The organism is Lysobacter soyae (assembly GCF_019551435.1).
Classification (GTDB): Bacteria; Pseudomonadota; Gammaproteobacteria; order Xanthomonadales; family Xanthomonadaceae; genus Solilutibacter; species Solilutibacter soyae.
This window is the reverse complement of record NZ_CP080544.1, coordinates 1,141,594-1,256,936: the sequence shown is the minus strand read 5'-3', so window position 1 is coordinate 1,256,936 and position 115,343 is coordinate 1,141,594. Positions and strand designations below refer to the sequence as shown.

Here is a 115,343-nt window from a genome sequence, read left to right as displayed (position 1 = left end):
GTTGGGTGGCCTCGGCATTTGCCAAACTGTCCAATTCCAAGGCCAATTCAGCGCGCGTTTCATGCAGGAGTTCAACACGCGTCCGGTGCTTACGCGCCAAATCATGCAGTCGCACCAGCGCGGCTTCCGCCTGGGCAATCGCGTCGGGGTCGACTTCGACGTCATCGCGAACCACGGCCAACGCATGGGCGGCCTCCTCGGCGTGAATGACGGCAGAATCCAGCAACGCAGCGACGTCATTCAATTTGGGTTCGAACGGCGCCGCACGACGAAGATCCGCAATCAAACCATTCAGTGTGGAAACGACGCCGGCGCGGGATTCATCACCTTCTAGCCCGGCGGCAACATGGCCGCAGGTGTCAATCAATTCTGAGCCATGGCTCATTCGCTTGTGCCGCGACATCAGCGCTTCTTGCGCCAACGGATCGATCACGGCGTCATCCAGCGCTTCCAGCGCTTCGGAAAGGGCCTGTTTGCGGAATTCGACGTCACCGCGTTCGGTCAACGCATCCAGCGACTTGCGCGCGGCCCGCCAAGCCAGCGCGTGGGTCGACACCGCATTGAGCTGCAATTCGTGCTGCCCGAGATCATCCAAAAGGACGAGTTGGTCGGGTTTGGAAAGCAGACGTTGTTGTGCGTGTTGGCCATGGATTTCCACCAGCAGGCGCGCGATTTCACCGAGCTGCCCGAGCGTCGCCGCGCGACCGTTGATCCATGCCTTCGAACCGCCGTCCGCGCGCAAGACCCGGCGCAGCAAACATTCATCGCCTTCATCCATGGCATTGGCTTTGAGCCAGCTTGCCGCCGCAGGCGAATCGGACAGGGAAAACGTGGCGCTCAACTCGGCGCGATCCGCGCCGTGACGCACCATGCCCGCATCCGCGCGAACACCCGACAAGAAGCCGAGCGCGTCGACCAGCAAGGACTTTCCAGCGCCGGTTTCACCGGAAATGACCGTCATTCCCTCGGCGAACTCGAGTTCGGAGGTGGAAATAACGGCGAAGTCACGGATGCTAAGACTGGTGAGCATTCGCGCATTCTAAAGTCTGTCGTCGCCGAAAGTGAGACAGGGGTCGGATTGAGGTATCGGACAATCCTGATTCGGTGCTTGCAAGGCTGTCGCCGAGGCCTTATATCGAATGCATGGCGATCGATTCCGCACTCCCTGACCTTGATTTGCGTTCGCGACAACTGTTGCGGGCGTTGATCGGTCAATACATTCACCACGGTTCGCCGGTCGGTTCACAAACCTTGGCCAAATGCGCTGGTCTGGACATCAGTCCGGCGACCATTCGCAATATCCTGGGGGATCTGGAAGACATCGGCCTGCTGGTCTCACCGCATACGTCTGCAGGACGGATTCCCACGGCTCAGGGCTACCGCGTGTTCGTGGATTCGTTGCTGCAAATCGACACGCTTCAGGAAAGGGACGTTTCGCAGTTGCGTGAGCGATTGCCCAAAGATGTTCCGACCAGCGATCTCTTGAGCGGCACGGGTGAGTTGCTGTCTGCCATGAGCAATTTCGTCGGCGTGGTCAGTGCGCCAAAGCGCAGCAACGAAACCTTCAAGCACATCGAGTTTGTCGGTCTCGGGCCGGACGAAATCCTCGCCGTCGTGGTCTTCCCGGACCATGAAATCCAGAACCGCGTGATCCGTACGTCTACGACATTTGATCCGAAAACACTCGAACTCATCGGCAATTATTTGAATCAGAATTTTGCCGGCGTGCCGCTGCAAAATATCCGCCGCATTTTGGTGGCCGAATTACGGCAAGCCCGCGACGACGTTCAGGACTGGATGCAGAAAGCGCTCGAACTCGCCGAAATTGCCGTGCAGGAGCACGAACAGCCCTCGTTGGATGTCTACGTGGCCGGGCAGATCAATTTGATGGCTGTGGATGATCTCAACGATATGGCTCAATTGCGCGGTTTGTTCGAGACATTCCAGCGCAAGCGCGACATGCTGCAGCTGCTGGAACGCACCTTGCACTCGGAGGGCGTCCGAATCTTCATCGGCGAAGAGACCGGCTTGGCGCCGATGGAAGCGATGTCGGTGGTGGCGACGCCTTACTCAAACCCGGACGGAAAGGTGTTGGGTGTGCTGGGCGTCATCGGACCCAGCCGGATGGCGTATTCCAACGTGATTCCCTTGGTGCAAGCCACGGCCTTGGTACTCTCCGAGCGTATCGGCGGGCGCTAGCCCTTGAAAAATTTTTGATCGTCCACATGTCAGGCGCATCAGTATTCCGAGCCTGCTTTGGACATTCTTATGATTGAAACCCCGGAAAACCCCAAGAACGATCCCGTGGACGGTGTGGGTCCCGATGCGCAAGACGTCGACACCGCGCTCGACCCGGTTGAAGCCTTGCAAGCCGAAGTCGAACAATTGAAGGCGCAATCGCTGATCGAACGTGCCGATTTGGAAAATCAACGCAAACGTTTGGCGCGTGAAATCGAGGTGGCCCGGCGGTTTGCCAACGAACGCCTGCTGGCCGACCTGCTGCCGGTGTTCGACAGCCTCGAGGCGGGGCTTGCCGCGGATTCGAGTGAAAGTCCTTTGCGGGCAGGCCTCGAGCTGACGCTCAAGCAATTGCACGCCGTTGCCGAACGCAACGGCCTGGTCGTGTTGGCGCCGCAACCGGGTGACGCCTTCAACCCCGAACATCACAACGCGGTCAGCCAAGTCGCGAGCGCAGAGGTCGCGCCGGGCACCGTCGTTCAAACCTTTCAAAAGGGCTATTTGCTGAATGATCGCTTGCTGCGCCCCGCGATGGTGGTGGTCGCGCAAGCGGATTGATGCGGAAAGCCTTGAAGCGCGGGCAGCCAGCCCCATTTAGTGATCATCGCGGCGCGTTCCGCACAAAAATTCAATTTTCGGAGATTCATACACATGGCTAAGATCATCGGCATCGACCTCGGCACGACCAACTCCTGCGTTGCAGTGATGGATGGCGGCAAGGCACGCGTCATTGAAAACAGCGAGGGTGACCGCACCACACCTTCCATCGTCGCTTGGACCAAGGACGGCGAAGTGCTGGTGGGCGCTTCGGCGAAGCGCCAAGCCGTCACCAACCCGAAAAACACCTTCTATGCGGTGAAGCGCCTCATCGGCCGCAAATTCTCCGACGCGGAAGTCAAGAAAGACCTCGGCTTGGTGCCGTACGCGATTGTCGAGCACAGCAACGGCGACGCGTGGGTGTCCATCGCCGATGGCAAGACCATGGCGCCGCAAGAGGTGTCGGCCAAAGTGCTGGAAAAGATGAAGAAAACGGCGGAAGCCTTCTTGGGCGAGACGGTGACGGAAGCGGTGATCACGGTTCCCGCTTACTTCAACGACAGCCAACGCCAAGCGACCAAGGATGCGGGCAAGATCGCCGGCCTCGACGTCAAGCGCATCATCAACGAACCGACCGCTGCCGCATTGGCCTATGGCTTGGACAAGGCCGGTGGCGATCGCAAAATTGCCGTTTACGACCTCGGTGGCGGCACCTTCGACGTGTCGATCATTGAAATCGCCGACGTCGATGGTGAAAAGCAATTCGAAGTGCTCGCAACCAATGGCGACACCTTCCTCGGCGGCGAAGATTTCGACATGCGCGTGATCGACTATCTCGTCGAAGAATTCCAAAAAGAGCAGGGCATCGACCTGCGCAAGGATCCGCTGGCGCTGCAACGCCTGAAGGATGCGGCGGAACGCGCCAAGATCGAACTGTCTTCGTCGCAGCAAACCGATGTCAACTTGCCGTACGTGACCGCAGATGCCTCGGGTCCGAAGCATTTGAACATCAAGCTCACCCGTTCCAAGCTCGAAGCCTTGGTGGATGAGTTGGTCAAGCGCACCATTGAACCTTGCAAAGTGGCTTTGAACGACGCGGGCTTGAAGACCAGCGATATTGCTGAAGTCATCCTGGTCGGCGGTCAATCGCGCATGCCGAAGGTGCAAGCAGCAGTGACGGAATTCTTCGGTAAGGAACCGCGCAAGGACGTCAACCCGGATGAGGCCGTGGCGATCGGTGCCGCGATCCAAGGTGGCGTGTTGGCCGGCGATGTCAAAGACGTGCTGTTGTTGGACGTGACCCCGCTGTCGTTGGGCATCGAAACCTTGGGCGGCGTGTTCACCAAAATCATCGAGAAAAACACCACGATTCCGACCAAAGCTTCGCAAACCTTCAGCACGGCCGAAGACAACCAGTCGGCGGTGACGGTGCACGTCTTGCAAGGTGAGCGCGAGCAAGCCGCATACAACAAATCTTTGGCACGTTTCGATCTCACCGGTATCGAACCGGCGCCGCGCGGCATGCCGCAGGTCGAAGTCAGCTTCGACATCGACGCCAACGGTATCGTCCACGTGACCGCCAAAGACAAGAAGACCGGCAAGGAACAAAAGGTCGAAATCAAGTCGGGTTCGGGTCTGTCGGATGAAGAAATCCAACGCATGGTCCAAGATGCCGAAAGCCATCGCGAAGAAGATCTCAAGTTCCAAGAGCTCGTCGCGGCGCGCAACCAGGCTGACGGCTTGGTGCACGCGGTGCGCACGGCCATCAAGGACAACGGTGACAAGGTGCCGGGTGATCTGATCGGCCGTGCCGAAGCCGCAATCGCCGACGTCGAGTCGGCAATGAAAGGTGACGACAAGGCGCAAATCGAAGCCAAGTCCAAAGCCTTGGAAGAAGTGGCACAATCGCTGTTTGCCGCAGCCAATGCCGGCCCGCAACCGGGGGCCGAGGCGGGTGCAGGCGGCTCGGCAGGTTCGGACGACGTGGTGGATGCAGAGTTCACCGAAGTCAAAGAAGACGACAACAAGTAAGTTGTCGCTCCGATGAAAAACCGAAGCGGAAAAGTCGGGCAACCGGCTTTTCCGTTTTCGTATCAGGATTGAACGATTTTGGATAGTTCCATGAGCAAGCGTGATTATTACGAAGTGCTGGGTATCTCACGGACGGCGACGTCCGATGAAGTGAAAGTGGCGTATCGCCGCGCGGCAGCCAAACACCATCCGGACCGTAATCGTGGCAATGAAGCCACGGCGGAAGTCGCGTTCAAAGAATGCAAGGAAGCCTACGACGTTCTCTCCGATGAGCAGAAGCGTCGGGCATACGACTCGCACGGGCATGCCGCTTTCGAACACGGCATGGGCGGCGGTGGCGGCCCGCAATTCCACGATGTCGGTGATATTTTCGGTGACATTTTCGGCAACATCTTCGGCGGCGGTGGCGGCGGTTCGCGCGGTCCGCGTCGCGGCGCCGACATCGGTTACATCCTGGAGCTCGACCTTGAAGATGCGGTCGCGGGTGTCGAGAAGCGAATCGAAATTCCCACCTTGCTCGAATGCGGTACCTGTAAAGGCAGCGGCTCCAGCGATGGCAAGATCGAGCGCTGTAGCGGGTGTAACGGCATGGGTCAGGTGCGCATGCAACGGGGCATCTTTCAAATGCAGCAGCCCTGTCCGCAGTGCCATGGACGCGGGCAAGTCATCGTCAATCCTTGCGGCGCCTGCCACGGCAACGGACGCATCCATGACGAAAAAACACTGGATGTCAAAGTGCCGGCCGGTGTCGATACCGGTGATCGGATCCGCTTGAGTGGTGAAGGTGAGGCAGGACCCGCCGGCGCGCCCGCGGGCGATTTGTACGTCGAAGTTCGCGTCCGCCCGCATGCCATTTTCGAACGCGACGGTGATGACTTGCATTGCGATGTGCCGATCCGGATCTCGCAGGCGGCGTTGGGCGATGAAGTTCGCGTGCCCACCTTGAAAGGCGACGCCGAAATCCGGATTCCCGCAGAGACGCAGACCGGCAAGGTTTTCCGCTTGCGCGGCAAGGGCGTGAAATCCGTGCGCAGTCGCAGTGAGGGAGATCTTTACTGTCGGGTCGTTGTGGAAACTCCGGTCAATTTGACTGCCGAGCAGCGCGAACTGCTGGAACAGTTCGAAGCGACGTTTGTGGGAGAAGGTGCTCGACGCCATTCACCGAAACACAGTACCTTCATGGATGGCGTTAAGGGCTTCTGGGACCGCATGGTCGGGTGAACGGCATGAACAAGACTCGGGTTGTGATTCACGGTGCCAACGGCCGCATGGGCAAAGCCATTCATCGGATTGCCGCGGATCATCCCGGGTTTGACATCGTCGCCTTGGTGACACGCAGTGATCCCAAGTCCCGCGTGATCGATCAAATCCCGTGCTATTCCGTCAGGGAAATCGACGCCCTCCCGGATTTTGATGTCATGATCGATTTCAGTCTTCCCGAAGGATTCGATGCAGCGCTCGCCGCCTGTGTGAAAAAGGGTCGCGCATTTGTTTCGGGAACCACCGGACTTGATGATGCACAGCGCGAATCCCTGTCAGCGGCGGCCAACCACATTCCCGTACTTTGGGCATCCAATTTCAGTATGGGTGTCGCGGTTCTCGAATCGTTGGTGATGCGCGCGGCGGCGGCCTTGCCGGGTTGGAATTGCGACATTGTCGAGTCGCACCACACGCAGAAAAAGGATTCGCCTTCGGGCACGGCCTTGACCTTGGGTCGCGCCGCCGAAACGGGCGGTGCCGACGTCCATTACGCGAGCTTGCGTGCGGGCGACATTGTTGGTGAGCATCTGGTGCAGTTCACCGGCATGGGCGAACGCCTGGAATTGGTGCACCGGGCATCGGACCGGGATATTTTCGCGCGGGGTGCGCTGCATGCGGCGCAGTGGTTGCAACAGCGTCCGGCAGGCCGGTACGCGATGGCCGATAGTCTCGTTTAGCGGATTCCGAGCGACGCCAATTTGCCAAAGGTGGCCACCAGACCGAACGCCACTAACGCGACCGCAATCAGAAATGGCACCGCCACCCCGATCGCCGTTCGGGTTTTGCGTTTTGCCAAGAGGACAATCAGCGTGCCGACAAACAACAGCACCGGCATCGCCGAGATGAACAAGGCATCACGGCTGTAGCCCATGCCGAGTGCGTTGATCACCGCATAAATCAAGGTGGCGAGGATCGCATTCGCAGCCAGCAGCGCGAAAAACAGCACGATACCCCACAGGATCGAACCGGTGTCAGGACGGCTATTCCGTGTGCTTGAGTTGTCAGGGCTGCGTGGCATGCGTGAACGATACGCGTCTTTTGATGGACAGAAAAGTTCCGGACCCCTATCATTTGCACTCGCCCGCACTGAAATAAACCGGATCGCCCCTCGCGCTCCGGTAGAAACGTGCAACCTACAGAAAGGCGATTGCCCGTGACACAAACCGCCATACTCGCCCTTGAAGACGGAACCGTCTATCAGGGAATCTCCATTGGTGCCCCTGGGCTTTCAGTCGGAGAGGTGGTTTTCAACACCGCGATGACCGGCTACCAGGAAGTTCTGACCGACCCCTCCTATGCCAAGCAGATCGTCACCCTGACGTATCCGCATATCGGCAATACCGGCATGACCGATCAGGACGACGAAGCCGGTCGCGTGTTTTCCGCAGGGCTGATCGTCCGCAATGTCCCCAGACGGCCGAGCAGCTGGCGCAGCCAGATGTCGTTGCCGGAATGGCTGAAAGCCCGCGGCATCGTTGCAATCAGTGATATCGATACCCGTGCACTGACGCGCAAGCTTCGCGAAACCGGCGCACAAAACGGTGCATTGATGGCAGGCGATATCAACGCCGAGAAAGCGATCGAAGCAGCCCGCAAGTTCCCCGGTCTGAAAGGGCTGGATCTGGCCAAGGTCGTCTCAACGGAAAAATCCTACGCTTGGACGGATGGCCAGCTCGACCTGGACACGGGTGAACTCGCCACTTCATCGAAAAAGTTCAAAGTCGTTGCCTACGACTTCGGCGTGAAGTTGAACATCTTGAGGATGCTTGCAGAGCGCGGCTGCGATGTAACCGTCGTGCCGGCACAAACTTCCGCGGCCGAAGCGCTGGCCATGAATCCGGACGGTATTTTTCTGTCGAATGGCCCGGGTGATCCCGAGCCGTGTGACTACGCCATTTCCGCCATTCAAACCTTCGTTGAAAAGAAGATTCCGACCTTCGGTATTTGTTTGGGTCACCAATTGCTCGGACTGGCGATGGGTGCGAAGACCATGAAGATGCCGCACGGGCACCATGGTGCGAATCACCCGGTCATTCACCTCGACGGCAATCGGGTGTTGATCACTTCGCAGAACCACGGCTTTTGTATCGACGAATCGACGTTGCCCGCCGGCATCCGCGTGACGCACCGTTCGCTATTTGACGGGACCAATCAAGGGATTGAGCTCGCGCATGCGCCGGCGTTCTCCTTCCAAGGCCATCCGGAAGCATCGCCGGGGCCGCACGACGTTGCACCGCTGTTCGACAAATTCATCGACATCATGGGGAAGGGGAAAGCATGAACGCACTATTGAAAGTCACACTTGCCGGTCTGCTGTTGGCGTCGACGATGCCGGCTGCTGCGCAAGCGAAGAAAGATTCACCGGTCCCCGTCGATGTCGCGCCCGCACCGCCGGCCCCGCCCGCACCTGCGGCCATGCCGGCCAAGCGAATTGCGATGCCGAAAGACGCGGCCCAGCAAGCCAACTACAAGCAACGCATGATCGCGGCAGTGGCCGAGGTCATGCCGGTGGGAAAGATCATGACTGACGTTGCCGCCAGTGACCCGTACTGGCCGTCGTCGAAAGCGCGCAATCCGAACCCGACGAAACTCTCGTGCATGCGCGCGAACTTGAAAGAAGACGGCTACCGCAAAGTGCTGGCTTCACGCGTGGATAGCTATGCGAGCAGCAACGGCGACCGCTTCGGTAGCGATTTGGCCTTGATGGAAGGCGAGGGCGCCAAGCTGTTCTCGAAAATCATGATGGCCGGTGCCCGTAGCGCGACCCACGGCGAGAACACCGAGCTGTCCGCCTTGTTGAAGGAAGCCACCCCGCGCGGCATGTTGGATCTGATGCGTCTTGCCAATGATCCGGAAAACGCGCCCTTGCGTGGTTTGATGGGCATGGAATCGGCGATTGGCGCCGATGAAAAGAACGGAAAACAAATCGGCGAAAACGCCGGGATGACCATGATGCTGCCGATGTTGGTGGACGCCATGGAAATTTGCAAAGTGAAGATGGACGAGCTCTAAGGCCATGCCAAAACGTACAGACATCAAAACCGTTCTGATCATCGGCGCAGGTCCGATCGTGATCGGACAAGCCTGCGAATTCGATTATTCGGGTGCACAGGCTTGCAAGGCGTTGCGCGAAGAGGGTTATCGCGTGGTGCTGGTGAATAGCAATCCCGCCACGATCATGACCGATCCGGAGATGGCTGATGCGGTATACATCGAGCCGATCAATTGGCAGACGGTCGAAAAGATCATCGCCAAGGAGCGTCCCGATGCCTTGCTGCCAACCATGGGTGGTCAAACGGCTTTGAACTGTGCGTTGGATTTGGCTGACAACGGCGTGCTGGAACAATACGGCGTCGAGCTCATCGGCGCCTCGCGTGATGCCATCCGCATGGCCGAAGATCGCGAGCTGTTTCGTGTGGCCATGGACGAGATCGGACTTGAATGTCCGAAAGCCGAAGTTGCCCGCACCTTCGAACAAGCGGTCGAAATCCAAGCCAAGGTCGGTTATCCCACCATCATCCGTCCGAGCTTCACCTTGGGCGGTACGGGCGGCGGTATCGCCTATAACAAGGAAGAGTTCGAGGAAATCGCCAAGCGCGGTCTCGACTTGTCGCCCGTGAGCGAAATTCTTGTCGAAGAATCCGTGCTGGGGTGGAAAGAGTTCGAAATGGAAGTCGTGCGGGATACCGCCGACAACTGCATCATCGTGTGCAGCATCGAGAACCTGGATCCGATGGGCGTGCATACGGGCGACAGCATCACCGTCGCGCCCGCACAGACCTTGACCGACAAGGAATACCAACGCCTGCGCAACGCCAGTATCGCGGTGCTGCGCAAGATCGGCGTCGACACCGGCGGTTCAAACGTGCAGTTCGGCATCAATGCCGAGACCGGACGCGTGGTGGTGATCGAGATGAATCCGCGCGTGTCGCGTTCGTCCGCCCTTGCTTCCAAGGCGACCGGTTTCCCGATTGCGAAGATTGCGGCAAAGCTTGCCGTCGGTTACACGCTCGATGAACTCAAGAACGACATCACCGGCGGCCTCACGCCGGCGTCCTTCGAGCCTTCGATCGATTACGTGGTTACCAAGATTCCGCGGTTTGCCTTTGAGAAGTTCCCGACCGCCGACGCGCGGCTGACCACGCAAATGAAATCCGTGGGCGAAGTGATGGCCTTCGGCCGCACCTTCCAGGAATCCGTGCAAAAAGCGCTACGCGGCTTGGAAACCGGGAAAGTGGGCTTTGATCCGACCGGTCTGGATCTATCCGATGAAAACGATTTGGCCACGCTTCGTCGCGAACTGCGCGAGCCGGGCCCGGAGCGTTTGTTCTACATCGCCGATGCGTTCCGCGCCGGCATGAGCGTCGAGGATGTTCACGCACTGTCGTTTGTGGATCCGTGGTTCCTCGATCAGATCGAAGAGATCGTCGCCACCGAAAAAGACATCGCCATCAACGGGATGGGGGCGTTGAATGCTGATTCGATGCTGCATTTCAAACGTATGGGCTTTGCCGACGTGCGTATCGCGCAATTGCTCGGTTCTGACGAAAAGTCGGTTCGGGTCTTGCGCAAAGCCCTGGGCGTGAAACCGGCTTACAAACGTGTTGACAGTTGCGCCGGCGAATTCGCCACCGATACCGCCTATTTGTATTCCACGTACGAGCAAGAGTGCGAAGCGCAACCGACCAGCCGCGACAAAATCATGGTGTTGGGCGGCGGTCCGAATCGCATCGGCCAGGGAATCGAATTCGACTACTGCTGCGTGCATGCGGCATTGGCGCTGCGCGAAGACGGCTACGAAACGATCATGGTCAATTGCAATCCCGAGACCGTGTCCACCGACTACGACACCTCGGACCGGCTGTACTTCGAATCCTTGACGCTCGAAGACGTCCTCAACATCGTCGACTTGGAAAAACCCAAGGGCGTGATCGTGCAGTATGGCGGGCAAACGCCCCTGAAACTGGCACGGGCGCTGGAAGCCAGCGGCGTGCCGATTATCGGTACCTCGCCGGACTCGATCGATTTGGCCGAAGACCGTGAACGCTTCCAACAACTGGTCGAACAACTTGGCTTGAACCAGCCGCCGAACCGCACCGCGCGTAGCGCCGAAGAAGCGCTGACACTGGCGCGTCAGATCGGCTACCCGTTGGTGGTGCGACCCAGTTACGTTCTGGGCGGTCGCGCGATGGAAGTCGTACATACGGACGCTGACTTGGAACGCTACATGCGTGAAGCGGTGAAAGTGTCCAATGACTCTCCGGTCTTGCTGGATCGATTCCTCGACAACGCGGTCGAGGTGGATATCGACGTCATCGCCGACCACACCGGTCAGGTCTTGATCGGCGGCGTCATGGAGCACATCGAAGAGGCGGGCGTCCACTCGGGCGATTCGTCCTGTTCATTGCCGCCATATTCGTTGCCGCAACGTGTTCAAGGACCGTTGCGCGAACAAGTCGTGGCCTTGGCCAAAGCACTCAACGTGGTCGGCCTGATGAACACCCAATTCGCCATCCAGATGCAAGACGACGGCGAGTACGTCATCTATTTGCTTGAGGTCAACCCGCGTGCGTCGCGCACGGTGCCGTTTGTGTCGAAGGCAACGGGTCGTCCGTTGGCGAAGATCGCCGCACGCTGCATGGCAGGCAAAACCCTGGCCGAGCAAGGCACCACGGAAGAAATCATCCCCGATTATTTCTCGGTGAAAGAAGCGGTGTTTCCGTTTGCCAAATTCCAAGGAGTCGATCCGATTCTTGGTCCGGAAATGCGTTCAACCGGTGAAGTCATGGGTGTGGGTCGCAGTTTCGGCGCGGCGTTTGCGCGCGCTGAAGAGGCCGCCAATATCCGCGTGCCGAAGCAAGGCAAAGCCTTCCTTTCGGTCCGTGATCCCGACAAACAACGCCTGTTGCCGATCGCGCACGAACTTGTCCGGCTCGGATTCAGTCTTGTCGCCACGCGTGGTACCGCGAAGTGGTTGAAAGACAACGATCTCGAATGCCAGGTCATCAACAAAGTCATCGAAGGACGACCGCACGTGGTCGACCTCATCAAGAACGGCGAAATCACTTATATCGTGAACACAACGGAAGGCCGACAAGCCATCAACGACTCGTTCTCGATCCGGCGCGAAGCCCTGCAGCATCGCGTCACTTATTCCACCACCGTCTCGGGTGCGAAGGCATTGCTGCATTCACTCGAGTATCGGAACAGCGGACCGGTTTGGTCGCTGCAAGAACTGCACAAGGAGTTGCATGCATGAATAGAGCGCCCATCACATCGGCGGGTGCCCTGCGCCTTCGCGCAGAGTTGGAAGAGCTGAAAACCGTCAAACGTCCGGCGGTGATCGAAGCCATCTCCGAAGCCCGTGCGCACGGCGATTTGAAAGAAAACGCCGAATATCACGCCGCTCGCGAACAACAGGGTTTCATTGAAGGTCGCATCAAGCACTTGGAAGCCGAGTTGTCGCACGCGCAAATCATCGACGTCAGCACATTGAACGCCGGCGACAAAGTAGTTTTTGGCGCCAAAGTGGAGTTGGCCGCCATGGAATCCGACGAGATACGCAATTATCAAATCGTCGGTGATCTCGAGGCGGACATCAAACTGGGGCTGATTGCCATTTCGTCACCCGTCGCACGTGCGTTGATCGGCAAGCATGAGGGCGATGCGATCACGATTGAGGCCCCGGGTGGCACGCACGAATACGAAATCGTCAGCGTGAAGTACGAAGGCTGAGGCACCCATGATTCGGGTCCTCTTGCCCGATGCCCGTCGTTGGCCGGCTTTGGACGCGCCCTTGTCCCGCGTGTTGGGCAAGGCAGACCATGACGGACCGCACGCCAACCCTTGGTTGGCGGAAATGTTCGGTCTACCGGCGGCGGGTCAATGGCCTAGCGCAGCGTTGACACGATTGGTCGATGCGCCGGAAGCCGCTGAGCACAATCGCCGCTGGCTGCGTGCCGACCCAGCTTGGATCAAGGCCGATATCAACGGCGGTAAGTTGCTGGCGGTCGGCGAGACCATGCCGATGTCCCGCGAAGATGTGGACGCATTTTTACCGGTGCTCGCGGCCTTCTTCCAAGAAGCGGGGATCGACTTCGATGCCCCGAATCCGCAGCGATGGTATCTCGCGCTCGATAGCGCGGCAGAGTTGCCCGAATTTCATGGCCCGACGGAAGCCTTGGGCGACGAGGCGTTTGAGCACCTGAATTTTTCCACTGCGCACCGGCGTTGGAAAACGTTGATGAGCGAAGCGCAAATCCTTCTTCATCAACATCCGCACAATGCCGTGCGCGCGGCGCGCGGTTTGCCGCCGGTGAATTCCTTGTGGTTTTGGGGGCAGGGGACGCTGCCGCCGCAACGGCGCCCCGCGCTTGGCAACATCCATACGCGTGATGCAGCACTGGCCGGTCTCGGCACACACCACGGGTTGAACGTTCTGGAACTGCGGGAATTGCCCGCGCAGTTGGAAGCCGATGCGCTTTATGACTTGCGCGGCATCGCGCCAAGCGACATTGCACGGCGACTTCCTGCGTGGCTCGGCGCGGCCGCGATTCAGATGCTCTTCGAGGATCGGGCGGCAATTACCGTCCATCGCGGACAACGGCACCGGATCTGGCGCCGCCCGCTTCAAGTTCGTCCTTCGACGTGATGCGCGACGAGACGCGCAGCGCACTGAAAATCGTGCGTCGTTCCACGCCGGTCGCGACCGAGGGTAGCGCTGTCTGGCCCGATCATTGGCCCAAGGTTTTGCGACAGGTGCACGCGGCACGCGGTTCGATCTCTGCGGCGTCCGCCATGCCGCGGCTCGATGTCATGCCGCATTTCTCCGGACTCGCAATGATCGAGACCGCGGTCGATTTGCTTGAATCCGCGATACAGGCGCAGAAGCACATTGTCGTGACCGCGGACTTCGACTGTGATGGGGCCACGGCGTGCGCGGTCGCCGTCAGAGGTCTGAAAATGCTCGGCGCCACGCGAGTGAGCTTCGCGGTTCCCGATCGTGCGATCCATGGTTACGGCTTGTCGCCGGCACTGGTTGACGACCTCAAAGCCCTGTCGCCGGATTTGATCGTCACGGTGGATCACGGCATTGCTTGCATGGACGGCGTTCGCGCCGCGAAAGCGGCGGGCTGGCAGGTGTTGGTCACCGACCACCATTTGCCGGGCGACCGACTGCCTCCCGCTGACGCCATCGTCAACCCGAATCAGCCGGGCGATACCTTTCCATCGAAGGCGTTGGCCGGCGTCGGCGTGATGTTCTACGTTTTGCTGGCGCTCAGATCGCGCCTTGGCGCGTCGTCCGTTGACCTTTCCACACTGCTCGACCTGGTGGCGATCGGCACCGTGGCTGACATGGTCAAGTTGGACGAATTGAACCGCGCCTTGGTGTTGGCCGGATTGTCGCGAATGCGCAGTGGCCGGATGCACGCCGGTGTCGCTGCACTCATGGCGGTTGCCGGCCGACATAACGCGACGTTGACGCCGACGGACATCGGTTTCTCCATCGGTCCGCGCATCAATGCCGCCGGTCGCCTCGAAGATATGCGCGTCGGTATCGAGTGTTTGTTAACCGATGACCCGGGTATTGCCGCGAACTTGGCGCAATTACTGGATTCGATCAACGCTGAGCGTCGGCAATTGCAAAGTGCCATGGTCGAAAGCGGAGATTTTCTCGCCGAGACCGCATGTCTTGATGAATCCAATGCTCAGGTCTTGTGTCTGCACGACCCGGCCTGGCATGCAGGTGTCATCGGGTTGGTCGCCTCAAAACTCAAAGACAAGTTGCATCGGCCTGTCATTGCATTCGCCCCCTCGGGCAATGAGGACGGCATGTTGCGCGGCTCGGCGCGCTCCATCACCGGTTTCCACATGCGTGACGCACTCGCACTGGTAGACGCGCGGCACACAGGTTTGATCACGCGTTTCGGCGGCCATGCCATGGCGGCAGGCCTCACACTTCCTGCTGCGAATTTGGACGCGTTCCGCGACGCGATGCAATCTGTGGGTGCGGAATGGTTGACCCCCGCGATGCTTCAGGCCGTCGTCGAATCGGACGGCCCGCTAAGTGTTGAGGACATGGGTTTGCAGACGGCAGTCTCGCTTCGTGACGGCGGTGTCTGGGGTCAGGCTTATCCGGAGCCGTTGTTCGACGACGCGTTCGACGTGGTGTCTTGCCGTGCGCTTAAGGACAAGCACCTCAAGTTGACCGTGCAAAAGGACGGCAAAATGTTCAACGCCATCCAGTTCAATGCGCCACGGCGGGAGGCCGTCGGCAATGTCCGGCTCGTCTACCAACTGGCCGTCGATGACTGGCGGGGTGGCACCGAGGTTCAGCTACTGGTGCGGCACCTCGAACAGATCTAAGTCCAGGCGATGCGGCGGCAGCCGATTGTTCAACCCCGTTTGTCCCCGACGTGCGTTGTACGATAGAAACCTTAGGGGAGTCTGATCATGCGAAAGCACCGAATTGCCGTACGCCTCATGTTGACGGTCGCCATGGGCGTCTTCATGCAGGCGGGTTTTGCCCAAAACGATTTGCAAATCCGTCCCATCATGCACGTCAACGCCGCGGCGCCGGTAGCGCTGTCTTCCGCGGAAGTCACCGTGACCACCGCGGGCAATGAAGCGTGGATACGTTACGACCTGGTTTTTCAGAATCCGAATGCCCGCGTGTTGGAGGGTCAGTTGGATTTTCCTTTGGCCGACGGCCAACAGGTGGTGGGATTCGCGCTGGATATCAATGGCGAGATGCGCGAAGCCGTGCCGGTGCCGAAAGCCAAGGGGCGCGCCGTTTTCGAATCGATCGAACGGCGGAACGTTGACCCGGCATTGCTTGAGCAAACCGCCGGGAATCATTACAACTTGCGTGTGTATCCCATTCCCGCCAATGGCACGCGTCGCGTGCGCCTATGGGTCGCGCAGTCGCTCAAGCGGGAAGACAACCGCTATTCGTTGCCTTTGATGCTGGATTTCGCGCGCAGCGTGCAACGTATTCCGCTGAGTGTTGAAGGTGCAGAACGTGCACACATGGCAAACGTGGGCCGCCGAATGGCGTGGTCAGCCAAAGATCAGCGGACTTGGACGGTTCTGGATGCGCGTGATCTGGATCGTTCCGGTCAGCTTCGTCTTGAATGGCAGGCCGGTGAGTCGCCATCGGTCTTGGTCCAACGTGCACCGCAAGGGGATTTTGCCTTGGTGGACTTGCCGTTGGCCGATGCCACACCCGCCGCAAGCCGGTTTCGCCATCTCGCGCTGATTTGGGATGCATCGCTTTCCGGTTTGGGGCGTGACCATGATCTGGAATTGGCCGCCCTCGAGCGATTGCTTGCCAAGGCGGGCAATGTGCGCGTCAGCCTGCAAGTCTTGCGCAATCGCGTAGATGCACCAAGGGTGTTTGAAATACGCGACGGCGATAGTGCGGCGCTCCAAGCGGCCATTCGGGCATTGCCCTATGACGGGGCCACACGTGCCTCTGCGATTCGACCGGTTGTCGGCGCGGACCGTTATCTGTACGTCGGGGACGGCTTGTTCAATCTTGGTGTGGATGCCGTGCCGACGTTGCCTGCACGTCTCGATGCGTGGGCGAACGGGGCTGCTGATGCGCCGGCATTGCGCGCATGGACAGCGCGTCATCGCGGACAGCTGTTCATGCTAGATGGCACGGCATCGCTGCCACGAGTAGACGACATGTTCAGCACGCCGGCGGTGGTTGACCGCGTGATGGTGCCGGGTGGCACGGACGCGGTGCTGGAATCGCCGTTTGCGGACGCGGACGGTCGTATTCGTTTCGCAGTGCAGCGCGAGTCAAACGATGCCATTGCCACAGTTCATTGGCACGACGCGCGCGGTGCTTTCACCACCGCTGTGCCCTTGGCAGGCGAGGCGAAAGAGGGGCGCATGGCCGCCTACACGTGGGCACGCCTGAAGATGGCGGGACTCGAGGCAAATCGGGCCATGCATCGCACCGAGTTGCAAGAACTTGGTAAGCGTTTCGGCATTCCGAATTCGGAAAGCTCGCTTATTGTGTTGGATTCAGTGGCTGACTATGCCAATTTCGACATACCGCCACCTGCGACCCTGTTGGCGCAGTGGACGGCGTTGAAGGCTGAAAAAGCATTGGATGCCCGTATCAAAACGAAGGCCAAACTGGATGACTTGGCCGAACGCTATGACGAGCGCGGGCAATGGTGGGCAAAGAAATTTCCCAAAGATGCGCCGGATATTGCACCCGATCGCAGCGTGGTCGCCGTTGATGCCATGGCACCGATGGTGATGTCGGCACCGCCGTCGCCCCCGGAGCCGTCGCGAGTCGCGATGGAAAGGGCTTCGGAAGCCGACGGTGAGCGCGCAATGATGGCGCAGTCACGCGCGCGTCCGGCGGCCGCTGCAGCGCGCGATGCCGCGGGCATAGTGGCGTCGCAGCCGACGGCGACCATCCGTATCCAAGCATGGAAATCCGATGCACCGGAAGCCAAACGATTGCGTGCGGCACCGGCTTCCGAATTGTATGCAACGTATTTGGACGCGCGGAAGGCGATGCGCTCAAGCCCGGCGTTTTATATGGATGCTGCGGAGGTGATGCGCGAGCGTGGCGAGCCGCTCCTGGCACAACGGGTATTGAGCAATCTGGCCGAACTTCAGATCGAAGATCGACACTTGCTGAGGCTTTTGGCCTATCGCTTGGAGGAACTCGGCGCATGGGATGAGGCGTTGCCCTTGCTCAAGCGTGTATTGGAGTTGGCGCCCGACGAGCCGCAAAGCCATCGCGATCTGGCATTGGCCTTGCAGGCTACCGGCCACTATCAAGCGGCAGCCGACGCCTTTTACGCGGTGGCAAGCGGGCAGTGGGATTCGCGTTTTTCCGATATCGATTTGATTTCGTTGGTCGAATTGAATGCGCTCATCAACAAGCACGCCGATAAAGTCCGGATCACCGACTTCGACCAACGCTTGATCAAGCACTATCCCGTCGGTTTGCGGACGGTGTTGAGCTGGGATGCCGACAACAGCGACATGGATCTGTGGGTGACTGATCCGAACGGCGAGCGTGTCTACTACGGTCACACAGCGTCCTACCAGGGTGGGCGGATTTCGCGAGATTTCACCGGCGGCTACGGACCTGAGGAGTTTGTTTTGCGCGTACCGAAAAAAGGCCGCTACAAAATCGAGGCCAATTACTTCGGTGATCGCCATCAGGTGTTGGCGGGCGAAACCACGTTAATGTTGGTGTTTTCGACCGGATATGGCACATCGGCGCAAAAAGACCAACGTGTCACGCTACGGCTGAAAGACAAGAAAGAAACGATCGCCGTGGGAGAGTTCGTCGTCGAATGAGTCCCAGCACACGAACGCGGTTTCATCGGCGGTACAACCCGCAACGCATAGGATGCCCACATGCCGACCATCCTGCTCGTTGAAGATGAAACCGCAATCGCCGATTCGGTCGCCTTTGCGCTTCGCGCGGAAGGTTTCCAATCCTTGCATACCGGCCTCGGTCGCGAAGCGCTGGTCGCGATAGAACGCGAGGCCATTGACCTCGTGATCTTGGATATCGGCTTACCCGATATGGACGGATTCAGCGTGTGTAGAGAGCTGCGCAAGCAGAGCCAAGTGCCGGTCATTTTTTTGACCGCACGGGGGGAAGAGCTCGATCGCATTGTCGGTTTGGAAATCGGTGCCGATGATTACATCTGCAAGCCGTTTTCTCCGCGCGAAGTGGCGACCCGTGCGAAAGTCATTCTGCGTCGTGTTGCGCAGTCTGCGCCGCAATCATTGCCCGTCGCCGGCAGCGGGCATTTCGACCATGATGCTGCGGGATTGCGGATCCATTACCACGGGAAGCTTCTCGATCTGACACGTTACGAATACGGGTTGCTCGCGGCCTTGCTCGCGCGACCTGGCGCGGTGCTGACGCGTTCTGCGCTGATGGATCGCGTTTGGTCCGAGGCGTTGGAGAGCAGCGATCGCACGGTGGACACCCACATCAAAACATTGCGCGCCAAATTGGCTGCCATCGCGCCGGAACGGGTCCCGATCCGTACCCACCGCGGATTGGGATACTCCTTGGATATTCACCAGTGAAAATCGCCTGGCGCGTCCTGCTCGGCTATTTCGTCATTTTGGCGCTTGCGGCTTTCATGCTCGGACAGGTGTTTTTGGAGCAGGTGAAGCCCGCAGTCCGCCAAACAGCGGAAGACACGCTGGCCGACACAGCAAATACCCTGGCCGAGCTCGCGTCCGATGATCTGTATGCGGGCCGTATTGCCCAAGGGGGATTCGCAACGCACCTTCGCGCGCTGTCCGATCGTCGCGTCGGTGCCGATATCTGGGGGTACGAAAAGCAAGGCGTTGCATACCGGGTCATAGTGACGGATGCCAAAGGCATCGTGCTGTTTGATTCGCAAGGCAAGGACATGGGGCGTGACAATTCGCGCTGGAACGATGTCGCAAGAACCCTTCAGGGCAAGTACGGGGCACGCTCCACACGCGAACAGGCGGACGACCCTGCGTCAACCGTGATGTGGGTTGCTGCCCCGATCACGCACGACGGCCGGCTGATCGGCGTGTTGAGTGTGGGGAAGCCCAATCGTGTGCTTCAGCCCTTCATTACGGCCAGCCGCAACGTGATATTGACTTGGGGATTGGTGTTGCTCGGTACGGCGCTGCTCATCGGCGTGGCGATGGCTTGGTGGTTGTCGCGCCAGCTGGGCGTCTTGCGTGCTTACGCACAGGCGGTGACGGCCGGTGAGAATGTGCCCGCGCCACGTGCGGCCGCCGAGTTCGGCGAGCTGGGGCACGCGCTCGAGGTCATGCGGGAGCGACTGGAAGGCAAGCAATATGTCGAAGAGTACGTGCATACCTTGACCCATGAGCTGAAAAGCCCGCTGGCATCGATGAAGGCCGCGGCGGAAATCCTCGAAGGGGAGCTGAGTACGGCGGAGCGCAGGAAGTTCGTCGGGCACGTGCAAACCCAGAGTGCCCGAATGGCCGAAATGGTCGACCAATTGCTCGCGCTGGCTTCGGTCGAGCATCGTCGTCAGTTGGAAAACCCCCAAATGGTGGATCTGCGCGCCATTCTTCTCGACGCCATCGGGAGTTTGGAAGCCAAAGCTCTGGCAAGCAACGTGCGTGTGGATGTCGTGCCTGGGGATCCTTTATCGGTGACGGGCGATGCCTTCTTGCTTAGGCAGGCGCTGGTCAATCTCCTTGATAACGCCATCGAGTTCTCGCCGGCGGGCGGAATCGTTCGCTGCGCGGTGTTTGCAGAAGGCGAATCGGTTCGGGTCTGCATTGACGATGAAGGCCAGGGGATTCCCGACTATGCGTTGCCGCGCGTGTTCGAACGCTTTTACTCTTTGCCCCGTCAGGCCGGCGGCAGTCGGAGTAGCGGGATCGGGCTTTCATTCGTTGCGGCGATTGCGTCGCTTCACGGCGGGCACGCCGATTTGGTGAACACCTCAAACGGCGCACGTGCCACGCTCACCCTGAGCTGCTGACACTTCACATTCACCACACATAGCCGACATGCCCGGCGCACGTCCTTGCGCGATGGTGGCGTCAGTCCCGGGATGGAGTGGTGCGATGCAGCTGTTTTTGAAAGCGGTGATGATTTTCTTTGTCACGATAGTGATCGTGATTGCGCTGGCGTTGATCGGCGATGTGGTGCGTGATCGTCAGGATTATCGTGCGCAGGCGATCCAGGACATCGCTGCCAATGTCGGCAATGCGCAGACCTTTGCCGGTCCCGTGTTGGTTCTGCCTTATGTGGAAACTCGCGTGGTCACAGAGACAGATCAAAACGGCAAGTCCGTTCTCAAGCAGATTCGGACCGACAAGCGCCAATACATTTTTCCCACACGTCTGACCGTCTCCGGATCGCTACCGACCGGAGAGCGTGCGCGCGGAATGCACAAAGTTCGCGTTTATGAGTGGAAGGGTCACGCCACCGCGCAATTCAACACACAACTTGCGGCCGATGATGCCAGCGTTCAGCGCACTTTCTCGAAACCGTGGTTGAGCTACGAGCTCAGCGATCCACAAGGGCTTCAAGGCGTGCCGTCCCTCACCATCAACGGTGTGTCCACCGTGGTGCGTCCGGGAGCGGGCTTCCGTTCGGGCAACGGTATTCACATCACGATGGCGGCACCGAAGCCGGGCGATCACTTGACGTTTGATGCGGCGCTGACGATTGCCCTTCGCGGCACGCAAAGCTTCTCCGTGTTGCCCTTGGGCGACGATAACCGGATTGATCTGCCCTCCGATTGGAACGCCCCGAAGTTTGTCGGCGCCTCGCCCGAACAGGACAGGGTCGCCAAAGGATTCGCCGCACATTGGCGTGTCAGCGCATTGTCGGTAAACGCACAGGATCCCTTCATTCTTGGCAAGTCCGTGTCGCAGCGTCCCGACCTTCCGGATTCGTCCAATATTGAGACCGACGTTCCGGGACGCATCAGCGTGGTCTTCATCGACCCGGTGGACGCCTATGCGAGCACGGCACGCGCTGTGAAGTACGGCCTGTTGTTTTTGGCGGTCACGTTCGCAGGCTTCTTCCTGTTCGAATTCATGAAACGTGCGCCAATTCACCCCATCCAATATTTGTTGGTGGGACTTGCGATGGCGATCTTCTTCCTGCTGTTGCTGTCTTTCGGTGAGCACGTGACTTTCGGATTGTCGTATCTCGTCGCGGCGATCGCCTGTGTCGGCTTGATTTCCTGGTATTTGGCCGGCGTCCTAGGCAGTTGGAAAGCCGCCTTCGGCTTCAGTGCGCTCTTGGCCGCCCTGTACGGTGTCTTGTATGGCGTCCTGATCTCCGAAGACAACGCCTTGATCATGGGCTCGGCGCTCTTGTTCGTTCTGCTCGCGGCCATCATGACCCTCACGCGCAAGGTTGATTGGTACGCGGTTTCCAAGCCTTCCAGCGGCTGGAAGGGCCTGTTTGGCAGCCAGTCCGAGACGCGAAAATGATAGAATCGCGGGTCATTTACCCTGATCCGACACCATGATCGAACTCAATCCCATCCGAGCCCGCATCGGCGATCTCATTGATCGCCTTGATGCGCTCCGGGGGTTTCTTTGACTACGATGCCAAGCGTGAACGCCTGGAAGAAGTAGAACGCGAACTGGAGAACCCCGACGTTTGGAATGACGCGGAGCGCGCGCAAGCGCTCGGACGCGAGCGTTCCCAACTCGACAAAACCGTCAACGGCCTTCGCGACCTGAAAGAAGGGTTGGGCGGCGCGGGCGAACTGCTCGACTTGGCCGAAATGGAAGCCGACGAAGACACCGCCTTGGCTGTCGTGGACGACGTCAATCGCTTTGAGAAAGGCGTTGAACAGCTCGAGTTCCAACGGATGTTTTCCGGCAAGATGGATTCCACCAACGCCTTCGTCGATATCCAAGCGGGGGCCGGCGGTACCGAAGCGCAGGATTGGGCGGAAATCCTGTTGCGCATGTACTTGCGTTGGGCCGAGTCGCGCGGTTGGAAAACTGAGTTGTTGGAAGTCAGCGGCGGCGACGTCGCGGGCATCAAGTCGGCCACGTTCCGTGTTGAAGGTGACTTTGCCTACGGTTGGTTGAAAACTGAAATCGGTGTCCACCGCCTGGTGCGGAAATCGCCGTTCGATTCTGACAACCGTCGACATACCAGCTTCACCAGCGTGTTCGTCTCGCCGGAAGTGGACGATTCCTTCGAGATTGACATCAATCCGGCCGATTTGCGCACCGACGTTTACCGCTCTTCCGGTGCCGGTGGTCAGCACGTGAACAAAACCGAGTCAGCAGTGCGGATCACGCACATTCCGACCAACACCGTGGTCGCATGTCAAACCGAGCGCAGTCAGCACGCCAACCGCGATCGCGCAATGAAGATGCTGGCCGCGAAGTTGTACGAACTGGAAATGCAGAAGCGCAATGCCGAGCGCGATGCGTTGGAAGCCACCAAGTCCGATGTGGGCTGGGGTAGCCAAATCCGCAACTACGTGCTCGATCAATCACGCATCAAAGACCTGCGTACCGGCGTTGAAAGAACGGATACGCAAAAGGTGTTGGACGGCGATTTGGACGAATTCGTCGAAGCGAGCTTGAAGTCGGGTCTGGATGCCGGCGCCAAACGCTCGGATATGGTCTGATTGGATCGTCGAGCCCCGAAACATCGCGTTGGAAAGCCAAACATGAACGAAACACCCGAACAGCACCTCGACGAAAACGCACTGATCGCAGAGCGTCGCGGCAAGTTGAATCTCTTGCGCGGTCAGGGCATTGCCTATCCGAACGATTTCCGTCGTCAAGAACACGCCGGTGATCTGCAGTCCGAATATGCGGACGCTGAAAAGTGGACGGGTGAAGCGCTGGAAGCCACGGGCCGCAAAGTCGCCATCGCCGGACGCATGATGGCCAAGCGTGTCATGGGCAAAGCGGCATTCGCCCAGATTCAAGACGTCACGGGGCGCATTCAATTGTTCTTGCAGTCCTCGACCCTGGGCGATACGTACGACGCGTTCAAGACCTGGGATGTCGGCGACATCATTGCAGGGCAGGGGACGTTGATGCGTACCAAGACCGGTGAGCTGTCGGTGAAGATCGAATCGCTGCGCCTCTTGACCAAATCCCTTCGTCCGTTGCCCGACAAGTGGCATGGCCTGGCGGATGTCGAGCAGCGCTATCGTCAACGCTATGTGGATCTGATTGTCACTCCGGAATCGCGTGATGTGTTCGTCGCGCGTTCGCGCATCATTGCGTCGATGCGTCGCTGGCTCGATGAGCGTCGTTTTCTGGAAGTCGAAACGCCGATGATGCATTACATTGCCGGCGGCGCGACGGCGAAGCCGTTTACCACGCACCACAACGCACTGGATCTCGATTTGTTCCTGCGCGTGGCACCCGAGCTTTATTTGAAGCGCTTGGTGGTGGGTGGCTTCGACCGGGTGTACGAAATCAATCGGAACTTCCGCAACGAAGGTGTCAGCACCCGACACAATCCCGAATTCACCATGCTCGAACTCTACGAAGCCTATGTGGGCTACGAAGAGGTGATGGATCTGACCGAAGCCCTGATTCGTCATGCCGCGAACGACGCCATGGGCACCGCCAACATGACTTGGGAAGGCCGCGAGATTGATCTTGGCAAACCTTTCCGCCGTTGGAAATTGGAAGAAGCGGTTCGTGAATTGAATCCCGAAATCAGCGTTGAGGATTGCCGCGACCGCGACGCATTGGCGGCGCACTGCGCCCGCCTCAAAGTTGGCGTGAAACCGGGCCATGGCTGGGGCAAGCTGCTGCTGGAAATTTTTGAGAAGACCGTGGAAGGCGGATTGATCCAACCGACCTTCATCACCCATTATCCGGTGGAAGTGTCACCGCTCGCTCGCGAATCCGATACCGAAGCGGGCATCACCGATCGGTTCGAGTTGTTCATCGGCGGCAAAGAAATCGCCAACGGCTTTTCCGAACTCAATGACCCGGAAGACCAGGCCGCGCGATTCAAGTCACAGGTCGAAGCCAAAGACGCGGGTGACGATGAGGCGATGCATTTCGATGCGGACTATATCCGCGCATTGGAAGTCGGCTTGCCGCCGACTGGCGGTCTCGGTATCGGTATCGACCGACTGGTGATGTTGTTGACCGATCGCGCGTCGATCCGGGACGTGTTGCTGTTCCCGTATATGCGCCCGGAGCACTGAACCACAGTGCCATCGGGCGCGTCAGGCATTGATCAGCGCAGCTCCCGGCGCAGAATCTTGCCCACGTTGGTCTTCGGCAGTTCGTCGCGGAACTCGACAATGTGCGGACGCTTGTAGCCGGTCAGCTTGTCTTTCGCGAAGGCTTTGACGTCCTCCGCGGTCAGCGACGGATCCTTTTTGACGATGACCACCTTGACGGTTTCGCCTGAGCGTTCATCCGGCGCGCCAACGGCCGCGACTTCGGCAATACCGGGCATCGCCGCCAGAACGTCTTCGATCTCGTTCGGATACACATTGAAGCCAGACACCAGGATCATGTCCTTCTTGCGGTCGACGATGTACGCATAGCCACTGGATTCGATACGGGCGATATCGCCCGTGTGCAGCCAGCCATCCGCGTCCATGACTTTGTCGGTCTCGTCTTGGCGCTGCCAGTAACCGGCCATGACTTGGGGCCCTTTGACGCACAGCTCGCCAACGGCCACGCCGTCGTTGGGCAGCACGTTGCCGTCGTCATCCTTGATGCAGATGTCGGTTGAAGGTACCGGCAGACCAATCGAGCCGCTGTACTCCTTGAGGTCCAAGGGATTGATGCAGACGGCGGGCGAGGTTTCGGTCAGTCCATAAGCCTCGGCCAGCGTGCAGCCGGTGAGCTGTTTCCAACGTTCGGCCACACTGCGTTGCACGGCCATACCGCCGCCCAAGGTCAAATGCAGGTGCGAGAAGTCGACGGTGTCGAAATCCTTGGCATTGAGCAGTCCGTTGAACAGCGTGTTCACACCTGTGAGGGCGGTGAACTTGTGCTTCTTCAATTCCTTGACGAAGCCCGGCATGTCTCGCGGATTGGTGATCAAGACGTTCTTCGAACCGAGTTCGAAGAACACCAGTCCGTTCGCGGTCAACGCGAAGATGTGATACAGCGGCAATGCCGTGATGATGATTTCCTTGCCCACTTCGGCATACGGCGCGACCCAGGCGCCCGCCTGCAGCATGTTGGAAATCAAGTTGCGATGCGTCAGCATTGCCCCCTTGGCGACGCCGGTGGTGCCACCGGTGTATTGAAGAAAGGCCAAGTCCGTGTTGACGACCGGCACCGGATCGACCGACTGCCCCGCACCTTTTGCCAATGCATCTTTGAAGCGGATGGCCTCCGGAATGCGGAAGGCAGGCACCATCTTCTTAACGTGCTTCACCACGAAATTGACGATCAAACCCTTGAAACCGAGCAAATCGCCCAAGCCCGTGGTGATGACGTGCTTGATGGCAGTGTTTGCCAACACCTCGGAAACGACGGCACCGAAATTGTCGACAACGACAATGGCGGCCGCGCCGGAATCCTTCATCTGATGTTCGAGCTCGCGCGCCGTGTACAGCGGATTGACATTGACCACGGTCAAACCCGCACGCAGGATCCCGAAAGTGGCAATCGGTTGTTGGAGACAGTTCGGCATCATGACCGCCACCCGATCCCCTTTCTTCAATCCCAGGGTCTTTTGCAGGAACGCAGCAAATTTGTCCGCTTCGCGATCGAACTCCGCGTAGGTGAGGCTTTTGCCCATGCACTCGAAGCATTCCTTGTCGCCGTGCTTGGCAATGGCGGCGTTGACCATCTCATTGATCGAGCTGTACTTATCCGGATCGATCGTGTGCGGAACGTCCGCCGGATAGTTCTGCAACCAAGGACGATCAATGCTCATCAATTCACCTGCGTAGAGTGTGCGTTCAACAACGATTCATTGATTTGACCACGCTCGCGCGGTTCCGGCAAGCGATGCCGATGGTGCGTTGCCGCATATGAAAACGGCGCACCCGGATGCGCCGTTTTCGACTTGATTCTTCGATGCAATCAGACGGATTTCGATGCGAGTTGACGCAAAACGTATTGAAGCAACCCGCCGTTCTTGAAGTACTCGACTTCCTTCGGCGTCAGCAGCAACACCGAGACGTCGAAAGACTTCCGGCTGCCATCGGCTCGCGTGGCGGTAACGGTGGCCGTATTCGATTCGCCGTTCTTCAAGCCCGAGATGTCGATCGTCTCACTGCCATCGAGCCCCAGGCTCTGTGCGTTTTCACCCGCTTTGAATTGCAAGGGCAATACACCCATGCCAACCAAATTCGAGCGATGGATGCGTTCGAACGATTCGGCGATCACTGCTTTGATGCCGAGCAAGTTGGTCCCTTTGGCGGCCCAGTCACGCGAAGAGCCTGTGCCGTATTCCTTTCCGGCAAAAACCACCAAAGGCACGTTGTCAGCCTTGTACTTCATTGCCGCATCGTAGATCGGCAGCTTTTCACCGACGGCTTGATTTGCGCCGAAATACAGGGTGTTTCCGCCTTCTTCGCCGCCCATCATCAAATTCTTGATACGGATGTTGGCAAATGTGCCGCGGACCATCACGTCGTCGTTGCCGCGGCGTGAGCCGTAGCTGTTGAAGTCCGCAGGTTGCACACCGCGCGCGATCAGGAATTGCCCGGCAGGTGAATCTTTCTTGATATTGCCCGCGGGTGAAATGTGGTCGGTGGTGATTGAATCACCAAAAATGCCCATGACGCGTGCGCCGGCCAAATCATCAATGGTGCCGACTTCCATGGTCATGCCGTCGAAGTAGGGCGGATTCTTGATGTAGGTTGAACTGTCGTCCCAAGCGAAAATTCCGCCTGCCGGCGACGCGACTTCATTCCAACGGCTATCCCCTTTGAAGACATCGGCGTAGTTCTGCTTGAACATTTCAGGACCGATGGTTGCCGCGATGACATCGCCGATTTCCTTGTTGCTCGGCCAGATGTCGCGCAGATACACCGGCTTTCCATCGCTTCCGTGGCCAAGCGGCTCGGTGCTCAAGTCGATATCGACAGTTCCGGCAATGGCAAACGCAACCACCAGTGGCGGCGAGGCCAGGTAGTTCATCTTCACCTCGGGGTGCACGCGCCCTTCGAAGTTGCGGTTGCCCGACAACACCGACGCCACCACCAAATCATTCTCGGCGATACCCGCGCTGACGGCCTGGGGCAGCGGCCCCGAGTTGCCGATGCAGGTCGTGCAGCCATAGCCGACCACAAAGAAACCGAGTTTTTCCAGATCGTCCAGTACACCTGCCTTGCGCAAGTAATCGGTCACAACCAGCGAACCCGGGCCAAGTGAAGTCTTCACCCAAGGCGCCGCCTTCAGCCCTTTGGCAGCCGCATTTCGCGCGAGCAGGCCAGCACCCAACATCACGGCAGGGTTCGACGTATTGGTGCATGAGGTGATGGCCGCGATCACCACCGAACCGTCTTTCAATTCGTGTTCGCCATCCGTGAGTTGGATTCGGGAAATGGGTTTCGCCGCGAGTCGCTCTGCCTGCGGTTGATCGCCACCCTCGGCGTCCATTCGCTTGATGGCCGAGTTGGTGACTTTGCGATGCTCGGTCAGCGGGCCCACGCATTCGTTGTAGTTGGTTTTCAGGTCGCTAAGCAGAACACGGTCTTGCGGGCGCTTCGGGCCGGCCAGTGAGGGGAGCACCGTTGCCATGTCGAGCATCAAGGTACTGCTGTATTCCGCTTGCGGCGAGTCCGCGTTGTGCCACATGCCTTGTGCTTTCGCGTAAGCCTCGACCAAAGCGATGTGCGCTTCGTCGCGTCCGGAAAGACGCAAGTAGCTCAGTGCTTCCGCATCAATGGGGAAGATGCCGCAAGTGGCGCCGTATTCCGGTGCCATGTTGGCAATGGTCGCGCGATCCGCAAGCGGAAGATGCTGCAGGCCATCGCCGAAAAACTCGACAAACTTGCCGACGACACCATGTGCGCGCAGCATTTGCGTGACGGTTAGGACGAGGTCGGGGGCGGTGGCGCCTTCCGGCAACTTGCCCGTCAACTTGAAGCCCACGACTTGTGGAATCAGCATGGATGACGGCTGCCCCAACATGGCCGCTTCCGCCTCGATGCCGCCGACACCCCAGCCCAACACGCCGATCCCGTTGATCATGGTGGTGTGACTGTCAGTGCCGTACACCGTGTCCGGGAATGCGTGCAACTCACTATCGATGTCGCGGGCCATCACCACACGTGCCAGATGTTCCAGATTGACTTGGTGGACGATTCCCGTCGCCGGGGGAACCACCTTGAAGTCGGTAAACGCTTTTTGGCCCCAGCGCAGGAAGCTGTATCGCTCTTTGTTGCGGTCGAACTCGATCTTGGCGTTCAAATCCAAGGCATCGGCGCGACCGTAAACGTCCACCTGCACCGAGTGGTCAATCACCAATTCGGAGGGAATTTGCGGATTGATTTGTTCGGGCCGGCCGCCGAGTTTGGTCACGGCATCGCGCATCGCGGCAAGATCCACCACACAGGGGACGCCGGTGAAGTCTTGCAGGACAACACGGGCGGGCATGAAAGCGATTTCCGTGTCGGGCTCTTTGGACGGCACCCACTTGGCCACCGCCTCGATGTGTTCGGGGCCGACAGTGACGCCACCATCCTCATGTCGCAGCAGATTCTCGAGAAGGATCTTCATCGCATAGGGGAGCCGGGCGATGTCAAACCGTTCGCCGAGTTTCGGCAAGCTGTGATAGGCGTATTTCTTGCCGTTCACTTCCAGGTGGGTTTGCGTCTTGAAGCTGTCCATCCAAAGGGCTCCCAAGTCAAAAGCCGAGTATGAACCCGCGCCCATACAGGAAGTGTGAGAAGCGCGTTTGACCTTGTTTTTCAAGGGATTTATGAGGTCGCGCGACTTGCTTGAAAGTGCGTATTCAGCTACAATCGGCGGCTGGCCAGCCGCGCTTTTCGCGGGGCAATTACGCAGGGAAAGTCTATGCTCAGCTCCTATCGTCAACACGTCGCCGAACGCGCAGCGCTCGGTATCCCGCCGCTGCCTTTGACAGCCCAACAGACCGCGGAATTGGTCGAGCTCATCAAAAATTCGCCGGCGGGCGAGGGTGAGGCGCTGGTCGAACTCATTACCCATCGTGTGCCTGCAGGTGTTGACGACGCGGCGAAAGTGAAAGCATCCTACTTGGCGGCGATCGCGCACGGCAGCGAAAGCACGCCGTTGATTTCCCGTACCCGCGCTACCGAACTGTTGGGCACGATGCTCGGCGGATACAACATCCATCCGCTCATCGAACTCCTCGATGATGCCGAAGTCGGCGAAACCGCCGCGAATGCGCTCAAGCACACCTTGCTGATGTTTGACGCGTTCCATGACGTGCAAGTCAAAGCCGAGGCGGGCAACGCCCATGCCAAAGCCGTGATGCAAAGCTGGGCGGATGCGGAATGGTTCACCAGCAAGCCGGAAGTGCCTGAATCGATGACGGTCACGGTTTTCAAGGTGCCGGGTGAAACCAACACCGACGATTTGTCGCCTGCGCCCGATGCCACCACGCGCCCCGACATCCCGTTGCATGCCCTTGCCATGCTCAAAAACAAGCGCGAAAACGCGCCTTTTGTACCCGAAGAAGACGGCAAACGCGGCCCGATTGCGTTGATCCAGGAACTGAAGGAAAAAGGTCATTTGGTCGCCTACGTCGGTGACGTGGTCGGTACGGGTTCCTCACGCAAGTCCGCGACCAACTCGGTGCTGTGGTGGACGGGCGAAGACATTCCTTTCATTCCGAACAAGCGGTTCGGCGGCGTGTGCCTGGGCTCGAAGATCGCACCGATTTTCTACAACACGATGGAAGACGCCGGCGCCTTGCCGATCGAACTCGACGTGTCGAACATGAACCTCGGTGATGTGATCGAACTTCGACCGTACGAAGGCAAGGCTTTGAAGGACGGCAATGTCATTGCCGAATTCCAGGTCAAGAGCGACGTCCTGTTCGACGAAGTGCGGGCCGGCGGACGCATTCCGTTGATTATCGGTCGCGGCCTCACCGCCAAAGCACGGGAAGCCTTGGGTTTGCCGGCTTCAACGCTCTTCCGCCTGCCGCAAGCACAAGCCGATTCGGGCAAGGGCTTCACGTTGGCGCAGAAGATGGTCGGTCGCGCCTGCGGTCTGCCGGAAGGCACGGGTGTTCGCCCGGGTACCTATTGCGAACCGCGTATGACGTCGGTCGGTTCGCAAGACACCACCGGTCCGATGACCCGTGATGAATTGAAAGATTTGGCCTGCCTCGGCTTCTCGGCCGATCTCGTCATGCAGTCGTTCTGCCATACAGCGGCTTATCCGAAGCCCGTCGATGTCAAAACGCACCACACGCTGCCGGACTTCATCAGCACGCGCGGCGGCATTTCGTTGCGCCCGGGCGACGGCATCATCCATAGCTGGTTGAACCGCATGTTGCTGCCGGACACCGTCGGCACCGGCGGTGACTCGCATACCCGTTTCCCGGTGGGCATTTCGTTCCCCGCCGGTTCGGGCTTGGTTGCCTTCGCGGCGGCGACGGGTGTGATGCCTTTGGATATGCCCGAGTCTGTGTTGGTCCGCTTCACGGGCAAAATGCAACCGGGCGTCACGCTGCGTGACCTCGTGCATGCCATTCCGCTCTACGCCATCAAGCAAGGTCTGTTGACGGTGGAAAAGCAAGGCAAGAAAAACATCTTCTCCGGCCGCATTCTGGAAATCGAAGGTCTGCCGACCTTGAAGATCGAGCAAGCGTTTGAATTGGCTGACGCATCCGCGGAACGTTCCGCTGCTGCGTGTACCGTGAAGTTGGATCAAGCACCGATCATTGAATACCTCAACAGCAACATCACGCTGCTGAAGTGGATGATCGCTGAAGGCTATTCGGACGCACGTTCCTTGCAACGTCGCATCGACAAAATGCAGCAGTGGGTCGACAACCCGCAATTGCTTGAAGCCGACCGTGATGCCGAATACGCCGCGACCATCGAGATCAACTTGGATGAGATCGTCGAGCCGATCGTCTGCTGCCCGAACGATCCGGATGATGCAAAAACACTGTCCGATGTGGCGGGCGCAAATATCGATGAAGTGTTCATCGGTTCGTGCATGACCAACATCGGCCATTTCCGTGCCGCCGCGAAGTTGTTGGAAGGCAAGCGTGATATCCCGACTCGTTTGTGGGTTGCGCCGCCGACCAAAATGGACGCCCAGCAGCTCACCGATGAAGGCCACTACGGTACCTTCGGTGCCGCCGGTGCCCGCATGGAAATGCCCGGCTGCTCCTTGTGCATGGGCAACCAAGCACAGGTGCGCGAAGGTGCCACAGTGATGTCCACCAGCACCCGCAACTTCCCGAACCGACTGGGCAAGAACAGCAATGTCTATCTGGGTTCTGCGGAACTCGCCGCCATTTGTTCACGCCTGGGTCGCATTCCCACCCGCGCCGAATACCTGGCGGACATCGGCGTCGTGAATGAAAGCGGTGACACCATCTACCGTTACATGAACTTCGATCAGATGCCCGAATACCGCGCTATCGCAGACGGCGTCAAAGCCGCCTGATGCAAAAAAGCCCGCCTTTAAGGCGGGCTTTTTTTTACATCGTGCGGGTAGGATCAGAGCTTTTCCGCAATAGCCGCGGCCATTGCCGGGCGTTTGAACAGGAAATCCAGCGTCGACCCACCCAACTGCCGCCACAGAACGGCAGAGCGCAAGGCCGCGAGCAGGATCGCGCGGATTTCATCGACGACGTGGTCTTGCGCCAAGTAGTGCGGATTGCCTTGCACCATCACGCGCGGCTTGAGCGGGCTGATATGGGTGGCGTAGATGCTGGCGAAAGCCTTGATCACTTCGGGCGACGCATATCCCTCGGCGTTGGCCGGTCGCGGTACCGCCAAGATGGCCTCACGGACATCTTCCATCACGGCGTGGTTGCGTGAAAACGTCCGCTCAAGCGCCATCACTGCCATGGCCAAGCGAGTGAAATTCGGATCGGTATTGCCTTCACTGAGTTGCTGACGCAATCGGGTCAAACCGGGTCGTATCTCATGCCGATTGCCGTAAACGGACTCGACATTCGCCGCGTCGATGGCAAAAACGCTGCCCATCAAGGTCCGCATGGCAGCGTGATCGGAGTGACCCGTGTCGGCGATTTTGCGCACGATCTGCACCGCCTGTGCCAAGCCACCCAATGCCAGAACGCGTGAATCCATGCTCATGCCGCGAAACGCTCCAATTGAATTGAAAAACTGCGCTCAAGGATACCCGTCACACTGCCAACGCATCCGGAACGGGCGCATCGATCCGCGCGATGACGGCACCCCCAAGACAAATATCGTTGTCGTACAGAACCAACGATTGTCCCGGCGTTACGGCGCGTTGCGGTTCGAAGAAGCGCGCACACACGGTGCCATCGTCGTTCACTTGAACGCGGCAGGCTTGGGGGGCTTGGCGGTAGCGTGTTTGCGCCAAGCACTCGAACGTCGTTGCTGGCGCCGCACCGGCAATCCAATGCATGGTTTCCGTATCAACGACGTTGCTCATCATCCACTTCGAATCGTGGCCTTGATCCACCACGAGGATGTTGCGTGCCACGTCCTTGCCGACGACATACCAAGGCGCCTGATCGCGACCGCGGACGCCGCCAAGCTGGAGGCCACCGCGTTGTCCCAAGGTATGGAAGTACACACCGTGATGTGTGCCAAGCGTGACACCGGACGGATCTTTGATCTCCCCGTCTTGCATGGGCAAATAGGTGGATAGAAAGTCACGGAAATCGCGCTCACCAATAAAGCAAATACCCGTGGAGTCTTTTTTGGCGGCGGTCGGCAATCCCGCTTCGCGGGCAAGCTCGCGGACTTCAGTTTTTTCGATCTCGCCCAATGGGAAGAGCGTTGCATCCAATTGCGCCTCACCCAACTGATGCAAAAAATAGGATTGGTCCTTGCTGGCATCCGTGGCACGCGCGAGCCGCGCCCGGCCGTTGTTGCGGACCACCCGGGCATAGTGGCCGGTGGCAATGCGAGAGGCCCCCAAGGCCAACGCCGCGTCCAGAAAATGTTTGAACTTCACTTCGCGGTTGCACAGCACATCCGGGTTAGGGGTTCGGCCGGCGGCATATTCCGACAGGAAGTGCTTGAACACGCCTTCCATGTACTCGTTGGAGAAATCCCGGAAGTGAATGGGAATGCCCAATCGACCGCAGACAGCGACCGCGTCTTTTCGGTCGTCTTCCGCGCGACACAATCCGCTGCCGTCATCGGCCCAGTTCTGCATGAACAGTCCGGCGACCGAAACGCCTTGTCGCTGCAAGAGCAGCGCGGCAACCGAGGAGTCCACACCGCCTGAGACGCCGACAATGACGTCGGATCCGCTCATGGCACAAACACCAGCATGTCGAGCGGCAGGACGCGACCGGCCCTCGCATCATCGATGACCTTCTGAACCAACGGGCTACGGTGCCGCGGCATTTCAGCCTGAAGTTGCTCCGGGCTCATCCATGTCGCACGCACAATCCCTTTATCGAGTGTGCGTGATTCGACCAGCGCAACGGGTTCCGCCAAAAAGGCGAAGCGCAAATAATGGCGTCCGGTTTCAGTGGCCTTCCATTGATAGGCGCCCACGAAACCGGTTAGGCGAACATCCCAGCCGGTCTCTTCGCGGGTCTCGCGCAATGCCGCGTCACACAAGCTTTCGTCGGGCTCCAAATGCCCCGCAGGTTGATTGATGACACAGCGCCCGGATGCCATTTCTTCCACCATCAAGTACTGCCCATCGCGTTCGACGATGGTCGCGACGGTGACGTCGGGTTGCCAGAAACGACCTTCGCGATATGTCATGCACTGCCTTGTGGAACTTGGAGGGATTATTGTTCCACGCTTGGCAGGGCTTGTCTCCCTGCTTTTTTCTATAATTGGGGCATGCCTACAGAACGCCAATCCGACCATGAAATCGCCGTGCAGACCGGCAAGCCTGAGACTGCGCCGCCGCCCCGGTTCGCCGTCTTGATGATGAACGACGACTTCACACCGATGGACTTCGTCATCGACGTCCTCATGCGGTTCTTCAACATGAATATCGAACTCGCCACGCAGGTCATGTTGCGCGTGCATACCGAGGGCTCGGCGGTGTGCGGGCTGTATTCCCGCGACGTGGCCGAAACCAAGGTCGCGCAGGTGAACGAATACGCCCAGGCAAACCAGCATCCCTTGTTGTCGAGGGTGGAAAAAGCGTAGCGTCATCCCCATAACATCCGGTATTCGCTTCTAGGGGCAAAATATGTTCTCCAAAGACTTTGAACAAACCATCGCGCAGTGCTACCGGAATGCGCGCCAACAACGGCATGAGCTGATCACCGTCGAGCACTTGCTGCGTGAGTTGCTCAGCAATCCCGCCGCACTCGAAGTGCTGACGGCGTGCAAGGCAAACGTCGAAGAGCTGCGTGCGCAGTTGGTCATCGCGATCCAAAACTCGGTGGACGTCATGCCTGCCGGTGATGACAGCCGCGATTCAAAACCTACGCTTGGGTTCCAACGCGTATTGCAGCGTGCGGTTTACCACGTGCAATCCTCCGGCCGGCAAGAGGTCACCGGTGCGAATGTGCTGGTCGCGATCTTCGGCGAAAAAGATTCCCACGCCGTCTATTTGCTGGCGCAGCAGGGTGTAACCCGGCTTGATGTGGTCAATTACATCTCTCACGGCATGTCCAAGCAAGATGAGCAGTCCCAGGAAGGCGGCGGCGAGTCCGGTGAAGGCGAGGGCAGTGGTGAACCCGGAGAGCGTGACCCGCTTGGCGAATTCGCGACGAATCTCAATCAAGCGGCCACTGAAGGACGCATCGATCCTTTGGTGGGCCGAATGGATGAAGTCGAACGTACCATCCAAGTCCTGTGCCGTCGCCGTAAGAACAACCCGTTGTATGTGGGCGAAGCGGGTGTAGGTAAAACGGCGATCGCCGAAGGCTTGGCCAAACGTATAGTCGATGGCGAAGTGCCCGACGTTCTGAAAGACGCCATCATCTTCTCGCTGGATTTGGGCAGTCTGGTGGCGGGTACGAAGTATCGCGGCGATTTCGAGAAACGCTTGAAGGCGGTGTTGTCGGCGCTGAAAAAAGTACCGAACTCGATCCTTTTCATCGACGAGATCCACACGATCATTGGCGCCGGCTCTTCGTCGGGCGGCACCATGGACGCCAGCAATCTGATCAAGCCGGCGCTGTCTTCCGGCGACTTGCGCTGCATCGGGTCCACGACTTATCAGGAATATCGTGGCGTTTTCGAGAAGGATCGCGCCCTGGCACGTCGCTTCCAAAAGATCGACATCGTTGAACCGACGGTCTCGGAAGCGGTGGAAATCTTGCGCGGATTGCGTCCGAAATACGAGGCTCACCACGGGGTGAGCTATGCGGACGACTCGATTCAAGCTGCGGTAGATCTCTCGGTCAAACACATCAGTGACCGGCTGTTGCCGGACAAAGCCATTGACGTCATTGACGAGGCGGGTGCACGCCAGCGTTTGCTCGCTTCCGACAAGCGCAAGGCGACTATCGACGTCGAAGAAATCGAAACCATTGTGGCGAAGATGGCGCGCATTCCCGCAAAACAAGTCACAACCAGCGACAAAGATGTGCTGCAGCATTTGGAGCGCAACTTGAAGATGGTGATTTTCGGCCAAGACGCCGCCATCGATACCTTGGCCTCGTCCATCAAGTTGGCGCGTTCGGGCTTGGGTAATCCTGAAAAGCCCATCGGCAGCTTCTTGTTTGCAGGGCCCACCGGTGTGGGCAAAACCGAGGTGACCAAGCAATTGGCGCAGCAACTCGGGATCGAGTTCGTCCGCTTCGATATGAGCGAATACATGGAACCGCATTCGGTCAGCCGTTTGATCGGTGCGCCTCCGGGTTATGTCGGTTTCGATCAGGGCGGGCTATTGACGGAAAAAATCGTCAAGACACCGCATTGCGTCTTGTTGTTGGATGAAATCGAGAAAGCCCACCCGGACATCTTCAACATCCTGCTGCAGGTGATGGACCGCGGTGTGCTCACCGACACCAATGGTCGTGAAGCCAATTTCCATAACGTGATTCTGGTCATGACCACGAATGCCGGCGCAGCGCAGGCTGCACGTCGTTCGATCGGCTTCACCCGTCAAGATCACAGCACCGACGCGATGGAAGTCCTGCGCAAGAGCTTCACGCCCGAGTTCCGCAACCGCTTGGATGCTGTGGTGCAATTCCAGCCGCTGGGCTTCGATCACATCTTGCGGGTGGTCGACAAGTTCCTCATCGAACTGGAAGCCTTGTTGCTGGAGAAGCACGTGGCGTTTACCTCGACGCCGGCGGCTCGCGATTGGCTTGCGCAAAATGGCTTCGATCCACTGATGGGCGCCCGCCCGATGGCGCGATTGATCCAAGACAAGGTCAAACGTCCCTTGGCGGACGAATTGCTCTTCGGCCAGCTGATCGACGGCGGATCGGTCACGTTGGATGCCAACGACGACGGTTTGGTGCTCAGCCTCGATCCGCAGACACCGGCGCCCAAGTCGGCGGTGACCGCAGACATCGATCAAACTTGAGCTGAAGTCTCAACCGGAAAAGGCGACCTCATGGGTCGCCTTTTCTCTATCAATCAACGCAGTAGCGTGATTATTTCATGCGATAGGTGATGCGACCTTTAGTCAGGTCGTAGGGGGTCATTTCGACCTTGACCTTGTCACCCGTCAGGATCCGGATGTAATTCTTGCGCATGCGCCCGGAAATGTGCGCAATGATTTCGTGTCCATTTTCGAGCTTCACGCGGAACATGGTGTTCGGGAGCGTTTCGGAAATGGTTCCGTCAAATTCGATGACGTCGTCTTTCGCCATAAAAACAATAACTCTTGCCCGAGGGCATTGGAAAGTGCGGAATTATCGCACGATTCCGGCTTCAAGGTATGTCGACCAACGAACTCGCCTGAATGGTAGGCATTTGGTTGGCCCAGCTTCCCAAAATGCCCGGACGGCGACACAACACCTCCAGATCGGCCACATAGTGCTCCCGGGACATGCGTTTCGCGCCCAAGCGAAGCAAGTGGGGATTCTCGACCTGACAATCGATCAAGGGCCAGCCGGCGCTGTTGAGCGCCGTGGCCAAGCCTGCCAATGCGACTTTAGAGCCGCCTTCGACGCGACTGAACATGCTCTCGCCGAAAAACATCTGGCCGATGGCAAGCCCGTACAAACCGCCGACGCGCTCCGTTCCGGAGAAAACTTCCACCGAGTGGGCAAATCCGAGGCGATGTAGCGAGGTATAGGCACGCACCATTTCGGGCACGATCCAAGTGCCGCGTTGTCCCGGGCGCGGAATCGTTGCACAGGTCTCGATGACGGCTTCGAAATCCTGATCGAACTTGACGATCCAGTCGGACTTGCGAAGCTTGCGCCGAAACTTTGTGGAAAGATGGACGCCGTCAGTGCGAAACACCGTCCTCGGGTCTGGCGACCACCAAAGAATGGGGTCGTCGTGTGAAAACCAAGGGAAGATGCCGCGTTTGTAGGCATCCAAAACGCGTGCCGGCGACAAGTCCCCGCCAACACAAAGCAGTCCGTCCGGGTCGCGCAGCGCGCGCGACACATCCGGGAAATCCGGCGAGTGTTTATCCAGGATCGGAAGCGTGTCAGACATACGATATTTTGGCCGGAAAAGCCGGAATCGTGGAAACTCAAGCCCTGAAAGGTGATCGCTGCATCAAAGAGGCCATATAGGCCGGCGTGCCGGCACGCTCTTGCGCACACCAGTCGCGAATCGCGGCGCGGAAGGCTTCATCCCTGATCCAATGATGGGACCGTGTCACTTCGGGCAGGAAGCCTCGCGAGATCTTGTGCACGCCGCCGGCACCCGGCTCGAATGTGTCGCGGCCGGTGCGCAGACAATGTTCGAGGCCTTGGTAGTAGCAGGTTTCGAAATGAAGTCCTGGCAGGTCCTGCGTGCTTCCCCAGTAGCGGCCGAACAGCGTGCTTGAAGATTCAAAATAAAACGCGCCCGCGATGACGTCGCGCCGCGTGTCCGATGCGAAGCAGAACGCCGTTTGCGTAGGAAGCGCCCGAACGATCTCGTGAAAGAATTCAAGCGTCAGGGCAGGGTGGTTGCCATACATGGCGAATGTGCCGAGGTAGAGATCAAACATGCAACGGCAGTCCACCTCAGTGGCATCGCCGCCTTGGATCCAACTAAATCGAATGCCCGCGTCGTGCAGTTTGCGTCGTTCCTGACGGATGTTTTTCCGATGCTTGCTGTCCATCGCGGCCAAGTAATCATCAAATGTTTGCCAGCCCGAGCGATTTCGCCAAATGTATTGCACATCCTCTCGTTGGAACCAATCCGCTCCAAATATCGGAGATTCTTCAGCCGAGTGAAAGTTGACATGCGCCGAAGACAGGTTCAGCCGCGCAGCCATCGACGACAAGGCCCTCGCCAATGCACCTTGATGCATTGGGGTTTTTGCCAGCAGGCGCGGCCCCGTCACCGGCGAGTAGGGCGAAGCGCACAAGAGCTTCGGGAAATAGTCGACGCCGTGTTGTGCATAGGCATGAGCCCACGCATGATCAAACACGAACTCGCCATGCGAATTGTGCTTCACGTAGCAGGGCGCCACACCGACGAGCACATCGTTCTCTTTCAACGCCAGGTGCGCCGGCTGCCAGCCGTAGTCTGCGCGGATGCAGCCGGTTCGTTCTAACGTCGAGAGAAAAGCGTAGCTGACAAACGGGTTGTCGTCCGGACACAGCGCGTCCCAAACCGCCGCATCGGTGAATGCCGCGCTTTCGTGTAAGGAAACAGATAGCGACCCGGACTCCATCGTTCGGTTACACCGCGCGCAAATCCTCGACGATGCGACCGTACTTCGCGAGATCGACTTCGTGACCGTCGTGGCGCCAGGTTTCAGCAAGGCCTGCCTCATACCACTCGCGCATTTCATGCAAGTGCAGCATGCGGTCGACGTAGGCACGTGTGCCGCGATTCACTTCCAGTCCGTACGTTTGGATTCGAAAGACCACCGGTGCAAAAAACGCGTCGACCGCGGTGAAATGCTCGCCCGCCAACCAAGGTCCGCCAAAGCGCGCTATACCGTCTGCCCAGAGCGACTCAATGCGATCGATGTCGGCACGAAGCGCGGGCGGGATTTCGTTCAGAGCCATGCGGACGCCGCAATTCATGCCGCAAATCTCGCGCAGATGGGCAAATCCAGAATGCATCTCCGCACAAGCGCTTCGTGCCCATGCCCGTGCGCCGCGATCCGCCGGCCAAACCTCGGCGTGATGTTCGGCGATGAATTCGACAATGGCCAACGAGTCCCACACAGTGATGCCGTCCTCCACCAAGCAGGGCACACGATGGGAGGGCGAGAATCCGTAATCCTTTCCGAACGGCACCAAACGCTCCTCGAACGGAATGCCCAACACCCGCAACAAAATCCATGGGCGTAGGGACCACGAGGAATAGTTCTTGTTGGCGATATACAAAGTGCGCATCTGAATGCCTCAGCGGAAAAGGGGAAGTTGAAACACGCCGTATAGCAGCAGGCCGACCAATCCACCGATCAGGGTGCCGTTGAAACGAATATATTGCAGATCAACGCCCACACTCTGTTCGATTTCATCCACCAAGAAACGCGTGTCCCAAGAGAGGACCGTTTGATGGATGTAACCAGGGGCGACATTCCGCAGCACGCCGGCAATGTGTTCGGCTGCAATCAACAATTGTGCATTGGCAAGGTTCTGCCAACGCGTATCCGTCTTGAGTTTTTCGCCGATTCGCGCGGCGTAATCACGGAAATGGCGCATTCCCACCGAGTGCTCTGAGGCCAAGTCCTGCTTCAACCAATCCCGCATCCGTTGCCAGAGGTGCCTGACGTAGGTGTTGACCGAATCACTATCCAGTAACTGTTGCTTGAAGGCTGCCACCTTGGCTTGCAGATCTGGGTCGGTCTCAAGCCCTTCCATCAACCGTGTCGCCTCGGCCGCGTAACGCGCGCGCAGTGGGTGGGTCGGCTCATTCAATACCGCTTGGAGTTCGTCGATGATTGCGTTTGCCAGTTTTTCGCTCAAAGCGTCGGCGATCTCATCGGTGGAATGGACTTTGTCTACCCACCAAGTCAATTTCGGGAATTCGCGGCGCGCCATGGCCGACAACTGCCGCCCGATGTATTGCCGCACCTCCGGTTGATCGATCCAACGCCCGACTTGCACCAGTCCCGCGTTCAACACCCGTTGGTGATGGTTGCCTTCGGTCAGGCTGCGCATCAAATGTGCCGCTGTCGTCGAAGCATCCCATTTCGACAACTGCTCGCGTGTGATCGCCAGCAGTTCTTGTTCGAGCGCCGGCGCATCCAACGCGCCCAGCGCGGCGTGCGCCCAAGACTGCAATTGTTTCGACAAGGCGTCTAATTGCCGGCGCTCGGACAAAAACTCGCCTAATTTGACAGCGGGATTCCAGGATTCGACTTTGGCGACGATTTGTTTCGGCGCGAGGAAATGATGACCGACAAAATCCGCCAAGGCGCTGGCGATGCGTGCCCGATTCGCCGGAATGATCGCCGTATGGGGAATCGGCAAGCCGAGCGGGTGCCGGAACAGCGCGACGACGGCAAACCAGTCGGCGAGCGCGCCGACCATCGAGGCCTCAGCGAACGCTCCGACCCAGCCCCAAATGCCTTGACGCCCCATGGCGTGGGAGAGCACAAGCAACGCCGCTGACAGCAGCAGCAACGCCAAAGCGATGGTTTTCATCCGGCGCAACGCGGTCGCGCGCGTTGCGCCTGCAGCGGGTGCGGTCATGCGCACATCGTCGCACGGAGATGATCAGGGCGGCGTGGTGCCGCCACTGGGTTTCAGCCTTCCGTTTCCAACCAGCGTTCCGCATCCAATGCGGCCATACAACCGGATCCCGCCGACGTGATGGCCTGACGGTAATGCTGATCAGCGACGTCACCAGCAGCGAAAACGCCCGGAATCGAGGTCATCGTAGCGTTGCCATTGATGCCGGAATTCACCACGATGTAGCCGTTGTTCATCGCCAACTGGCCGTCAAACAATTGGGTGTTCGGATGGTGACCGATCGCCACAAACATGCCATGGACGACAATGTCTTGCTTGGCGCCGTCTTGCACCGACGCCAGACGCAAACCGGTCACACCCATCTCATCACCCAGCACCTCGTCAACTGTGTGATGCCAGATCGGCACGATCTTGCCGGTCTCGATCTTGGCGAACAGCTTGTCTTGCATGATCTTTTCGGCGCGCAGGGTGTCGCGGCGGTGAACGAGGTAGACCTTGCTGGCAATGTTGGAGAGGTACAGCGCTTCTTCCACGGCGGTATTGCCGCCGCCGATGACGGCGACATCTTTGTCTTTGTAGAAGAATCCGTCGCAGGTGGCACAGGCAGAGACGCCGCGACCTTTGAAGAGATCCTCACTCGGAATGCCCAAGTATTTCGCCGTCGCACCAGTTGAGATGACCAGCGCATCCGCCGTGTATTCACCTGCACCGCCAATTAATCGGAACGGACGTTTGGACAGATCGGCTGTGTGGATCTCGTCAATCACCACTTCCGTGTCGAAGCGCTCGGCATGGGCCTGCAAGCGTTCCATCAACGCGGGACCCATCAAGCCGTGGGCATCGCCCGGCCAGTTGTCGACTTCCGTCGTCGTCATCAGTTGCCCACCCATCTGCATACCGGTCACAACCACCGGCTTCAGGTTGGCACGAGCGGCGTAGACAGCGGCGGTCCAACCCGCGGGGCCGGAGCCGAGAATCAACAAATGGCAGTGTTTCGGGGTGCTCATGGATATACTTTGTCTTATGAATGCATCAGCCCATAGTTTAGGGGATGCAGACGGCACCGGTTCCGGCAATCCATGCTCGGGCCATCAAACCTTTCAATGGAATCGATCAGATTCCTTAACGGAGTTCCTCATGCGCATTGGCGTCCCCAAAGAAACCAAGACCCTGGAAGGCCGCGTGGCCCTCGTACCTGCTGCAGCCGGCGATCTCGTCAAGCGCGGCCACGAGGTATGGGTGGAGAAAGATGCCGGGGTCAAATCGGGCTTCAAAGATGCCGACTACGAAAAGCTGGGCGTCAAGATCGCCGCCGACGCCGCTGACCTGTATGAAAAGGGCGAGATGATCGTCAAAGTTAAAGAGCCGATCGCAGGCGACTTGCAGCATTTGCGCAAAGACCACCTGCTGTTCTGCTACCTGCATTTGGCTGCCGAGCCGGCATTGACCCGTCAGCTGCTGGACATCGGTTTGACCGCCGTCGCTTTCGAGACCGTCGAACTCCCCAACGGTGACCTGCCGCTGCTGGCACCGATGTCCGTCATTGCCGGCAAGATCGGCGTGCAAGTGGGTACGCATTTGTTGCACCAGCCGATGGGCGGGAAGGGCAAATTGCTCGGCGGTATGGCGTCGACTGAGCGCGGCAACGTCGTCGTGTTCGGCGCTGGCAAGGCGGGCGGTGCAGCCGCCGCGCTGGCCGCTGCAGGCGGCGCGAATGTGACCGTCTTTGAAATGCGCACCGATCGCATGGAAGAAATGATGCGCCTCGGCAACAACGTGACCGCACTCTATCCGTATCACGACGTCGTGGCGCAAGCCGTCGCCAAGGCGGATCTGGTCATTGGCGCTGTCTTGGTGACCGGTGCGAAGGCACCGCACGTCATGACCCGCGAGATGTTGAAGGACATGGAAGACGGCAGCGTCGTCGTCGATATCGCTATCGACCAAGGCGGCTGTTTCGAAACCTCGCGTCCCACGACCTGGAAAGAGCCGACCTATGTGGAAGAGGGCGTGACCCATTTCTGCGTGACCAATATGCCGGGCGCAGTCCCGCAGACCAGCTCTCAAGCGATTTGCGCGGCCATCCTGCCGTGGGTCAACAAGCTTGCGGCCGGTAACTGGCGCGACAACGAGGCATTGGTCAAGGGAATCAACGTCGAAGGCGGCAAACTGGTGCATCCCGCCTTGCAAGATATGAAAGTTTGATTGAAACTCAATGACTTGCAGGACTGACTTGAGGTAATACAGGAAGTGGCAACGCGCAACCCGACGCGACGCAAGCGTCCTTCCCCCGCACCGGAACGCGTCGCCGCGCCGCCGAATCCCAAACGGCAGAAAATGATGCGCGATCTTTCGATGATCGCCATCGCCCCTGTCTTGCTGTATTTGTTCGCCAGCCTTTTCACCTATTCCTCAGCCGACCCGGGTTGGTCCACCGGCGGCAGCTTGGGGGTGACGGGCGAACTGCATAACGCAGGTGGGCGTGTCGGCGCCTACCTGTCCTCGATTCTCATTTTTCTCTTTGGCTACGTCGCCTGGCTGATACCGATCGTCTTGGGCGCGGTGTGCTGGCTGGTTCTGTTCAAGACCGACAGTGATGGCGACGGCGAACCGGACATCGGCGCCGCATTCCGCCTGATCGGCATTTTCGCGTTCATCATCGCGGCGGTCGGCATTCTGCATGTGCGTATCGGCAGCGTCGAAAATTTCTCCGCGCAAGCGGGTGGGATCTTGGGCGAGCTGGTCGGTCGGTCGCTCACCAAGGGGTTCGGCACCGTGGGCAGCATGCTGTTCCTGCTGACATTGCTGATGGTGTCCATGACCATGGCAACCGGGCTTTCCTGGTTCAAAGTCATGGATTGGATCGGCGGCTGGATCATGAAGATTCCCGGTGTGTTCCGCGAAAAGCAGAAGCAAGCGGTGCAATGGCAAGAAGCCCGCCAAATGCGTGAAGTCCGTGAAGAAGCGCGCAAGCAAGATACCGAGCTTCGCGCCAAGCGCGAAAAAGTGAAGATCGAGCCGCCGGCCGCACCCGTGGTGGAAAAGAGCGAGCGCGCCAAGCGCGATCAACAAATTCCATTGTTTACGGGAGGCGATCCCGGCGCAGTGCCGCCGTTGGCCTTGCTGGACGATCCGAAGCCGCAACCCAAAGGTTACGACGAGGACACGTTGGAGACGCTGTCGCGCCAGATCGAATACAAACTCAAAGACTTCCGGATCGACGCACAAGTGGTCGGCGCGTACCCGGGCCCGGTGATTACGCGCTTTGAAATCGAACCGGCGCCGGGCGTCAAGGTCAGTCAGATTTCATCCTTGGACAAAGACATCGCGCGCGGCCTGTCGGTCAAATCTGTGCGTGTGGTTGACGTCATTCCCGGCAAATCGGTCATTGGCTTGGAAATCCCGAATGTTCGCCGGGAGATGATCTACCTCAGCGAGCTGTTGCGCTCTAAGGAATACGACAAGTCGGCCAGCCCGCTGACATTGGCCTTGGGCAAAGACATCGCCGGTCATCCGACAGTTGCCGACTTGGCACGAATGCCGCACTTGTTGGTCGCCGGTACTACCGGCTCAGGTAAATCCGTCGCAGTCAATGCGATGGTCCTTTCGTTGTTGTTCAAAGCAAGTGCGAAAGACGTGCGCATGCTGATGATCGACCCGAAGATGTTGGAACTGTCTGTCTATCAAGGCATTCCGCATTTGTTGGCGCCGGTCGTGACCGACATGAAGGAAGCCGCCAACGGGCTGCGTTGGTGCGTCGGGGAAATGGAGCGTCGCTACAAGTTGATGAGCGCCGTAGGCGTGCGCAACTTGGCGGGGTTCAACAAGAAAGTGAAAGATGCGGCCGATGCCGGCCAGCCGATCATGGACCCCTTGTTCAAGCCCTCGGGGATGCCGGACGAAGTGCCGTCTGCTTTGGAACCGCTTCCGTACATCGTTGTTTTCATCGACGAATTCGCCGACATGATGATGATCGTCGGCAAAAAGGTCGAAGAGCTCATCGCGCGCCTTGCTCAAAAGGCGCGGGCAGCCGGCATCCATTTGATCCTGGCGACACAACGGCCCTCTGTGGACGTAATCACCGGTTTGATCAAGGCCAATATTCCGACGCGCATTGCATTCCAAGTGTCGAGCAAAATCGATTCGCGCACGATTCTCGATCAGTCCGGTGCAGAGACTTTGCTCGGCCATGGCGACATGTTGTACATGCCGCCGGGCACTTCCTTGCCTGAGCGCATCCACGGCGCATTCGTGAGCGATGAAGAAGTGCACCGGGTGGTCGAGCATTTGAAGGCGGGCGGTGGGCAGCCGGACTACATCGAAGGTGTGCTGGAAGAAGTCCAGACCATGTATGACGGCAGCAGCGTCGGCATGAGTGGATTGCCCGAGGCAGCGACGTCTGGCGGCGATGAAAGCGATCCTCTCTACGACGAAGCGGTTCGGATCGTCACCGAAACACGCCGCGCCTCGATTTCCGGCGTGCAGCGCCGCTTGAAAATCGGCTACAACCGCGCGGCCCGTTTGGTCGAAGCCATGGAAGCAGCCGGCGTCGTGACACCACCCGAGCACAATGGGGATCGCACTGTATTGGCGCCGCCGCCACCGCGGGATTGAGTCAGGCCTCAACAACCGCCGCTAAACCGCAAACGGGCATTTGAAACCGCATTCAGCTTGCATGGGCGAGACTCGAGGCATGACTCAACGGAGTACTGGAATGAAGATTTCCAAGACATTGCTCGCGGGCGCCCTGGGCCTGATGCTGACCCCGATGCTCGCCAATGCGAGCGGGCGTGACCAACTCAACAAATTCACGCAAGGATTGAAGTCCCTGCGGGGTGGTTTCGCGCAACAGGTCTACGACGCGAAAGGGCGTCTCAAAACCAGCAGTTCCGGACGCGTCTCCATGTCGAGGCCGAATCTGTTTCGCTGGGAATACGTCAAGCCGTACCAACAACTTATCGTCGCCGACGGCAAGACGGTTTGGATCCATGAGCCGGATCTCAAGCAAGTGACCAAACGTGAACAAGGCACCGAAGAACAAAACAGCCCGCTGACGGTGCTGACTGACCCGGCGAAACTTGACGCGTTGTTCATCGCCAGAGAAGGCGGCGTGACCAACGGTGTCGAGTGGTTGAATCTGACGCCGAAGAACAAGGCCGATGCCGGTGTCGAGAGTGCCCGTTTGGGCTTCAAAGACAACGCGCTGTATCAAATCGACCTCAAAGATTCCTTGGGACAGACCACCAAAATGGTTTTTGCCAAGTGGGAACGAAATGTCGGATTGCCGGCTGGCAACTTCAAGTTCGTGGTTCCCAAAGGCACCGACGTCGTCGGCAACTGATCGGCATCAGCACGCCGGTATAGTGAGTGCATGACGCAGCCCGATTCGCTTTTTCCTTCTCTCTTGGACGAGGCGCGTCCGCTCGCAGAACGCATGCGACCGCGCGCCTTGTCCGACATGGTCGGGCAACAACGCCTACTGGCCGAAGGCACCGCGCTCCGACGCGCTATCGAAGCCGGCCGGATTCACTCGATGGTGTTGTGGGGACCGCCGGGTTGCGGAAAAACCACCTTGGCATTGCTTCTCGCCCAATATGCGGACGCCGAATTCATTTCCATCTCCGCGGTCATGGCAGGATTGCCGGAAGTGCGCAAAGTCTTGCAGGAAGCGGAGGCGCGTTTCCAAGGCGGTCGTCGCACCGTGCTGTTCGTCGACGAAGTCCATCGATTTAACAAAATTCAACAAGATGCCTTCTTGCCGTTTATCGAGCGAGGCAGCATCACCTTCGTCGGGGCGACTACGGAGAACCCGTCGTTCGAATTGAACTCCGCACTCTTGTCCAGGTGCCGCGTCCATGTGATGGAAGCCTTGGCGGTCGACGATATTGTCAGCGCGCTGCGTCAGGCTTTGGATGACCAAGCAAACGGTTTGGGAAATGCGGGCATCGAGGTCGCGGACGAACGTTTGGCCGAGATCGCGTTGGCGGCGGATGGCGATGTCCGGCGAGCGCTCACGTTGCTGGAAATTGCGGCATCCATCGCTTCGGAAGATGCCAATCGAATTACCGAAGGCACACTACAACAAGTGCTGGCAGACCGGACGCGCCGGTTCGATAAACGCGGCGAGCAGTTCCACGATCAAATCTCCGCGCTGCACAAGAACGTCCGAAGTTCGAATCCGGATGGCGCCCTGTACTGGTTCGCGCGCATGTTGGATGGAGGCTGCGATCCGATTTATCTTGCGCGCAGGCTTACCCGCATGGCGGTGGAAGACATCGGACTCGCCGACCCGCGAGCCCTGCAAATGGCGACAGATGCATGGGACGCCTATGACCGGCTCGGCTCACCTGAGGGCGAGCTGGCTTTGGCGCAAGTTGTGATTTACCTTGCCAGCACCGCGAAGTCCAACGCCGCATATACGGCATACAAAGCTGCGGTGTCGGACGCGACGTCGTTCGGAACCATGGACGTTCCCATGCATTTGCGCAACGCACCGACGAAGCTGATGAAGTCGCTCGGCTATGCCAAGGGCTATCAATACGACCATGATGTGGACGGCGGCGTCGCCTTGTCGCAATCCGGATTTCCGGACGCCATGGGTGAACGTGTGTATTACAACCCTGTCGACAGGGGTTTAGAAATCAGGCTCAAGGAAAAGCTGGATGCGTTGCGCAACGCGCGCGCGAAAGCGTTGCACGACAAGGGATGAGTCGTCCGGCACCGCTTTGTACCGAGTTATACTGAGTCTAGGTACCTACTAGGAAATATCTCTATGATTCCCGTAATTCTTTCCGGTGGCTCCGGCACCCGCTTGTGGCCCCTGTCGCGGGAAGGGTTTCCGAAACAGTTCCTAAGCCTGATGGGCGGGGACACGATGTTGCAGGCTACTTGGAACCGAGTAAAGTCTGTGGCCAGTGCATCTCCAATCGTGGTTGCTGGAGAGGAGCACCGATTCATGGTGGCGGAGCAATTGCGTGAAGCAGGATGCCCGAACCCAGTGATCTTGTTGGAACCGGTAGGACGCAACACGGCACCCGCCATCGCCGTCGCGGCACTCGAGGCCATTTCCAACGGGGGTGACCCGCTCTTGCTGGTCTTGCCTTCTGATCACGTGATCGCTGATTTAGAGGCATTTCAAGCTGCATTGCTAGAGGCATGCACTGCGGCGGAAACAGGACAATTGGTAACTTTCGGCATTGTGCCGACTGCGCCCGAAACCGGCTACGGCTACATACAATCGGCGGACGGCGAGGGCGTCAAGCGCGTCGAGCGATTTGTTGAGAAACCCGACGCCGCAACTGCAGAAGCATACGTCGCTAGCGGTTGTTATTTCTGGAACAGCGGGATGTTCTTGTTCAAAGCGTCCGCGTATCTCGATGCATTGGCGACCCATCAACCCGCAATGCTCGACGCGAGTCGCGCAGCATTGGCGAAGGCGCGCCGGGAAACGGATTTTGTGCGTTTGGATCGCACCGCTTTTGAAGCTTCCCCTTCCGACTCTATCGACTACGCGGTTATGGAAAAAACAGACTCCGCGGCCGTGCTGCCTATCGACGTCGGCTGGAACGACGTCGGCAGTTGGTCGGCGCTTTGGGAAGTTGCAGAACAAGATAGCAACGGCAATGCGCACCATGGCGATGTGCTTGCCGAGCAATGTCGCAACACATTGGCCTGGAGTGATCAACGGTTGGTCGCGCTATTGGGACTTGAAGACGTGGTGGTGGTGGATACCGCCGACGCGGTTCTGGTAGCGCACAAGGACAAAGTCCAAGACATCAAAGGGATCGTCGGAAAGCTGAAGGCCGCAGGTCGCAGTGAGCCGAGTGCGCACCGCAAGGTTTATCGCCCTTGGGGAAATTACGATTCGATTGATGTCGGTGGCCGTTTCCAGGTCAAACGCATTACGGTAAAACCCGGAGCGCAACTCAGCCTGCAGATGCATCACCATAGAGCCGAACATTGGATCGTTGTCAGCGGCACGGGACGTGTGACGCGTGGCGAAGAAATCATCATGCTGTCGGAGAACCAAAGCACCTACATCCCCTTGGGTGTCAAACATCGACTGGAAAATCCGGGTGTCGTTCCCTTGGAATTGATCGAAGTGCAATCCGGCAGCTATCTTGGCGAGGACGATATCGTCCGCTTTGATGACGTTTACGGTCGCGGCTGAGGTCAAACAGAACGCGGTGACTGGTACGTTGGATCAACTGGAATCCGAGAGCATCCACATTCTTCGCGAGGTGGCGGCCTGCTTTCATCGACCGGTCATGCTGTATTCGATCGGCAAAGACAGCTCCGTGCTTCTGCACCTGTTGCAAAAGGCCTTCGCGCCGGCAATGTCACCGATTTCTCTCCTGCACGTGGATACAGGTTGGAAGTTTCGCGAAATGATTGCATTCCGCGATATGCGTGTGCGTGAGACGGGCATCCCCCTCCATGTGCATACCAATCCCGAGGGTGTAGCGGAGGGTGTCGGACCTTTTACCCACGGTGCTGCGAAACACACCCAAATCATGAAAACCGACGCGCTGAAACAGGCGTTGAATCTTTTCAAAGTGGACGCGGCAATCGGCGGCGCCCGGCGTGATGAAGAGAAATCACGGGCCAAAGAGCGCGTCTTCAGCTTCAGGAACACGCACCACCACTGGGATCCCAAACATCAACGTCCTGAACTGTGGTCCTTGTACAACACTCATCTAAATGAAGGCGAGTCCGTGCGGGTTTTCCCCTTGTCGAACTGGACCGAATTGGATGTGTGGGAATATATCCGACGCGAGCGGATTCCAGTTCCTTCGCTGTATTTCGCAAAGATGCGACCGGTGGTCAACCGCAATGGTGCCTGGATCATGGTGGACGACGACCGCATGCCGATCGGGCCTGACGAGAAAGTCGAAGAGCGTTGCGTTCGTTTCCGAACCCTCGGCTGCTATCCGCTGACGGGCGCAATCGAATCAACCGCCGAAACCCTTGATGACATCATTGCCGAGATGCGCGCGTCCCGGGATTCGGAACGTCAGGGTCGGGTGATTGATCACGACCCCGGCGCGTCCATGGAAAAGAAAAAGCGCGAGGGGTATTTCTGATGCGTGCTTCGCAGCACTCCCAGTTGCGCTTCATTACGTGCGGCAGCGTTGATGACGGCAAGAGCACACTGATCGGTCGTTTGTTGAATGATACCGGCGCAGTCTTTGACGACCAGTTGCGCGCGGCCACCGATACACAAGGTGCGGTCGACTTTGCAGCATTGCTCGACGGCTTGGATGCGGAGCGCGAGCAGGGCATCACCATTGATGTTGCCTATCGTTATTTCCACACGCCGGTACGTAGTTTCATCGTGGCGGATTGCCCCGGGCACGTGCAATATACGCGCAACATGGCGACTGGCGCCTCCAATGCGGAGGCAGCCATTGTCTTGGTAGATGCGCGCAAGGGGCTTTTGACACAAACCCGACGGCATACATGGATTTGCGGTTTGTTTGGTGTAAGAGACGTCATCTTGGCGGTCAACAAAATGGACTTGGTCGGTCATGACGAGGCCGTGTTTGATGCCATTCGTACTGAGTACGCCGAGATGGCACGCGCCGCCGGAATCACTTCTGTTCAAGCCATTCCGGTTTCCGCGTTGCTAGGCGAAAACCTCGTTGAGACTGCGACGAGCATGCCTTGGTATAGCGGTCCGACTTTGTTGACGGCGCTGGAATCGCTTGAACCTTCGCGCATCGACGGAATCGCTGACGCGTTCCATCTGCCGGTGCAATACGTCAATCGTTGGGGGCAGGACTTTCGTGGATACTGCGGCACCTTGGTCAGCGGCCGTGTTCGACCCGGCGACACGGTGACCATCCAGCCATCGAACTTGCGGGCGGCGATCACTGCCGTGTATTCGGGCGGAACGGCGATATCAGAAGGCACTCTCGGCCAAGCCTTGACGCTGACGCTGGACAAGGAAATTGACATCAGCCGTGGCGACGTTCTCAGTGCGGCTGCAAATCCCTTGGAAGTCTCGGATCAGTTCTCGACACATCTGCTTTGGATGTCCACCCAACCCATGCTGCCAGGCCGCAGCTATCGACTGCTCTGCGGCACACGTGAGGTCATGGCCACCGTGACCGACATCAAACACCTGATTGATGTCGACACGCAAGCGCAACTGGCGGCTAAGCAGCTCGAGATCAATCAGGTCGGTGCCTGCAACATCTCGCTGGCCTCGCCCATTCCGTTTGCGCCTTTCGACCAGTCGAAGGCGCTCGGCGGATTCATTTTGATCGACAGACAAACCAACGAAACCGTCGCGGCAGGACGCATCGAGTTCGCGTTGCGCCGTGCCACAAACGTGCACTGGCAAGCGATCGAGGTGGACAAAAGAGCACGCGCCATCAGCCTCGGCCAGACGCCCAAATGCGTTTGGTTTACAGGCCTGTCCGGCGCCGGCAAATCGACCATCGCCAACGCTGTAGAGAAGCAATTGCTAGCCCTCGGGAAGCATGCGTACATTCTCGACGGCGACAATGTCCGCCACGGTTTGAACAGGGATTTGGGCTTCACCGATGTGGATCGGGTTGAAAACATCCGACGGGTCGCGGAAGTGGCCAAACTGATGACGGATGCCGGACTGATTGTCCTTGTGAGCTTTATCTCACCGTTTCGCTCAGAGCGACAAATGGCGCGTGAGTTGTTCGCGCCAGGTGAATTCCTTGAGGTCTACGTCAGCACGCCCTTGGAAGTGGCGGAATCGCGCGACGTGAAGGGTCTGTACGCACGTGCGCGGGCAGGGGAGATCCCCAACTTCACCGGAATTGATTCGCCATATGAAGCGCCTGAATCACCCGAGCTCTGCGTCGATACCGTCGACACCGGCGTGGAGGATGTCGCAAGAAAGGTCGTTAGCGCGCTGCGTTTGTAATCGATTCTTAGGCCGCACGTACGCAAGCGCGTTGGACGATTAGTCAGTCCGGCGGATCGGCACGACCGGTGAAATGATCCATGGAGCGATAGACGCCGAAGACGCGACCCGCGACAAAATCCCAAGCGCGCACCGGCAGCAGTCCTTTGAGAACGGTGCCAAGCGTCGTGGTCCACGGCATGTACTTGATGGGCTTTCCGGCAATCATGGCACGCCACGCCGCATCGACGGCCGCCTCGGGCGTGATGATCGGCGTTAGCAAAGGCCCTCGGGCGCCCGCAAACATACCGGTCCCGACATAAGTGGGACAAAACGTTGTGACCTTGAGCAGCGAATCGCCCACTTGTTCCAATTCAAGGCGCAACGAATCGCTCCAACCCAACACCGCCCATTTCGAAGACGCATACACACTCATTCGCGGATTGGATACCGTCGCCGCCGCCGAAGCGATGTTCAGAATGCGGCGCGACTTGCCGTCTTGCGCCATCATCGCCCGAATGAACTGCCGGGTGATCACCATCGGGGCCACTGCATTGATATTCATGGTGAACTTGATGTCCGCGTCGACGTCATGCTCCCAAAACGGTTTACCGCGCACCACGCCGGCATTGTTGATCAAAAAATCCAACCCGCCACATTCGTCAAGCACGCTGCGTGCCGCGTTCGCGACAGCATCAGCATCCGAGACGTCCACTTGCATCGGTTTGGCGATGACGGCCAACGCACGGATTTCTTCGGCCACGATCGCAAGCTTCGCCGAATCGATGTCCCAAAGAATGACACTTCGCGCCCCTTCTTTTGCGGCGCGCAGGGCAAACAAACGACCCATCCCCATTGCCGCGCCCGTGACCAGCACGTCGCACCCACGCACGCTGAATCCCATTCCCTTCATTCCTTTGCGATCAGATATTTGATGACGCGTTCCACCGTTCGTCCATAGGGCGGCATGATGAGCTTCAGGGTGTCCGGCCAAAATGATTTGTCGACCACCGGGCGCAGATGACTGAATGTTTGGAACCCCGCCCAGCCATGACTGGCCCCCATGCCACTTTCGCCGACGCCGCCGAACGGCACTTCAGCTGCACCGAGATGACCGACCGCCATGTTGAATACCAATGCACCCGATGCTGTGCGTTCTGCCAAGGTTTTTCGCACGGTTGCGTCACGCGTAAATGCATACACAGCAAGCGGTTTGCCATATGCACGAATCGATGCGATGGCTGCGTCCAATCCCTTGACTTCTATCAAAGGCAAGATCGGGCCGAATATTTCCTCTTGCATCAGCGGGTGCGACTGCGCGATGCCTTCGACCAGCGTGGGCGCAATGTAACGCTGTTGGGCGTCGTGCTTGCCGCCCGAGATGATCGTGGCGTCTGACAACAATCCCACGAGTCGATCGAAGTGCTTTGCATTGATGATGCGACCATATGCCGCGCTGTCCGACGGTGCCTCGCCGAATTGCTCGCGAATGGCGGCGATCAACAGCGGCTTGAGTTTGTCCAATGTGCCGCGTGATGCCAGCACATGATCCGGTGCAACACAGGTTTGACCGGCATTCAAAAATTTTGCCCAGACCAAGCGCTGCGCCGTGACGGCAAGATCCGCACTTTCATCCACCCACGCCGGACATTTTCCGCCGAGTTCCAAGGTTACCGGCGTCAGATGCGCAGCGGCCGCTTGCAGAATGACGCGCGCCACCTGGCCGTTACCGGTATAAAAAATGTGATCGTAGGGCAGGGCGAGCAGGGCAGTGGTCTCGGCCACCCCGCCTTCCACCACCGCCACTTCGTCGGGCTTGAAATACTTCGGCACCAGTTCCGCAATCAGCGCGCTGCAATGCGTCGCGACTTCGCTCGGCTTCAAAATCGCGGTATTGCCGGCGGCGAGGGCGCTTGCCAACGGTGAAAATAACAACTGGATCGGATAGTTCCAAGGTGCGATGATCAGCACGACACCCAGAGGTTCCGCCTGCAAAATTCCGCTGGCAGGCTGCAACGAGAGCGGCATACCGAGACGGCGTGGACGCATCCAGCACTTCAAATGCCGAAGTGCATGGGCGATTTCAGAACGTAAGAATGCGGTTTCGGTGAGCTTTGCTTCCACCGCACATTTGCCGAGGTCGGATTTCAATGCGGCTTCTAGCGCTGCCGCGTTTTCCTGTAACAATCTATCCAATTGCTGCAGACGTCGTCGTCGCCATTCGATTGAACGCGTGACGCCGCTGTCGAAATTGTTGCGGAGCGTCTGAAGCGTTGTTTCAAACTGCGAATTGGGCATTTTCGTCTCCATGCCCTAGCGTACCGAATCTCTGGTTCAGCGCAATGGCGCCCTGCGTTTGATCATCAGCCCGATGCCGTTGATTGCCACAGCAATCAGCAAGCCTGCACATGCGGCCGCGGCGACGTCGGTTGGCCAATGCACGCCCAAGATCAATCGAGACAGCGCCACCAAGCAGACCCAAGCCGTTAACGAAAGGCTGGCGAGGGTCAGATGCCGCGGCGCCAAACGCGAAACCGCCAACCAGCACGCGGTCGCGACCGCAGCAACGCCCAACGTATGTCCGCTGGGAAAGCTGGAGCCCCAATAGGTCTCTGTCTCCCAAAGTTGGGGCCTGACGCGATTCACTGAAGTTTTAACGATATAGATGACCGCGCCTGCGACCGCCATCGCCAGGGCAATTTGTATGGCTTCAAATCTGTGGCGTCGAAGCCACAGCGCAACGGCGATAACCGCAACCAACGGGATCAGGAACTTCGACGACCCGGTGAGTGTCGCGGCATTGACGAGCGGCAACCAACTTGCCGGAATCCATTGATGCAGGAACAGCAGAATGCTGCGATCCACAGGGATGAGGTCGAACTCGAGAACTTCCTCTGTAATCTTCGCCAAGGTTCCGGCCACAGCGGCCCAAAAAAACCAACGGGCGTTGCGACGAAGGAATGCATTGGTGTTGGACAAGCGCAGACGGTTCGTCGGTTTTATCCCGGATTCCGGCGTTTTCATCGGCGCTGCCAAGTAGGGCTCGTTGTTGTCACTCATCTATAGTAGTTCGCATAATGCATATTATGTAAACGCCCACGCATGGCTGGGAGCGCTTACGCTTTATCCGCCGGTCCTGCGGTCTTACCCGCCAAACGCGCCTTACGCCGCAACCACAGATTGATCAGCTCAACGAAGACCGAAAACGCCATCGCCGAATACACGTAGCCCTTGGGAATGTGCATCCCGAAGCCGTCCGCGATCAGCACCAGACCGATCATCATCAGGAACGCCAATGCAAGAATCTTGACCGTCGGATGGCGCTCAACGAAATCGCTCAGCGGCTTGGCAAACGCCACCATGAAGGCGATCGAGATCAGAATTGCGGTCACCATGACCCAACGCTCATCGACCATGCCCACGGCGGTAATGATCGAATCGAGCGAGAAAACGATGTCCAGCACCATGATTTGGGCGATCACACCGGCGAATGTCGCCGAGGCCGAAAACGGTTCCAATGGTGCGCCAGCCTCTTCCACCTTGTTATGGATCTCGTGCGAGGCTTTTCCGATCAAGAACAGACCACCACCGATCAGGATGATGTCGCGCCAGGAAATCGGATGACCGGCGACGTTGAACAGCGGATCGGTCAAACCGATGATCCAACTGATGGCGAACAACAAGCCAATGCGCGTAATCGCAGCGAGTGCCAAGCCGACCTTGCGGGCGCGGTCGCGTTGTTCGACCGGCAGACGACCTGACAAAATTGAAATGAAAATGATGTTGTCTATGCCGAGCACGAGCTCCAAGGCCGTCAGGGTCAGGAGCGCGATCCAGATTTGCGGATCAGAGAGCATCTCGAGCATAAATTCACATCAATGGGGAGTCAGTGCCCATGATGCTGTAAAAACGACCTGGGGCGCGTTAGAAATCCGTTTGTCGGCGCATGCCAATCAGGCATGCAGGGCATGTCCGCCGCAATGCGCAGACTCGACCTGGATCGTGGCGTGCTCTACATCAAACCGATCATGCAAAAGTTCCGCAAGCTCTGATCGAATTCGGTCAGGTTCGGTAACGCCGGGTCCCACCACAACGTGAACGGTCAGCACCGCATCTTTGGACCCCAGCGCCCACGCATGTAAATCGTGCACTTCCGACACCGCCGGATGCTCGGCCAAACTCGCCCGCACCGCATCCAAATCCAATCCATCAGGCACGCCCTGCATCAAAATATGACTGGATTGCTTCAACAAAATCCATGTCCTTGGGAGCACCCACAGGCCGATCAACACGGCAATGATCGGATCCACCACGGTCCACCCCGTCATTCGGATTACCAGGGCACCGATAATCACCCCGACTGATCCGAGCATATCGCTCCAGACCTCCAGATAAGCCCCTTTCATATTGAGGTTCTCCCCCGCACCGGCCTTTAGCAATCGCATGGAAATCAGATTGATGACCAGGCCGATCGCAGCGACCAACAACATGGCGTTCGATGCCACAGGCGGCGGCGAGAGAAAGCGCCCGAGGGCTTCCCAAAGCACGAATCCGGCGACCGAAAACAACAAGCCACCGTTGATCAATGCACCAATGGCTTCCATACGCGCGTAACCGTAGGTTCGTTTGGCGTCAGCCGGACGTTTGCCCAAGCGCACCGCGAACAGGGAAATCGCCAAGGCAATGACATCGGTGCCCATATGCGCCGCATCCGAAAGCAAGGCGAGGCTGTTGGAAACAAATGCCCCCACCACTTCCACGATCAGAAAACACGAGGTCAGCGCCAGCGCGATCCAAAGGGGTTTTTCGAATTTGACGGCGCCACCGCCGTGATCATGTCCGGCACCCATCGACGCAGGCCTACCTTCATAGCATGGATTCAAGCGGCATCTTAGGCAGCGGATTAAGCGGACACAATCACATGATGTACTGACAGCCGTTTAACCCCGCCTCTTTCACAATGGCCGGATACCGGAGAATTGCTATGAAGACGACTCGACATCAGCTCACTGCCCTGCCCTTGGCCGCTGCCGCCATCCTGTTTGCCGCCTGCCAAAACGGCACTGCCGGCAATCCGGGGCAAAACGATGCGAAGCGAGATGCCGCGGGCGCCCCGAAGGCCATGAACCTGAAGCGAACCGAGCTCGCACGATTCAACGAACCGTGGGCAATGACATTCCTGCCCGACGGGCGCTTGTTGGTCACAGAGAAAAAAGGAAATCTGCGATTGTTTGATCCCGTTACGGGAAAAACCGGAAACATTTCCGGCACTCCTTCAGTGGCCTACGGCGGCCAAGGCGGCTTGGGTGACATCGCACTTCATCCGGACTACGCCAACAACCGAATGGTCTATTTGAGTTTTGCGGAATCCGGCGGGAATGGCACCCAAGGCGCCGCCATCATGCGCGCGAAGCTCGCTTTGGATGACCAAGGTAACGGCCAGTTATCCGATGGCGAAGTCATCTGGCGACAGGTCCCGAAAGTCGAAGGTGAGGGGCATTACAGCCATCGCATTGTGTTCGCAACGGATGGAAAGATGTTCGTCACCTCGGGTGAACGGCAAAAATTCTTCCCCGCCCAAGACATGAAAGCCAACTTAGGCAAAGTGTTGCGCCTGAATGATGACGGCACCTCCCCTGCTGATAATCCCTTCTTCGCGCAAGGCGGCGTCGCCACTCAAATTTGGTCGCTCGGCCATAGAAACTTGTTAGGGCTGGCCTTCAACCCCGCGGACGGAAAGCTCTACGAACATGAAATGGGACCGCGCGGTGGCGATGAGTTCAATGTGATTGAACGCGGAAAAAATTACGGTTACCCGGAGGTGTCTGATGGGGATCATTACAGCGGCAAGTCGATTCCAGACCACAAGACTCGCCCGGAATTCCGCGCACCGTTAATGACCTGGACGCCGGTCATCTCGCCCTCCAGTTTGATGTTCTACACCGGCAAACGCATACCGCAATGGACCGGTGATGCATTGATCAGCGGCCTTTCATCCGAGGCCCTCATACGCGTGAAGATTGAGAATGGCCATGCGCGCGAAGTGGAGCGGATCGACATGGGTGAGCGGATACGTGATGTCGTCCAAGCACCGGACGAGTCAGTCTGGGCATTGGAAGACGGTAGCAACGCGAAACTTCTGCGCTTGGCACCGTGAACTCCTTTCGCCGATAGAATTCCGCCACACCTTTCCGAAAAGTCCCGCATATGCACGCAGTCGTTTTCGAAGACATCGTCACAGCTGCAGATCGGATCGCGTGCGCAGTGAACAAAACACCGGTTCTCACCTCCTCCGCATTGAATGCATTGACCGGATTGGATCTGCATTTCAAATGTGAGAACTTCCAACGGGTCGGTGCATTCAAGATGCGTGGCGCCTACAACGCGCTTTCGCAATTTGATGCTGATCAAAAGCGACATGGCGTGGTGACCGCGTCTTCCGGGAATCACGCACAAGCGATTGCATGCAGCGCACGCCTGCTGCAAATGCCGGCAACCATCGTCATGCCCGCTGACGCGCCTGTTATTAAGATCGCGGCGACGAAGGCCTACGGTGCGGAAGTGCGTTTTTACGACCGGTATCAGGAGAACCGGGAGAGCATTTGCGATGAGATCGCCGCACACTCCGGTATGACAATCATCCCGCCTTTCAATCACCCGCACGTGATTGCCGGACAAGGCACTGTTGCGCTTGAATTCATGCAAGAGGTTCCTGACCTCGAGGTGATTTGCGCACCGCTGGGCGGCGGTGGTTTGCTGGCAGGCACCGCCATCGCGGCGAAAGCGCTTCAACCGGATATCCGGGTCATCGGTTGCGAACCTCTGGCCGGTAATGACGGCCAGCAAAGCTTTCAAAAAGGCGAAATCGTGCAAATCGACACGCCGAAGACCATCGCCGATGGTGCACAAACTCAAGCACTGGGTACCCTCACCTTCGACATCATTCGCAGCTTGGTGACCGACGTGGTCGCCGTCGATGACCCGGCCTTGATCCAAGCCATGCAGCTCTACGCCGAACGCATGAAGATTTGGGTCGAACCGACGGGTTGCTTGGGCCTGGGCGCCCTAGTCTCCGGTGCGCTACAACTGCCCGCTGGCACCCGCGTAGGCGTCATTATCAGCGGCGGAAACGTCGATGCGACGCGTTTTTTGCAATTGATTCAATCACTTAGATAAATTTCACGGACCATGCCTTTAGTTGGGTCATTCCGGTGTTGACATGTTCAGTGTTGGTGTTATAGTTCAATACAACACCACTCCAACAGGATGGCTCCATGAACACCCGGACTCAAAAGGCACTCAGCGTCATGACGCAACCGGCGTTTTTGCTGCTGTTTGTCGCATTGATCTTTGCAGCCATCGTGCCGGCCATGGCAGAAGGCAAACGCAAGTCGCCGTCAGGCCCGGTGGCTCGCGACGCAGTTGTTGATCAAAAAGCCGTACGCAAAAAAACGCTCGCCCGGCATCATCTCACGATGCCGTTCTTTTCATTCACCGCAGGGGGTTGAACGACATGTCTCCCGTTCAATGGGCCGATGGCAGCCCGATTTACCGCCAACTCAAAGAAAAGGTCATCACGATGATGCTTGAAGGCCAACTCAAGCCCGGCGATGCCTTGCCCTCCGTTCGCCAAGTGGCCGCGGAATATCAACTTAACCCGATCACCGTGTCACGCGCCTATCAAGAGCTCGTCGACGACGGAATGGTCGAAAAACGTCGCGGCATCGGTATGTATGTGACCGATGGTGCCAACACCAAACTGCGCAACAACGAGCGTGACCGTTTCCTCAAAGAAGAATGGCCACAGGTCTTGGAGCGCATCCACTTGCTCGGGCTGGACCTGGGCGAATTACTCGATCCGAAGTCAAAATGGGGTGCAACATGAGTCAGGTCATTCAAGCCAAGGGGCTCAAGAAGTCATACAAAAAGGGGACGTACGCGGTCGATAACGCGAATTTCAAGATCGAAAAGGGCCGAATCGTCGGCTTGATCGGTCCGAACGGTTCGGGCAAGACCACGGCGTTGAAGTCCATCCTCGGCCTCGTGCCCTATGAGGGTGAGTTGAAGGTGTTGGGTCGCGATCCGATGACCGAACGCGACGATCTGATGAACGATGTGTGCTTCATCGCCGACGTTGCAGTCCTGCCGCGCTGGATCACAGTTGGTCAGGCGGCAGAGTTCGTCGAAGGTGTCCACCCGCGATTCGATCGTGCCCGCTTCAACCGCTTCATCGAAAACACCAAATTGACCCCGAAGATGAAGGTCAAGGAGATGTCCAAGGGCATGGTGGTGCAGCTACATCTGGCACTGGTCATGGCCATCGATGCCAAGCTTTTGGTGCTCGACGAGCCCACGCTCGGCCTCGACATTCTCTATCGTCGTGAGTTCTACCAACGACTGTTGGAAGACTATTTCGACGAGGACAAAACCATCCTCATCACGACGCACCAAGTTGAAGAGATCGAGCACATTCTGACCGACTTGATCTTCATCCAGGAAGGCAAGATCGTCTTGGATGCATCGATGGAAAATCTGGCGGAACGCTTCACCGAAGTGCTGGTGGATGCCGGAAAGGTCGAAGCCGGCCGAAGCTGGAAACCGATCGGCGAGCGCGCCATGCCGTTTGGCAAGACGGTGATGCTGTTCGACAACGTACCTGCCGACCAACTGCAGCAACTGGGTGAAACCCGTACTCCCGGCGTGGCGGATCTGTTCGTCGCCACCATGAAAGGAACCTACGCATGAACACGATGATCAATAATCCGAGCGTTGTTCGCACGCAATCCCACGGTACGAACACGATGAAACTGCTCCTCAAACGGGAGTTCTGGGAACACAAGGGTGGCTTCTTCTGGGCACCGCTGATTTCCGGCGCGATCTTTCTGTTCTTCCAATTGATCGGAGGCGGTGCGCTTCAAAGCATCTTGTCGCGCAATGACCGCATGGTGAACATCAACGGCCAATCCCATCCGATGGGCAAAGTCGATTTGGCCCGTGAACTGTCGAGGATGAATCCTGAAGATTTGGGCCAATTGCGTGATGCCTTCACCGGACTCACGATGATGTCTGCGACCTGGCCGATCGTCGTCTTCGGATTCGTAGTGTTCTTCTACTTGGTCAATGCCATGTTTGAAGAACGCAAGGACAAGAGCATTCTGTTCTGGAAATCCTTGCCGGTCTCCGATTCCGAAACGGTGATCTCCAAAGCGGTGACGGCGCTGATCGTTGCACCGATCATCGCCGGCGCTGCCGCACTGATCGTCATGCTTGCCTCAATGCTGATGTTCTGCGGATTTCTGGCCTTCAATGGCGTGAACCCGGTCACCGTGTATTTGGCCAATCTCGACTACCTGACGATTTTTGGCAGCCTGCTGCTGTGGATTCCGTTGTACGCAGTGTGGGCGTTGCCGACTGCAGGCTGGCTGTTGATGGTGTCCGCATGGTCCAAACGCGTTCCCTTCCTGTGGGCGGTCGGCGTGCCGTTGTTCACCGGTGTGTTGATCTCTTGGTTCGATTTGTTGCGTATTTTCAACGTTGCCGATGACTGGTACTGGAAAAACATCGTGGTACGGATTTTGACCAGTGCTTTCCCGGGTACCCACGTCTTGGAAATGGCACGAAACGGCCATCTCAAAGGCACCGAGCACGGCCTTCGCGACATCGTCTTGAAGACCTCAGGTACCGAGCTCCTGGCGAGCCCCACACTTTGGATTGGCGCAGTGGCAGGTATCGCGATGATCTTTGTGGCCATTCGTCTTCGCCGCTTCCGCGATGAAGGCTGATCGAGAAAAGAAGGAGACGACCATGAACAAAACATTGCTCAGCCTCGCCACCGTTGCAGCGCTCACCTTGGTGAGCGCTTGCCAACCCCCGAGCCCGCCGCAGCCGCCGGCCCCGCCGAACCCGCCAGGTGCGTCGACCGGCACCGTCCAAGTGGACGCAAACGGTCATGCCATTCCGCAAAGTGAGCTCGGACAACAAACGGCCAAGGCTTTGGCGGAGGCGCGCGAAAAACTGGCCAAAGAGAACATTTCCATCAACGGTGGCGACAACATCAATATCAATGGTGTCAAAATAAAGTCTGATTCCAGCCTGCCTCAAGCGGAAATCACGCCGACGGGTGACTTGCTGATTGCAGGCAAGACTGTCACGCCGACACCGGACCAACGCAAGTTGCTGCTGGCGTATCGTGAAGAAATCATTGATATCGCCAACGCGGGTATGAACATGGGCGTCCAAGGCGCCGATCTCGCCAACGAAGCCCTCACCGGTATTCCCGGTCTGATAGTGGGCGGTGACGAAGCGCGCCAGCGTTACGAAGCCAAGATGGAAGCGAAAGGTAAGGAACTGGAAGCGCAAGCGCGTGTTCTTTGCAACAACCTGGGGCCGATGATGCAGACACAACAAGCATTGGCGGCAATCATGCCCGAGTTCAAACCCTACGCAAACATCACGCAGGGCAGTATCGATGACTGCATGAAAGACAAAGAAAAGGAATGACCTCAGCGTGATCCGGTGAGTTGGAGTGGTTCCAAAAGCCGGGTCAACGTGGATCGATCCAATCCGCTGTCTTCAAGGGCGACCTCTAACACTGGTCGCCCTTCTTTATAGGCGCGTTTCGCAATGGCCGCAGCGCGGTCGTACCCGATGATCGGGTTGAGCGCGGTCACCAAGATCGGGTTCCTGGCCAGGGCTTCATCGATCTTTTTGCGATTGACGACAAAATTCGCAATGGCGTCGTCCGCCAGTGCAAAGGCGGCGCGGGATAACAAGTCGATGGCGTCCAAAAGGTTGTTGGCGAGCAAAGGCAACATCACATTGAGTTGGAAGTTGCCACTCTGTCCCGCGACGGTATTTGCGGTATGCAAGCCCATGATTTGCGCACACGCCATGGCAACGGCTTCGGGAATCACGGGATTGACCTTGCCCGGCATGATCGAGCTTCCGGGCTGAAGCGCTTCCAGTTCAATCTCTGCCAGTCCCGCCAAGGGGCCGGAGTTCATCCAGCGCAAATCGTTTGAGATTTTCATCAGAGCGACGGCGGCCGCGCTCAGCTGACCGGAAAGTTCGACGAGATCATCCTGTGCGGCGATGCCTTCGAACTTGTCGGCAGCGGCGGTGAATTTCACCGGGCCAGTGGCGTTCAACGTGCGGACGAATGTCGCCGCAAAACGCGGATGCGCATTGATACCGGTGCCAATCGCGGTGCCCCCGATGGGCAAACGTTTGACGCGTTTCAGTGTGTCTTTGATGCGGTCTTCGGCAGATTGCAGTTGCGATGCCCACGCGCCCAACTCCTGCGCCACGGTCAAGGGCATCGCATCCATGAGATGGGTCCGGCCCGTCTTGACGGTTCGTGCGTGGGCCCTCGCCTTTCTTGCGATGGTCTTCCGCAAATGCGCGAGTGCCGGTAGCAAACGGTCGCTGGCCGTCAGCGCGCTGGCAACGCGCATCGCCGTGGGGATGATGTCGTTCGAGCTTTGCCCCATATTGACTTGATCATTCGGGTGGACCGGCTTGCCCGATGCTCGCGTCGCCAGACTTGCGATCACCTCATTCGCGTTCATATTGGTAGAGGTGCCGGAACCCGTCTGATAACGGTCGATCGGGAAATGCGCGTCGAAATAGCCGCTGGCAACTTCCATTCCGGCACGCCTGATGGCGGTCGCTGTACGAACCGGAAGCTGCTTGAGGGTCGCGTTCGCTGTGGCGGCAACGGCTTTCAGCAAGCCGAGTGTGCGAATGAAGTCCGCATGCATCGGTTGACCGGACAGATCGAAATTCTCGACGGCCCGCTGGGTTTGGGCACCCCACAGAGCCGCAGCCGGGACTTCGATCCGCCCCATGCTGTCCGACATGATTCGTACACCGACATCACTATTCTTGCGGGTGGCCATGATGCGCTCCATAACTGTCCGCACCAAGCCTACGCCCTGCACCGTTTAGAATGGGCGAATTCCTTCGCCACACCCGAATGCCATGAGCCAACACGCCCTCACCGCCCTTTCGCCCCTCGACGGACGTTATGCGTCAAAAGTGGATGCGCTCCGACCGATTTTCTCCGAATTCGGTCTGATCAAGGCTCGGGTTAAAGTCGAAATCGAATGGCTGTTGGCGCTGGCCGCGGAGCCCGGCATCTCAGAACTCGCGCCGTTCTCCGATGCCGCGGCGCAACGCCTGCGTGATTTTGCCGATGGTTTGTCGACCGCCGATGCAGCCCGCGTCAAGGCCATCGAAGCCACCACCAACCACGATGTCAAAGCGGTGGAATATCTGATCAAGGAACGTTTGAAGAATGATGCGGAACTCGCGCCGGCGCTCGAGTTTGTCCACTTCGCCTGTACCAGTGAAGACATCAACAACTTGAGCTACGCCTTGATGCTGCGTGACGCCCGTGACCAAGTGATGCTGCCGAAGCTCGACGGCTTGATGGCGTCGCTGCGGGCATTGGCGCACGAGCACGCCGCCCTGCCGATGCTTTCCCGCACGCACGGACAAACGGCATCGCCGACAACCGTTGGCAAGGAAATCGCCAACGTTGTGGCGCGACTGGACCGTCAACGCGCGGTATTGGCGGAGACGCCGATGCCCGGAAAAATCAACGGCGCCGTCGGTAATTACAACGCACACGTGGCGAGCTACCCGGACATTGATTGGGCGGAATTTTCCCGCAAGTTTGTCGGTTCACTCGGTCTGACCTGGCAGCCCTACACCACCCAGATCGAACCCCATGACGGCATCGCTGAGATTGCCGATGTGATGAAGCGCATCGACACCATCTTGATTGATTTGGCGCGTGACATTTGGGGCTATATCTCGCTGGGCTACTTCAAGCAGCGCTTGAAAGAAGGCGAAGTCGGTAGCTCTACGATGCCGCACAAAGTGAACCCGATCGATTTCGAAAACGCTGAAGGGAACTTCGGCATCGCCAATGCGCTCTTCGAGCACTTCGCTGCCAAGCTGCCGGTCAGCCGCTGGCAGCGCGATCTCACCGACTCCACGGTGCTCCGTGCGTTGGGTACCGCGTTCGGGCACGCCCTGATCGGCTTCGATGCCCTGTCGCGCGGCCTCGGGAAGTTGGAGGTCAATCCGGAGCGCTTGGCGGCGGATTTGGACGCCGCTTGGGAAGTGCTCGCCGAGGCGGTTCAAACCGTCATGCGTCGTCATGGCTTGCCCAATCCCTACGAACAATTGAAAGCGCTTACACGCGGACAAGGCATCAACAAGGAATCCATTCGCGCATTCGTCGACACATTGGATCTCCCCGCAGATGCCAAAGCCGAGTTGATGCAGATGACACCGGCATCTTATATCGGCGTCGCAGCGAAACTCGCCAGCGAGATTTGACGACGATGCGCGCAGCGCTGTGGTCTGCCTTGTTTGCCGCATGCGGCTCGGCCGCCGCGGCGACACCCGCGCGCATGCCGACCCTGCCCGCTCCGCATCAGCCGCTGCAGTGCGCGGAAGATGCCGGTTGGGATGACCCGATGCCTCCGCGCCATCTTTTCGGCGATGTTTGGTATGTCGGTACTTGCGGAATCACCTCGATCTTGATTGCGAGCCCGCAGGGACATGTGTTGATTGACGGTGGCGCTAAATTGGGCGCGCAGCGAATCGAGAAGAATCTTCGCGCGCTGGGCGTCGACCTCAAGGACATCAAATACATCTTGGTGTCGCACGAACATTTCGACCACGTCGGGGGTGTTGCGCAGTTGCAGCGGGATTCGGGCGCCGTCGTATTGACCCGACAAGAAGCCGCGGCATCACTCAAGCGCGGCAAAAGTGACCGTCGCGATCCGCAATTCGATGTCTTGGATCCGTTCCCGGCCATTGCGAATGTTCAATCCATCAAGGCCGGTGCCGGATTGCGCGCGGCGGAGCGAACAATCATCAATGTGCCGATGCCCGGGCACACACCGGGCGGATCAGGCTGGCGATGGCGGGAATGCGAAGGCAGCGTGTGCCTGAACTTCTTTTATTCGGATAGCGTCAGCGCCATCTCCGATAAGACGTATCGCTACAGCGACGCAGGTGCACTCGCCCGCCCGATGCAACAGACCTTGAGCAGACTGGAAAAAGCGCCTTGCGATGTGTTGATGACCACACATCCCTCCAGCAGTCACCTCATTGAACGACTGGAAGGCAAAGAAGCACTGGTGCAACCCCAGGCCTGTCGCAAATTGGCGGAATCCGCCAAGACCGCGTTGAAGCTTCGGTTGAGTCAAGAGTCGGCCAATACCGCGCCGTGATGTCACAAGCAGGCCTTGGTGTCAGTGTCCGCCGTCCAAGGCTTTCAATTCGCTGACCAGCGCGCTGGCCATTTCCGCACCATCGCCATAGAGCATGCGCGTGTTATCTGCGTAGAACAGCGCATTCTCGATGCCTGCGAAGCCTGTCCCTTTACCGCGTTTGATCACGATCGTGTTCTTGGAATCCACGACGTCCAAAATCGGCATGCCGTAGATCGGAGACGCAGGGTCGGTTTTGGCCACGGGATTGACGACGTCATTTGCGCCGATGACCAAGGACACGTCGGTCGTCGCAAATTCCGGGTTGATGTCATCCATGTCAGCGATCAGGTCGTAGGGCACGCCCGCCTCGGCCAATAAAACATTCATGTGACCGGGCATGCGTCCCGCCACCGGATGGATGGCGAATTTGACCTTGACCCCGCGATCCTGCAGGCGGCGCGTCAGCTCCCAAATCTTGTGCTGTGCTTGTGCCACCGCCATGCCGTAGCCGGGCACGATCACTACGCGTTCGGCATAAGCCATCAGGGCCGCGACATCAGCGGCTTCAATCGGTTTTTGTGTGCCAGCAATTTCTGTCGCCTCCCCGGACGAAGCGCCGAAATTTGAGAACAGAACGCTTGAGATCGAGCGATTCATCGCTTTTGCCATCAATCGCGTCAACATCATGCCTGCCGCACCCACCATGGTGCCGGCTATGATCAGCGCCTCGTTATCGAGCACAAAGCCTTCGAGCGCCACGGCAAGACCGGTGAATGCGTTGTAGAGCGAGATCACAACCGGCATATCCGCGCCGCCGATCGGCAAGGTCATCAATACGCCGAGCGCGAGTGCCAGAGCAAAAAACGCGATGATCCAAGGCATTTGCAAAGTGACTGCAGCCATGACGCCGCAGCCGACTGCCGCCAAGGCCACCAAGACATTGACCACTTGTTGACCCGGGAAAGTGAAGCGCTTGTCCAGCCGACCATCCAACTTGGCCCAAGCGATGATGGATCCCGTGAGTGACACCGCGCCAATCAACGCGCCCACAGTCGCCAGCGCAATCACACCGAGCGTCGCTTGCGGCATGCCTGCAACGGCATGACCGAGCCCTGCGGTTTCCACAACCCCCAACACATGCCGGACTTCCGCATTCTTGGCGACCAGTTCCGCGGCACCGATCGCTGCGGCAGAACCACCGCCCATGCCATTGAACAATGCGACCATCTGCGGCATATCGGTGATGGCAACCTTCTTTCCCCAGAGCCAATTCAAGGCCACCCCTGCAACGATTGCGATAAGAATCAGCGCAATGTTGTGCAGTCTGGGCAAAAAGAATGTCGCAACGGTTGCCAGGAGCATCCCCACGCCCGCCCATTGGATGCCGCTGCGTGCGGTTTTCGGCGAACTCATGCGTTGCAAGCCCAACAAGAAGAGGGCCGCGGCAACGAAATAGCAGAACTTGATCACCGTCAATCCTTCCATCAGTGCTCACCTGCTTTGGCGGACTGCTTGCCGGAAGGTTTGAACATCTCGAGCATTCTCTCGGTCACCACATAACCGCCGGCGGCATTGCCAGCGCCCAAGAACACAGCGATGAACCCGATCACTTTCTCGAGCGTGGTGTCTGCGTGTCCGAGCATGACCATGGCACCGATCAGTACGATCCCGTGAATGAAATTGCTCCCCGACATCAACGGGGTGTGCAGGATGCTCGGCACGCGCGAAATGATGACGTGGCCCGCGATGGCGGCGAGCATGAAGATATACAGGGCGGACATTCCATCAATCATGCGGCGGCTCCCTGATCGCGTGCGGGCCATACGGTTTTGTCGAGCAATTCATCACTCCAATCCAAATGCAGTGCGCCGTCTTTGAGCATCAATGCCAGGAAATTGAAGACGTTTCGCGAAAACATTTCACTTGCATGAATCGCTCCCATCGAAGCGAGGTTCAACGGCCCCGAAATGGTCACACCGTTGTGACTGATCGTTTCACCGGGTCGGGTCACACTGCAGTTGCCGCCTGTTTCCGCAGCCAAGTCCACAATCACGCTGCCCGGTTTCATACCGGCCACCATGGTTTCGGTGATGATTTTCGGCGCTGGTCGCCCGGGAACTGCCGCGGTGCAAACGATGACGTCCACGTTTCGAAGATGGTCGCCGAGTTTCTGTTGTTGCAACGCGCGCTCGTCATCGCTCAGTTGGCGCGCGTATCCGCCTTCACCCGCAGCACTCACCCCCAAATCCAGGAATTTCCCGCCCAACGATTCAATTTGCTCACGGGTCTCAGGCCGGACATCAAAGCCTTCCACTTGTGCGCCCAAACGCTTTGCCGTGGCAATTGCCTGCAAACCGGCCACGCCTGCACCGACGATCAACACCTTGCAAGGCCGGATCGTCCCTGCTGCGGTGGTCAACATCGGAAAAAATTTCGGCGCCAGTTGTGCGGCAATCAGCACGGCTTTGTATCCCGCCATACCCGCCTGCGAACTCAGCACATCCATGCTTTGCGCACGCGTGGTGCGCGGAAGTTTCTCCAGCGGAAATGCCAGCAGCTTGCGCTCACGTATGGCGGTTGCCCTATCCTCGTCGGCGTCCGGGTACAACATGCCGATCAAGATCGCGCCCTCTTTCGCCAACCGCAATGCGTCCGGCCGCGGCGGCTGCACGCACACCAAGGCATCCGCTTGGTGAAAAATATCTTCAGAAGAAGCAAGCCTGCCACCGGCTTCCACATAGGCGTCGTCGGTAAAGGCGGACGCGATGCCAAAGCCGGATTCAAACAACACTTCGGCACCTTGTGCCACCAGCTTTTTGCAGGTTTCGGGGGTAAGCGCGACACGACGTTCGCCAGCCAAGTGTTCCCGCAATGCGCCCACCACCACAGCCATACGCGTACCCGTCGACTTGAATTGACTCCATCCTAGCAGCGGAATGCGTCAGCGGGCGGCGCTCGCCTAGAATTGGTATTCCAGACGTTTAGAGCAATTCGCATGGCCGGCAAGAAAACTCCTCCCGTCGAAGTCGATGCACGCGATTTCCCGATTCTCGGAATGCCCGCGCAACAGTTTCTCGATGTCTATTGGCAGCGTCATCCGCTGCTGATCCGCAATGCGTTCCCGGACTTCGAATCACCTATCAGCGCCGAAGACCTGGCCGGCTTGGCATGCGAAGACAGTGCCTTGTCCCGCATCGTTTCCCGCAATCCTACGAATGACACCTGGCAGGTCCGGAATGGTCCATTTCTGGAAGACGAGTTCCCGAACTTGCCCCGCAAAGATTGGACGCTGCTTGTTCAGGACGTGGACAAATGGGATGCCGATGTTCGCGCGCTGTTGTACGCGTTCGAGTTTCTGCCGCGATGGCGAATGGACGACATCATGGTGTCGTTTGCCGCGCCCGGCGGTTCCGTCGGCGCGCACATAGACAACTATGACGTGTTCTTGTTGCAAGGCGTCGGTCAACGCCGATGGCTCATTGATACGAAGTCAAAACCCGATCAGACCTATCGGGATGACGTGCCTTTGCGCTTGCTGAAGCATTTCAATCCGGATCAGGATTGGGTCTTGAATCCGGGCGACATGCTGTACGTGCCACCCGGGGTGCCGCACCACGGAATCGGCGTGGATGCCTGCGTCACGATTTCAGTCGGCTTGCGCGCGCCATCCAGCGCGGAATTGGTGGACGAATTGGCCGGTGCCATGGTGTTTGATGCGCCGGAAACGATCCGCTACGAAGACCCCGGTGTCTCTGTGCCGGCGGACCCGTACGAGATTGACGACGCGGCGCTGGATCGTGCCGTCGAAGCGATTCACAAACTGCGCATTGGAAATCGGAGCGAGTTTGCCGAGTGGTTCGGGCGTGTCATCTCTTCCTACCGCGTCGCCGCCAACATGGCGCCCGATGCCGACAGCGCGACAGGGGCGGATATTGTCCAGTCTGTTGCCGAGGGGCATGTTTGGACCCGCCATCCCTACTCGCGCGCGGCGTGGACCCGTCAAGGCAAGCAGGCCCAACTTTTCGTCAATGGCATGGCATTTGATTGCAGCGTGAAAGACGCGTCAGCCATTGCCGCAGCAGAGTTCATCGACGCGGCGCTGATCGATGCGCTGGGCACAAACGGCCGTCAGGCACTTCAGACCTTGGCCGATGCCGGCCACTACATGATCGAGGACGACCATGAATCATTCGACGCAGTTTGACCGGTTCGACAATGCGGAGATCGCAGCCGGCGCGCTGGTGGGATTGATGGCGCGTGCGGGCCGGGATATCGCCGTCCACACCCGAAACCTGGAACCCGCGATATGGGAGCATCCCGCCGTCATTGCCGCGACGCGCGCCTACCTCACAGATCGTGCGCAGTGCAATATCCGCATTCTTGTCGGTGAACCGGCGGCGCTGACGATGGGTAACACCCATTTCATGGCGCTCGCTCAAAGGATGCCTTCGCATTTGCAGTTCCGGCAGCCGGATCCGGATGAAGCGCAAATGGAATTCGATGCCGTGGTCAGCGATCGCAACGGCGTCATGAAGTGGGACATCGGCACCGGTCTGCACGGCGAATATGCATTCGATGCACCAGCGCGTGCACAGTCGTTAATGCTGCAATTCAATCGCATTTGGGATCGCGCGCGTGGTTGTTCGGAATTTCGTCCTTTGGGTATTTGATGCACCCGTCCGTCACATGCGCCTATAATTGGCTGTTCTACCCGAGCCCCATTCAACTTTGGCGCTTATGCCTAATGAATCAAGGGCTTGGCACAATCAATTGAACTTCGAGCACAACATTCCATGGCGGACAGCCTGATCAAGCAGTTTGCGCAATCCTCTCAACTGGGCAGCAATGCCAGCTTCATTGAGGAGATGTACGAGCGATATCTCGTCAATCCGGACAGTGTCGACGCCGATTGGAAGGCTTACTTCGATGCCAGCAAGGGCCGTGAAGCCGGCGATGTCCCCCACTCCGTCATTGCGGAAGGCGTCAGCAAGGCCGCCAAACAAGCCGTCACCAACGGCAACGTTGGCGCGACCAGCACGGGCGATGAGCGCGAGCGCAATGTCGGTCGTTTGATCACGGCCTTCCGTTCGCGCGGCCACATGGGCGCGAACATCGATCCGCTCGAACTCCTCGTCAAGCCCGACGCACCTGATCTGACGCTCGGCTTCCACCGCTTGAGCGAAGCGGATGCCAACGTTGAGTTCAGCACCGGCGGCGTCGGTGGCCGTTCGCACATGAAACTGGGCGAACTGTTCGCCCTGCTGAAGGCCACCTACACGGGGTCGATCGGTGCCGAGCTGATGCACATCACCGATATCGAGCAACGTCGTTGGATTTACGAGCGCTTGGAAGCCGCCGGTGGCAATTTCAACCTGTCGGCCGAAGACAAGAAGCGCATTCTTGAGCGCTTGACCGCGGCCGAGGGCTTGGAACGCTATCTCGGCACCAAATATGTCGGCCAGAAGCGCTTTTCGCTCGAAGGCGGCGATACGCTGATTCCGATGCTGGACAGCACCATCCGTGGCGCCGGCGCCGACGGTATGAAAGACATTGTCATCGGCATGGCCCACCGCGGCCGCTTGAATGTCTTGGTCAATACCTTGGGCAAGCCGCCGCGCGCCCTGTTCAACGAATTCGAAGGCAAGTTCGAGCACCCGGAACATGACGGCGCCCATACCGGCGACGTGAAGTACCACATGGGCTTCTCTGCCAATCTTGCGAGCCCCGGCGGCCCGGTTCACGTCGCGCTGGCCTTCAACCCGTCGCACTTGGAGATCGTCAACCCGGTAGTGGCCGGCAGCGTCCGCTCGCGCCAGCTTCGCCGCAACGACACCGAGCGCAAGTGGGTCATGCCGATATTGCTGCACGGCGACGCCGCTTTTGCCGGACAAGGCGTCGGTATGGAATTGCTGCAAATGTCGCAGGCACGCGGATTTGCGGTCGGCGGCACCTTGCATATCGTGATCAACAACCAGGTGGGCTTCACCACCTCGGCCACGGAAGATGCGCGCTCGACGCTGTATTCGACCGATGTCGCCAAGATGGTCGAGGCGCCGGTTTTCCACGTCAATGGTGACGATCCGGAAGCTTGCTTGTTCATCACGAAGCTCGCATTCGAATTCCGCCAGCGCTTCAAGAAAGACGTCGTGGTCGATCTCGTTTGCTATCGCCGCAACGGCCACAACGAAGCGGACGAACCGGCGGCGACACAGCCGTTGATGTACCAAAAGATCCGTTCGATGCCGACGGTTCGCGAAAAATACGGCAAAACCTTGGTTGCCGAAGGTGTGCTGACCGACGCCGACGTCAAGGCTCTGTCTGACGCTTACCGCAACAAATTGGATGCCGGTGAAGTGACTGCTGAAGTCGTCTCCGCTTCATCCGACTCTATGTCGCCCAATTGGGGCGCGCTCTTGAAGGGCAAGTTGTCCGACACCGTCAACACGCAGGTGCCGCGTGCGACATTGGATGCGTTGGCGACGAAGATCAATACAATTCCGGCTGAAATAACCCTGCATCCGCGTGTGCAAAAGATTTATGACGATCGCCGCAAGATGGCGGCCGGTGAATTGCCCGGCGACTGGGGTTTCGCTGAGAACCTCGCTTACGCCACGCTGCTTTCCAGTGGAAAGCGTTTGCGCTTGGTCGGTCAGGATTCCGGTCGCGGCACGTTCTTCCACCGCCATGCGGTGCTGCACGATCAAAAAACCGACAACTACTATTTGCCGCTGCGCGAACTGGTCGAAAAACCCGAAGACGCGACCATCATCGACTCGCTGCTCTCCGAAGAGGCGGTCATGGCGTTCGAGTACGGATATTCGACGACCGACCCCGACACCTTGGACATCTGGGAAGCGCAATTCGGCGATTTCGCCAACGGCGCGCAAGTCGTCATCGATCAGTTCATCGCCTCGGGTGAAGCGAAGTGGGGACGCCTCAGCGGCTTGTCCTTGTTCTTGCCGCACGGCTACGAAGGCCAAGGCCCGGAACACAGTTCGGCGCGTTTGGAACGCTTCCTGCAACTCTGCGCATTGAACAACATGATGGTGTGCGTCCCGACGACGCCGGCACAAGCCTTCCACATGATCCGTCGCCAACTGTGCATGGACACCCGCAAGCCGCTGGTGGTCATGACGCCGAAGTCGTTGCTTCGTCACAAGCTTGCGGTGTCCTCGCTGGACGAACTCGCCAATGGCAGCTTCCAACATTTGATTCCGGATGCTGCCGCCGACGTCGCGAAGGTCAAGCGCGTGGTGCTGTGCTCGGGCAAGGTGTATTACGACTTGCTTGAAGATGCCACCAAGCGTGAGCAGAAAGATGTCGCATTGATCCGCATTGAACAGCTCTATCCGTTCCCGCGCGAACTCCTCAAAGCGGAGCTGGCCAAGTACAAGGGCGCGCAAGATGTGATCTGGTGTCAGGAAGAACCGCAGAACCAAGGTGCGTGGTTCCAGATCCAACACCACTTGCGCGCGTGCCTGGCCAATGGTCAGTCGATCACCTATGCAGGTCGTGGCCGCTCGCCCTCGCCCGCCACCGGTCATTCAAACGACCACGTGGTGGAACAGCAACAGCTGATCTCAGACGCACTCGTCAACGCGCCGAACCCCGGTTTCGGCGTCGAATAATTCAACCTTTTACAGCCTCAGGACGCCGCACATGGCCATTGAAATCAAAGTTCCGGTACTCCCCGAATCCGTCTCGGACGCCACCATCGCCTCTTGGCACAAGAAGCCCGGTGATGCCGTCAGCCGCGACGAAAATCTTGTGGACCTGGAAACCGACAAGGTGGTGCTGGAAGTCCCCTCGCCTGCCGACGGTGTGTTGAAAGAAATCAAGTTCGATTCCGGCGCCACCGTTACGAGTCAGCAAGTGATCGCCATCATTGAAGAAGGCGCGGTCGCTGCAGCGCCGGCACCGGCGAGTGCCGAAGCCCCCGCTGCCGGTGCGCAAGAAGTCCAACCGAAAGCCCAAGCCGCGCAAACGCAAGCAGCGGCCCCGGCGAGCCAAACGCCGGCACCGGTAACTTCAAACGCCAATGCACAATTGCCGCCGGGTGCCCGTTTTACTGCGGAAACCAAAGGCATCGATTCGGCCAATGTGCAAGGCACGGGCCGTCGCGGCGCGGTGACCAAGGAGGACTTGGTCAACTTCGCTGCCGGCAAGACCGCCGGTATCAGCAACAACGCGATGGCCGGCACGCAAGGCGCACGCCCGGAAGAGCGCGTCCCCATGACCCGCATCCGCAAGCGCATTGCCGAGCGTTTGATGGAATCGAAGAACTCGATCGCCATGTTGACTTCGTTCAACGAAGTGAATTTGGGCAAGGTCATGGCCATGCGCAAAGAGCTTGGCGAACAGTTCGAAAAGGACAACGGCATCAAGCTCGGCTTCATGAGCTTCTTTGCCAAGGCCGCTGCCAATGCCTTGGAAAAATATCCGGTGGTCAACGCCTCGGTGGACGGCGATGACGTGATTTATCACGGCTACGCCGATATTTCTGTCGCTGTGTCGACGGACAAAGGTCTGGTCACGCCGGTGCTTCGCAACGTCGAGCGCATGAACTTCGCCGACATCGAAAAAGGCATCGCCGGCTATGCCAAAGCCGCACGCGAAGGCGGCCTCAAATTGGAAGACCTCCAAGGCGGCACGTTCACCATCACCAACGGTGGCACTTTCGGCTCGCTGTTCTCGACGCCGATCGTCAACCCGCCGCAGTCCGCCATTCTCGGTATGCACGCGATCAAAGAACGCGCCATTGTTGAGAACGGCCAAGTGATTGCAGCGCCGATGATGTATATCGCACTGTCGTACGACCATCGCATCATCGATGGCAAAGAAGCTGTGTTGTTCCTCGTGGACATCAAGAACCAGCTGGAAAATCCGAGCCGCATGTTGCTCAGCTTGTAAATCGTATCTACAGGAACAGGACACTGCACATGGCAGAGCAACAAGAATTCGACGTAGTGGTTATCGGTGGCGGCCCTGCCGGTTACCACGCAGCCATCCGCGCTGCACAACTGGGCTTGAAGACCGCCTGCATTGACGCGGCACTGGGCAAAGACGGTCAGCCGGCACTGGGTGGTACTTGCTTGCGCGTTGGCTGCATTCCGTCCAAGGCGCTGCTTGATTCCAGTCGTCAGTACTGGAACATGGGCCATATCTTCAACGAGCATGGCATCAGCTTTGCAGACCAGAAGATCGACGTGGCGCAGATGGTCGGTCGTAAAGACAAGATCGTGAAGCAATTCACCGGCGGTATTGCGGCGTTGTTCAAAGCCAACAAGGTGACGGCCTTCTACGGCTTCGGCAGATTGCAAAAAGGCAATGTCGTCAGCGTCAAGCAACATGACGGCACCACCGTCGAGCTGAAGGGCACCAACGTGATTCTTGCGGCGGGTTCCGACTCCATCGAGTTGCCGTTTGCCAAGTTCGACGGAAAGAACATCGTCGATAACGAAGGCGCGCTCGATTTCACCGAAGTCCCGAAGCGCTTGGGCGTCATCGGCGCGGGTGTCATCGGTCTTGAGCTCGGCAGCGTCTGGAATCGCCTTGGTTCCGAAGTCACCGTCTTCGAAGCCATGCCCGATTTCCTCGCGGCTGCCGACAAGGAAGTGGCCAAAGTCGCCGCGCGTGAATTCAAGAAGCAAGGATTGGATATTCGCTTGGGCACCAAGTGCACCAAGATCGAAGTCAAAGCCGACGGCGTGCACGTGTCGTTCACGGATGCCAAAGGCGACCAGGAACTCGTCGTTGACAAATTGCTGGTTGCGGTCGGTCGCCGTGCCGCTACCAAGAATTTGTTGGCCGACGATACCGGCGTCAAGCTCAACGACCGCGGTCAAATCGAAGTTGATGAGCACTGCCACACAGGCGTCGATGGCGTTTGGGCGATTGGCGACTGTGTTCGCGGGCCGATGCTGGCGCACAAGGGTTTCGAGGAAGGCATTGCCGTGGCCGAGTTGATCGCCGGGCTGCCGGGGCACGTCAATTTCGACACAATCCCGTGGGTCATTTACACCGAGCCGGAGCTCGCTTGGGTGGGCAAGACCGAAGAACAGCTCAAAGCCGAAGGCGTTGCATACAAGGCGGGTAGCTTCCCGTTCGCTGCAGTGGGCCGCGCTGTGGCGATGTCCGAGCCGATCGGTTTCGTCAAAGTACTGGCCGACGCGGAAACCGATCGCGTCTTGGGTATGCACCTTGTGGGCCCGAATGTGTCAGAGTTGGTGCACGAAGGCGTACTCACGATGGAGTTCAAGGGTTCTGCCGATGACTTGGCACGTATCTGCCACGCGCATCCGAGTCTGTCGGAAGCTGTGCACGATGCGGCCATGGCTGTGGCCAAGCGCGCGATCCATAAAGCCAACTGATTTCCTCGCGGAATCAACGCTTGGAAAAACGGCGCGCTTCGGTGCGCCGTTTTTGTTTCAGTTATCAGTCCATAGTTGAAGAGGACCACCATATCGATGAAGTTCAAGAGCATCCACAATCCGCTTTGGGCCACGACCTCCCCGGTCATCGGCTTGTTCTGTCTCGGCATCGGCTTTGCCGCGCCCCCGTCTACGATCGTGGATATCTTGCTGGTCATCGGTCTGGCGATCAGTGTGGTTTCGGCCGTTCACCATGCCGAAGTGATTGCCCATCGCGTCGGTGAACCTTATGGCACCCTCGTCTTGGCATTGGCGGTGACGGCCATTGAAGTGGCCTTGATCGTGTCGATGATGATTGCGGGGGGTGAACATCCTGGGACTTTTGGTTTGGCGCGGGACACCGTCTTCGCGGCGGTCATGCTCATCTTGAATGGCATCATTGGATTCAGTTTGCTGGCAGGCAGTCGCCGGCATCGCACACAGAAATATCAAATTCATAGCATCACCGCTGCCCTGGTGACACTGACGGCCATTGTTTCGCTCACCTTGGTGCTTCCGAACTTCACCAGCAGCTCGCACGGACCGACCTACACCACCGCACAACTGATTTTCGTCGCGATTGTGACCCTCGTCTTGTTCATCGCCTTTACCGTTTTCCAAACCATAGACTATCGCGATTACTTCCTCCCTTTGATCGACGGAAAGCCGGCGGACGAGTCCATTGGCGACATCGACAAACCGAGCAACGGAGAAACTTGGGCGAGCTTGGTACTGCTGTTCATCGGCTTGGTGGTGGTTGTGCTGTCGGCAAAAAAATTGGCGCCGACGTTGGAAATCGGCCTTGAGGCGGTCGGCGCGCCTCGCGCCGTCGTCGGGATCGTCATCGCCATGATCGTGCTTTTGCCGGAAGGCGTCGCCGCTGTGCGCGCGGCATTAAACGATCGTGTGCAAACAAGTTTGAATCTCGCCGCGGGCTCTGCAATCGCCAGCATCGGATTGACCATTCCCACGGTTGCCATCGTCGCCTTGGTGATGGGTTGGCCGCTTGAACTGGGCCTCGACCAGAAGTCCTCCGTGCTTTTATTCATCAGCTTGTTCATTACCTCCATATCGTTGCGCACCGGCAAGACCAACAAATTGATCGGTACCGTCCATATCACTTTGTTGGCCGTCTACCTGTTCCTGAGTTTTGTGCCGTGAACGCGCCCCGCCCTTTCCCGATGAATTGGAAGCAATGAAGAAGATTTGTGTGTATTGCGGCGCCAACGCAGGCGCACGGCCGGCTTACACCGCAGCCGCTCGCGCTTTGGGCGAACGCATTGCGCGTGACGGGCATGCCCTCGTGTACGGCGGTGGCAATGTTGGATTGATGGGACAAGTCGCCGACGCCACGCTCGCGGCCGGAGGCAACGTTTACGGCGTCATTCCGCAGCAGCTCGTCGAATGGGAAGTCGCGCATCGCGGCCTCACCGAGTTGATCGTGGTCGATAACATGCATACGCGAAAAATGCGCATGTTCGAAATGGCCGATGCCTTTATCGCGCTACCGGGTGGATTCGGCACCTTGGACGAAATGTTTGAGATGTTGACCTGGCGACAATTGGGTCTTGGCAAAAAGCCCTGCGCGTTCTTAAGCGTGGAAGGGTTTTGGTCGCCGCTGATGTCTGTGGTCGATACGATGGTGACGGAACGCTTCTTGCATGAAGACCAACGCGCCGATCTCTGGCATGGCGAAGATATCGACGCACTCTTCGAGTGGATGACGCACTACACCCCCGCCAACGCGGACAAATGGCTCGACGAAAAACGGCGAAGCCAACTTAAAGGCATGAAGGACACCTGAGTTATGAGCAAATTCAATGCGTTTCGGATCAGGGACGATGCCCAGGGTTATCGCAGCGGTATCGAGGCAGTCACATTGGACGATCTGACGCCTGGCGAAGTTGACATCAAGGTGGCTTGGTCCTCAATCAATTTCAAAGATGCGTTGGCGGCCACCGGACAAGGAAAGATCCTGCGCAATTTCCCGCTGAACGGCGGCATTGATGTCGCCGGCACGGTCGTTGCTTCACGCGATTCCGCGTTCAAGGAAGGCGACGCGGTGTTGGTGACCGGCTGCGGATTGAGCGAGACGCGCGATGGCGGCTATTCGGAATACGCACGTCTCCCGGCGAAATGGGTCATTCCCCTTCCAACCGGGCTGGATCTACGGCAAGCGATGATTTTGGGCACCGCCGGTTTCACTGCCGCGCTGGCCCTGTTTCGAATGCAAGACAACCGACAGACGCCCGACATGGGGCCGATCGCCATCACCGGCGCGACGGGCGGTGTCGGCTCATTGGCTGTCGCCATCTTTTCTCGTGCGGGTTACACGGTCCACGCGGTCACGGGCAAAGCCGACCAAGCGCCCTACCTCAAGTCTTTGGGGGCGAGTGACATCTTGGGGCGTGACGCCTTGGATACCCGCCGGCCGATGGAGTCGGCCCGTTTCGGAGGCGCCTTGGACAATGTCGGAGGGGCGATGTTGAACAGTCTCCTCGCGCAGACGGTGCCCTACGGCAATGTCGCCACCGCAGGCCTTGCGGCCTCTTCCGAGTTACCGACCACCGTGATGCCGTTCATCATCCGCGGCGTCTCCTTGCTCGGCGTGGCATCGGCAGGCACCGCCCGAGACATCCGTGAGGCCGTTTGGGCACACCTCGCGTCGGATTGGAAGCCTCAGAATCTGGATGCCATCGCCACTGATGAAGTCACGCTCGATGGCATGGCCCCGATTTTCGAGCGCATGCTGGCCGGGCGCTCGCTCGGCCGGACCGTAGTGCGAATTGGCGCATCCGCGTTGTAAACTTAGCCAAGCCTCTGGGAAAGCCGCATGTCACACATCCTGATCGTCGACGACTCACCATCGCAAGTCTTGGGTTTGCAGCGCATTCTCGAAAAGATGGGCCACCAGGTCAGCGCCGCGGAAGACGGTGCCGCCGGTGTTCAGGCGGCAAAAGATCTGTTGCCGGATCTGATCCTGATGGATGTGGTGATGCCGAATTTGAACGGTTTCCAAGCCACCCGTGCGATCTCGCGCGAACCCACCACTGCGCACATTCCCGTCATCCTGGTCACGACCAAAGACCAGGAAACAGACAAAGTCTGGGGAATGCGTCAAGGCGCCAAGGCTTATGTCACCAAGCCTTTCAGCGAATCCGAACTGCAAGCTTCCATCAACGCCTTCCTGTCGCCTGAAGCCTAAACCTGCTCACGCATCAAAGGCCTGCTTGAGAGACGCGTAAGCGTCTCTTTGCGCATCTGAGACCGGCACCGGCGCGACGATTTCCAACTCGACAATTTGATCGCCTGGCGATGCGCCGGGCAAGCCGCGACCGCGCAAACGAAGTTTCTTGCCGGCTTCCGAACCTGCTGGAATTTTGAGTTCGACCTGTCCGCCCAAGGTGGCGACGCTGATTGTCCCGCCCAACGCGGCTTGCCACGGCATGATCGGCACGATGTGCAGGATATTCCGGCCATCGACTTCAAAATCGGGGTGCGCCGCATACTCGACTTCCAACAACAGGTTGCCGCCGTTTGCGCCTTGGTTGGGCAGGCGAATGACCTGACCTTGTCGAATGCCTTTGGGAATCTTGATGTCCAGTGATTTGCCGCCGACACCAATGCGGATCGACTCGCCTTTGTAGACAGCTTCCAAGGGCACGCTCAACTTCGCCCGGCTGTCACCATTGCCACGAGCCCCCGGTGCGCCGCCCGCGCGTCCGCGACCGCGCCCGAACATTTGCTCGAAGAAATCACTGAAACCGCCACCTGCACCGCCGCCGGCAAAGATTTCTTCGAAGTCGAAATCGTCCTGGCCGCCCCGGTGGAAACCGCCGCCGGGTGGCGGAACATCTTGGCCGGGTCGATAGCCCGCGGCGCGCAATTGGTCGTAATGGGCGCGCTTCTGCGGGTCCCGAAGTGCCTCATACGCCTCATTGACTTCCTTGAAGCGCTCTTCCGCCCCGGCCTCTTTGCTGACGTCCGGGTGGTATTTCCGCGCCAGCCGGCGGTAGGCGGTCTTGATTTCCGCTTCTCCGGCGCCGGGCTCAACGCCCAAGATCGCGTAATAGTCTTTGAACTGCATCGGTAATTCCCATCACTTGCCAGAGCTTCATTATCCAACGACGGGTCGACGGCGCGTACACGCCGTCTTTCATCTGGTGTGAATAGACTTTGAGCTGGTCTTAAAGGATGCCGTAATGACTATTGCAGTGGGCGACTCCCTGCCCTCCACCCGAATTGAAATTGTTGGAAACACCCTCGGTGCAGCGACCGAACAAGTTGACCTCGCGACCTTCGCTGCAAATCGCAAACTCGTGCTGTTCTCGGTTCCCGGTGCATTCACGCCGACCTGCTCCGAACAGCATCTGCCCGGATTCGTCGAGCACTACCGCGAATTCAAAGACAAGGGCGTCGACGTTGCCTGCGTCTCGGTTAATGACAAGTTTGTCATGCAGGCGTGGGCCCAGTCGCGCAACGTGCCAGAGGGCATGTTGATGATCGCGGACGGTAATGGCGATCTGGTGAAAGCCCTCGGCTTGGATTCGGACTTCAGTGCCTACGGCATGGGTACGCGCGGTCAGCGCTTCGCCTTGCTGGCAGACAACGGCGTCGTGAAATCCGTCGAAATCGAAGCACCGGGTGAAATGCGTGTATCCAGTGCCGAAAACATGTTGACCCATATCTCTTGATCTCCCAGGAAGAATCCCATGGCTACCAAAAAAGCGACCAAGAAATCCGCAACCAAGAAAGTCGTTGCCAAGAAGACAGCGGCGGTCAAAGCGTCCGCCCGCGCTGTGCAGGAACCCAAGCCCACGGCTGAGCGCAAAGTCAGCGTCTCCTATGAGCGTGAGGCTTTCACAGATGTGGCGACCTTACGCGCCAACGCGCGCAAAAATGTCGACAAAGGTGCGGTCACCGACAGCTACGGTGCCGACCGGAAGTTGGTGATCGAACTGCTCAACGAAGCGTTGGCCACGGAATGGGTTTGCGTGTTGCGCTACATGCGCCATTACTTCACGGCCTCGGGCATGCTGGCCGATGCGGTCAAAGCTGAGTTCCTGGAGCATGCCAAGCAAGAGCAAGCCCATGCGGACAAGATTGCCGAGCGCATTGTGCAGTTGGGCGGTGAGCCCGACCTCAATCCGGCAACGCTGACCGAACGCTCGCACGCCGAGTACAAGGAAGGCGCAAATCTCAAAGACATGGTCAAGGAAAATTTGATTGCCGAGCGCATCGCGATCGATAGCTATCGTGAAATGATCAACTACATCGGCGACCGGGATACGACGACAAAACGTATGCTCATGGCCATCCTGGCCCAAGAAGAAGAGCATGCCGACGAATTCGCAGACCTGTTGAACGGCTGGATCGGCAGCTAAACCTAAACCTCTAGAACGCCTCACCCACACGTTTTGGCGTGGGTGAGGCGTCGGTTTTATTCGGCGTCTGTGTCGCCGTCAGCCTCATCCAGCGACACGTCCAAACGCTCGATTGCCTGGAGTTTTTCGCCTTCTTGCATGCGCATCAGCGTGACGCCTTGCGTGTTGCGACCGACTTGCGCGATATCCGCCGCCGGCGTGCGCACCAAAGTGCCGCCATCCGAAATCAACAGCACATCGTGATGATCACTGAGTTGGATTGCACCGACGAGTGCGCCGTTGCGGTCTGTGGTCTTCAATGCTATGACGCCTTGCGTACCGCGACCCTTGCGGGGGAAAGCCGTTTCTTCGGTGCGTTTGCCGAAACCGTTTTCACTCGCGGTCAGAATGTCGCCATCGCCGTCAATGACGATCAGACTGCACACATGCTCACCTTCGGCCAGCTTCATGCCACGGACCCCGGTGGCGGTACGACCCATCGGACGCACCGACTCACCCGCGAAACGGACCGCCTTGCCATTCGATGCGAACAACATGATGTCGCGGCTGCCGTCTGACAGCTCGGCATTGACCAAGGCATCACCCTCGGCCAAATTGATGGCAATTTTTCCGCGTGCCAATTTGTAAGCGAACTCGGTCAACGCCGTTTTCTTTACGGTGCCGTTGCGCGTGGCAAAGAAAACATACTTGCCTTCTTCGTATTCACGCACCGGCAGCACCGCTTGCACGCGTTCTTCCGGCTCCAAAGAAATCCAATTGACGATCGGGCGACCGCGCGCCTGCGGTCCTGCGTCGGGCAATTGGTGAACCGGCAACCAGAAGACACGACCGTTGCTGGTAAACGTCAGGAGCGTGTCATGCGTGTTGACCAACCACAGTTGATCGATGAAATCCTCGTCCTTCGTCGCAGCGGCGTTACGACCTTTGCCCCCACGGCGCTGGGCGCGGTAGGTCGTCGCCGGCTGGCGCTTCGCATAGCCCGCATGCGACAGGGTGACTACCACGTCTTCAGGTGCGATCAGGTCGAGAATATCGAGGTCTTCTTCGCTGGCGCGAATCTCACTGCGACGTTCGTCGCCGAACTCTGCCCTCGTCTTCTCAAGTTCGCCGCGGATCACCTGCATGAGGACACCGGGCTGCTCGAGAATTTCGATCAAGCCGCGGATGGCCTCCAACAACTCACGATATTCGTCGGTCAGTTTTTCTTGCTCAAGACCGGTCAGGCGATGCAAACGCATATCCAGGATCTGTTGCGCCTGGATCTCGGTCAATTGATAACCGGAGGCCAGCAATCCCACACCACTCGGCAAATCCTCCGGACGTGAGGCATCAGCACCTGCCGATTGCAGGAGCGCACCCACCATGCCGGCCTGCCAGACTTTGGCCAACATGCGTTGTTTTGCTTCATCCGGATTCGCCGACGTTTTGATCAGCTCGATCATTTCGTCGATGTTGGCCAGCGCAACGGTCAAACCTTCCAAGATGTGCGCGCGGGCGCGGGCCTTGCGCAACTCGAAAATCGTACGGCGCGTCACCACTTCGCGGCGATGGCGCAAGAAGGCTTCCAGAATTTCCTTCAATCCCAAGGTCTTCGGACGTCCGTCGACCAAGGCCACCATGTTGATGCTGAAGACGGATTCCATCTGCGTCTGCGCGTACAAGTTGTTCAAGACAACGTCCGCCGATTCGCCGCGTTTGACTTCGATGTAGATGCGCATGCCGTCCTTGTCGGACTCGTCGCGCAATTCGCTGATGCCTTCGAGTTTCTTTTCCTTCACAAGTTCAGCGATCTTCTCAATCAATCGCGCCTTGTTGACCTGATAAGGGATCTCGGTGACAACGATGGCTTCCCGACCGTTGTCGGCCACTTCAATCGTGGCGCGCGAACGCATACGGACGCGACCGCGACCCGTCTTATAGGCGAGATGAATGCCACCGACGCCGTTGATGATCGCGGCGGTCGGGAAATCGGGTCCGGGGATATGCTCCATCAACCCTTCGACATCCAGTTCTGGATTGTCGATCAAGGCCAAAAGCCCGTTGATGATTTCGGTCAAGTTGTGGGGCGGGATGTTGGTCGCCATCCCCACGGCAATACCGGCGGAACCGTTGACCAGCAGGTTCGGGAAACGCGTCGGCATCACCGTCGGTTCCATTTCCTTTTCGTCGTAGTTCGGTTGGAAATCGACGGTTTCTTTGTCGATATCCGCCATGAGCTCGTGCGTCAGCTTGGCCATGCGCGCTTCGGTATAACGCATGGCGGCGGCAGAGTCGCCATCCACCGAACCGAAGTTACCTTGCCCGTCTACCAGCATGTAGCGCAGGGAAAACGGTTGCGCCATGCGCACGAGCGTGTCGTAAACGGACGCGTCGCCGTGCGGATGGTATTTACCGATGACGTCACCGACGATACGCGCCGACTTGTAATACGGGCGATTGCTATGCGCACCGAGCTCGTCCATGGCGAACAGAACGCGTCGGTGGACAGGCTTCAAACCGTCGCGAACATCAGGGAGCGCACGTCCGACGATCACGCTCATGGCGTAATCGAGGTAGCTGCGGCGCATTTCGTCTTCGAGATTGACCGGGATGATTTCCGGTGCCGGGTCCATCGGTTGTTGTGACATCAAGTCTTCCGAATCAGGCGGGATCAGGGCTGAAAGCGCCCCAGAACAGCCTGAAATTTTAACATAAACAGACTTTGAATTCCAACCGAATCCACTCGGAAATCAATAACTTATAGCCGCCTTCACTCCCTTTTTCGGCGGTTATTTCAGAACGCGATCAGGGCGTACCGAAAACAGCCCGCATGCCGGTTTCATCCGGCGACAGAATGACGCCGCGCTCAGTGACAATGGCATCGATCAAGTCATGGGGTGTGACGTCGAACACGGGGTTCCACGCGACGATTCCCTCAGCGACGGTGCGTTTTCCCAATGCCGTGAGCAACTCACCGGGATCACGTTCTTCGATCTCGATATGTTCGCCACTTGCCGTATCCATATCAACGGTGGAAGACGGTGCCACCACCATCACTTTGACGCCATGGTGTCGCGCGGCGATGGCCAATTGATACGTGCCGATTTTGTTGGCGGTGTCGCCGTTCGCACAAATCCGGTCGGCGCCGACGACCACCCATTGCACTTGACCGGTTTTCATCAAGTGCGCGGCTGCGGCATCGGCGATCAAGGTGGCAGGAATGCCATCTTCTTGCAGCTCCCAAACGGTTAACCGCGCACCCTGGTTCCAAGGGCGTGTCTCACCGGCAAAAACCTTGTCGATGCGCCCTTCGGCCACGCCTGCACGAATGACGCCCAAAGCCGTGCCGAAACCGGCCGTCGCGAGTGAACCCGTATTGCAATGGGTTAAGACACCGCTGCCGACGTCGATCAATTCGGCACCCGCACGTCCCATCAAACGGTTGGCTGCAAGATCTTCCGTCGCAATGGCCAGCGCCTCTTGCTCCAGCGCCGAAAGCCAGTCACTTCCCGACTTCGCGAGCACAGCACGCATTCGGCCCAGCGCCCATGCCAGATTCACGGCGGTAGGCCGTGATGCATTCAAAACATCGAATGCCGGTTGCAATTGCTTCAAGGCCGCTTGGCCGTCGCCTGCACTGACTTGTTTGGCAGCGAGCACCACACCCCATGCCGCCGAAATGCCGATCGCCGGCGCACCGCGCACAACGAGGTCACGAATGGCTGCCGCCACTTCGTCGAACGTATGGAGACGCCGGTAAAACGTCTCAAACGGCAGCACGCGTTGGTCCAGCAATTCGAGTACCTCGCCCGTCCAACGAATTGGACGGACGTGGTCATAGCGATCGAAGTCGACAGTATTCATATCGACATTCTAGTGGAGCCGTCCTGTTTGTACCGCGACTCAATAACCGCGGACTTCAAACTCCGCACGGCACCCGCCGGCCACCCACACACCACGGCGATCGATCCCCCAGGTACGACCTTCAATACAAGCCGATTTGGAAATTTGCCGACGGAAGCGGACCTCGCCACGGGTATTCGTACCGCAATAATTTTGCCGCCCGTCAATGGACTCACAAAGGAAGGAGCTGGTATTGCCGTAGCGACCATTGTTGTTGTCCCAACGTCCACCGCGCCCGTTACCCCAACCGGACCGTGCTTGGAATTGTGCGCGGCAACCTTTTTGAACCCAAACCGTACCGTTGCGCTGACCCCAGGTTCTGCCTTCCACGCAAGCGTTCTTGGAAATTTGACGGATGATGACGGCGTTGCCGCGACCTGGCACAGCACATTCGCGATAGTCGTTACGTACTGAAGCGCACTCGAAGACCTGACCGTTCCCGCCGCGATCATAGCCGCCGCGGTAGTTGCCATATTGCTGGGCGTACGCCGTGCTCGCCAACGCACAAAGTCCAAGTGCAACGACAACAGGGTTTTGAATTCGCATCTTCAATTCTCCTTGGAGACGACTACCAAACCGCGAATACAGCGCGGCAACCTGACTTCACGACAATCGCACGTTGCTCCGTGCGCCACGATTTGCCTTCCACACACGACTTGTTCGACAACTGTTCTTTGACCTGGATGTGCTCCACCGCCGGGATGGGACAACGTCGGGGCTGATTGTCTTCGGACTCACAGCGAACGAGCGCCGCATTGGCAGGAATCTGCGGTTTTGCGACGATATCGCGCGGTTCGATATCTATCTGGAACTCTGCGCGGCAACCCCGACGAACCCAAATTTCATCGTCGTCGAAGCCCCAGGTGCTGCCGTAAGTACAAGGTGAAGAGGAAATCTTTTGCACCAAGCGCACCCCTTTGCCCGTGTCGATGCGACAGCGCTTACGCATGCCGTTTTCCGAATCACAGCGCGTGATGCGCGCCGGCACGCCGCTGGCAACCGGTTCCTCTGCCGCGCCGATGCGAAATTCCGCGCGGCAGCCGGACGCAACCCAGACGCCTTCGTTACGCACACCCCAGGTTTGATTGCGGATACACGCCGAGGTGTCGGAGAGCTGACGTGCCAGTCGAACTCCGTCGCGTGTATCTGCGCTACAGAGCTTCCAACGGTGTCCGACCGATTCACAAATCAAGACCTGATTGCCGTAGACCTTTTTCGGCGGGCCCAAATTGAAGTCTGCGCGACATCCGCCGCTGACTTGGATGCCATCGCGGGTACCCCGCCAGTTCCGATTCTCCACACATTGGGTCTTGGAAAGTTGGCGCAAGAGGTGAACGCCACCACTGACATCGGCCTTGCAGACATTGGTCTCCATGGCCCGCGATTCGCAGCGGATGACTTTTCCGTCCTCGGCTTTTCGAAACAGATTCCGGATGTCAGCGGCGAACGCCGTCGTCGGCAACGCCACCGCAAGCAGCAGGCAATTGACGGGATTCATCGTGGCGGCAAAATCGCGTTTCATGGCTTCAATCTATCGCACATTCATGAATGCGATGACAATTCAGGCGTTTCAAGCACGCTGGAAGTTAAACGAGATAACCGGGGCGATCGTGTTGACTGCTTGCATCGCCATCAACAAGCGATCCACACCCAATGCAACACCGGCACTTGCGGGCATCCCGTGCTGCAATGCGGCGACGAGGTTTGCGTCGGACGGCGGCCCCGAGGTACCGCGCAGTTGCCGTTGCGATTGATCTGCCATTTGCCGCCTTGCTTGTTCGACCGCGTCGATAAGTTCGTCATAGCCATTCGCCAATTCCAGTGCGCCCGCATACAACTCGAATCGCCTCGCGACAGGATCTCCTTGTGAGTCGGCTTCAACTTTCGCCAAGGCACTTTGCGATGCAGGATAGTCACGAATCGTCGTGAGCCTGTTGTCGGGGAAATTCGCTTGAATGCGATGGGTGAAAATCAAATCGAGCCAGTCATCGCGCGTCAGGCCAGCAGGATCAACATTGATGCCGTCCGCAGCTTCAACGATCTCCGCATCACTGGCGCGGAGCGGATCCACATTGACGGTGTCAATGAATACTTGACGATACGTCAGGTCTTTTCTTTCAAGCTGTCGACCGCAAAGCGCCATGGCCGCCATGACCAGTTCGGCCGTCTCGTCCGTCAGTCGATCCAAGGTCCAGCCGACGCGGTACCACTCAAGCATGGTGAATTCGGGATTGTGTCGGCCGCCGGCCTCACCGTTTCGGAAGACCCTTCCCAATTCGTAACAGTCACCGATGCCGTCCGCCAATAATCGCTTCATGGCGAATTCCGGCGATGTCCGCATCCAGCGCGTTGGCGCACCCGCATCCACATGGCCCGTGAAGCGCGTGGAAAAAGACTCGATGTGGATATCCGTCGTGCCGGCGGCTGACAGAATCGGGGTTTCCACTTCCAGCGCCCCGGTGCGTTCGAAATGTGCGCGGAACATGGCGTAAAGACGCGCCCGCAACACGATCGCGTCGCGACCCGCGCTTGGCCGCCAATCTGCGTTAATGCTCATGCGCCTGCAGAAATGCCGTCAATTGCGCTTCGTCCCAAATCTCCACGCCGAGTTCGGTCGCCTTGGCGAGCTTGCTGCCTGCCGCCTCGCCCGCAACGACAATCGACGTCTTCTTGGAGACGCTGCCGCTGATCTTCGCACCCAACTGCTCCAATCGCCCGGCCGCAACATCGCGCGACATACCGGCCAAGCCACCTGTGAGGACAACGGTCTTGCCCAACAGCGGTCCATCGGCCGCACGTTTGGGCAGACCTTCAGGAAAGCGGACGCCTTGCTCACGCAACGCATCCAAGACGGCAGCATTATGTGGGGCCTCAAAAAAGTGCTTGATGTGATGAGCCATGATGCTACCGACATCATCCACCGCCATCAGTGCTTCGATGTCCGCATGCCGCAACGCATCCAAACTGCCGAAATGGCGGGCCAAGGTTTTTGCTGTCGCCTCCCCCACATCCGGAATACCCAGCCCGAACAGCAAGCGTTCAAGACTGGTTTGCTTGCTCGCCGCAATGGCAGCAATCAGATTCTCAGCCCATCGCGTCGCCTGACTTTCCTTCGCACCCTCGCGCGCATCCTGGCGTCGCTTCATGGCCATCAGGTCATCCACAGATAGCCGGTACAAGTCCGCGGGCGAATGCACCAGATCTGACTCCACAAGCGCTTCGGCGATCTTTTCACCCAAGCCCTCGATATCCATGGCGCGACGTCCCGCAAAATGGACCAAGGCCTGGACGCGCTGCGCCGGGCAAAACAGGCCGCCCGTGCACCGTGCCACCACCTCGCCGTCCTCACGTTCGACGGCCGACCCGCAGACCGGACACGTGGCGGGCATCTCGAATGGCTGGTGCAAGGCCAGACCCGATGCATCGACGGGACGCTCTTCCAAAATGACACGCACGACCTCCGGAATGACATCGCCGGCTCTGCGTACCACGACGGTGTCGCCGGGGCGCACGTCCAGTCGCGCAATTTGATCTGCATTGTGCAAGGTGGCCCTTGCCACCATCACGCCGCCGACATGCACCGGCTCCATGAGCGCCCAAGGCGTGACGGCCCCGGTGCGTCCGACGTTCACCTCGATCGATTCGACTCGCGTGGTCACTTCTTGTGCCGGAAACTTGTGGGCAATCGCCCATCGGGGCGCGCGTGAGACAAAGCCCATTTCCCGCTGTTGGTCAAACCGATCCAGCTTGTAAACCACACCGTCGATGTCGAACGGCAACTGATCGCGCTTATGCGCCATCGCATTGAAAGCCTCGAGGAGACCTTCGAGTCCCGCCGTGGTGGATGCTTCAGTGCTGACGGGAAAGCCCAACGTCCGCAACCACGACAGAACATCGGAATGTCGTTTTGGCACGCCGGTGGCGGGCTCGACCTCACCCAAGGCATACGCGAAGAACGCCAAGGGTCTGCCTGCCGTCACACCAGGATCCAGTTGACGAAGCGACCCTGCTGCGCCATTGCGCGGATTGGCAAGCACCTTTTGGCCGCTGGCACGCGCACGTGCGTTGTATGCCTCGAAATCCGCCCTCGGCATGACGACCTCACCACGTACCTCAAGTACCGCAGGCACGTCTTCGCCCCTGAGTTTCAACGGCAAGGACTTGATGGTCCGCAAATTTGCCGTGACATCTTCGCCGGTGACACCGTCTCCGCGCGTCGCACCGCGAACAAATCGACCCTGCTCGTACCGCAGACTGATCGCCAAGCCGTCGAACTTGGGCTCGATGGAAAACTCAGGCGATTCGGTACCCAACTCTTTACGAATACGCTGGACGAATTCCGCCACTTCGTCATCGGTGAAGGCATTGGACAAGGACAGCATCGGCACCGAGTGAACAACGCTGTCGAATTTACCTGAGGGCTTTGCGCCAACGCGTTGCGTGGGGGAGTCGGCCGTCACCCACTCCGGGTGCTCCGCCTCCAGCGCCAGCAACTCGCGAAACAGCGCGTCCCACTCGGCATCGGTAATGGCCGGATCGTCGAGGACGTAGTAACGGTAATTGGCTTCTTCAATTTGTGCACGGAGCAGGTCCATGCGTCCGGACACGTTGTTCATGGCGTCAATCACTTACCACTTGTTCGGGCGCAGCAATGGCGCTTCCCGCTGACGGTCGTAGGTACGAAGCTCTTCGCGAATGTGTTGAATGCGTTGACGTCCAAGCGCGTTGCGGTCCTCGTCCAAGACAACGCCATCCAACAACTCGGCGATGCGCGTGGCAGTCGGCAACATCATTTCCCAGCCTTCCAGCGCCGTGACTGGTGCCGGCAAGGTCAAAAAGAAGGCCAGTGCCGGCGTCTCGACCGCATGGATGTCGGCCATATCGAAATTTCCGGGTTTCACAATGTTCGCAACACTGAACACCGGACCGCGCTCGGGCTGACGTTCGACCAATCGATGAAACACGCTCATGTGACCGAAGGTCAGTCCGGTCTTTTCCGCCGCAACTACGATGTCCGGACCATGGAAGGTTTGTCCGGCCTTTGCGGCGACATAAATGGCGACAATTTTGTCGAAGCTCTCATCGGCGCGCTTTCCGAGCTCGCTGTCTGCCGAAGACAGTGGCAATTCGGATTGGCCGCCCTGTGACAAGTCATCGGATTCACCATTCAGCGCATCGTCGCCCATGCCCGGCTCGCTGCGATCCGCGCCGCGCTCACCGATGCGTTTGCCCTGCGGCGTTTTTTTGGGGCGGCCCTGCCAAATGATCGCAATAACCAAAATTGCGCTGGCAACGAGGATTCCGATTCTGATCAACCATGCTTCTGACATTCAAATTTCCTCTTAGGCGCCGACGAGACGCGTTGCTTCCGCCAGATCCACCGATACCAATCGACTGACACCCGGTTCCCGCATGGTGACACCGGCCAATTGACGCGCGGCTTCCATCGTGGCCTTGTTATGGGTCACAAACAAGAACTGTACCTGTTCACTCATTTCACTGACCATCGCCGTGAAGCGGCCGACGTTGGCTTCATCAAGTGGTGCATCCACTTCGTCCAACAAGCAGAAAGGCGCGGGATTCAACCGGAAAATGGCGAAGACCAGCGCGACCGCGGTCATCGCTTTTTCACCCCCTGACAACAGCGAAATGTTGGAGACACGCTTACCGGGCGGGCGCGCCATGATGGCGACACCGGTATCCAACAGGTCTTCACCCGTCAATTCGAGATAGGCATGGCCACCGCCGAAGAGGCGCGGATAGAGTTCTTGCACGCCTGCATTGACGCGATCAAAGGTGTCCTTGAAGCGACCTCGGGTTTCGCGATCAATTTTGCGGATCGCCTCTTCCAGCGTATTGAGCGCCGTGCTGAGATCCGCATCCTGGGCGTCGAGATATTCCTTGCGTTGCGCGGCTTCCGCATGCTCGGCAATGGCGGCCAAATTGACCGGCTCAAGGCGTCGCATGCGCCCTTCCAGATCAGCGACCTGGCTACCCCAGACGTCGGTGTCCGCGGAATCATCCAATTCATTGACCACATCTTCGAGCACGAATCCGGCATCGGCGACGAATGCCTTCAGCTGATCGCTCGCCAAAGACAAGGCCTGTTGCTCCAACTTGCGCTGACTGATCGCTTCGCGTTGGCTGATGGATTGCGCTTCACGTTGTTGTCGCGTTTGTTCGAATTCGCGCAACTCGTGCTCGATACCGTTCATGACCGATCGGGCCTCAGCCAACGCCTGTTCGACACGGACGCGCTCTTGCAAGATCGTTTGACGCTCTGACTCCAATGCCTTGCCCGGATCGTCATCCACCTTGAGTTGCTGCGACAACTCGCCGACGCGCGCATCGAGTTGCCCGCGCTGTTGACTCATCCGCTCGAGGGCTTGACGCAGTGCACTGAGGCGCGTGCGCTGCGTCTCAACTTTCAATGCCAGCGCATGTGCAGTTTCGCGCGCCGTGCGCGCCGCATCGCGCGCCGCTTCGCGTTCAGCACCCAATGCGCGACGAGCGTCTTCGAGCGTCCGACGCGTTTCTTCCAATTGCGCCATGCGTTCGACAGCCAATTCGAGCTCGGCACGCGACGCCTTGCTCTGCTGCTCGCTCTCGGTACGACTGTTCAACAGCTGCGCGAGTTCGGCGTCAATGGCATCCAAGCGCAGGCGCGCGTTCTCGACCCGACTCTTTTGGCCTTGCAAAGTACCGGCAAGTTCGGAGACGCCACGATGGGCCACGTACAAACCGCGCTGCGTTTCTTCGCGAGCCTGGTCCGCTTCGAGCGCCTGCTGCTTGGCTTTGGCAATCGACTGATCCAATTCAGCTTCACGCGCAAGCGCTTGCTCCAAGGCAGTGCGCAAGTTCTGGATTTCGCGTTCCCGCAACAGCGCACCCTGTTGGGATGCCGACTGTCGTTCGATCCGCAGCCAACCATGACCGACACGCTCACCCGAACGCGTGATGCAGATGGCGGCTTTCGGCAGTGTCGGCAGAAGCCGGTTGGCTTCATCCAGCGACTCAACCGCATGAATACTTGAAAGGAGCTCTAGCACGACCTTCGGCCCGCGCAATTTGCGCGCCAGCGAAGTGGCCGCGGATTCCGCGAGGCCGTCTGCGGCATCGACCAGAGCCACACGCCCCTCGGTCAAGGCGGCCAATGCATCGACATAGGTCGTGGGCTGCTCGACCAGAACCGCCTCAAGCATGCGACCCAATGCGCTCTCGACGGCACCTTCCCAACCCGGGTCAACGTCCAGTCGTTCACCCACACGCGCCGCGCCACCCAAACCATTGGCCTGCAACCATGCCAGCGCGGCGCCTTGTTCTTGACCCAGCGCGGATTGCTGCAGCGCTTCCAACGATGCGAGGCGTCCGCGCGATTGTTGAATTTCCTTGCGCAGCTCTGACAACGTGTTTTGATGCTCGCGCTGCTGGTCTTGCAAGAGGACGACCGCTTCCTTGCGCGCGTCCAATTCCGCCTGCATGACTTCCAGTGACGCTTTTTCCGAGTCATGGCGCATCTGGTGTTCGGCAAACACCGCGGCTAGCGCGTCAAGATCGAGACTGTCACGCTCTTCCTGCAGACGTTCCCGCCGACGCTCGCTCTCCAGGACCTGACGATCCAAATAATCGACACGGGTGCGTTCGACATCGCCCGCGCGTGCGGCCTCCGCTTGCTCGCGATGATGCGTATCCCAGCGCAATTGCAGTTCCGAAAGGCGCGACTCAATCTCGCGCAACTCGGTTTGTTTGCTCTCATCCAACAGACGCAATTCTTCGAGCGCGGGCTCGTTGGCGCTGAGTTCGGCTTCCAAGCCCTCCAGCGCCGAAGCGTCCTGAGTGATATGGGCGATCAATTCGCCCAAGGCGCCTTGCGCCTCTTCATGTGCTGAATGCAATCGCTGCTGCATTTCAGCCTGATGCTGGATCTGCTGTTCAAGCCGTGCCAGTTGTCCACCGACGCGATAGACCTCCGCCTGCGCCGCCGCGTGTGCGTCGACCGATTCCTGGTGACGGATGCGCCCGGTTTCGATTTGTCGTTCCGCTTCCCGCTGTTCTGCGATCAGTTGTTCGAGACGGGTCTCATCCGCCAATAGCGCACTACGCTGTGCTGAAAGCTGTTGATCCAATGTTTTGAATTGAAGCGCCTTCCACTGCGCTTCCTTGATCTTCTTCTCGGATTGAATCGCCGTGTATTGTTCCGCCTGCTTGGCTTGCCTTGCCAAATGGTTCAATTGTTTGCCGACTTCTTCGCGAAGGTCATTGAGTCGGTCGAGATTTTCCCGCGTATGGCGGATCCGGTTTTCGGTCTCGCGCCGGCGTTCCTTGTATTTGGAAATGCCGGCGGCTTCTTCGAGATAAACACGCAACTCTTCGGGCTTTGCCTCGATGATTTGGGAGATCATTCCCTGCTCGATGATCGAGTAACTCCGCGGTCCGAGCCCCGTGCCCAAGAAGAGGTCGGTAATATCCCGACGGCGGCACCGTGTGCCGTTCAAGAAGTAGCTGCTTTGGCCGTCGCGACCGACGGTGCGCTTCACGGAGATTTCGTTGAAGCTCGCATACTCACCGGTGATGGCATGATCCGAATTGTCGAAAATCAGTTCGACCGTGGCCTGCGAGACAGGCTTGCGTGCCGTTGAACCGGAGAAGATCACGTCGGTGGCATTGTCACCGCGCAAGCGGCTGGCCGAGGATTCGCCCATCACCCACCGCACAGCATCAATGATGTTGGACTTGCCGCAGCCATTGGGCCCGACCACACCGGTCATGTTGCCCGGCAGGTGCAATGTCGTGGGATCAACAAACGATTTGAAACCGGCAAGCTTGATTGTAGAAAGACGCATGCAGCACTCAGTCAACGTTTCGCCCGCGAAACGTAATAAATTAAATGAACAAACGATCGCAAGCTATTGAAACAACTGGCGATTTCGCTCACTGGAATTAGTTGATCTTGAAGTATAGCGATGGATTCCCTTGTCCTGCTTGTGTTTCCTTCGCAAACTGTCGCCGAACACGTGGAAAAGGACTGGTATGAAGGCGACGATCTATCACAACCCGCAGTGCAGTAACTCCCGGGGCGCTTTGGAGCGACTCCAAGCACGCAACGTCGACCTCGAGATCATTGATTACCTGTCGACGCCACCCGACGCAGAGACGTTGCGCGCACTGATTGCCGATGCCGGCCTTGCACCTATCGACGCCATCCGCGCCAAAGAACCGGAATTTGAGGCACTGGGGCTTGGTGATGCCGATTCGGAAACCCTGATCCAAGCCATGGCCAGCCACCCACGTCTGTTGAACCGCCCCTTTGTGCGTACCGACATGGGGACCCGTCTTTGTCGTCCGCCCGAGCGCGTGGAAGAAATCTTGCCTGCCGCGACTTAAAAACCGGGGCTCGTCAGTGGCCTAGCGTTGGAACGGCCACCAACCCCGACCTGAGAGGGCGTAACGATCGGCCGCGCGCTCAAACGGATTGCGCACGCTGACGCCGCCGCAGGCTAGATAGAGGGGCAAAAAAAGGACACCGAACACCATGTATTGGAAAACGTGCGCACGTTCGTGGTCGTTCAAGCGGATGTGCGCATCTTGGGCGCGCCCGGCACGCGTCGCATAGGTCAGGCACGGCGTATCCAAGTCGTCACCGGTATGGACGATGACATTGCCAAAGGTAATCGCCCCGCCCGGCCCCCACGGCCATCGATGAAACACCAACGCCCAATCATCCTTACGCAAATGCGCATGCGCACCGAATGGCAGACCGGCACAGCCCAAGATTGCACCGACCAGGCTGTTGGGCAGAGTCCAGATGACTCCAAGCACCCCGGCGACACATCGCAGCGCCTTGCCCATGCGGATTAGACCGATCGCTGGGAAAGCCAATGGTGAATCGTGTCGGGCACTTCTTTTTGCGCGCGGCTGGAAACGTAGATACCGATATGCCCCCCCTTGAAACTCAGCTCGGTGTAATCACGCGTTCCCACCAGTTCTTTCATCCGCCTTGACGCATCCGGAGGCACCAGATGGTCCTGTTCCGCGTAAATGTTGAGAACAGGCATGGTCACATCGTCGAGGTCTACCGGACGGTCACCGATGTCGACATCTTTGTTGACGAATCCGTTCCCTTGGTAGAAGAACTTCACGAATTGCCTGAACGCTTCGCCGGCTTGGTCCGGGGAATCGAAAATCCATTTCTCCATCCGCAGAAAATCCGTCATCGCCTCGGGGTTGTCCATGATGTCCACCATGCCGACATACTTTTGCATGTTGAGTCGGAAGGGTTTCAGCATCAGGTACGAGTAGTTCATGACATCGGCAGGAATGTTGCCCATGGTGTCGACGAAAAGATCGACGTCGAGTTCGCGTGTCCAGTTCGACAACATGTTGTCCGGCGTTTGGAAATCCACCGGGGTCACCATGGTGATCAGATTCTTCACCTTTGACGGATTGAGCGCGGCATAGCACAAGGAGAAAACGCCACCTTGGCAAATACCCAACACGTTGACCGCGTCCACTTTGTGGCGAGCACGCAGGAAATCGACGGCACCGTCCAGGAATCGTTGGATGTAATCCTCGAGGGTCAGGAATTTGTCCGAACGATCTGTATAGCCCCAGTCAATGAGGTAGACGTCTTCGCCGCGGTCAAGCAAACCTTTCACCAAAGAGCGGTTGTCTTGGAGGTCAATCATGTAAGGCCGATTGACCAAGGCGTAGCTCACCAGGATCGGAACGCGCGACAGGGTTTTCCTTACCGGCGTATAGCGATACAGGACGACTTTTCCGTCGCGCCAGACTTCTTGTTTCTCCGAGGCACCGTAGTCGAAATTATCGACGTTTCTCAAGGTGCCGAGGCTGGCACCCAACTTGGCCTGCACCTTCGCGACTTCATCCGCGATCCCTTCAACGGTGATATCGATGGGCGACTTGCTCTTCATGAGCGCTTCCTATTCGTCGTACGGGCGGCAGTGGACTTTGCACTCGCTGACTTTTTCACAGGCGCTTTGCGGGCCGCCTGCTTGCGTGCGGCGGGGGTCGCACGCTTGGCCGCAGGGGCAGCCCTTGGCGTCGCCGCTTGCGGTTTGGCGCCAGCATCGGGAGGCGTGCTGCGCGCACGTCGCAACGCACGCTCCAACTCCGCGATCTTGCGGTGTGCGGCATCCATTTCCGTGCGCGTGGGAATACCGAGCATGTCGCAGGCCTGTTCGATTTCGCGTTGAACGCCCGATCGCAATCGCATCTGTGCATTGACCATGTCCGCATAGGCCTTGCGGTACTCGCGCGACAGTGCGACTTGGGCATAGGCCTGTTCGGCCGCATCCACCCAGGTGTCAAACAATCCGCGCGCGCTAGTGATGGGCTTGCCCGCCTTCCCCGCTTTGTCGAGCAAGGCCTCGAAATACTTCATGGCGGAATCGGCCGAATTTCCGAGCAAGGCGTTGTGCGCGGCCAACGCCTCCTGATAGTCCAATTGAGACTGCAACAACTTTTGCAAGCGCTCCTGATGTTCACGCGCCAAGCCGAATGCGGGGACGCTTAACCAAGACGAAAACTCGCGTTTCCAGCCATTCAACATCGGCTCCACGTTCGCGTACCAAGCATCGAAGCCTTGGCTGCCGCCGCTTTGCATGTTTTTCAATGCATCCGCCATGACATTGCCGGAGGAGCTTTCCAACATGCGCCGCCATTCGTCGGCAATGTTCTTGGCGGTTGCCCCTTGATCGGTGAACTTGGCCGCCAACTCATGCATCTGCGCGAACCAACCGTTCGACTGGGCGTTGAAACGATGCATGGCCGCCATCGCTTCAGGATTGGCGAACTGGGAAGCCGTGCGTGCCCACGCTTGCGAAGGATCTTGCCATCCGCCCATGCCGGCAAAGCCCGAAGGCGCGGGCCCCTGCCCGGCCATCGCGCCGCGCATCATGTTCTGCCAAGCCTCCATGTATTGACGCCCGAGGCTTTCAAAATCGTTGGGCCATTGCGGATTCATTGATCGGAACTCCTTGGATTTGCCTGCAATGATGACATCGGTTTCATGACACGGGCGATCTCAGGGTTTCGGAATACGCAATGTTTTGCTGACCATGAGTGATCCGGACAGTGCGAATACCAGCACCAGCGGATGCAATTGCCAAGGTCCGAGTTGGACGGCACCGAACCAAATGTTCTGGCCGATCGATCCGCGCCAAGCGGCGATTGCCAATATCACGACAAGCAGCAAACTGCTGGGAATCGGCGTGCCTTCGAAGTATTTGACCTTGCCCTCGGCGCCCGACAACGACTCCGCAGTGACGTTGTAACGCGCCAGACGACTGACGCCGCAACAAACGAAATAACTCAGAACTATCCAATCCCAACCCCCCTGGAGGCCGCATGCGTAGGCCAGCGCCGCAGGGGCCACCCCGAAGGAAATGACATCGGCCAGGGAATCCAGTTCCCGACCCAACACGGACGACACATTGCGCCACCGCGCGATGCGACCGTCCAGTGCGTCCAAAACGAAGGCCAGCGGAATCAATGCCATGCCGACCATCAAATCCCGCATGTTGCCTTCCTGCAGGAAGCGCATGGCGGCGAAAACCGCGCCTGTCCCGCAGAACGCATTGCCGAGGGTGAACCAGTCCGCCAAGTGAAAATCGCGGAACATCGAGAAGTGGCGGGGCTTGTTTGGGGATTCCTGCATGATGAACTCCGGACGCCTGTCGTCAAAGCATAGCCAGTTTTGTATCTACGCCCGGTCGTGGCAGTGTGATATTTCGGGCTGCCGTGCGAATCACTGTTCAAACCATTCGGATTTCATGGATGTCCATCGCTCACCCCCACCCTGCCACTGACAACGCGCAAGCGAATGACTTTCTGCGCCTGTTGGATGCGCACATCGGCATCCTGCATAAAGTGACGGCCACATATGCCTGGACACCGGAAGATCGTTCGGACTTGGCTCAGGACATTCGCGCGTCGCTTTGGGAAAGTTGGCCGAAGTACGACGGGAACCGGCCGTTCTCCACGTGGATGTATCGCGTTGCGTTGAATGTGGCGATATCGGAAGTCCGGCGGAAGACGCGAATCAATCAACATCACGTGGCATTCGACCCTGCCGTGCACGACCTTGCTGTAACCGGTGTTAACGACGCTTCAGCAGATCCGGTGCAGCGGCTCAATCAAGCGTTGAACGCCCTTGACGTGTACAACCGCGCCTTGCTGGTCATGCATTTGGATGATCTGAGCCATCGTGACATCGGCGAGGTCCTCGGCATTTCAGAAAGCAATGTCGCCACCAAGCTCAATCGCATCAAACAGCGATTGAAAACCCTTTTCGCCAATTCACGGGAGTCCTGAACCATGGACGCAAACCAAGATCTGCAATTCGATGAGCTCAAGCGGGCCCTCAATGCCGTCACAGAGCGATTGTCGAGCGACGCGCGGGAAAAGCATGCGCTTCAACGCGTACGCAAAGCCAAGCATTTCCGCCGCTCGCTTTGGCCCTTGTACTTGGGTCAACTGGTTCAAATCGTTTTCGGCATCCTGATGATCTTGCTGGGCGTCGCAGGATGGACACAACATCGCGATGGTGGCTGGCTGCTGTGGTCGGGCATCATCGTCCATGCCTATGGTGTCGCCTGCATCATTGCGGCGGGCATGCTACTTGGACGTCTTTCCAGTCTGGATCCCACTCAGGCAGTCACGGACCTGCAACACAAACTCGCGATGGCACGAAAAACCTATGTGATCGGCGGCATGGTCGTCGGCTTGTGCTGGTGGTTGTTCTGGATCCCGTTCATGGCAACAGGCATTGATGTGCTGACGCACGGCAAGGTCGATTTCCTGTCACGGATGGGCGCGTCAATTTGGATTTGCATCGCCGTCGGGGTTGCCGGACTGTGTGCCACCGCCTGGTTTCATCGCTGGTCGCGGCAGCCGTCAAGGCCCGGACTCAAGCGCGCCATGGAAGATGCCGTGACCGGCGGCACCTTGGTCAAAGCGCAAAAGAATTTGGACGCATTGAAAGCATTTGAGGAAGTTTGAACGGCGTCTCGCCCTGTGCGTCGGCACCTGCGAAAATCTGCGTATGCCGTCGTCCGCAACAACCACCGCTCGAAAAATCATCCATGTGGATATGGATGCGTTTTATGCCTCCGTCGAGCAACGAGACGCCCCGGAACTGAGGGGGCGTCCCGTGGTGGTCGCTTGGCGTGGCGCACGCTCGGTGGTTTGCGCGGCCAGTTACGAGGCACGCACGTTCGGCGTGCGTTCCGCGATGCCGGCCGTACGCGCCGAACGCTTGTGTCCGGAGGCGGTATTCGTGCCGCCGGATTTCAGCCGCTATAAGGCAGTGTCCGCTCAGATTCGGGAGATATTCTCCCGCTACACAGCCTTGGTGGAACCGCTCTCGTTGGATGAGGCGTATCTCGATGTCACGCATCCGCACCTCGATTTGGGTAGCGCCACCGCCATTGCCGAACGCATCCGGCGCGAAATATTCCTCGAAACCGGCCTGACCGCCTCTGCCGGCGTCGCCCCCAACAAGTTCATTGCCAAGATCGCTAGCGACGTCAACAAGCCCGACGGTTTGTTTGTGGTCAAGCCGCAGCAGGTGGACGCGTTCTTGCTCGATCTGCCGCTGGCGCGGCTGCCGGGCGTTGGCAAAGTCACAGAAGGTCGCCTGTCCCTTTTGGGCTTCAAGACTTGTGGCGACGTGCGGGGCGCCGACTTGCGAGTGATGGAGCAACATTTTGGAAAGTGGGGCAAACGCCTGCACGAGCTCGCACACGGTCACGATGAGCGCGCGGTCCTGCCGGAGCGCGCAACTTTGCAGATCTCCAGTGAGGACACGTTTGCCGTAGACCTTCCCATGGGGCAGTTCGACGAGACGCTCGAAGCCCTTTCAGGCAAAACCTGGCAGGCGTATGAACGGGAGCTTGCGCGCCACCCCGACCGGCACGCACGAACCGTGGTGCTGAAGCTGAAAACCGCCGGATTTCGCACCCTGACGCGCTCCATCACCGAGACCCCCTTCCCCACCAACGCAGCAGAACTTTTTCTTCGTGCCCAAGCCTTGTGCCGACGGATCGATCTGCCCGAGGACACGCGCTACCGCTTGGTCGGCATCGGGGTATCGGGATTTCACGACGGCGCCCGATTCGACGATTCCCTGGCTGGACAGCTTTTCGACACGGATGCCGCGCAAGGCTGACAACCCTACGGAAAAATTCGCAGACCAACGCCGGTTTCGATACGGAAAGCCTGTCGAATTCAGGTTACGCTTGTTAAGTGCTTTCACCGAGGTTGCCACGCCATGCGCATTGGATATGTTGTCGACGCCGGTTGCGATTTGCCGCAGTCGATCATCGAGCAGGAAAACATCGTCGTTTTGCCGATTGCGGTCCGCATCGGCGATCAACTGATCAATGACAACCGCCAAGATGCGGTGATTGAGCAATTTCTTGAAAGCGGCATCGCCAAGGATGCCGCCGAAGCTGAAACCATTCCTTACACGGTCGAGCAGATTTCCGAGTTGTTCCTGAATCAACTCGTTGTGGATTACGACTATGTGATGGTTCAGACCATTGCCGCTTCAAGAAGTCCGATTTACGAACGCTGCGTCCAAGCCAGTTTCAAGATTTTGAGTGACTATCACGCGGTCCGTGAGGCCGCCGGTCATACCACGCCTTTCAACATGCGCGTCGTCGACACCGGCAGTCTGTTTTCCGGCCAAGCCATTGCCGCATGGGAAGCCGTCAATTTGCGACATAACGGCACCTCCATGCAATCCATTCGCACTCGCATCGATCGAGTCACCGCGAATACGCATGCCATGCTCGTGACCCCGGACCTTTACTACGTGCGCAACCGCGGTCGCGCCAAGGGTGATCGCAGCGTCAGTCTATTCAGTGCGGCACTCGGCACCACGCTGGATATCAAACCCCTGCTGTACGCCAATCGCGGTGTGACCAAGCCGATTGCCAAAATCCGCGGGTTCGAACCGGCCTGTGAAAAGATGTTCAACCACGTCACGCGTGCTGTCGGCCAGGGACTCTTGGCGCCGGTTGTGTCGATCAGCTACGGCGGCCATCTGGATGAGATGCGCAAGCTGCCGGGCTATGCCAGCCTCAAGCAGGCTTGTGCGAACAACGGCGTGACCTTGCTCGAGGCGATGATGAGCTTGACCGGTCTGATCAACATCGGTGCGGGCACGTTGACAGTGTCGTTCGCGCAGGAAAACATGAGTAGCTTCGACTAAGTCCGTCAGATTCTGTACGAGGGCGCGCGCGGCATTTCGTCCGGCTCGAAAGCAACGTTGAGGGATAAAAAAAACGGGCCCAAAGGCCCGTTTTTTTCGTGTGCCGATGCGCAGCGGCTTATTCGGCTGCAGCAGCCTCACCAGCTTCTTCATCCAATGCCTTCATGGACAAGCGGATACGACCTTGCTTGTCGACTTCCAACACTTTGACCTTGACCAGATCGCCTTCCTTCAACTTGTCGCTGACTTTTTCCACACGTTCGTTGGAAATTTGCGACACGTGAACCAAGCCGTCTTTGCCCGGCAGGATGGTGACAAATGCACCGAAGTCCATGATCTTGGCAACCTTGCCTTCGTAAACGCGGCCCGGTTCGACATCGCTGGTGATTTGTTCGATGCGGGTCTTCGCAGCCATGGCGGCCGCGTTGTTGACCGAGGCGATGGTGATCGTGCCATCGTCTTGGATGTCGATCTGCGTGCCCGTTTCCTTGGTGATGCCTTGAATCGTGGCGCCGCCTTTGCCGATCACTTCGCGGATCTTGTCCGGGTGGATCTTGATGGTCAACAGACGCGGGGCGAATTCGGAGAGTTCCGAACGTGCGCTCGTCAGGGCTTTGGACATTTCACCGAGGATATGCAGACGGCCTTCTTTGGCTTGAGCCAAGGCAACCTTCATGATTTCTTCGGTGATGCCTTGGATTTTGATGTCCATTTGCAAAGCGGTGACGCCTGCTTCGGAACCGGCCACCTTGAAGTCCATGTCGCCGAGGTGATCTTCATCACCCAGGATGTCGGACAACACGACGTAGTCGTTGCCTTCCTTGACCAGACCCATGGCGATACCCGCCACCGGACGCTTCACCGGCACACCGGCGTCCATCAAAGCCAAGGACGAACCACAGACCGAGGCCATCGACGAAGATCCATTGGATTCGGTGATTTCCGAGACCACGCGAACCGTGTACGGGAACTCTTCCAGCGACGGCATCATGGCCAACACGCCGCGCTTGGCAAGGCGGCCATGGCCGATCTCACGACGCTTCGGCGCACCGAAGCGACCCGTTTCACCGACGGAGTAAGGCGGGAAGTTGTAGTGGAACATGAAGTTTTCTTTCCACTCACCGGCGACGTCGTCGATGATCTGGCCATCACGTGCGGTACCGAGCGTGGTCACCACCAGGGCTTGGGTTTCGCCACGGGTGAACAGCGCGGAGCCGTGCACGCGCGGCAACACACCGACCTTGACGGAAATCGGGCGGACGTCGGTCAGACCGCGACCGTCGATGCGCTTTTTGGTTTGCAGCACCGAATTACGCATGGTGCTGTATTCCTGCTCACCGAATTCCTTGCCGACATCGCCCGGGGTCCAGCCGGCGGTTTCGCCCTTGGGATTCAGCAGCTCGGAGATTTCCTTTCGCAGGTTGCCCAAGGTGACGCGACGATCGGCCTTTTCGATGATCGAGTAGGCTTGCTTCATGCGGTCGCCGATGGCGTGCGCCAATTCGCTGATCAAGGATTCGTTCTTGGCCGGTGCTTCCCAATCGGAGGCTTTGACGCCGGCTTCCGCAACCATTTCCTTGATGGCATTGATCACGACTTGCGACTCGCGATGACCGAACATCACCGCGCCCAACATGACGTCTTCCGACAATTCTTTGGCTTCGGATTCAACCATCAAAACGGCGTCTTGCGTGCCCGCAACCACCAACTCGAGTTCCGAGGTCTTCAGTTGCTCGACACTCGGATTCAAGATGTATTGGCCGTTTGCATAACCCACCTTGGCGGCGGCGATCGGACCTTGGAACGGCGAACCGCACAGCGACAACGCGGCCGAGGCGCCGATGAGCGCCGGAATGTCACCTTCGACTTCCGGGTTCAACGACATCAACGTGACAATGATTTGGACTTCGTTCTTGTATTCCTCGGGGAACAAAGGACGGATCGGACGATCGATCAAACGCGAAATCAAAGTTTCCTTTTCAGTGGGGCGACCTTCGCGCTTGAAGAAACCGCCCGGGATGCGGCCACCGGCATAGAACTTCTCTTGGTAATCGACCGTCAGCGGGAAGAAGTCTTGCCCTTCACGAGCCGACTTTGCACAAACGGCGGTTGCGAGCACGACGGTGCCATCAACCGAAACCATGACGGCGCCGCCGGCTTGGCGTGCGACTTCGCCGGTTTCAAGGGTGACGGTGCGACCGCCGTACTGGAAGCTCTTGGTGATTTTTGCCACGATGGTTTGATCCTTGGTTTCATGGTTTTCGCCGGGCCCCTGCCCGAGCGAATTTGATGTTGCACAAATAAAACCGCGGCCATGAGGCCGCGGTGTGTGTTGCCTTAGCGGCGCAGACCCAACTTCTGGATCAAAGCCTTGTACCTTTCTGCGTCCTTACGGTGCAGATAGTCGAGCAAGCTGCGACGGGTGTTGACAAGTTTCAACAAACCGCGGCGGCTATGGTGATCTTGTTTGTGCGTCTTGAAGTGACCGGTCAGCATTTCGATGCGTGCGGTAAGCAGCGCGACTTGGACTTCCGGCGAGCCGGTGTCGTTGGCGCCACGCTTGTTTTCTTCAATGATCTTGCTGGTGTCGATGGACATTGCCTTGAGTACCTTTATCAGATGCGCATATCACAGGAATCCGGTTCGGCGGCCGGACACCGTGTATATCGCCGTGAAAGAAATGCCCATGCGATACATGGGCGCACATATTGTACGTCAAGCGGCGGACCTGTGTCACACGCCGGGTTGCGCGGTCTCGGTCTTGGCCAGATGTGCAGTCCACACAAACAGGCGTTTCGGCTTGAGCGTGCCTGTTTCGTCGACCCAACCAAGACCCAGAGCTTTCCCCGTCTTGTCGAAAATGGCGACTTCGCCCTCATGCGGGAAGGCCGCCTCCACCCGCTGGCCTCGAGCCAACGCCAAGGCTTGATTGGCGGTAACCGTCACTTCGGGCCACGCCGTCAAACCCGTCTCAATGGGCAGGAGACACGCATCCAAGGTCTGCAGCCCGCCGCGCTCCACCATGTCTTGCAGCGCTTCGTAGGTCCACATCCGCGGCTCGCGGAAGGGATCCACCCACAGACGTCGCAATTCGGCGACATGCGCACCGCAGCCCAATTTTTCGCCCAGATCCCGCACAAGGCTTCGAACGTAGGTGCCGGAACCGCACTCGACGTGCAATCTCAACAGCGGGACGTTCTCCAGCAAATCGCCCGCACCGACGAGCTCGAACGCATGTACGTCGACCGCACGAGGCGCGATGTCGATTGCTTCGCCGCGACGCGCCTTCGCATACAAGGGTTCGCCGCCGCGCTTGAGTGCCGAGTAGATCGGCGGAACTTGCTGCAAGTGCCCGGTCAACTCGGCAAGTGCGGTTTGTATTTGGTCCAGCGTCAAATCCGGCACGTCACAGCTGCGCAGGATCTCCCCTTCGGCGTCATCTGTGTCGGTGACCACGCCCAAACGGGCCACGGTTTCGTAGGCCTTCCTGGCGCCCAGCAATCCCCCGGCGATCTTGGTGGCTTCGCCGAAACACACGGGCAGCAACCCGGTGGCCAAGGGATCCAACGAGCCCGTATGACCGGCTTTCTCGGCCTGAAATAAGCGCCGCACGCGCTGCAACGCCTGATTTGAACTGGGGCCGCGCGCCTTGTCCAACAGCAATATGCCGTGCAAGGGTCGATAACGGATGCGGCGCGACGTTTGCGTCATTCGGCGATTGTAGACGCAATGCGGCGGAAACCCGCCGGCATCATGCGTCAGTGTTCTGAGTCGTCGACTTCATCCGCTTCGTCATCGGCATCTGCGATGTCGGAAGCGGGCAATTGCCGCAACAAGGTTTCGATATGCTCGCCGCGATCGAGCGATTCGTCGTAGAAAAAATGCAGCTCGGGCACATGACGGAGCTTCATCATGTGCGCCAGCGCTTTGCGCAGCTCTTTCGACAGTTGCTGCAAGGCCTTCAGCGTTTCCAATGCCGAGGCTTTTTCGAACGCGGTGACGAACACCTTGGCATGCGCGAGGTCGCGCGTCACCTCTACGTCAGACACGCTGACGGAAGGCAAGCCGTACTCGCGCATCGCATTGTGAACGAGCGTACCCACGTCGCGACGCAATTGCGCCGCGACGCGGTCACTGCGATGGAAGGACTTGCGGCCTGCCATCAGAGAGTGCGCTGAACTTCAATGCGCTCGAAGCATTCGATCTGGTCGCCCGGGCGCACCTGATCGTAACCCTTCACGCCGATACCGCACTCGGTGCCCTGCTTCACTTCATCGACATTTTCTTGGAAGCGACGCAAGGAATCGAGGTCGCCTTCGAAGATCACGGTGCTGTCGCGCAGCACGCGAACCGGCTTGCCGCGACGGATGACACCTTCGATGACGACACTGCCGGCGATCGAGCCGAACTTCGAATGACGGAAGACTTGCTGCACCGCCGCAGTACCGATGATCTCCTCGCGGATTTCCTTGCCCAGTACGCCAGAAGCAATTTGCTTCACCTGATCGATGACGTCGTAGATGATCGAGAAATAACGCACATCCAAACCATGTGTGTCGATCGTGCGCTTGGCCGTTGCATCCGCACGGACGTTGAAACCGATGATTGCCGCTTTCGACGTGGCCGCCAATTGCGCATCGGAATCGGTGATGCCGCCGACGCCGCCACCGATCACATTGATCCGGATCTGGTTGTTGGACAGACCGGTCAGCGCTTCACGCAGCGCCTGGAAGGTGCCATGGACATCCGCCTTGACCACAAGGTTGAGGGTCTGCTGGGAAGCACCTTCGCCCATTTGCGCCATGATGTCTTCCATGCGGTTGCCGCCTTGTGCGACCAAACGCGTTTCGCGACGTTTCGCGTCGCGCTGTTGCGCGACGTCCTTCGCCAAGCGTTCATCGGCAACCACCACGAAGTCGTCACCCGCATCCGGCACACCGGACAAGCCCAGCAACTGCACGGGGATCGAAGGACCGGCGCTGGTCACATTGGTGCCCGTTTCGTCGAACAGCGCGCGGACGCGGCCATATTGCACGCCGCAGACCAAGTAATCGCCCTTCTCCAGCACGCCGCGCTGAACAAGCACGGTTGCCACGGGACCCCTGCCCTTGTCGAGCGTGGATTCGATCACGATGCCTTGCGCGCGGCCTGTTGCCACGGCTTTGAGCTCCAAGACTTCGGATTGCAACGAGATGGCATCCAACAAGTCGTCGATGCCTTGACCGGTCTTGGCCGAGATTTCAACCATCTGCGTGTCGCCACCGAAATCTTCGGACACGACTTCATGCGTCAAGAGTTCATTCTTGACGTTCATCGGGTTGGCATCGCTCTTGTCGATCTTGTTGATGGCGACGATCAGCGGCACCTTGGCTGCACGTGCGTGCTGGATCGCTTCTTGCGTTTGCGGCATCACACCGTCATCTGCTGCGACAACCAACACCACGATATCGGTCAGCTTCGCGCCTCGTGCACGCATCGATGTGAACGCAGCGTGGCCCGGCGTATCCAGGAAGCTGATGACGCCTTTCGGCGTTTCAACATGGTAGGCACCGATGTGCTGCGTAATGCCACCGGCTTCGCCGTTGGCAACCTTGGTGCGACGGATGTAATCAAGCAAAGACGTCTTGCCGTGGTCAACGTGACCCATGATCGTCACGACCGGCGGACGCGGGGTTTGCGCTTCACCGTTGTCGTCTTCGACGTGGGCCAACAAATCGCTTTCGGCATCGTTATCGGTGGCGCGCATGGCCTTGTGGCCGAGCTCTTCCGTCACCAATGCCGCCGTGTCGTGATCAATGGACTGATTGACGGTGGCCATCACGCCCATCTTGAACAGCGCCTTGACCACGTCACCGCCCTTGAGCGCAAGCTTTTGCGCCAAGTCGGACACCGTGATCGCGTCACCGATCTGAATTTCGCGGATGATCGGCGCAGTCGGACGTTGGAACCCGTGGTCACCCGAACCGGTACGGACCTGTTCCGGGCGATGCGGTTTCGCTTTGCCGCGGACCGCGGGTCCGCGACGGGCACGATCCTGCGCCGACAGATGCATCTTGCCGGCGAAACGCGCGGCATTGTCGTCGTCTTCCGGCGTGGCGCCCATGCCGTTGTCACCACGACTGGTGCCCTTTTTGTTCTGCGCACCGGTCGAACGATCGTCGCGGGTCGGTTTCTTGGCCGGCGACGGCTTTGCCGCTGCCGGCTTCTGGCGCGACGAACCTTGGGCATCATCGTCGTTGCGCGTGCCACGACCCGTCGAGACGTCCAAGGCCGCTTGCGCCGCTGCCGCTTCGGCAGCGCGCTTGGCTTCTTCCAGCGCCAGCTTGTCCGCCTCGATTTTTTCGCGCAGGAGTCGATCTTGTTCGGCCAAACGCTCTTGCTCTTCCCGATTGCGTTGACGCGACTCTTCCAGCTTGCGCTGGATTTCAGCCTGTTCGTCGGTCACGGGAGCCGCAGCCTTGGCTTCGGTCGGACGCACTAAGACCTTCTTGCGAACCACGACATCGACCGTCGACTTGTTCTTGCCCCCGCCGACCGTGATCTCTTCGACCTTGCGACGCGACAGCGTGATCTTTTTCGGCGCCTGTTCGGTCTCGCCAGCGGCTTCAGCGCGTCCGTGCGTGCGGCGCAAGAAGCCCAACAGCTTCACTTTCTGTGCGCTGGTGACTTCCTGATCGGCGTTGTCAAAAGGCATGCCCGCTTCAGCAAGCTGCACAAGCAACTTCTCAACCGGCGTGTTGACCAGTTCGGCGAGTTTGCGGATGGTGGTGTTTTGCGACATGCGTATTCCGTTTTATGAGGCGCCTTGCGGCAGCCGTAAATGAGTAGTCAAGACATGACTGTCATGTTCATTCGAACCAATGCTTGCGGGCTTCCATGATCAAGGCCGCAGCACGTGCTTCGTCCATGTCTTCGATGTCCGTGATTTCGTCGACGGCCAATTCGGCCAGATCGTCGCGGGTGCGGACACCACGCGATGCCAACACATAAGCAGTGGCTTCATCCATGCCGTCCAGCGTCAACAAATCTTCGGCCGGCTGACCGTCTTCCAGACCTTCTTCGGCAGCCAATGCTTCGTTCAAGAGCGCGTCGCGCGCACGCGCACGCAACTCTTCAACGATGTCTTCATCAAAGCCCTCGACGGCCAACAGCTCGCCCACCGGGACATAGGCGATTTCTTCAACCGTGCTGAAGCCTTCGCTGACCAGGATGCCGGCGATTTCTTCGTCGACTTCGAGCTTCTCCATAAACAACTGACGCGCAACGGCTTGCTCTGCTTCCGACTTGGCCTGCACTTGGTCGGCGGTCATGACGTTCAGCTGCCAACCGGTAAGGCGGCTGGCGAGACGCACGTTTTGACCGCCGCGACCGATGGCTTGCGCGAGCTTTTCTTCGGAGACCGCCAAATCCATGGCGTGCTTGTCTTCATCCACGATGATCGACTGCACTTCTGCCGGCGCCATGGCGTTGATCACGAACTGGGCGACGTTGTCGCTCCATAGGACGATGTCGACGCGCTCGCCATTGAGCTCGTTGGTCACCGCTTGCACACGCGAGCCGCGCATGCCGATACAGGCGCCGATGGGATCCGTACGCGTGTCATGCGCCAGCACGGCGATTTTCGCGCGGTCACCCGGATCACGTGCGCAGGCTTTGATTTCCACCAAGCCCTGGCCCACTTCCGGCACTTCAAGACGGAACAGTTCCATCATGAATTCCGGCGCGGCGCGGCTGACGAACAACTGCGGACCGCGCGGCTCGCTGCGCACGTCATACAAGTAACCGCGCACACGGTCGCCGGTGCGCAACGCGTCGCGCGGAATGCCTTTGTCTTTGGCGATGAAACCTTCGGCGTTGCCACCGAGATCCACGTAAATGTTGCCGCGTTCAACACGCTTGACCGTACCGGTGACGAGTTCACCGACGCGGTCTTGCCAGGCCTCGACCACTTGCATGCGTTCGGCTTCGCGGACGCGCTGGACAATCACCTGTTTGGCAGCTTGCGCGGCGATGCGGCCGAATTCGGCATTGTCGATCGGCTCTTCGATGAAATCGCCGACTTCGACGCCTTCGCTTTCGTCAACGGCATCCATCAATCGCAGTTGGCGATCGGGCGATTCCATCACCACGTCGTCGGCGACCACTTCCCAACGACGGAAGGTTTCATAGCTGCCGTCCTTCGGATTGATGGACACGCGCACGGCAACGTCTTGATCGACGTAACGCTTCTTCGCCGCCGAAGCGAGCGCGGCTTCGATGGCTTCCAGAATCACGCGTTCGGGCACGCCTTTTTCGTTTGCGACCGCCTCGACGACCAGCAAAAGTTCCTTGCTCATCTATTACTCCGACTTCGACGGCTTCTTGCCGCCATGTTGTTTGGGTTGTTTGGAATGACCGGCGCCCTTGGGTGCTTTCGGTGCGTAACCGAGTGCCGCCCAATCAGGCGCCAGCTTTGCTTTGTCTATGTTTTCGTGTCGCACTTCGAAATCTCCGGCACCTTCAACCTCGAAAACGAGCGTATCGCCGTCCACCGAAATAATCCGGCCGGTGAATCGACGGCGTCCATCCTGCGGCAGCTTCAAACCGACTTTGGCGTTTTCACCGAGGAATCTGGCGAAATGCGCCGGGGTGAACAGCGGGCGCTCCACACCGGGTGAGGAGACTTCCAAGGTGTAGTTGCCTGTGATCGGATCTTCAACATCCAATTGTGCCGACACTTCGCGGCTCACGGATTCACACTCTTCGATGCCGACGCCTTTGCCCTCGGCGGCATCGGCAGCATTGGCATCGATATACAGGCGCACCAATGCGCCACCGGGTTGCGGCAAGTATTCAATGCCCAACAGCTCCAGCCCCAACGCTTCGACCGTAGGCGCGAGCAAGGTCTGCAACTGATCCGATCGTGTCATGGTTTCGAATCCTCAAAAAACAAAAAAGGCCCCGATGGGCCCGCTCCAAGAAACTGGATTTCGGTGGTTTGCCTAGCACAGGCATTCCGGATTCACCCGAGGATTGTAACAAACGCCAAAATCCCGGGCAAGCGCACCCAACGCGTCGCTCATAAAGCAACGGCAACCCTGAGGTTGCCGTGCCATATGCTGCATGTTTGGTAGCGGGGGTAGGATTTGAACCTACGACCTTCGGGTTATGAGCCCGACGAGCTGCCAGACTGCTCCACCCCGCAGCAAGTTGGAAACTGTAACACCCAATCGTTCATCATGCAATAGCGATTACGCGACATTCACTCAAGCAAATGCCCCGACACACCAGGCCATGATCGGCTGGTAAAACACGCTGGCCACCAAGAGCAACAAGCAATTGATGCCGATGATCAATCCGTAACCCGGGGTCGGCGTGATTTTCAGTTCCGGTGCGCCTTCGGCGCTATCAAACATCATGACCTTGATGACGCGCAGGTAATAGAACGCACCGACCACGGCCATCACCACACCCACCAGCGCCAACCACAGGAAGCCGCCTTGGATTGCCGCTTGCAGTACCGACAGCTTGATGAAGAAGCCGACGAATGGCGGAATCCCCGCGAGCGAGGCCATGACGCACAACATCATGAACGCAGTGAAAGGCGAGCGCTGCAACAGGCCGCGATAGTCGTCAATTTTGTCCGCTTCGAAGCCGTCGCGGGCCAGCAACGCAATCAAACCGAACGAAGCCGTCGTCATCAGGGCGTAGAAAATGGTGTAGATCAATGCGGCGCTGTAGCCATCCTGCCCACCGCCGGCCACGGCGGTCAGCACATAGCCCATGTGCGAAATCGTCGAGTAGGCCAACATGCGTCGCAGATTGGTTTGCATGATGGCGAACAAATTACCGATGACCAACGACAGCGCAGCCAACACGGCAATCATCGAGTGCCATTCGTTGCCCATCGAACCAAGTCCGGTTTCAAGCAAGCGCCACAACATCGCCAACGCGGCAATTTTCGGGGCCGAGCCGATGAACAATGTGATGGGAGTCGGTGCCGACTCGTACACGTCAGGCAACCACATGTGGAAAGGCGCTGCCCCCAATTTGAAGGCAATACCCGCGATCGCCAATGCCGAACCAGCCAATAGCAGACCCGGCTGGCTGTTGTTGCCGGCCACCGCATAGATTTCAGCCAGGTTGAGCGAGTGCGCCGCGCCATAAATCAGTGACATGCCGAACAACAACATGCCCGAGGCCAACGCCCCCAGAACGAAATATTTCATCGCCCCTTCCGAAGCCACGGCATTGTCGCGATCAGACGCCACCAATGCGTAGGAGCTCAGCGCCAACATTTCCAAGCCGAGATAGATCATCACCAGGCTGTTCGCCGACACCATCAGCATCATGCCGAGGGTTGCGAGGAGCATCAAAATCGAAATTTCGCCTTGATACAGCCCGCGCGCGCGCAAGTACGGCCAGGCGTAAACGAACGCCAATGCACTGACCACGCAGATCACGGTCTTCATGACATCCGCAGCATTGTCACGAATGAACATTTCATTCAAGACCACGCCGTGGCCGCCAAAGCCACCGAGGGTCAGGCCCGCGACCACCAGCAGGACGATCAAGCCCAACCAATGCGCATGGCCTTGGCGCTTGGGCGCCAGGAAGATATCCAACATGAGCAAGGCAAACGCCGCGCCCGCCAAAACCAATTCCGGCAGCAGTGGCCACAACTCGGCCGGATTCATTTGTGTAAGCGTCGTCTGCATTATTACGGTCCGGGAATCTTGCTGCTCGCGATCAAGGTCACGAGATGTTCGATGGCGGGTTGCATGAGATCAGTCAGCGGTTTCGGCCAGACGCCCAGCACCAAGACGCCGGCGGCGAAGGCCAGAAGCACCGTGACTTCACGCGGATTGATGTCTTTCAGCGCGGCGACATTGGCATTGCCGACCTCTCCCCAAATGACACGCTTGACGAGCCAAAGGGTGTAACCCGCACCGATGATGAGGGTGAGTGCAGCGGCAAAAGCGATCAACGGATTGTGTTGGAAGCTCGCCACAATGACCATGAACTCGCCGACGAAACCACTGGTACCCGGCAATCCCGAGTTCGCCATGGCAAACAAGACGACGAGTCCGGCAAACCACGGCATGGTGTTGGCCACGCCGCCGTAGTCGCGAATCATCCGGCTGTGGACGCGGTCATACAACACGCCGACACAGGAGAACATGGCACCGGACACAAAACCGTGAGAAATCATTTGCACCATGGCGCCCTGCAAGGCCAACTGCGCACCGGCGGTGTTGCCCTGATCGCGAATCATGCCCAAAGCGATGAAGGTACCCAAGGTGACAAAGCCCATGTGCGAGATCGACGAATACGCGATGAGCTTTTTCATGTCGTCTTGGACAAGGGCCACAAGTCCGACATAAACCACTGCAATCAGCGACAAGGCGATCACCAACCAGGCCCACTCATGGCTGGCGTCCGGGGTGATCGGCAAGCTGAAACGAAGGAAGCCGTAGCCACCGATCTTCAACATGATTGCCGCAAGCACCACGGAGCCACCTGTCGGCGCCTCGACGTGGGCATCCGGAAGCCAGGTATGCACCGGGAACATCGGCACTTTCACCGCGAACGCTGCGAGGAAGCCGAAGAACAGCCACATCTGCTCGGTCGCGGTCAGCGGCAACGCATACATGTCTTGCAACTGCCAGCTGCCACCCTTCAAGTACAGGTAGATCAGCGCCAAGAGCATGAACAGGGAACCGAGGAAGGTGTACAAGAAGAACTTGATCGACGCGTACACACGGCGCGGACCGCCCCAGATACCGATGATGACGAACATCGGAATCAGCATGCCTTCGAAGAAGACATAGAAGAGGATGGCATCGAGCGCACTGAACACGCCGATCATCAGGCCTTCAAGAATCAAGAACAGGCCGTAATACTGATTGACCTTCTTGTCGACCGAACCCCAAGCACCAATCAAGACCAGCAGCGAGGTGATGGTGGTGAGGATGATGAGCGCGATCGAGATGCCGTCAACGCCCAGATGGTATTGGATCTTCCATGCATCAATCCATGCCAGCTGCTCGACGAACTGCATGCCGCCCTCGCCCTGCGCAAAGCCCGTATACAACGGAATACTGAGTGCAAGGGTGACGGCAGCGATGAGAATCGAACACCAACGCGCGGCATTGGCACGTTCGCCGAAGGCAAAAACAGCCAGACCGCCGAGGATCGGCAACCAAATCAAAATACTGAGAAGAGGCATAGGCATCATGCGGCCACCTTGATCAGCCAAGCGAGCAAAAGAATGAGGCCGATGATCATGGCAAAGGCGTATTGATAGAGATAACCGGTCGAACCGCGACGAATCAAAGTCGCGAGATCGTTGACATCACGTGCGGCACCGTTGACGCCGTGCTCGTCAATGACCTTGCTGTCGAACCAGCGCGACAGACGGCCGAGCAGAACGCTGCCGCCGGCGAAGCCGTTGATCCACAGCTTGTCGAAGCCGTATTTTTCTTCCAGGATGCGGATCGGCAGCGCAAACACCTTGGCCGCCTTCGCGGGAAGCTCCGGGCGCCAAACATACATCACGGTGGCAAGCAGGAAGCCGGCCAGCGCGAGGAAGAACGGCATGGCGGTGAAGCCGTGCAATGCCATGGCCAAAGCGCCGTGGAATTCTTCGCCGAGCTTTGCCATCGCGCCATCGGCCGGCATCTGGATGACGCCGTCGAAGAAGCCCTTGCCCAGTGCATGACCGTCGGTGCCCTTGCCGTGCAGCATCGGACCGATGGTGAAGAAACCCACCACGATCGACGGAATCGCCAACAGCACCAGCGGCACCGTCACCACCCACGGAGACTCATGCGGCTCATGTGCGCCGTGATGCGCATCATTGTGGCCATGGTCGTCATGGGCGTGATGGTCATCGTGCGCATCGCGGAAGCGCTCTATGCCGAAGAAGGTCATGTACAGCAAACGGAAGCTGTAGAAAGACG

The 115,343-nt window shown here is 58.4% G+C and carries 97 protein-coding genes and 1 tRNA gene (2 of these 98 only partly in view); 52 read left to right on the top strand and 46 right to left on the bottom strand.

All coding sequences use genetic code 11. The features are described 5' to 3' along the window. Window positions 1-1,030, bottom strand: partial view of a DNA repair protein RecN gene (gene recN / locus H8L67_RS06000; protein ID WP_220378960.1) — the 5' portion only. It extends 647 nt beyond the left edge of the window; 1,030 of the gene's 1,677 nt are visible here — the first part of the coding sequence; the start codon lies at window positions 1,028-1,030; its stop codon lies beyond the left edge, outside the window. Between the two features lie 119 nt (window positions 1,031-1,149). On the opposite strand from recN, the gene hrcA reads away from it, so the two are divergent. From hrcA to dapB, 5 genes are all read left to right on the top strand, one after another. Beyond that, window positions 1,150-2,199: a heat-inducible transcriptional repressor HrcA gene (hrcA, locus tag H8L67_RS05995; protein WP_434063430.1), complete on the top strand. Its 1,050-nt coding sequence runs from the start codon at window positions 1,150-1,152 to the stop codon at window positions 2,197-2,199. A 69-nt stretch (window positions 2,200-2,268) separates the two neighbouring features. Beyond that, entirely contained in the window at window positions 2,269-2,796 is a 528-nt protein-coding gene (gene grpE / locus H8L67_RS05990) for a nucleotide exchange factor GrpE (protein WP_220378958.1), read from the top strand. A 93-nt stretch (window positions 2,797-2,889) separates the two neighbouring features. After that, on the top strand, window positions 2,890-4,806 hold the full coding sequence (gene dnaK / locus H8L67_RS05985; RefSeq protein ID WP_220378957.1) for a molecular chaperone DnaK: 1,917 nt from the start codon (window positions 2,890-2,892) through the stop codon (window positions 4,804-4,806). Between the two features lie 90 nt (window positions 4,807-4,896). Beyond that, window positions 4,897-6,027, top strand: coding sequence for a molecular chaperone DnaJ (dnaJ, locus tag H8L67_RS05980; RefSeq protein WP_220378956.1), 1,131 nt, complete (start codon window positions 4,897-4,899; stop codon window positions 6,025-6,027). Window positions 6,028-6,032: 5 nt separating this feature from the next. Continuing rightward, a complete protein-coding gene (dapB, locus tag H8L67_RS05975; RefSeq protein WP_220378955.1) occupies window positions 6,033-6,743 on the top strand; it encodes a 4-hydroxy-tetrahydrodipicolinate reductase in 711 nt (236 codons plus the stop codon). Here dapB and H8L67_RS05970 read toward each other — a convergent pair. After that, a complete protein-coding gene (locus H8L67_RS05970) occupies window positions 6,740-7,084 on the bottom strand; it encodes a hypothetical protein (protein ID WP_220378954.1) in 345 nt (114 codons plus the stop codon). The genes dapB and H8L67_RS05970 overlap by 4 nt on opposite strands. A gap of 135 nt (window positions 7,085-7,219) precedes the next feature. Here H8L67_RS05970 and carA point away from each other — a divergent pair, with 135 nt between their 5' ends. From carA to lysS, 12 genes are all read left to right on the top strand, one after another. After that, complete coding sequence (carA, locus tag H8L67_RS05965) at window positions 7,220-8,347, top strand: glutamine-hydrolyzing carbamoyl-phosphate synthase small subunit (protein WP_220378953.1); 1,128 nt, start codon at window positions 7,220-7,222, stop codon at window positions 8,345-8,347. Then, window positions 8,344-9,078, top strand: coding sequence for a hypothetical protein (locus H8L67_RS05960; protein WP_220378952.1), 735 nt, complete (start codon window positions 8,344-8,346; stop codon window positions 9,076-9,078). The genes carA and H8L67_RS05960 overlap by 4 nt, the downstream gene beginning before the upstream one ends. 4 nt (window positions 9,079-9,082) lie before the next feature. Continuing rightward, window positions 9,083-12,325 carry a carbamoyl-phosphate synthase large subunit gene (gene carB / locus H8L67_RS05955; RefSeq protein WP_220378951.1) on the top strand — a complete coding sequence of 1,081 codons (3,243 nt, stop codon included), beginning with the start codon at window positions 9,083-9,085 and terminating at the stop codon, window positions 12,323-12,325. Between the two features lie 11 nt (window positions 12,326-12,336). Then, window positions 12,337-12,801, top strand: coding sequence for a transcription elongation factor GreA (greA, locus tag H8L67_RS05950; RefSeq protein ID WP_491546933.1), 465 nt, complete (start codon window positions 12,337-12,339; stop codon window positions 12,799-12,801). 7 nt (window positions 12,802-12,808) lie between these two features. Continuing rightward, complete coding sequence (locus H8L67_RS05945) at window positions 12,809-13,717, top strand: phosphoglycerate mutase (RefSeq protein WP_220378949.1); 909 nt, start codon at window positions 12,809-12,811, stop codon at window positions 13,715-13,717. Then, on the top strand, window positions 13,717-15,432 hold the full coding sequence (recJ, locus tag H8L67_RS05940) for a single-stranded-DNA-specific exonuclease RecJ (protein WP_220378948.1): 1,716 nt from the start codon (window positions 13,717-13,719) through the stop codon (window positions 15,430-15,432). The genes H8L67_RS05945 and recJ overlap by 1 nt, the downstream gene beginning before the upstream one ends. An 87-nt stretch (window positions 15,433-15,519) precedes the next feature. Beyond that, on the top strand, window positions 15,520-18,402 hold the full coding sequence (locus H8L67_RS05935; protein WP_220378947.1) for a DUF2135 domain-containing protein: 2,883 nt from the start codon (window positions 15,520-15,522) through the stop codon (window positions 18,400-18,402). Window positions 18,403-18,462: 60 nt separating this feature from the next. Continuing rightward, window positions 18,463-19,149: a two-component system response regulator CreB gene (creB, locus tag H8L67_RS05930; RefSeq protein ID WP_220378946.1), complete on the top strand. Its 687-nt coding sequence runs from the start codon at window positions 18,463-18,465 to the stop codon at window positions 19,147-19,149. Further along, on the top strand, window positions 19,146-20,564 hold the full coding sequence (gene creC, locus H8L67_RS05925; protein WP_220378945.1) for a two-component system sensor histidine kinase CreC: 1,419 nt from the start codon (window positions 19,146-19,148) through the stop codon (window positions 20,562-20,564). The genes creB and creC overlap by 4 nt, the downstream gene beginning before the upstream one ends. A gap of 85 nt (window positions 20,565-20,649) precedes the next feature. Next, entirely contained in the window at window positions 20,650-22,032 is a 1,383-nt protein-coding gene (gene creD / locus H8L67_RS05920) for a cell envelope integrity protein CreD (protein ID WP_220378944.1), read from the top strand. 34 nt (window positions 22,033-22,066) lie between these two features. Continuing rightward, window positions 22,067-23,195, top strand: a protein-coding gene (gene prfB, locus H8L67_RS05915) for a peptide chain release factor 2 (protein WP_220378943.1) whose coding sequence is annotated in 2 segments (ribosomal slippage) — window positions 22,067-22,141 and window positions 22,143-23,195 — 1,128 coding nt in all. Because the reading frame shifts where the segments join, the coding sequence is not laid out codon by codon here. 42 nt (window positions 23,196-23,237) lie between these two features. Continuing rightward, on the top strand, window positions 23,238-24,746 hold the full coding sequence (gene lysS, locus H8L67_RS05910) for a lysine--tRNA ligase (protein WP_220378942.1): 1,509 nt from the start codon (window positions 23,238-23,240) through the stop codon (window positions 24,744-24,746). A 32-nt stretch (window positions 24,747-24,778) separates the two neighbouring features. Here the strand turns inward: lysS and H8L67_RS05905 are convergent, their stop codons facing one another. Continuing rightward, on the bottom strand, window positions 24,779-26,443 hold the full coding sequence (locus H8L67_RS05905) for an AMP-binding protein (RefSeq protein WP_220378941.1): 1,665 nt from the start codon (window positions 26,441-26,443) through the stop codon (window positions 24,779-24,781). A 149-nt stretch (window positions 26,444-26,592) separates the two neighbouring features. Continuing rightward, window positions 26,593-29,349, bottom strand: coding sequence for an aconitate hydratase AcnA (gene acnA, locus H8L67_RS05900; RefSeq protein ID WP_220378940.1), 2,757 nt, complete (start codon window positions 29,347-29,349; stop codon window positions 26,593-26,595). A 186-nt stretch (window positions 29,350-29,535) separates the two neighbouring features. Between acnA and acnB the strand changes: the two genes are divergently transcribed. Beyond that, the gene (acnB, locus tag H8L67_RS05895) at window positions 29,536-32,130 is read left to right on the top strand and encodes a bifunctional aconitate hydratase 2/2-methylisocitrate dehydratase (protein ID WP_220378939.1); all 2,595 of its coding nucleotides are present in this window, start codon (window positions 29,536-29,538) and stop codon (window positions 32,128-32,130) included. Window positions 32,131-32,183: 53 nt separating this feature from the next. Here acnB and hflD read toward each other — a convergent pair whose 3' ends face one another. From hflD to H8L67_RS05880, 3 genes are read right to left on the bottom strand one after another with little or no spacing between them, the layout of a single operon-like run. Continuing rightward, window positions 32,184-32,786, bottom strand: a complete 603-nt coding sequence (gene hflD, locus H8L67_RS05890) for a high frequency lysogenization protein HflD (protein WP_255555844.1) — start codon at window positions 32,784-32,786, stop codon at window positions 32,184-32,186. Between the two features lie 49 nt (window positions 32,787-32,835). Continuing rightward, complete coding sequence (gene mnmA / locus H8L67_RS05885) at window positions 32,836-33,945, bottom strand: tRNA 2-thiouridine(34) synthase MnmA (RefSeq protein WP_220378938.1); 1,110 nt, start codon at window positions 33,943-33,945, stop codon at window positions 32,836-32,838. Further along, a complete protein-coding gene (locus H8L67_RS05880; protein ID WP_220378937.1) occupies window positions 33,942-34,406 on the bottom strand; it encodes an NUDIX hydrolase in 465 nt (154 codons plus the stop codon). Before H8L67_RS05880 ends, mnmA begins: the two co-directional genes overlap by 4 nt. Window positions 34,407-34,487: 81 nt before the next feature. Between H8L67_RS05880 and clpS the strand changes: the two genes are divergently transcribed. Then, on the top strand, window positions 34,488-34,802 hold the full coding sequence (gene clpS / locus H8L67_RS05875; RefSeq protein ID WP_220378936.1) for an ATP-dependent Clp protease adapter ClpS: 315 nt from the start codon (window positions 34,488-34,490) through the stop codon (window positions 34,800-34,802). Between the two features lie 43 nt (window positions 34,803-34,845). Beyond that, on the top strand, window positions 34,846-37,140 hold the full coding sequence (clpA, locus tag H8L67_RS05870) for an ATP-dependent Clp protease ATP-binding subunit ClpA (protein ID WP_220378935.1): 2,295 nt from the start codon (window positions 34,846-34,848) through the stop codon (window positions 37,138-37,140). Window positions 37,141-37,210: 70 nt separating this feature from the next. Here the strand turns inward: clpA and infA are convergent, their stop codons facing one another. The 6 genes from infA to trxB all read right to left on the bottom strand — a co-directional run bounded on the left by infA (window position 37,211) and on the right by trxB (window position 42,387). Next, entirely contained in the window at window positions 37,211-37,429 is a 219-nt protein-coding gene (gene infA / locus H8L67_RS05865) for a translation initiation factor IF-1 (RefSeq protein WP_166296743.1), read from the bottom strand. Window positions 37,430-37,490: 61 nt separating this feature from the next. Next, entirely contained in the window at window positions 37,491-38,228 is a 738-nt protein-coding gene (gene aat, locus H8L67_RS05860) for a leucyl/phenylalanyl-tRNA--protein transferase (protein ID WP_220378934.1), read from the bottom strand. A 37-nt stretch (window positions 38,229-38,265) separates the two neighbouring features. Beyond that, window positions 38,266-39,402 carry a GNAT family N-acetyltransferase gene (locus H8L67_RS05855; protein ID WP_220380757.1) on the bottom strand — a complete coding sequence of 379 codons (1,137 nt, stop codon included), beginning with the start codon at window positions 39,400-39,402 and terminating at the stop codon, window positions 38,266-38,268. A 7-nt stretch (window positions 39,403-39,409) separates the two neighbouring features. Next, window positions 39,410-40,075 (bottom strand): glutathione S-transferase family protein, encoded by a 666-nt coding sequence (locus tag H8L67_RS05850; protein WP_220378933.1) that lies wholly within the window; start codon window positions 40,073-40,075, stop codon window positions 39,410-39,412. A 9-nt stretch (window positions 40,076-40,084) separates the two neighbouring features. Further along, window positions 40,085-41,380, bottom strand: a complete 1,296-nt coding sequence (locus H8L67_RS05845; protein WP_220378932.1) for a DUF445 domain-containing protein — start codon at window positions 41,378-41,380, stop codon at window positions 40,085-40,087. A gap of 53 nt (window positions 41,381-41,433) precedes the next feature. Then, entirely contained in the window at window positions 41,434-42,387 is a 954-nt protein-coding gene (trxB, locus tag H8L67_RS05840; protein WP_220378931.1) for a thioredoxin-disulfide reductase, read from the bottom strand. A gap of 130 nt (window positions 42,388-42,517) precedes the next feature. Between trxB and ald the strand changes: the two genes are divergently transcribed. The 7 genes from ald (at window position 42,518) to cysC (ending at window position 52,283) form a co-directional block, all read left to right on the top strand. Continuing rightward, window positions 42,518-43,585: an alanine dehydrogenase gene (gene ald / locus H8L67_RS05835; RefSeq protein WP_220378930.1), complete on the top strand. Its 1,068-nt coding sequence runs from the start codon at window positions 42,518-42,520 to the stop codon at window positions 43,583-43,585. Window positions 43,586-43,630: 45 nt separating this feature from the next. Then, window positions 43,631-45,994: a DNA translocase FtsK gene (locus H8L67_RS05830; protein ID WP_255555842.1), complete on the top strand. Its 2,364-nt coding sequence runs from the start codon at window positions 43,631-43,633 to the stop codon at window positions 45,992-45,994. Window positions 45,995-46,094: 100 nt separating this feature from the next. Continuing rightward, the gene (lolA, locus tag H8L67_RS05825) at window positions 46,095-46,721 is read left to right on the top strand and encodes an outer membrane lipoprotein periplasmic chaperone LolA (RefSeq protein WP_220378929.1); all 627 of its coding nucleotides are present in this window, start codon (window positions 46,095-46,097) and stop codon (window positions 46,719-46,721) included. Window positions 46,722-46,751: 30 nt separating this feature from the next. Further along, complete coding sequence (locus tag H8L67_RS05820) at window positions 46,752-48,089, top strand: replication-associated recombination protein A (RefSeq protein ID WP_220378928.1); 1,338 nt, start codon at window positions 46,752-46,754, stop codon at window positions 48,087-48,089. A 63-nt stretch (window positions 48,090-48,152) separates the two neighbouring features. Then, entirely contained in the window at window positions 48,153-49,550 is a 1,398-nt protein-coding gene (locus H8L67_RS05815) for a mannose-1-phosphate guanylyltransferase/mannose-6-phosphate isomerase (protein WP_220378927.1), read from the top strand. Beyond that, entirely contained in the window at window positions 49,528-50,463 is a 936-nt protein-coding gene (gene cysD / locus H8L67_RS05810; protein WP_220378926.1) for a sulfate adenylyltransferase subunit CysD, read from the top strand. The genes H8L67_RS05815 and cysD overlap by 23 nt, the downstream gene beginning before the upstream one ends. Then, complete coding sequence (gene cysC / locus H8L67_RS05805) at window positions 50,463-52,283, top strand: adenylyl-sulfate kinase (RefSeq protein ID WP_220378925.1); 1,821 nt, start codon at window positions 50,463-50,465, stop codon at window positions 52,281-52,283. Before cysD ends, cysC begins: the two co-directional genes overlap by 1 nt. A 43-nt stretch (window positions 52,284-52,326) precedes the next feature. Here cysC and H8L67_RS05800 read toward each other — a convergent pair whose 3' ends face one another. The 5 genes from H8L67_RS05800 to H8L67_RS05780 form a co-directional block, all read right to left on the bottom strand. After that, window positions 52,327-53,166, bottom strand: coding sequence for an SDR family NAD(P)-dependent oxidoreductase (locus tag H8L67_RS05800; RefSeq protein ID WP_220378924.1), 840 nt, complete (start codon window positions 53,164-53,166; stop codon window positions 52,327-52,329). A gap of 5 nt (window positions 53,167-53,171) precedes the next feature. Beyond that, on the bottom strand, window positions 53,172-54,560 hold the full coding sequence (locus H8L67_RS05795) for an aldehyde dehydrogenase family protein (RefSeq protein WP_220378923.1): 1,389 nt from the start codon (window positions 54,558-54,560) through the stop codon (window positions 53,172-53,174). A gap of 36 nt (window positions 54,561-54,596) precedes the next feature. Further along, a complete protein-coding gene (locus H8L67_RS05790; RefSeq protein ID WP_220378922.1) occupies window positions 54,597-55,322 on the bottom strand; it encodes a phosphatase PAP2 family protein in 726 nt (241 codons plus the stop codon). A 56-nt stretch (window positions 55,323-55,378) separates the two neighbouring features. After that, a complete protein-coding gene (locus tag H8L67_RS05785; RefSeq protein WP_220378921.1) occupies window positions 55,379-56,128 on the bottom strand; it encodes a TerC family protein in 750 nt (249 codons plus the stop codon). Window positions 56,129-56,215: 87 nt separating this feature from the next. Further along, complete coding sequence (locus H8L67_RS05780) at window positions 56,216-57,112, bottom strand: cation diffusion facilitator family transporter (protein WP_220378920.1); 897 nt, start codon at window positions 57,110-57,112, stop codon at window positions 56,216-56,218. Window positions 57,113-57,246: 134 nt separating this feature from the next. Between H8L67_RS05780 and H8L67_RS05775 the strand changes: the two genes are divergently transcribed. From H8L67_RS05775 to H8L67_RS05745, 7 genes are all read left to right on the top strand, one after another. Further along, complete coding sequence (locus H8L67_RS05775) at window positions 57,247-58,419, top strand: PQQ-dependent sugar dehydrogenase (RefSeq protein WP_220378919.1); 1,173 nt, start codon at window positions 57,247-57,249, stop codon at window positions 58,417-58,419. 50 nt (window positions 58,420-58,469) lie between these two features. Continuing rightward, on the top strand, window positions 58,470-59,438 hold the full coding sequence (locus H8L67_RS05770; protein ID WP_220378918.1) for a threo-3-hydroxy-L-aspartate ammonia-lyase: 969 nt from the start codon (window positions 58,470-58,472) through the stop codon (window positions 59,436-59,438). A 98-nt stretch (window positions 59,439-59,536) separates the two neighbouring features. Next, complete coding sequence (locus H8L67_RS05765; protein WP_220378917.1) at window positions 59,537-59,770, top strand: hypothetical protein; 234 nt, start codon at window positions 59,537-59,539, stop codon at window positions 59,768-59,770. Between the two features lie 5 nt (window positions 59,771-59,775). Then, a complete protein-coding gene (locus H8L67_RS05760; protein ID WP_220378916.1) occupies window positions 59,776-60,147 on the top strand; it encodes a GntR family transcriptional regulator in 372 nt (123 codons plus the stop codon). Further along, window positions 60,132-61,007 carry an ABC transporter ATP-binding protein gene (locus H8L67_RS05755; RefSeq protein ID WP_220378915.1) on the top strand — a complete coding sequence of 292 codons (876 nt, stop codon included), beginning with the start codon at window positions 60,132-60,134 and terminating at the stop codon, window positions 61,005-61,007. Before H8L67_RS05760 ends, H8L67_RS05755 begins: the two co-directional genes overlap by 16 nt. Further along, window positions 61,004-62,044 (top strand): hypothetical protein, encoded by a 1,041-nt coding sequence (locus tag H8L67_RS05750; RefSeq protein WP_220378914.1) that lies wholly within the window; start codon window positions 61,004-61,006, stop codon window positions 62,042-62,044. Before H8L67_RS05755 ends, H8L67_RS05750 begins: the two co-directional genes overlap by 4 nt. A gap of 22 nt (window positions 62,045-62,066) precedes the next feature. Continuing rightward, window positions 62,067-62,762: a YggN family protein gene (locus H8L67_RS05745; RefSeq protein WP_220378913.1), complete on the top strand. Its 696-nt coding sequence runs from the start codon at window positions 62,067-62,069 to the stop codon at window positions 62,760-62,762. A 2-nt stretch (window positions 62,763-62,764) separates the two neighbouring features. On the opposite strand, the gene H8L67_RS05740 is transcribed toward H8L67_RS05745, so the two are convergent. After that, window positions 62,765-64,159 carry a class II fumarate hydratase gene (locus H8L67_RS05740; protein WP_255555834.1) on the bottom strand — a complete coding sequence of 465 codons (1,395 nt, stop codon included), beginning with the start codon at window positions 64,157-64,159 and terminating at the stop codon, window positions 62,765-62,767. An 82-nt stretch (window positions 64,160-64,241) separates the two neighbouring features. On the opposite strand from H8L67_RS05740, the gene purB reads away from it, so the two are divergent. Next, on the top strand, window positions 64,242-65,609 hold the full coding sequence (gene purB, locus H8L67_RS05735; RefSeq protein WP_220378912.1) for an adenylosuccinate lyase: 1,368 nt from the start codon (window positions 64,242-64,244) through the stop codon (window positions 65,607-65,609). A gap of 5 nt (window positions 65,610-65,614) precedes the next feature. Then, window positions 65,615-66,511, top strand: coding sequence for a subclass B3 metallo-beta-lactamase (bla, locus tag H8L67_RS05730; RefSeq protein ID WP_220378911.1), 897 nt, complete (start codon window positions 65,615-65,617; stop codon window positions 66,509-66,511). A 21-nt stretch (window positions 66,512-66,532) separates the two neighbouring features. Here the strand turns inward: bla and H8L67_RS05725 are convergent, their stop codons facing one another. The 3 genes from H8L67_RS05725 to H8L67_RS05715 all read right to left on the bottom strand — a co-directional run bounded on the left by H8L67_RS05725 (window position 66,533) and on the right by H8L67_RS05715 (window position 69,386). After that, the gene (locus H8L67_RS05725; protein WP_434063429.1) at window positions 66,533-67,906 is read right to left on the bottom strand and encodes an NAD(P)(+) transhydrogenase (Re/Si-specific) subunit beta; all 1,374 of its coding nucleotides are present in this window, start codon (window positions 67,904-67,906) and stop codon (window positions 66,533-66,535) included. Window positions 67,907-67,977: 71 nt separating this feature from the next. After that, window positions 67,978-68,286: an NAD(P) transhydrogenase subunit alpha part 2 gene (locus H8L67_RS05720; protein ID WP_220378909.1), complete on the bottom strand. Its 309-nt coding sequence runs from the start codon at window positions 68,284-68,286 to the stop codon at window positions 67,978-67,980. After that, window positions 68,283-69,386 (bottom strand): NAD(P) transhydrogenase subunit alpha, encoded by a 1,104-nt coding sequence (locus tag H8L67_RS05715; RefSeq protein WP_220378908.1) that lies wholly within the window; start codon window positions 69,384-69,386, stop codon window positions 68,283-68,285. The genes H8L67_RS05720 and H8L67_RS05715 overlap by 4 nt, the downstream gene beginning before the upstream one ends. Before the next feature lie 102 nt (window positions 69,387-69,488). Here H8L67_RS05715 and H8L67_RS05710 point away from each other — a divergent pair, with 102 nt between their 5' ends. The 9 genes from H8L67_RS05710 (at window position 69,489) to H8L67_RS05670 (ending at window position 80,107) form a co-directional block, all read left to right on the top strand. After that, window positions 69,489-70,697 (top strand): cupin domain-containing protein, encoded by a 1,209-nt coding sequence (locus H8L67_RS05710; RefSeq protein ID WP_220378907.1) that lies wholly within the window; start codon window positions 69,489-69,491, stop codon window positions 70,695-70,697. Further along, window positions 70,675-71,163: a DUF7931 domain-containing protein gene (locus H8L67_RS05705; protein WP_220378906.1), complete on the top strand. Its 489-nt coding sequence runs from the start codon at window positions 70,675-70,677 to the stop codon at window positions 71,161-71,163. The genes H8L67_RS05710 and H8L67_RS05705 overlap by 23 nt, the downstream gene beginning before the upstream one ends. A 123-nt stretch (window positions 71,164-71,286) precedes the next feature. Further along, window positions 71,287-74,121: a 2-oxoglutarate dehydrogenase E1 component gene (locus tag H8L67_RS05700; protein WP_220378905.1), complete on the top strand. Its 2,835-nt coding sequence runs from the start codon at window positions 71,287-71,289 to the stop codon at window positions 74,119-74,121. 31 nt (window positions 74,122-74,152) lie between these two features. After that, window positions 74,153-75,403, top strand: coding sequence for a dihydrolipoyllysine-residue succinyltransferase (gene sucB / locus H8L67_RS05695; RefSeq protein WP_220378904.1), 1,251 nt, complete (start codon window positions 74,153-74,155; stop codon window positions 75,401-75,403). Window positions 75,404-75,432: 29 nt separating this feature from the next. After that, on the top strand, window positions 75,433-76,863 hold the full coding sequence (lpdA, locus tag H8L67_RS05690; RefSeq protein WP_220378903.1) for a dihydrolipoyl dehydrogenase: 1,431 nt from the start codon (window positions 75,433-75,435) through the stop codon (window positions 76,861-76,863). 96 nt (window positions 76,864-76,959) lie between these two features. Further along, window positions 76,960-78,063, top strand: a complete 1,104-nt coding sequence (locus tag H8L67_RS05685; protein ID WP_220378902.1) for a calcium:cation antiporter — start codon at window positions 76,960-76,962, stop codon at window positions 78,061-78,063. A gap of 34 nt (window positions 78,064-78,097) precedes the next feature. After that, the gene (locus H8L67_RS05680) at window positions 78,098-78,706 is read left to right on the top strand and encodes an LOG family protein (RefSeq protein WP_220378901.1); all 609 of its coding nucleotides are present in this window, start codon (window positions 78,098-78,100) and stop codon (window positions 78,704-78,706) included. 3 nt (window positions 78,707-78,709) lie between these two features. Further along, complete coding sequence (locus H8L67_RS05675; protein ID WP_220378900.1) at window positions 78,710-79,708, top strand: oxidoreductase; 999 nt, start codon at window positions 78,710-78,712, stop codon at window positions 79,706-79,708. 27 nt (window positions 79,709-79,735) lie between these two features. After that, window positions 79,736-80,107, top strand: a complete 372-nt coding sequence (locus H8L67_RS05670) for a response regulator transcription factor (protein WP_220378899.1) — start codon at window positions 79,736-79,738, stop codon at window positions 80,105-80,107. A 6-nt stretch (window positions 80,108-80,113) separates the two neighbouring features. Here H8L67_RS05670 and H8L67_RS05665 read toward each other — a convergent pair whose 3' ends face one another. Further along, a complete protein-coding gene (locus tag H8L67_RS05665) occupies window positions 80,114-80,989 on the bottom strand; it encodes a DnaJ C-terminal domain-containing protein (RefSeq protein WP_220378898.1) in 876 nt (291 codons plus the stop codon). Between the two features lie 115 nt (window positions 80,990-81,104). Between H8L67_RS05665 and H8L67_RS05660 the strand changes: the two genes are divergently transcribed. Together H8L67_RS05660 and H8L67_RS05655 are read left to right on the top strand one after the other, a co-directional pair. Next, window positions 81,105-81,596 (top strand): peroxiredoxin, encoded by a 492-nt coding sequence (locus tag H8L67_RS05660; RefSeq protein WP_220378897.1) that lies wholly within the window; start codon window positions 81,105-81,107, stop codon window positions 81,594-81,596. Window positions 81,597-81,614: 18 nt separating this feature from the next. Beyond that, the gene (locus H8L67_RS05655; protein WP_220378896.1) at window positions 81,615-82,286 is read left to right on the top strand and encodes a ferritin-like domain-containing protein; all 672 of its coding nucleotides are present in this window, start codon (window positions 81,615-81,617) and stop codon (window positions 82,284-82,286) included. A gap of 56 nt (window positions 82,287-82,342) precedes the next feature. Here the strand turns inward: H8L67_RS05655 and gyrA are convergent, their stop codons facing one another. The 8 genes from gyrA to smc all read right to left on the bottom strand — a co-directional run bounded on the left by gyrA (window position 82,343) and on the right by smc (window position 95,011). After that, on the bottom strand, window positions 82,343-84,898 hold the full coding sequence (gene gyrA, locus H8L67_RS05650) for a DNA gyrase subunit A (RefSeq protein WP_220380754.1): 2,556 nt from the start codon (window positions 84,896-84,898) through the stop codon (window positions 82,343-82,345). Between the two features lie 172 nt (window positions 84,899-85,070). Next, window positions 85,071-86,129 carry an S-methyl-5-thioribose-1-phosphate isomerase gene (mtnA, locus tag H8L67_RS05645; protein ID WP_220378895.1) on the bottom strand — a complete coding sequence of 353 codons (1,059 nt, stop codon included), beginning with the start codon at window positions 86,127-86,129 and terminating at the stop codon, window positions 85,071-85,073. Between the two features lie 39 nt (window positions 86,130-86,168). Continuing rightward, the gene (locus tag H8L67_RS05640) at window positions 86,169-86,714 is read right to left on the bottom strand and encodes a DUF3011 domain-containing protein (RefSeq protein WP_255555822.1); all 546 of its coding nucleotides are present in this window, start codon (window positions 86,712-86,714) and stop codon (window positions 86,169-86,171) included. 22 nt (window positions 86,715-86,736) lie between these two features. Further along, window positions 86,737-87,690 (bottom strand): DUF3011 domain-containing protein, encoded by a 954-nt coding sequence (locus tag H8L67_RS05635; RefSeq protein WP_220378894.1) that lies wholly within the window; start codon window positions 87,688-87,690, stop codon window positions 86,737-86,739. 48 nt (window positions 87,691-87,738) lie between these two features. Then, window positions 87,739-88,725 carry an EF-P lysine aminoacylase EpmA gene (gene epmA, locus H8L67_RS05630; protein ID WP_220378893.1) on the bottom strand — a complete coding sequence of 329 codons (987 nt, stop codon included), beginning with the start codon at window positions 88,723-88,725 and terminating at the stop codon, window positions 87,739-87,741. Then, a complete protein-coding gene (gene ligA, locus H8L67_RS05625) occupies window positions 88,715-90,784 on the bottom strand; it encodes an NAD-dependent DNA ligase LigA (RefSeq protein WP_220378892.1) in 2,070 nt (689 codons plus the stop codon). Before ligA ends, epmA begins: the two co-directional genes overlap by 11 nt. 12 nt (window positions 90,785-90,796) lie before the next feature. Continuing rightward, complete coding sequence (zipA, locus tag H8L67_RS05620) at window positions 90,797-91,498, bottom strand: cell division protein ZipA (protein ID WP_220378891.1); 702 nt, start codon at window positions 91,496-91,498, stop codon at window positions 90,797-90,799. Window positions 91,499-91,510: 12 nt separating this feature from the next. Next, a complete protein-coding gene (smc, locus tag H8L67_RS05615) occupies window positions 91,511-95,011 on the bottom strand; it encodes a chromosome segregation protein SMC (RefSeq protein ID WP_220378890.1) in 3,501 nt (1,166 codons plus the stop codon). 187 nt (window positions 95,012-95,198) lie between these two features. On the opposite strand from smc, the gene arsC reads away from it, so the two are divergent. Beyond that, a complete protein-coding gene (gene arsC, locus H8L67_RS05610) occupies window positions 95,199-95,552 on the top strand; it encodes an arsenate reductase (glutaredoxin) (RefSeq protein WP_220378889.1) in 354 nt (117 codons plus the stop codon). A gap of 21 nt (window positions 95,553-95,573) precedes the next feature. Here the strand turns inward: arsC and H8L67_RS05605 are convergent, their stop codons facing one another. From H8L67_RS05605 to pssA, 4 genes are read right to left on the bottom strand one after another with little or no spacing between them, the layout of a single operon-like run. After that, complete coding sequence (locus H8L67_RS05605) at window positions 95,574-96,017, bottom strand: hypothetical protein (protein WP_220378888.1); 444 nt, start codon at window positions 96,015-96,017, stop codon at window positions 95,574-95,576. A 5-nt stretch (window positions 96,018-96,022) separates the two neighbouring features. Next, window positions 96,023-97,099 carry a class III poly(R)-hydroxyalkanoic acid synthase subunit PhaC gene (phaC, locus tag H8L67_RS05600; RefSeq protein ID WP_220378887.1) on the bottom strand — a complete coding sequence of 359 codons (1,077 nt, stop codon included), beginning with the start codon at window positions 97,097-97,099 and terminating at the stop codon, window positions 96,023-96,025. Continuing rightward, entirely contained in the window at window positions 97,096-98,151 is a 1,056-nt protein-coding gene (gene phaE / locus H8L67_RS05595) for a class III poly(R)-hydroxyalkanoic acid synthase subunit PhaE (RefSeq protein ID WP_220378886.1), read from the bottom strand. The genes phaC and phaE overlap by 4 nt, the downstream gene beginning before the upstream one ends. 60 nt (window positions 98,152-98,211) lie before the next feature. Beyond that, window positions 98,212-98,844 (bottom strand): CDP-diacylglycerol--serine O-phosphatidyltransferase, encoded by a 633-nt coding sequence (gene pssA, locus H8L67_RS05590; protein WP_220378885.1) that lies wholly within the window; start codon window positions 98,842-98,844, stop codon window positions 98,212-98,214. Between the two features lie 119 nt (window positions 98,845-98,963). Here pssA and H8L67_RS05585 point away from each other — a divergent pair, with 119 nt between their 5' ends. The 4 genes from H8L67_RS05585 (at window position 98,964) to H8L67_RS05570 (ending at window position 102,402) form a co-directional block, all read left to right on the top strand. Beyond that, the gene (locus H8L67_RS05585) at window positions 98,964-99,500 is read left to right on the top strand and encodes an RNA polymerase sigma factor (protein WP_220378884.1); all 537 of its coding nucleotides are present in this window, start codon (window positions 98,964-98,966) and stop codon (window positions 99,498-99,500) included. A 3-nt stretch (window positions 99,501-99,503) separates the two neighbouring features. Then, a complete protein-coding gene (locus H8L67_RS05580; RefSeq protein ID WP_220378883.1) occupies window positions 99,504-100,187 on the top strand; it encodes an ABC transporter permease in 684 nt (227 codons plus the stop codon). Between the two features lie 43 nt (window positions 100,188-100,230). Next, on the top strand, window positions 100,231-101,355 hold the full coding sequence (gene dinB / locus H8L67_RS05575; protein WP_220378882.1) for a DNA polymerase IV: 1,125 nt from the start codon (window positions 100,231-100,233) through the stop codon (window positions 101,353-101,355). 102 nt (window positions 101,356-101,457) lie between these two features. After that, complete coding sequence (locus H8L67_RS05570) at window positions 101,458-102,402, top strand: DegV family protein (RefSeq protein ID WP_220378881.1); 945 nt, start codon at window positions 101,458-101,460, stop codon at window positions 102,400-102,402. 118 nt (window positions 102,403-102,520) lie between these two features. Here H8L67_RS05570 and pnp read toward each other — a convergent pair whose 3' ends face one another. The 11 genes from pnp to nuoL form a co-directional block, all read right to left on the bottom strand. Next, entirely contained in the window at window positions 102,521-104,635 is a 2,115-nt protein-coding gene (pnp, locus tag H8L67_RS05565; protein WP_220378880.1) for a polyribonucleotide nucleotidyltransferase, read from the bottom strand. Window positions 104,636-104,739: 104 nt separating this feature from the next. Continuing rightward, window positions 104,740-105,000, bottom strand: a complete 261-nt coding sequence (gene rpsO / locus H8L67_RS05560; protein WP_220378879.1) for a 30S ribosomal protein S15 — start codon at window positions 104,998-105,000, stop codon at window positions 104,740-104,742. A gap of 135 nt (window positions 105,001-105,135) precedes the next feature. Then, window positions 105,136-106,113, bottom strand: coding sequence for a tRNA pseudouridine(55) synthase TruB (gene truB / locus H8L67_RS05555; protein ID WP_220378878.1), 978 nt, complete (start codon window positions 106,111-106,113; stop codon window positions 105,136-105,138). Window positions 106,114-106,160: 47 nt separating this feature from the next. After that, on the bottom strand, window positions 106,161-106,565 hold the full coding sequence (gene rbfA / locus H8L67_RS05550) for a 30S ribosome-binding factor RbfA (RefSeq protein ID WP_220378877.1): 405 nt from the start codon (window positions 106,563-106,565) through the stop codon (window positions 106,161-106,163). Further along, complete coding sequence (gene infB / locus H8L67_RS05545) at window positions 106,565-109,183, bottom strand: translation initiation factor IF-2 (protein WP_220378876.1); 2,619 nt, start codon at window positions 109,181-109,183, stop codon at window positions 106,565-106,567. Before infB ends, rbfA begins: the two co-directional genes overlap by 1 nt. 67 nt (window positions 109,184-109,250) lie before the next feature. After that, window positions 109,251-110,738, bottom strand: a complete 1,488-nt coding sequence (gene nusA / locus H8L67_RS05540; RefSeq protein ID WP_220378875.1) for a transcription termination factor NusA — start codon at window positions 110,736-110,738, stop codon at window positions 109,251-109,253. Window positions 110,739-110,741: 3 nt separating this feature from the next. Continuing rightward, the gene (rimP, locus tag H8L67_RS05535; RefSeq protein WP_220378874.1) at window positions 110,742-111,311 is read right to left on the bottom strand and encodes a ribosome maturation factor RimP; all 570 of its coding nucleotides are present in this window, start codon (window positions 111,309-111,311) and stop codon (window positions 110,742-110,744) included. Between the two features lie 198 nt (window positions 111,312-111,509). After that, window positions 111,510-111,586 (bottom strand) — tRNA-Met (locus tag H8L67_RS05530). Between the two features lie 61 nt (window positions 111,587-111,647). Beyond that, window positions 111,648-113,102 (bottom strand): NADH-quinone oxidoreductase subunit NuoN, encoded by a 1,455-nt coding sequence (nuoN, locus tag H8L67_RS05525; RefSeq protein WP_434063428.1) that lies wholly within the window; start codon window positions 113,100-113,102, stop codon window positions 111,648-111,650. Beyond that, window positions 113,102-114,619 (bottom strand): NADH-quinone oxidoreductase subunit M, encoded by a 1,518-nt coding sequence (locus H8L67_RS05520; RefSeq protein ID WP_220378872.1) that lies wholly within the window; start codon window positions 114,617-114,619, stop codon window positions 113,102-113,104. The genes nuoN and H8L67_RS05520 overlap by 1 nt, the downstream gene beginning before the upstream one ends. Beyond that, window positions 114,616-115,343: the final stretch of an NADH-quinone oxidoreductase subunit L gene (nuoL, locus tag H8L67_RS05515; protein WP_220378871.1), read on the bottom strand. It continues 1,336 nt past the right edge of the window; 728 of the gene's 2,064 nt are visible here — the last part of the coding sequence; its start codon lies off the right edge, out of view; the stop codon is at window positions 114,616-114,618. The genes H8L67_RS05520 and nuoL overlap by 4 nt, the downstream gene beginning before the upstream one ends.

Coding starts and splice junctions, on each gene's coding strand:
- H8L67_RS05670 (WP_220378899.1), top strand. CDS start 79,736: ATGTCACACATCCTGATCGTCGACGACTCACCATCGCAAGTCTTGGGT.
- H8L67_RS05790 (WP_220378922.1), bottom strand. CDS start 55,322: ATGAGTGACAACAACGAGCCCTACTTGGCAGCGCCGATGAAAACGCCG.
- smc (WP_220378890.1), bottom strand. CDS start 95,011: ATGCGTCTTTCTACAATCAAGCTTGCCGGTTTCAAATCGTTTGTTGAT.
- H8L67_RS05685 (WP_220378902.1), top strand. CDS start 76,960: ATGAAGTTCAAGAGCATCCACAATCCGCTTTGGGCCACGACCTCCCCG.
- H8L67_RS05750 (WP_220378914.1), top strand. CDS start 61,004: ATGAACACGATGATCAATAATCCGAGCGTTGTTCGCACGCAATCCCAC.
- H8L67_RS05745 (WP_220378913.1), top strand. CDS start 62,067: ATGAACAAAACATTGCTCAGCCTCGCCACCGTTGCAGCGCTCACCTTG.
- H8L67_RS05880 (WP_220378937.1), bottom strand. CDS start 34,406: ATGACATATCGCGAAGGTCGTTTCTGGCAACCCGACGTCACCGTCGCG.
- H8L67_RS05845 (WP_220378932.1), bottom strand. CDS start 41,380: ATGACCGCACCCGCTGCAGGCGCAACGCGCGCGACCGCGTTGCGCCGG.
- aat (WP_220378934.1), bottom strand. CDS start 38,228: ATGTCTGACACGCTTCCGATCCTGGATAAACACTCGCCGGATTTCCCG.
- sucB (WP_220378904.1), top strand. CDS start 74,153: ATGGCCATTGAAATCAAAGTTCCGGTACTCCCCGAATCCGTCTCGGAC.
- lpdA (WP_220378903.1), top strand. CDS start 75,433: ATGGCAGAGCAACAAGAATTCGACGTAGTGGTTATCGGTGGCGGCCCT.
- infA (WP_166296743.1), bottom strand. CDS start 37,429: ATGGCGAAAGACGACGTCATCGAATTTGACGGAACCATTTCCGAAACG.
- H8L67_RS05770 (WP_220378918.1), top strand. CDS start 58,470: ATGCACGCAGTCGTTTTCGAAGACATCGTCACAGCTGCAGATCGGATC.
- H8L67_RS05680 (WP_220378901.1), top strand. CDS start 78,098: ATGAAGAAGATTTGTGTGTATTGCGGCGCCAACGCAGGCGCACGGCCG.
- H8L67_RS05785 (WP_220378921.1), bottom strand. CDS start 56,128: ATGCTCGAGATGCTCTCTGATCCGCAAATCTGGATCGCGCTCCTGACC.
- H8L67_RS05850 (WP_220378933.1), bottom strand. CDS start 40,075: ATGCGCACTTTGTATATCGCCAACAAGAACTATTCCTCGTGGTCCCTA.
- grpE (WP_220378958.1), top strand. CDS start 2,269: ATGATTGAAACCCCGGAAAACCCCAAGAACGATCCCGTGGACGGTGTG.
- H8L67_RS05795 (WP_220378923.1), bottom strand. CDS start 54,560: ATGCCCAATTCGCAGTTTGAAACAACGCTTCAGACGCTCCGCAACAAT.
- H8L67_RS05855 (WP_220380757.1), bottom strand. CDS start 39,402: ATGGAGTCCGGGTCGCTATCTGTTTCCTTACACGAAAGCGCGGCATTC.
- dnaK (WP_220378957.1), top strand. CDS start 2,890: ATGGCTAAGATCATCGGCATCGACCTCGGCACGACCAACTCCTGCGTT.
- H8L67_RS05585 (WP_220378884.1), top strand. CDS start 98,964: ATGTCCATCGCTCACCCCCACCCTGCCACTGACAACGCGCAAGCGAAT.
- clpS (WP_220378936.1), top strand. CDS start 34,488: ATGCCTACAGAACGCCAATCCGACCATGAAATCGCCGTGCAGACCGGC.
- H8L67_RS05635 (WP_220378894.1), bottom strand. CDS start 87,690: ATGAAACGCGATTTTGCCGCCACGATGAATCCCGTCAATTGCCTGCTG.
- dnaJ (WP_220378956.1), top strand. CDS start 4,897: ATGAGCAAGCGTGATTATTACGAAGTGCTGGGTATCTCACGGACGGCG.
- H8L67_RS05935 (WP_220378947.1), top strand. CDS start 15,520: ATGCGAAAGCACCGAATTGCCGTACGCCTCATGTTGACGGTCGCCATG.
- phaC (WP_220378887.1), bottom strand. CDS start 97,099: ATGAAGAGCAAGTCGCCCATCGATATCACCGTTGAAGGGATCGCGGAT.
- H8L67_RS05710 (WP_220378907.1), top strand. CDS start 69,489: ATGGCCGGCAAGAAAACTCCTCCCGTCGAAGTCGATGCACGCGATTTC.
- H8L67_RS05655 (WP_220378896.1), top strand. CDS start 81,615: ATGGCTACCAAAAAAGCGACCAAGAAATCCGCAACCAAGAAAGTCGTT.
- H8L67_RS05945 (WP_220378949.1), top strand. CDS start 12,809: ATGATTCGGGTCCTCTTGCCCGATGCCCGTCGTTGGCCGGCTTTGGAC.
- lysS (WP_220378942.1), top strand. CDS start 23,238: ATGAACGAAACACCCGAACAGCACCTCGACGAAAACGCACTGATCGCA.
- gyrA (WP_220380754.1), bottom strand. CDS start 84,898: ATGGACCCGGCACCGGAAATCATCCCGGTCAATCTCGAAGACGAAATG.
- H8L67_RS05605 (WP_220378888.1), bottom strand. CDS start 96,017: ATGGGCAAGGCGCTGCGATGTGTCGCCGGGGTGCTTGGAGTCATCTGG.
- H8L67_RS05775 (WP_220378919.1), top strand. CDS start 57,247: ATGAAGACGACTCGACATCAGCTCACTGCCCTGCCCTTGGCCGCTGCC.
- epmA (WP_220378893.1), bottom strand. CDS start 88,725: ATGAGCATTAACGCAGATTGGCGGCCAAGCGCGGGTCGCGACGCGATC.
- bla (WP_220378911.1), top strand. CDS start 65,615: ATGCGCGCAGCGCTGTGGTCTGCCTTGTTTGCCGCATGCGGCTCGGCC.
- H8L67_RS05765 (WP_220378917.1), top strand. CDS start 59,537: ATGAACACCCGGACTCAAAAGGCACTCAGCGTCATGACGCAACCGGCG.
- hflD (WP_255555844.1), bottom strand. CDS start 32,786: ATGAGCATGGATTCACGCGTTCTGGCATTGGGTGGCTTGGCACAGGCG.
- nusA (WP_220378875.1), bottom strand. CDS start 110,738: ATGAGCAAGGAACTTTTGCTGGTCGTCGAGGCGGTCGCAAACGAAAAA.
- H8L67_RS05755 (WP_220378915.1), top strand. CDS start 60,132: ATGGGGTGCAACATGAGTCAGGTCATTCAAGCCAAGGGGCTCAAGAAG.
- H8L67_RS05960 (WP_220378952.1), top strand. CDS start 8,344: ATGAACGCACTATTGAAAGTCACACTTGCCGGTCTGCTGTTGGCGTCG.
- zipA (WP_220378891.1), bottom strand. CDS start 91,498: ATGTCAGAAGCATGGTTGATCAGAATCGGAATCCTCGTTGCCAGCGCA.
- mtnA (WP_220378895.1), bottom strand. CDS start 86,129: ATGAATACTGTCGACTTCGATCGCTATGACCACGTCCGTCCAATTCGT.
- ligA (WP_220378892.1), bottom strand. CDS start 90,784: ATGAACAACGTGTCCGGACGCATGGACCTGCTCCGTGCACAAATTGAA.
- trxB (WP_220378931.1), bottom strand. CDS start 42,387: ATGAGCACCCCGAAACACTGCCATTTGTTGATTCTCGGCTCCGGCCCC.
- mnmA (WP_220378938.1), bottom strand. CDS start 33,945: ATGAGCGGATCCGACGTCATTGTCGGCGTCTCAGGCGGTGTGGACTCC.
- H8L67_RS05715 (WP_220378908.1), bottom strand. CDS start 69,386: ATGGCTGTGGTGGTGGGCGCATTGCGGGAACACTTGGCTGGCGAACGT.
- recJ (WP_220378948.1), top strand. CDS start 13,717: ATGCGCGACGAGACGCGCAGCGCACTGAAAATCGTGCGTCGTTCCACG.
- creD (WP_220378944.1), top strand. CDS start 20,650: ATGCAGCTGTTTTTGAAAGCGGTGATGATTTTCTTTGTCACGATAGTG.
- rbfA (WP_220378877.1), bottom strand. CDS start 106,565: ATGGCAGGCCGCAAGTCCTTCCATCGCAGTGACCGCGTCGCGGCGCAA.
- H8L67_RS05740 (WP_255555834.1), bottom strand. CDS start 64,159: ATGGCCACCCGCAAGAATAGTGATGTCGGTGTACGAATCATGTCGGAC.
- infB (WP_220378876.1), bottom strand. CDS start 109,183: ATGTCGCAAAACACCACCATCCGCAAACTCGCCGAACTGGTCAACACG.
- carB (WP_220378951.1), top strand. CDS start 9,083: ATGCCAAAACGTACAGACATCAAAACCGTTCTGATCATCGGCGCAGGT.
- acnA (WP_220378940.1), bottom strand. CDS start 29,349: ATGGACAGCTTCAAGACGCAAACCCACCTGGAAGTGAACGGCAAGAAA.
- acnB (WP_220378939.1), top strand. CDS start 29,536: ATGCTCAGCTCCTATCGTCAACACGTCGCCGAACGCGCAGCGCTCGGT.
- H8L67_RS05520 (WP_220378872.1), bottom strand. CDS start 114,619: ATGATGCCTATGCCTCTTCTCAGTATTTTGATTTGGTTGCCGATCCTC.
- H8L67_RS05640 (WP_255555822.1), bottom strand. CDS start 86,714: ATGCGAATTCAAAACCCTGTTGTCGTTGCACTTGGACTTTGTGCGTTG.
- H8L67_RS05970 (WP_220378954.1), bottom strand. CDS start 7,084: ATGCCACGCAGCCCTGACAACTCAAGCACACGGAATAGCCGTCCTGAC.
- H8L67_RS05700 (WP_220378905.1), top strand. CDS start 71,287: ATGGCGGACAGCCTGATCAAGCAGTTTGCGCAATCCTCTCAACTGGGC.
- cysC (WP_220378925.1), top strand. CDS start 50,463: ATGCGTGCTTCGCAGCACTCCCAGTTGCGCTTCATTACGTGCGGCAGC.
- rpsO (WP_220378879.1), bottom strand. CDS start 105,000: ATGTCCATCGACACCAGCAAGATCATTGAAGAAAACAAGCGTGGCGCC.
- dinB (WP_220378882.1), top strand. CDS start 100,231: ATGCCGTCGTCCGCAACAACCACCGCTCGAAAAATCATCCATGTGGAT.
- ald (WP_220378930.1), top strand. CDS start 42,518: ATGCGCATTGGCGTCCCCAAAGAAACCAAGACCCTGGAAGGCCGCGTG.
- cysD (WP_220378926.1), top strand. CDS start 49,528: ATGACGTTTACGGTCGCGGCTGAGGTCAAACAGAACGCGGTGACTGGT.
- H8L67_RS05760 (WP_220378916.1), top strand. CDS start 59,776: ATGTCTCCCGTTCAATGGGCCGATGGCAGCCCGATTTACCGCCAACTC.
- dapB (WP_220378955.1), top strand. CDS start 6,033: ATGAACAAGACTCGGGTTGTGATTCACGGTGCCAACGGCCGCATGGGC.
- phaE (WP_220378886.1), bottom strand. CDS start 98,151: ATGAATCCGCAATGGCCCAACGATTTTGAAAGCCTCGGGCGTCAATAC.
- H8L67_RS05705 (WP_220378906.1), top strand. CDS start 70,675: ATGAATCATTCGACGCAGTTTGACCGGTTCGACAATGCGGAGATCGCA.
- H8L67_RS05800 (WP_220378924.1), bottom strand. CDS start 53,166: ATGGGATTCAGCGTGCGTGGGTGCGACGTGCTGGTCACGGGCGCGGCA.
- H8L67_RS05820 (WP_220378928.1), top strand. CDS start 46,752: ATGACGCAGCCCGATTCGCTTTTTCCTTCTCTCTTGGACGAGGCGCGT.
- lolA (WP_220378929.1), top strand. CDS start 46,095: ATGAAGATTTCCAAGACATTGCTCGCGGGCGCCCTGGGCCTGATGCTG.
- H8L67_RS05660 (WP_220378897.1), top strand. CDS start 81,105: ATGACTATTGCAGTGGGCGACTCCCTGCCCTCCACCCGAATTGAAATT.
- arsC (WP_220378889.1), top strand. CDS start 95,199: ATGAAGGCGACGATCTATCACAACCCGCAGTGCAGTAACTCCCGGGGC.
- H8L67_RS05815 (WP_220378927.1), top strand. CDS start 48,153: ATGATTCCCGTAATTCTTTCCGGTGGCTCCGGCACCCGCTTGTGGCCC.
- H8L67_RS05780 (WP_220378920.1), bottom strand. CDS start 57,112: ATGGGTGCCGGACATGATCACGGCGGTGGCGCCGTCAAATTCGAAAAA.
- pssA (WP_220378885.1), bottom strand. CDS start 98,844: ATGCAGGAATCCCCAAACAAGCCCCGCCACTTCTCGATGTTCCGCGAT.
- H8L67_RS05725 (WP_434063429.1), bottom strand. CDS start 67,906: ATGAGTTCGCCGAAAACCGCACGCAGCGGCATCCAATGGGCGGGCGTG.
- rimP (WP_220378874.1), bottom strand. CDS start 111,311: ATGACACGATCGGATCAGTTGCAGACCTTGCTCGCGCCTACGGTCGAA.
- H8L67_RS05580 (WP_220378883.1), top strand. CDS start 99,504: ATGGACGCAAACCAAGATCTGCAATTCGATGAGCTCAAGCGGGCCCTC.
- H8L67_RS05905 (WP_220378941.1), bottom strand. CDS start 26,443: ATGAGCATTGATCGTCCTTGGTTGCAGAACTATCCGGCGGACGTTCCG.
- H8L67_RS05665 (WP_220378898.1), bottom strand. CDS start 80,989: ATGCAGTTCAAAGACTATTACGCGATCTTGGGCGTTGAGCCCGGCGCC.
- H8L67_RS05675 (WP_220378900.1), top strand. CDS start 78,710: ATGAGCAAATTCAATGCGTTTCGGATCAGGGACGATGCCCAGGGTTAT.
- H8L67_RS05720 (WP_220378909.1), bottom strand. CDS start 68,286: ATGATTGATGGAATGTCCGCCCTGTATATCTTCATGCTCGCCGCCATC.
- H8L67_RS05570 (WP_220378881.1), top strand. CDS start 101,458: ATGCGCATTGGATATGTTGTCGACGCCGGTTGCGATTTGCCGCAGTCG.
- purB (WP_220378912.1), top strand. CDS start 64,242: ATGAGCCAACACGCCCTCACCGCCCTTTCGCCCCTCGACGGACGTTAT.
- creB (WP_220378946.1), top strand. CDS start 18,463: ATGCCGACCATCCTGCTCGTTGAAGATGAAACCGCAATCGCCGATTCG.
- clpA (WP_220378935.1), top strand. CDS start 34,846: ATGTTCTCCAAAGACTTTGAACAAACCATCGCGCAGTGCTACCGGAAT.
- truB (WP_220378878.1), bottom strand. CDS start 106,113: ATGACGCAAACGTCGCGCCGCATCCGTTATCGACCCTTGCACGGCATA.